The 110562-nt window shown below is 64.5% G+C and carries 111 protein-coding genes and 1 tRNA gene; 52 read left to right on the top strand and 60 right to left on the bottom strand.

The window, feature by feature from the left end; genetic code table 11:
* The first annotated feature begins 58 nt into the window (after positions 1-58).
* Positions 59-820: an SDR family oxidoreductase gene (locus GGD66_RS34795; protein ID WP_183261179.1), complete on the top strand. Its 762-nt coding sequence runs from the start codon at positions 59-61 to the stop codon at positions 818-820.
* A 115-nt stretch (positions 821-935) separates the two neighbouring features.
* Here GGD66_RS34795 and GGD66_RS34790 read toward each other — a convergent pair whose 3' ends face one another.
* Positions 936-1169, bottom strand: a complete 234-nt coding sequence (locus tag GGD66_RS34790; protein WP_183261177.1) for a hypothetical protein — start codon at positions 1167-1169, stop codon at positions 936-938.
* Between GGD66_RS34790 and GGD66_RS34785 the strand changes: the two genes are divergently transcribed.
* From GGD66_RS34785 to GGD66_RS34775, 3 genes are all read left to right on the top strand, one after another.
* Positions 1156-1710 (top strand): fasciclin domain-containing protein, encoded by a 555-nt coding sequence (locus GGD66_RS34785; protein ID WP_028139268.1) that lies wholly within the window; start codon positions 1156-1158, stop codon positions 1708-1710. The two genes, GGD66_RS34790 and GGD66_RS34785, sit on opposite strands and share 14 nt — an antisense overlap.
* 182 nt (positions 1711-1892) lie before the next feature.
* On the top strand, positions 1893-2522 hold the full coding sequence (locus GGD66_RS34780; RefSeq protein WP_018318923.1) for a cytochrome b/b6 domain-containing protein: 630 nt from the start codon (positions 1893-1895) through the stop codon (positions 2520-2522).
* A 70-nt stretch (positions 2523-2592) separates the two neighbouring features.
* Positions 2593-3375, top strand: a complete 783-nt coding sequence (locus GGD66_RS34775) for a molybdopterin-binding protein (RefSeq protein ID WP_183261175.1) — start codon at positions 2593-2595, stop codon at positions 3373-3375.
* Positions 3376-3482: 107 nt separating this feature from the next.
* On the opposite strand, the gene GGD66_RS34770 is transcribed toward GGD66_RS34775, so the two are convergent.
* A complete protein-coding gene (locus GGD66_RS34770) occupies positions 3483-4703 on the bottom strand; it encodes a YbfB/YjiJ family MFS transporter (protein WP_183261173.1) in 1221 nt (406 codons plus the stop codon).
* A 131-nt stretch (positions 4704-4834) separates the two neighbouring features.
* On the opposite strand from GGD66_RS34770, the gene leuB reads away from it, so the two are divergent.
* Positions 4835-5947 carry a 3-isopropylmalate dehydrogenase gene (leuB, locus tag GGD66_RS34765; protein ID WP_018318921.1) on the top strand — a complete coding sequence of 371 codons (1113 nt, stop codon included), beginning with the start codon at positions 4835-4837 and terminating at the stop codon, positions 5945-5947.
* A 131-nt stretch (positions 5948-6078) separates the two neighbouring features.
* On the top strand, positions 6079-6717 hold the full coding sequence (locus GGD66_RS34760; protein WP_183261171.1) for a DapH/DapD/GlmU-related protein: 639 nt from the start codon (positions 6079-6081) through the stop codon (positions 6715-6717).
* Between the two features lie 189 nt (positions 6718-6906).
* Here the strand turns inward: GGD66_RS34760 and GGD66_RS34755 are convergent, their stop codons facing one another.
* Both GGD66_RS34755 and GGD66_RS34750 read right to left on the bottom strand, forming a co-directional pair.
* Positions 6907-7293: a hypothetical protein gene (locus tag GGD66_RS34755; protein WP_177237395.1), complete on the bottom strand. Its 387-nt coding sequence runs from the start codon at positions 7291-7293 to the stop codon at positions 6907-6909.
* A gap of 157 nt (positions 7294-7450) precedes the next feature.
* Entirely contained in the window at positions 7451-8239 is a 789-nt protein-coding gene (locus GGD66_RS34750) for a hypothetical protein (RefSeq protein WP_183261170.1), read from the bottom strand.
* Positions 8240-8355: 116 nt separating this feature from the next.
* Here GGD66_RS34750 and GGD66_RS34745 point away from each other — a divergent pair, with 116 nt between their 5' ends.
* The gene (locus tag GGD66_RS34745) at positions 8356-9390 is read left to right on the top strand and encodes an aspartate-semialdehyde dehydrogenase (protein ID WP_183261167.1); all 1035 of its coding nucleotides are present in this window, start codon (positions 8356-8358) and stop codon (positions 9388-9390) included.
* Positions 9391-9507: 117 nt separating this feature from the next.
* Here the strand turns inward: GGD66_RS34745 and GGD66_RS34740 are convergent, their stop codons facing one another.
* On the bottom strand, positions 9508-10152 hold the full coding sequence (locus tag GGD66_RS34740; protein WP_183261165.1) for a carbonic anhydrase: 645 nt from the start codon (positions 10150-10152) through the stop codon (positions 9508-9510).
* A gap of 111 nt (positions 10153-10263) precedes the next feature.
* Between GGD66_RS34740 and GGD66_RS34735 the strand changes: the two genes are divergently transcribed.
* Positions 10264-11145 (top strand): CoA ester lyase, encoded by an 882-nt coding sequence (locus GGD66_RS34735; protein WP_183261163.1) that lies wholly within the window; start codon positions 10264-10266, stop codon positions 11143-11145.
* A 4-nt stretch (positions 11146-11149) separates the two neighbouring features.
* Here GGD66_RS34735 and GGD66_RS34730 read toward each other — a convergent pair whose 3' ends face one another.
* The 5 genes from GGD66_RS34730 to GGD66_RS34710 all read right to left on the bottom strand — a co-directional run bounded on the left by GGD66_RS34730 (position 11150) and on the right by GGD66_RS34710 (position 15153).
* Positions 11150-11998 (bottom strand): Crp/Fnr family transcriptional regulator, encoded by an 849-nt coding sequence (locus GGD66_RS34730; protein WP_246789143.1) that lies wholly within the window; start codon positions 11996-11998, stop codon positions 11150-11152.
* 336 nt (positions 11999-12334) lie between these two features.
* Positions 12335-12754, bottom strand: a complete 420-nt coding sequence (locus tag GGD66_RS34725) for a hypothetical protein (protein WP_183261161.1) — start codon at positions 12752-12754, stop codon at positions 12335-12337.
* A gap of 228 nt (positions 12755-12982) precedes the next feature.
* Positions 12983-13768 (bottom strand): hypothetical protein, encoded by a 786-nt coding sequence (locus GGD66_RS34720; RefSeq protein WP_183261160.1) that lies wholly within the window; start codon positions 13766-13768, stop codon positions 12983-12985.
* A gap of 77 nt (positions 13769-13845) precedes the next feature.
* Entirely contained in the window at positions 13846-14451 is a 606-nt protein-coding gene (leuD, locus tag GGD66_RS34715; protein ID WP_092261454.1) for a 3-isopropylmalate dehydratase small subunit, read from the bottom strand.
* 303 nt (positions 14452-14754) lie between these two features.
* Positions 14755-15153 carry a metallopeptidase family protein gene (locus GGD66_RS34710; protein WP_018318911.1) on the bottom strand — a complete coding sequence of 133 codons (399 nt, stop codon included), beginning with the start codon at positions 15151-15153 and terminating at the stop codon, positions 14755-14757.
* A 252-nt stretch (positions 15154-15405) separates the two neighbouring features.
* On the opposite strand from GGD66_RS34710, the gene GGD66_RS34705 reads away from it, so the two are divergent.
* Positions 15406-15681, top strand: coding sequence for a hypothetical protein (locus GGD66_RS34705; protein ID WP_177237400.1), 276 nt, complete (start codon positions 15406-15408; stop codon positions 15679-15681).
* A gap of 17 nt (positions 15682-15698) precedes the next feature.
* On the top strand, positions 15699-15959 hold the full coding sequence (locus GGD66_RS34700) for a hypothetical protein (RefSeq protein WP_177237394.1): 261 nt from the start codon (positions 15699-15701) through the stop codon (positions 15957-15959).
* A 4-nt stretch (positions 15960-15963) separates the two neighbouring features.
* On the opposite strand, the gene GGD66_RS34695 is transcribed toward GGD66_RS34700, so the two are convergent.
* The gene (locus GGD66_RS34695) at positions 15964-16263 is read right to left on the bottom strand and encodes a DUF1330 domain-containing protein (protein WP_018318908.1); all 300 of its coding nucleotides are present in this window, start codon (positions 16261-16263) and stop codon (positions 15964-15966) included.
* A gap of 178 nt (positions 16264-16441) precedes the next feature.
* Between GGD66_RS34695 and GGD66_RS34690 the strand changes: the two genes are divergently transcribed.
* Entirely contained in the window at positions 16442-16978 is a 537-nt protein-coding gene (locus GGD66_RS34690; protein ID WP_183261157.1) for a hypothetical protein, read from the top strand.
* Positions 16979-17092: 114 nt separating this feature from the next.
* Here the strand turns inward: GGD66_RS34690 and GGD66_RS34685 are convergent, their stop codons facing one another.
* From GGD66_RS34685 to ffh, 7 genes are all read right to left on the bottom strand, one after another.
* Positions 17093-17302 (bottom strand): hypothetical protein, encoded by a 210-nt coding sequence (locus GGD66_RS34685; protein ID WP_018318906.1) that lies wholly within the window; start codon positions 17300-17302, stop codon positions 17093-17095.
* A gap of 94 nt (positions 17303-17396) precedes the next feature.
* A complete protein-coding gene (leuC, locus tag GGD66_RS34680; RefSeq protein ID WP_092261448.1) occupies positions 17397-18803 on the bottom strand; it encodes a 3-isopropylmalate dehydratase large subunit in 1407 nt (468 codons plus the stop codon).
* A gap of 328 nt (positions 18804-19131) precedes the next feature.
* Positions 19132-19512, bottom strand: coding sequence for a 50S ribosomal protein L19 (rplS, locus tag GGD66_RS34675; RefSeq protein ID WP_018318903.1), 381 nt, complete (start codon positions 19510-19512; stop codon positions 19132-19134).
* A gap of 110 nt (positions 19513-19622) precedes the next feature.
* Positions 19623-20378 carry a tRNA (guanosine(37)-N1)-methyltransferase TrmD gene (gene trmD / locus GGD66_RS34670; protein WP_183261265.1) on the bottom strand — a complete coding sequence of 252 codons (756 nt, stop codon included), beginning with the start codon at positions 20376-20378 and terminating at the stop codon, positions 19623-19625.
* Between the two features lie 34 nt (positions 20379-20412).
* Positions 20413-20958, bottom strand: a complete 546-nt coding sequence (gene rimM / locus GGD66_RS34665) for a ribosome maturation factor RimM (protein ID WP_183261155.1) — start codon at positions 20956-20958, stop codon at positions 20413-20415.
* 9 nt (positions 20959-20967) lie between these two features.
* The gene (gene rpsP / locus GGD66_RS34660; protein WP_008133080.1) at positions 20968-21300 is read right to left on the bottom strand and encodes a 30S ribosomal protein S16; all 333 of its coding nucleotides are present in this window, start codon (positions 21298-21300) and stop codon (positions 20968-20970) included.
* An 86-nt stretch (positions 21301-21386) separates the two neighbouring features.
* Entirely contained in the window at positions 21387-22934 is a 1548-nt protein-coding gene (gene ffh / locus GGD66_RS34655) for a signal recognition particle protein (RefSeq protein WP_152102107.1), read from the bottom strand.
* A gap of 458 nt (positions 22935-23392) precedes the next feature.
* Here ffh and GGD66_RS34650 point away from each other — a divergent pair, with 458 nt between their 5' ends.
* Entirely contained in the window at positions 23393-24457 is a 1065-nt protein-coding gene (locus tag GGD66_RS34650; RefSeq protein ID WP_018318899.1) for an MBL fold metallo-hydrolase, read from the top strand.
* 177 nt (positions 24458-24634) lie between these two features.
* Complete coding sequence (locus tag GGD66_RS34645) at positions 24635-25045, top strand: hypothetical protein (RefSeq protein WP_312014217.1); 411 nt, start codon at positions 24635-24637, stop codon at positions 25043-25045.
* A 213-nt stretch (positions 25046-25258) separates the two neighbouring features.
* Here the strand turns inward: GGD66_RS34645 and GGD66_RS34640 are convergent, their stop codons facing one another.
* The 3 genes from GGD66_RS34640 to GGD66_RS34630 are packed head-to-tail and all read right to left on the bottom strand — an operon-like array spanning position 25259 to position 27005.
* Positions 25259-25975, bottom strand: coding sequence for an SIMPL domain-containing protein (locus GGD66_RS34640; RefSeq protein WP_183261153.1), 717 nt, complete (start codon positions 25973-25975; stop codon positions 25259-25261).
* Between the two features lie 5 nt (positions 25976-25980).
* On the bottom strand, positions 25981-26760 hold the full coding sequence (locus GGD66_RS34635) for a GyrI-like domain-containing protein (RefSeq protein WP_183261151.1): 780 nt from the start codon (positions 26758-26760) through the stop codon (positions 25981-25983).
* 2 nt (positions 26761-26762) lie between these two features.
* Positions 26763-27005 (bottom strand): hypothetical protein, encoded by a 243-nt coding sequence (locus GGD66_RS34630; RefSeq protein ID WP_143109107.1) that lies wholly within the window; start codon positions 27003-27005, stop codon positions 26763-26765.
* Here GGD66_RS34630 and dapF point away from each other — a divergent pair.
* Both dapF and mtaB read left to right on the top strand, forming a co-directional pair.
* Positions 27004-27879 (top strand): diaminopimelate epimerase, encoded by an 876-nt coding sequence (dapF, locus tag GGD66_RS34625; RefSeq protein WP_183261149.1) that lies wholly within the window; start codon positions 27004-27006, stop codon positions 27877-27879. The genes GGD66_RS34630 and dapF overlap by 2 nt on opposite strands.
* Complete coding sequence (gene mtaB / locus GGD66_RS34620) at positions 27879-29132, top strand: tRNA (N(6)-L-threonylcarbamoyladenosine(37)-C(2))-methylthiotransferase MtaB (RefSeq protein ID WP_183261147.1); 1254 nt, start codon at positions 27879-27881, stop codon at positions 29130-29132. The genes dapF and mtaB overlap by 1 nt, the downstream gene beginning before the upstream one ends.
* A 203-nt stretch (positions 29133-29335) precedes the next feature.
* On the opposite strand, the gene GGD66_RS34615 is transcribed toward mtaB, so the two are convergent.
* Both GGD66_RS34615 and GGD66_RS34610 read right to left on the bottom strand, forming a co-directional pair.
* Positions 29336-30445 (bottom strand): DUF2336 domain-containing protein, encoded by a 1110-nt coding sequence (locus GGD66_RS34615; protein ID WP_183261145.1) that lies wholly within the window; start codon positions 30443-30445, stop codon positions 29336-29338.
* Positions 30446-30583: 138 nt separating this feature from the next.
* A complete protein-coding gene (locus GGD66_RS34610) occupies positions 30584-31285 on the bottom strand; it encodes an RluA family pseudouridine synthase (protein WP_183261143.1) in 702 nt (233 codons plus the stop codon).
* A 60-nt stretch (positions 31286-31345) separates the two neighbouring features.
* Between GGD66_RS34610 and ftsY the strand changes: the two genes are divergently transcribed.
* The gene (gene ftsY / locus GGD66_RS34605; RefSeq protein ID WP_018318891.1) at positions 31346-32293 is read left to right on the top strand and encodes a signal recognition particle-docking protein FtsY; all 948 of its coding nucleotides are present in this window, start codon (positions 31346-31348) and stop codon (positions 32291-32293) included.
* A gap of 3 nt (positions 32294-32296) precedes the next feature.
* A complete protein-coding gene (locus GGD66_RS34600; protein ID WP_018318890.1) occupies positions 32297-32899 on the top strand; it encodes a septation protein A in 603 nt (200 codons plus the stop codon).
* 156 nt (positions 32900-33055) lie between these two features.
* On the opposite strand, the gene GGD66_RS34595 is transcribed toward GGD66_RS34600, so the two are convergent.
* The 5 genes from GGD66_RS34595 to ccmA all read right to left on the bottom strand — a co-directional run bounded on the left by GGD66_RS34595 (position 33056) and on the right by ccmA (position 36286).
* Positions 33056-33652 (bottom strand): DsbE family thiol:disulfide interchange protein, encoded by a 597-nt coding sequence (locus tag GGD66_RS34595; protein WP_092261438.1) that lies wholly within the window; start codon positions 33650-33652, stop codon positions 33056-33058.
* Positions 33649-33831, bottom strand: coding sequence for a heme exporter protein CcmD (gene ccmD / locus GGD66_RS34590; protein ID WP_018318888.1), 183 nt, complete (start codon positions 33829-33831; stop codon positions 33649-33651). Before ccmD ends, GGD66_RS34595 begins: the two co-directional genes overlap by 4 nt.
* Entirely contained in the window at positions 33828-34622 is a 795-nt protein-coding gene (locus GGD66_RS34585) for a heme ABC transporter permease (RefSeq protein ID WP_092261437.1), read from the bottom strand. The genes ccmD and GGD66_RS34585 overlap by 4 nt, the downstream gene beginning before the upstream one ends.
* Positions 34623-34713: 91 nt before the next feature.
* Entirely contained in the window at positions 34714-35382 is a 669-nt protein-coding gene (gene ccmB, locus GGD66_RS34580) for a heme exporter protein CcmB (protein ID WP_018318886.1), read from the bottom strand.
* 301 nt (positions 35383-35683) lie between these two features.
* Positions 35684-36286: a heme ABC exporter ATP-binding protein CcmA gene (ccmA, locus tag GGD66_RS34575; RefSeq protein ID WP_026202088.1), complete on the bottom strand. Its 603-nt coding sequence runs from the start codon at positions 36284-36286 to the stop codon at positions 35684-35686.
* A 238-nt stretch (positions 36287-36524) separates the two neighbouring features.
* On the opposite strand from ccmA, the gene acnA reads away from it, so the two are divergent.
* The 3 genes from acnA to GGD66_RS34560 all read left to right on the top strand — a co-directional run bounded on the left by acnA (position 36525) and on the right by GGD66_RS34560 (position 41236).
* Entirely contained in the window at positions 36525-39245 is a 2721-nt protein-coding gene (acnA, locus tag GGD66_RS34570; RefSeq protein ID WP_018318884.1) for an aconitate hydratase AcnA, read from the top strand.
* A 234-nt stretch (positions 39246-39479) separates the two neighbouring features.
* Positions 39480-40256, top strand: a complete 777-nt coding sequence (locus tag GGD66_RS34565; RefSeq protein WP_028139231.1) for a thioredoxin family protein — start codon at positions 39480-39482, stop codon at positions 40254-40256.
* A gap of 611 nt (positions 40257-40867) precedes the next feature.
* The gene (locus tag GGD66_RS34560) at positions 40868-41236 is read left to right on the top strand and encodes a DUF2794 domain-containing protein (RefSeq protein WP_018318882.1); all 369 of its coding nucleotides are present in this window, start codon (positions 40868-40870) and stop codon (positions 41234-41236) included.
* Between the two features lie 207 nt (positions 41237-41443).
* Here the strand turns inward: GGD66_RS34560 and GGD66_RS34555 are convergent, their stop codons facing one another.
* The 4 genes from GGD66_RS34555 to GGD66_RS34540 all read right to left on the bottom strand — a co-directional run bounded on the left by GGD66_RS34555 (position 41444) and on the right by GGD66_RS34540 (position 46554).
* On the bottom strand, positions 41444-41974 hold the full coding sequence (locus GGD66_RS34555; RefSeq protein ID WP_183261142.1) for a GNAT family N-acetyltransferase: 531 nt from the start codon (positions 41972-41974) through the stop codon (positions 41444-41446).
* 220 nt (positions 41975-42194) lie between these two features.
* Entirely contained in the window at positions 42195-42986 is a 792-nt protein-coding gene (locus GGD66_RS34550) for a Bax inhibitor-1/YccA family protein (RefSeq protein WP_018318880.1), read from the bottom strand.
* A gap of 281 nt (positions 42987-43267) precedes the next feature.
* Positions 43268-45838 carry an ABC transporter permease gene (locus tag GGD66_RS34545; protein ID WP_183261140.1) on the bottom strand — a complete coding sequence of 857 codons (2571 nt, stop codon included), beginning with the start codon at positions 45836-45838 and terminating at the stop codon, positions 43268-43270.
* Positions 45835-46554, bottom strand: coding sequence for an ABC transporter ATP-binding protein (locus GGD66_RS34540; RefSeq protein WP_018318878.1), 720 nt, complete (start codon positions 46552-46554; stop codon positions 45835-45837). Before GGD66_RS34540 ends, GGD66_RS34545 begins: the two co-directional genes overlap by 4 nt.
* A 55-nt stretch (positions 46555-46609) precedes the next feature.
* Between GGD66_RS34540 and GGD66_RS34535 the strand changes: the two genes are divergently transcribed.
* Positions 46610-47254 (top strand): arylesterase, encoded by a 645-nt coding sequence (locus GGD66_RS34535; protein ID WP_026202087.1) that lies wholly within the window; start codon positions 46610-46612, stop codon positions 47252-47254.
* A gap of 174 nt (positions 47255-47428) precedes the next feature.
* Positions 47429-47965 carry an RNA 2',3'-cyclic phosphodiesterase gene (thpR, locus tag GGD66_RS34530; protein WP_026202086.1) on the top strand — a complete coding sequence of 179 codons (537 nt, stop codon included), beginning with the start codon at positions 47429-47431 and terminating at the stop codon, positions 47963-47965.
* Between the two features lie 19 nt (positions 47966-47984).
* On the opposite strand, the gene GGD66_RS34525 is transcribed toward thpR, so the two are convergent.
* On the bottom strand, positions 47985-48389 hold the full coding sequence (locus tag GGD66_RS34525) for a type II toxin-antitoxin system VapC family toxin (protein WP_092261432.1): 405 nt from the start codon (positions 48387-48389) through the stop codon (positions 47985-47987).
* Positions 48389-48643 (bottom strand): type II toxin-antitoxin system VapB family antitoxin, encoded by a 255-nt coding sequence (locus tag GGD66_RS34520; RefSeq protein ID WP_018318874.1) that lies wholly within the window; start codon positions 48641-48643, stop codon positions 48389-48391. Before GGD66_RS34520 ends, GGD66_RS34525 begins: the two co-directional genes overlap by 1 nt.
* 160 nt (positions 48644-48803) lie before the next feature.
* On the opposite strand from GGD66_RS34520, the gene zapE reads away from it, so the two are divergent.
* From zapE to GGD66_RS34470, 10 genes are all read left to right on the top strand, one after another.
* Positions 48804-49988, top strand: coding sequence for a cell division protein ZapE (zapE, locus tag GGD66_RS34515; RefSeq protein WP_018318873.1), 1185 nt, complete (start codon positions 48804-48806; stop codon positions 49986-49988).
* A 182-nt stretch (positions 49989-50170) separates the two neighbouring features.
* Positions 50171-51139: a malate dehydrogenase gene (gene mdh, locus GGD66_RS34510; protein WP_008145224.1), complete on the top strand. Its 969-nt coding sequence runs from the start codon at positions 50171-50173 to the stop codon at positions 51137-51139.
* 206 nt (positions 51140-51345) lie between these two features.
* On the top strand, positions 51346-52542 hold the full coding sequence (sucC, locus tag GGD66_RS34505) for an ADP-forming succinate--CoA ligase subunit beta (protein ID WP_092261431.1): 1197 nt from the start codon (positions 51346-51348) through the stop codon (positions 52540-52542).
* Between the two features lie 4 nt (positions 52543-52546).
* The gene (locus GGD66_RS34500; protein WP_183261138.1) at positions 52547-53026 is read left to right on the top strand and encodes a DUF1579 family protein; all 480 of its coding nucleotides are present in this window, start codon (positions 52547-52549) and stop codon (positions 53024-53026) included.
* 36 nt (positions 53027-53062) lie between these two features.
* The gene (gene sucD / locus GGD66_RS34495) at positions 53063-53947 is read left to right on the top strand and encodes a succinate--CoA ligase subunit alpha (RefSeq protein WP_018318870.1); all 885 of its coding nucleotides are present in this window, start codon (positions 53063-53065) and stop codon (positions 53945-53947) included.
* Positions 53948-54084: 137 nt separating this feature from the next.
* Positions 54085-57054, top strand: coding sequence for a 2-oxoglutarate dehydrogenase E1 component (locus tag GGD66_RS34490; protein ID WP_183261135.1), 2970 nt, complete (start codon positions 54085-54087; stop codon positions 57052-57054).
* A 177-nt stretch (positions 57055-57231) separates the two neighbouring features.
* On the top strand, positions 57232-58476 hold the full coding sequence (gene odhB, locus GGD66_RS34485) for a 2-oxoglutarate dehydrogenase complex dihydrolipoyllysine-residue succinyltransferase (protein WP_018318868.1): 1245 nt from the start codon (positions 57232-57234) through the stop codon (positions 58474-58476).
* 64 nt (positions 58477-58540) lie between these two features.
* A complete protein-coding gene (locus GGD66_RS34480) occupies positions 58541-59290 on the top strand; it encodes an SDR family oxidoreductase (RefSeq protein WP_183261133.1) in 750 nt (249 codons plus the stop codon).
* Positions 59291-59347: 57 nt separating this feature from the next.
* The gene (gene lpdA / locus GGD66_RS34475; RefSeq protein ID WP_183261131.1) at positions 59348-60748 is read left to right on the top strand and encodes a dihydrolipoyl dehydrogenase; all 1401 of its coding nucleotides are present in this window, start codon (positions 59348-59350) and stop codon (positions 60746-60748) included.
* Between the two features lie 34 nt (positions 60749-60782).
* Complete coding sequence (locus tag GGD66_RS34470) at positions 60783-61313, top strand: hypothetical protein (RefSeq protein ID WP_179732294.1); 531 nt, start codon at positions 60783-60785, stop codon at positions 61311-61313.
* Positions 61314-61493: 180 nt separating this feature from the next.
* Here the strand turns inward: GGD66_RS34470 and GGD66_RS34465 are convergent, their stop codons facing one another.
* Together GGD66_RS34465 and GGD66_RS34460 are read right to left on the bottom strand one after the other, a co-directional pair.
* Complete coding sequence (locus tag GGD66_RS34465) at positions 61494-62081, bottom strand: DUF4337 domain-containing protein (RefSeq protein WP_018318863.1); 588 nt, start codon at positions 62079-62081, stop codon at positions 61494-61496.
* A 97-nt stretch (positions 62082-62178) separates the two neighbouring features.
* Positions 62179-63144: a tyrosine recombinase XerC gene (locus GGD66_RS34460; RefSeq protein WP_097669016.1), complete on the bottom strand. Its 966-nt coding sequence runs from the start codon at positions 63142-63144 to the stop codon at positions 62179-62181.
* 111 nt (positions 63145-63255) lie between these two features.
* Between GGD66_RS34460 and GGD66_RS34455 the strand changes: the two genes are divergently transcribed.
* On the top strand, positions 63256-65466 hold the full coding sequence (locus GGD66_RS34455; RefSeq protein WP_092261424.1) for a primosomal protein N': 2211 nt from the start codon (positions 63256-63258) through the stop codon (positions 65464-65466).
* A gap of 274 nt (positions 65467-65740) precedes the next feature.
* On the opposite strand, the gene GGD66_RS34450 is transcribed toward GGD66_RS34455, so the two are convergent.
* Positions 65741-66241 (bottom strand): septal ring lytic transglycosylase RlpA family protein, encoded by a 501-nt coding sequence (locus tag GGD66_RS34450; RefSeq protein WP_018318860.1) that lies wholly within the window; start codon positions 66239-66241, stop codon positions 65741-65743.
* A gap of 683 nt (positions 66242-66924) precedes the next feature.
* On the opposite strand from GGD66_RS34450, the gene GGD66_RS34445 reads away from it, so the two are divergent.
* The 6 genes from GGD66_RS34445 (at position 66925) to GGD66_RS34420 (ending at position 73845) form a co-directional block, all read left to right on the top strand.
* The gene (locus GGD66_RS34445; RefSeq protein WP_092261423.1) at positions 66925-67485 is read left to right on the top strand and encodes a F0F1 ATP synthase subunit delta; all 561 of its coding nucleotides are present in this window, start codon (positions 66925-66927) and stop codon (positions 67483-67485) included.
* The gene (atpA, locus tag GGD66_RS34440; protein ID WP_018318858.1) at positions 67485-69014 is read left to right on the top strand and encodes a F0F1 ATP synthase subunit alpha; all 1530 of its coding nucleotides are present in this window, start codon (positions 67485-67487) and stop codon (positions 69012-69014) included. The genes GGD66_RS34445 and atpA overlap by 1 nt, the downstream gene beginning before the upstream one ends.
* Positions 69015-69158: 144 nt before the next feature.
* A complete protein-coding gene (locus GGD66_RS34435; RefSeq protein WP_018318857.1) occupies positions 69159-70034 on the top strand; it encodes a F0F1 ATP synthase subunit gamma in 876 nt (291 codons plus the stop codon).
* A 52-nt stretch (positions 70035-70086) separates the two neighbouring features.
* Positions 70087-71529: a F0F1 ATP synthase subunit beta gene (gene atpD, locus GGD66_RS34430; protein WP_018318856.1), complete on the top strand. Its 1443-nt coding sequence runs from the start codon at positions 70087-70089 to the stop codon at positions 71527-71529.
* Positions 71530-71616: 87 nt separating this feature from the next.
* On the top strand, positions 71617-72024 hold the full coding sequence (locus GGD66_RS34425; RefSeq protein WP_018318855.1) for a F0F1 ATP synthase subunit epsilon: 408 nt from the start codon (positions 71617-71619) through the stop codon (positions 72022-72024).
* A 174-nt stretch (positions 72025-72198) separates the two neighbouring features.
* On the top strand, positions 72199-73845 hold the full coding sequence (locus GGD66_RS34420) for an adenylate/guanylate cyclase domain-containing protein (protein WP_183261129.1): 1647 nt from the start codon (positions 72199-72201) through the stop codon (positions 73843-73845).
* A 164-nt stretch (positions 73846-74009) separates the two neighbouring features.
* Here the strand turns inward: GGD66_RS34420 and GGD66_RS34415 are convergent, their stop codons facing one another.
* The 10 genes from GGD66_RS34415 to proB form a co-directional block, all read right to left on the bottom strand.
* Positions 74010-74510, bottom strand: a complete 501-nt coding sequence (locus tag GGD66_RS34415; RefSeq protein ID WP_183261127.1) for an RNA pyrophosphohydrolase — start codon at positions 74508-74510, stop codon at positions 74010-74012.
* 63 nt (positions 74511-74573) lie between these two features.
* Entirely contained in the window at positions 74574-75080 is a 507-nt protein-coding gene (locus GGD66_RS34410; RefSeq protein WP_183261125.1) for an RNA pyrophosphohydrolase, read from the bottom strand.
* Between the two features lie 75 nt (positions 75081-75155).
* The gene (locus GGD66_RS34405; RefSeq protein ID WP_183261123.1) at positions 75156-76394 is read right to left on the bottom strand and encodes a divergent polysaccharide deacetylase family protein; all 1239 of its coding nucleotides are present in this window, start codon (positions 76392-76394) and stop codon (positions 75156-75158) included.
* Between the two features lie 164 nt (positions 76395-76558).
* Positions 76559-77917: a S41 family peptidase gene (locus tag GGD66_RS34400; RefSeq protein WP_018318850.1), complete on the bottom strand. Its 1359-nt coding sequence runs from the start codon at positions 77915-77917 to the stop codon at positions 76559-76561.
* Positions 77914-79272: a murein hydrolase activator EnvC gene (locus tag GGD66_RS34395; protein ID WP_026202085.1), complete on the bottom strand. Its 1359-nt coding sequence runs from the start codon at positions 79270-79272 to the stop codon at positions 77914-77916. The genes GGD66_RS34400 and GGD66_RS34395 overlap by 4 nt, the downstream gene beginning before the upstream one ends.
* Before the next feature lie 32 nt (positions 79273-79304).
* Positions 79305-79787: a 23S rRNA (pseudouridine(1915)-N(3))-methyltransferase RlmH gene (rlmH, locus tag GGD66_RS34390; protein ID WP_018318848.1), complete on the bottom strand. Its 483-nt coding sequence runs from the start codon at positions 79785-79787 to the stop codon at positions 79305-79307.
* Positions 79788-79899: 112 nt separating this feature from the next.
* Positions 79900-80256, bottom strand: a complete 357-nt coding sequence (gene rsfS / locus GGD66_RS34385) for a ribosome silencing factor (RefSeq protein WP_183261121.1) — start codon at positions 80254-80256, stop codon at positions 79900-79902.
* A 222-nt stretch (positions 80257-80478) separates the two neighbouring features.
* On the bottom strand, positions 80479-81123 hold the full coding sequence (locus GGD66_RS34380) for a nicotinate-nucleotide adenylyltransferase (protein WP_183261119.1): 645 nt from the start codon (positions 81121-81123) through the stop codon (positions 80479-80481).
* Between the two features lie 20 nt (positions 81124-81143).
* Entirely contained in the window at positions 81144-82439 is a 1296-nt protein-coding gene (locus tag GGD66_RS34375; RefSeq protein WP_183261117.1) for a glutamate-5-semialdehyde dehydrogenase, read from the bottom strand.
* Between the two features lie 279 nt (positions 82440-82718).
* Complete coding sequence (gene proB, locus GGD66_RS34370; protein ID WP_183261115.1) at positions 82719-83840, bottom strand: glutamate 5-kinase; 1122 nt, start codon at positions 83838-83840, stop codon at positions 82719-82721.
* A 189-nt stretch (positions 83841-84029) separates the two neighbouring features.
* Between proB and GGD66_RS34365 the strand changes: the two genes are divergently transcribed.
* Positions 84030-84998: a Bug family tripartite tricarboxylate transporter substrate binding protein gene (locus GGD66_RS34365; RefSeq protein WP_183261112.1), complete on the top strand. Its 969-nt coding sequence runs from the start codon at positions 84030-84032 to the stop codon at positions 84996-84998.
* Between the two features lie 28 nt (positions 84999-85026).
* Positions 85027-85533, top strand: coding sequence for a competence protein ComJ (gene comJ / locus GGD66_RS34360; RefSeq protein ID WP_092261416.1), 507 nt, complete (start codon positions 85027-85029; stop codon positions 85531-85533).
* A 23-nt stretch (positions 85534-85556) separates the two neighbouring features.
* Here the strand turns inward: comJ and GGD66_RS34355 are convergent, their stop codons facing one another.
* The 3 genes from GGD66_RS34355 to GGD66_RS34345 all read right to left on the bottom strand — a co-directional run bounded on the left by GGD66_RS34355 (position 85557) and on the right by GGD66_RS34345 (position 89045).
* Positions 85557-87191 carry an alkaline phosphatase family protein gene (locus GGD66_RS34355; RefSeq protein ID WP_183261111.1) on the bottom strand — a complete coding sequence of 545 codons (1635 nt, stop codon included), beginning with the start codon at positions 87189-87191 and terminating at the stop codon, positions 85557-85559.
* A gap of 245 nt (positions 87192-87436) precedes the next feature.
* Positions 87437-88477: a GTPase ObgE gene (gene obgE / locus GGD66_RS34350; protein WP_183261109.1), complete on the bottom strand. Its 1041-nt coding sequence runs from the start codon at positions 88475-88477 to the stop codon at positions 87437-87439.
* 85 nt (positions 88478-88562) lie between these two features.
* Positions 88563-89045: a MaoC family dehydratase gene (locus GGD66_RS34345; protein ID WP_183261107.1), complete on the bottom strand. Its 483-nt coding sequence runs from the start codon at positions 89043-89045 to the stop codon at positions 88563-88565.
* 268 nt (positions 89046-89313) lie between these two features.
* Between GGD66_RS34345 and GGD66_RS34340 the strand changes: the two genes are divergently transcribed.
* Positions 89314-90228, top strand: a complete 915-nt coding sequence (locus GGD66_RS34340; RefSeq protein ID WP_092261509.1) for a DMT family transporter — start codon at positions 89314-89316, stop codon at positions 90226-90228.
* Positions 90229-90389: 161 nt separating this feature from the next.
* Here GGD66_RS34340 and GGD66_RS34335 read toward each other — a convergent pair whose 3' ends face one another.
* From GGD66_RS34335 to rplU, 3 genes are all read right to left on the bottom strand, one after another.
* Entirely contained in the window at positions 90390-90983 is a 594-nt protein-coding gene (locus GGD66_RS34335; protein ID WP_026202082.1) for a GNAT family N-acetyltransferase, read from the bottom strand.
* Between the two features lie 154 nt (positions 90984-91137).
* Complete coding sequence (rpmA, locus tag GGD66_RS34330; RefSeq protein ID WP_008137923.1) at positions 91138-91407, bottom strand: 50S ribosomal protein L27; 270 nt, start codon at positions 91405-91407, stop codon at positions 91138-91140.
* Between the two features lie 103 nt (positions 91408-91510).
* Positions 91511-91897 (bottom strand): 50S ribosomal protein L21, encoded by a 387-nt coding sequence (gene rplU, locus GGD66_RS34325; protein WP_008538808.1) that lies wholly within the window; start codon positions 91895-91897, stop codon positions 91511-91513.
* A 331-nt stretch (positions 91898-92228) separates the two neighbouring features.
* On the opposite strand from rplU, the gene GGD66_RS34320 reads away from it, so the two are divergent.
* From GGD66_RS34320 to GGD66_RS34290, 7 genes are all read left to right on the top strand, one after another.
* Complete coding sequence (locus tag GGD66_RS34320) at positions 92229-93383, top strand: ROK family protein (protein WP_092261413.1); 1155 nt, start codon at positions 92229-92231, stop codon at positions 93381-93383.
* A gap of 575 nt (positions 93384-93958) precedes the next feature.
* Positions 93959-94048, top strand: a tRNA-Ser gene (locus tag GGD66_RS34315).
* Positions 94049-94352: 304 nt separating this feature from the next.
* Positions 94353-95513, top strand: a complete 1161-nt coding sequence (locus GGD66_RS34310) for an ABC-three component system protein (protein ID WP_183261105.1) — start codon at positions 94353-94355, stop codon at positions 95511-95513.
* A complete protein-coding gene (locus GGD66_RS34305; RefSeq protein ID WP_183261103.1) occupies positions 95510-96016 on the top strand; it encodes a three component ABC system middle component in 507 nt (168 codons plus the stop codon). Before GGD66_RS34310 ends, GGD66_RS34305 begins: the two co-directional genes overlap by 4 nt.
* Positions 96013-97935: a DUF3732 domain-containing protein gene (locus tag GGD66_RS34300; RefSeq protein ID WP_183261101.1), complete on the top strand. Its 1923-nt coding sequence runs from the start codon at positions 96013-96015 to the stop codon at positions 97933-97935. The genes GGD66_RS34305 and GGD66_RS34300 overlap by 4 nt, the downstream gene beginning before the upstream one ends.
* Positions 97936-98202: 267 nt before the next feature.
* Entirely contained in the window at positions 98203-99474 is a 1272-nt protein-coding gene (locus GGD66_RS34295) for a DUF2157 domain-containing protein (protein WP_183261099.1), read from the top strand.
* Positions 99471-100076, top strand: coding sequence for a GDYXXLXY domain-containing protein (locus tag GGD66_RS34290; RefSeq protein ID WP_183261097.1), 606 nt, complete (start codon positions 99471-99473; stop codon positions 100074-100076). Before GGD66_RS34295 ends, GGD66_RS34290 begins: the two co-directional genes overlap by 4 nt.
* Here GGD66_RS34290 and GGD66_RS34285 read toward each other — a convergent pair.
* The gene (locus GGD66_RS34285) at positions 100073-101446 is read right to left on the bottom strand and encodes a PLP-dependent aminotransferase family protein (protein WP_409362394.1); all 1374 of its coding nucleotides are present in this window, start codon (positions 101444-101446) and stop codon (positions 100073-100075) included. The genes GGD66_RS34290 and GGD66_RS34285 overlap by 4 nt on opposite strands.
* Positions 101447-101609: 163 nt before the next feature.
* Between GGD66_RS34285 and GGD66_RS34280 the strand changes: the two genes are divergently transcribed.
* Positions 101610-102470, top strand: a complete 861-nt coding sequence (locus tag GGD66_RS34280) for a DMT family transporter (RefSeq protein ID WP_092261508.1) — start codon at positions 101610-101612, stop codon at positions 102468-102470.
* 10 nt (positions 102471-102480) lie between these two features.
* Here the strand turns inward: GGD66_RS34280 and GGD66_RS34275 are convergent, their stop codons facing one another.
* Together GGD66_RS34275 and GGD66_RS34270 are read right to left on the bottom strand one after the other, a co-directional pair.
* Positions 102481-103695 (bottom strand): EAL domain-containing protein, encoded by a 1215-nt coding sequence (locus GGD66_RS34275; protein WP_018322864.1) that lies wholly within the window; start codon positions 103693-103695, stop codon positions 102481-102483.
* Between the two features lie 742 nt (positions 103696-104437).
* Positions 104438-105601, bottom strand: coding sequence for a hypothetical protein (locus GGD66_RS34270; protein WP_183261093.1), 1164 nt, complete (start codon positions 105599-105601; stop codon positions 104438-104440).
* A 337-nt stretch (positions 105602-105938) separates the two neighbouring features.
* Between GGD66_RS34270 and GGD66_RS34265 the strand changes: the two genes are divergently transcribed.
* A complete protein-coding gene (locus GGD66_RS34265) occupies positions 105939-106562 on the top strand; it encodes a helix-turn-helix transcriptional regulator (protein ID WP_018322867.1) in 624 nt (207 codons plus the stop codon).
* 82 nt (positions 106563-106644) lie between these two features.
* Here GGD66_RS34265 and GGD66_RS34260 read toward each other — a convergent pair whose 3' ends face one another.
* From GGD66_RS34260 to GGD66_RS34245, 4 genes are all read right to left on the bottom strand, one after another.
* On the bottom strand, positions 106645-106893 hold the full coding sequence (locus GGD66_RS34260) for a hypothetical protein (RefSeq protein WP_092261406.1): 249 nt from the start codon (positions 106891-106893) through the stop codon (positions 106645-106647).
* Between the two features lie 99 nt (positions 106894-106992).
* Positions 106993-107370: an Hpt domain-containing protein gene (locus GGD66_RS34255; RefSeq protein WP_177237388.1), complete on the bottom strand. Its 378-nt coding sequence runs from the start codon at positions 107368-107370 to the stop codon at positions 106993-106995.
* A 156-nt stretch (positions 107371-107526) separates the two neighbouring features.
* Positions 107527-108225: a Crp/Fnr family transcriptional regulator gene (locus GGD66_RS34250; RefSeq protein WP_018322870.1), complete on the bottom strand. Its 699-nt coding sequence runs from the start codon at positions 108223-108225 to the stop codon at positions 107527-107529.
* 189 nt (positions 108226-108414) lie between these two features.
* The gene (locus tag GGD66_RS34245) at positions 108415-109125 is read right to left on the bottom strand and encodes a Crp/Fnr family transcriptional regulator (RefSeq protein WP_092261404.1); all 711 of its coding nucleotides are present in this window, start codon (positions 109123-109125) and stop codon (positions 108415-108417) included.
* A 494-nt stretch (positions 109126-109619) separates the two neighbouring features.
* Here GGD66_RS34245 and GGD66_RS34240 point away from each other — a divergent pair, with 494 nt between their 5' ends.
* A complete protein-coding gene (locus GGD66_RS34240; protein WP_177237399.1) occupies positions 109620-110042 on the top strand; it encodes a response regulator in 423 nt (140 codons plus the stop codon).
* The last annotated feature ends 520 nt before the right edge of the window (positions 110043-110562 follow it).

Here is a 110562-nt window from a genome sequence, read left to right as displayed (position 1 = left end):
TCAAACCGAGGGCTGGATTAGCAAAAACCGCCCCAATGAAGCAACGGAGACAGTTTGCATGACAAAAGGTGGGAAACGCGTGGCCTGGGTCACGGGCGGAGGCAGCGGGATCGGCGAGGCCGGCGCCGAGGCGCTGGCGGCCGACGGCTGGACGGTGGTGGTGTCGGGCCGGCTGAAGGACGCTCTGAATACCGTGGTTGCCAAAATCGCCAAGACGGGCGGGGCGGCCGAGGCCATCGCGCTGGACGTGGCCAACGCTGCGGAAGCCCAGAAAGCCGCCGATCAGATCGTCGCCAGGCACGGCCGCATCGACCTCCTGGTCAACAATGCCGGCATCAATGTTCCCAAGCGCAGCTGGAAGGACATGGAACTGGAGGGCTGGGACAGACTGGTCCAGGTCAATCTCAACGGCGTGCTCTATTGCATGCGCGCGGTGCTGCCGACGATGCGCAAGCAGCAGGACGGCGCGATCATCAACGTCTCGTCCTGGGCCGGCCGCCACGTCTCGAAGATGTCGGGGCCGGCCTACACCACGACCAAGCATGCGGTGCTGGCGCTGACCCATTCCTTCAATATGGACGAATGCGTCAATGGCCTGCGCGCCTGCTGCCTGATGCCGGGCGAGGTAGCGACGCCGATCCTCAAGCTGCGCCCGGTGGTGCCGAGCGAGGACGAGCAGGCGAAGATGCTGCAATCCGAAGATCTCGGCCGCACCATCGCGTTCATCGCCTCGATGCCGCCGCGCGTCTGCATCAACGAGGTGCTGATCAGCCCGACGCATAATCGCGGATTCATTCAGACGCCGAACAACAGGGATTAGTGCGGGCACAACTACTGCAACGGGCGCACTGTCGTAGGGTGGGCAAAGGCGCAAAGCGCCGTGCCCACCACCTCTCTCCATTTGCGGTTGGTGGGCACGCTGCGCTTTGCCCACCCTACGGCACCGCCCGCTTGGCGCGTGTTCGCATCACACGGACACGCCGCTCCATAGTTTCACGCATCACAAAGAATTTTTCTCCGAAACCGCAACCCGAACCCTCCCGTAGTTCGGTCCAACGACGGCGCTGCTGCTTCACGCCAATAGGTCGCAGTCGCCGTTGTTGCCCCAACCCAACACCGGCCATCGCCGGTACCAATTCAATCGGGAGACTTTCCATGTCGAAGCGCATTGCCTATCTCGCCGCCGCCGCCTTCAGCGCCCTGGCCATCACCGCGACCGTCGTCGCGCCTGTCCGCGCAGAGGAGAAGACCGTCATGGTCGGCGGCGCCGCGATGTTCCCGTCCAAGAACATCGTCCAGAACGCGGTCAATTCGAAGGACCACACCACGCTGGTCGCGGCGGTGAAGGCGGCCGGCCTGGTGCCGACGCTGGAAGGCAAGGGTCCGTTCACGGTGTTCGCGCCGACCAACGCCGCCTTCGGCAAGCTGCCGGCCGGCACCGTCGACAATCTGGTCAAGCCCGAGAACAAGGCGACGCTGACCAAGATCCTCACCTACCACGTCGTGCCCGGCAAGCTCGAGGCCTCCGACCTCACCGAGGGCAAGAAGCTGAAGACCGCCGAAGGCGAGGAACTGACGGTCAAGAAGATGGACGGCAAGACCTGGATCGTCGATGCCAAGGGCGGCACCTCGATGGTCACGATCTCCAACGTCAACCAGTCCAACGGCGTGATCCATGTGGTCGACACCGTGCTGATGCCGGCGACGTAACACCACGCGATCCTGTTTCTTCCCCGAGCAGGATGCGACGAAACGGCGAGCCGGGGGCACCCGGCTCGCTTTATTGTGACCGCCATAGCCCGACGCTATCGATTCGATGGCGGACAGGGCGTAACGAAAGCGGGCGCATCGGCGTATAATCGGTGTCACACGACGTTCAGGACGGAACCATCATGTCGAGCCTCACAGTCACCGACGAGCAGGTCAGCGCCGCCCCGGCCAAAGTGATCCAGCCGGCCTGGGTCCGCGTCATGCACTGGGTCAATGCGCTGGCCATGATCCTGATGATCCTGTCGGGCTGGCAGATCTACAACGCCTCGCCGCTGTTCGGCTTCAGTTTTCCGCGCGAGTACACGCTCGGCGGCTGGCTCGGCGGCGGGCTGCTCTGGCACTTTGCCGCGATGTGGCTGTTGATGATCAACGGCCTCGCCTATCTCATCACGGGCTTTGCCACCGGCCGCTTCCGCAAGAAGCTGTTGCCGATCACACCGTCGGGCGTGCTCCACGATGTCAGGGCCGCGCTGACCTTCAAGCTCGGCCATGACGACCTCACCGTCTACAATTACGTACAGCGCCTGCTCTATGCCGGCATCATCGTGGTCGGCGTGCTGATCGTGCTCACGGGCTTGGGGATGTGGAAGCCGGTGCAGCTCTATTATCTCGTCGCCCTGTTCGGCGACTACCCGACCGCGCGCTACATCCATTTCTTCTGCATGGTCGCGATCTGCGCGTTCCTCGTCGTTCACGTCCTGCTCGCGCTGCTCGTGCCGAAGAGCCTGCGCGCCATGATCATCGGTCGCTAGAGCATGATCCGGAAAAGTGTAAAGCGGTTTTCCGACAAGATCATGCTCAAAATAGATATGTGAGGAGAGCATGGCCAAGCGTTCATTCCTGATCCCCGGCGTCGACAAGCGGCTCCTGATCAAGGACTCCATCAAGACGATGCCCGACGTCACCCGCCGTCGCTTCATCGCGGGCGGCGCCAGTCTCGGCGCGCTGACGCTGCTCACCGGCTGCGATGTGATCGACTCGTCCTCGGCGGAGGAGATGCTGAAGCAGGTCTCGAAATTCAACGACGCGGTGCAGGCCTTCATCTTCAATCCCGACGCGCTGGCGCCGACTTTTCCCGAGAGCGCGATCACGAAGCCGTTCCCGTTCAATGCCTATTACGATCTCGACGACGCACCCGACGTCGCTGGCGCCGACTGGAAACTCGAGGTTCGCGGCCTTGTCGACAACAACAAGTCCTGGACGCTGGACGAGCTCTACAAGCTGCCGCAAGTCACGCAAATCACGCGCCACATCTGCGTCGAGGGCTGGAGCGCGATCGGCAGCTGGACCGGCACGCCCTTGCGCGATTTCCTCAAGCTGATCGGCGCCGACACGCGCGCCAAATACGTCTGGTTCCAGTGCGCCGACAAGGACGGCTACAATTCGCCGCTCGACATGCGCAGCGCGCTGCATCCGCAGACCCAGATGACGTTCAAATACGCGAATGAAATCCTGCCGCGCGCCTATGGTTTTCCCATGAAGATCCGCGTGCCGACAAAACTCGGCTTCAAGAACCCGAAATACGTGGTCTCGATGGAAGTCACCAACGACTACAAGGGCGGCTATTGGGAAGACCAGGGGTATAATTCGTTTAGCGGGAGCTGATCGCCGTTCCGGCGAAGCTGCCGTAGGGTGGGCAAAGCGAAGCGTGCCCACCATTCCATCCATCATGAATAAAACCGTGGGCACGGCGCTACGCGCCTTTGCCCACCCTACGGCGCCGATTCCTTGGCTGGCCCCACCTTCCGCTGACACAGCGACGCGACCGCCCCCAGCGCCAGCAGCGCCGCCGATACGTTGAGCGCGTAGCTCAAGCTCCCCAGCGCGTCCGTGATGGCGCCGACCACGATCGGCCCCAGCGTTTGCCCGACGCCGAACGAAATCGTCATCGCCGCGATCGCGGTCGGCCACATCGCCGGCGGATAGTTGAAGCGCACGAAGGCGGTGGTCGAGCCGACCACGGCGAAGAAGGCGACGCCGAACACCACGGCGGAGACCGCGAGCCATGCCGGCGAATGCCCGAGCATCGGCAGGGCCGCACCGAGTGCATTGGTGCCGAGGATGATGGCGGTCGCCAATCCGCCGCGGTCGAGCGCCAGCACGCCGCGCCAGGCCCAGGGTGTGACGAAGGCGGACAGGCCGATCAGGCCCCAGAACGCCGCTTGCGCTGCGGCCCCGCCGCCGCCGTCGCGTACATAGGCGATCATGAAGGTCATGTAGGCGATGTAGCCCGCGCCGAACAGGAAATAGCCCGCGAGGTAGATCAGCACGGGACGAATCGCGAAGGCGGCGTGGCTGCCTTCGGAGAAACGGGCGCCGCTCTCGATGCGGATCAGGAACAGCGGCACGGTCATCGCGGCCGAGAGCAGTGTCAGCGCCCACCACACCATCCACCACGAGCCCGGCCCGAAATATTGCAGCGTGAACGGCGCGATCAGCCCCGAGGACAGAATGCCGATGCCGGGCCCGGCATAGAACAGGCTGAGCAGGAAATTGGCCCGCTCCGGGCGCGACTGGGCGATGGTCGCAGCGAGCGCGCCGCCGGCGACGAAGCCCGCCGCGGCCCCGAGACCGAGTACGAGGCGCGCCAGGCTCAGCGCGACGAAATTCCCCGTCAGCGCGCAAATGGCGAGCGCGGCGACGCAGGCCACAGTTCCGCCGCGGATCGCGGCTGCCCAGCCGACGCGCTGGATCAGGCGCGACGCCACCAGCGCGCCGACGAGATAGCCGACGGCGTTGATGGTGTTCATGAATCCGGCCGCCGAGTAGGACCAGCCGAGGGCCTCCCGCATGTCGGGCAGCACCAGCGCATAGGCAAAGCGGCCGATGCCGAGCCCGACCGTCGCCGCCAGCGACAGGGTCAGGATCAGCCGCGCGGGATGCGCGTAGGGCGGGACACGGCGGTCTTTAGTAAAGCAGTCTTGGGCGTGCAAGGGGTTCTCCGGCCCACCCAGTGTGGCAGGCCCCGTCCGCCTTGCACAGCCGCACCCCGGCAATGGTGTCTTGCCAAGCGCGCAACGCCGCTCTAGCACTCCGGCCGAAATCGATCTCAGAGGAAACGACCATGGCGACCCACAAATTGCTGCTGCTTCCCGGCGACGGTATCGGCCCCGAGGTGATGGGCGAGGTGAAGCGGCTGATCGACTGGCTCAATTCGGCCGGGATCGCCAAGTTCGAGACGGACACCGGCCTCGTCGGCGGCTCCGCCTATGACGCGCACAAGGTGTCGATCTCCGAGGGCGACATGGCCAAGGCGCTTGCCGCCGATGCCATCATCTTCGGCGCGGTCGGCGGTCCGAAGTGGGACGCGGTGCCCTACGAGGTGCGCCCGGAAGCCGGCCTCTTGCGCCTGCGCAAGGATCTGGCCTTGTTCGCCAACCTCCGTCCCGCGGTGTGCTACCCGGCGCTGGCCGATGCATCGAGCCTGAAGCGTGAGGCCGTCGAAGGCCTCGACATCGTCATCGTGCGCGAGCTCACCGGCGGCGTCTATTTCGGCGAGCCCAAGACCATCACCGACCTCGGCAATGGCCAGAAGCGCGCCGTCGATACCCAGGTCTACGACACCTATGAGATCGAGCGCATCGGCCGCGTCGCCTTCGAGCTTGCCAGGAAGCGCAAGAACAAAGTGACGTCGATGGAAAAGCGCAACGTCATGAAATCGGGCGTGCTCTGGAACGAGGTCATGACCCAGGTCCACAAGCGCGAATACCCTGATGTCACGCTCGAGCACCAGCTCGCCGATTCCGGCGGCATGATGCTGGTGAAATGGCCGAAGCAGTTCGACGTCATCGTCACCGACAATCTGTTCGGCGACATGCTGTCCGACATCGCGGCGATGCTGACGGGATCGCTCGGCATGCTGCCCTCGGCCTCGCTCGGCGAGGTCGACGTCAAGACCAAGAAGCGCAAGGCGCTGTACGAGCCCGTGCACGGCTCGGCGCCTGATATCGCAGGCCAGGGCCTCGCCAATCCCATCGCGATGATCTCGTCGTTCGGCATGGCGCTGCGCTATTCCTTCGACATGGGCGCGCTCGCCGACAAGGTCGACGCCGCGATCGCCGCGGTGCTCGCCAGCGGCCTGCGCACCGCCGACATCAAGTCGGAAGGCACCACGGCCGCCTCGACCACGCAGATGGGCGAAGCGATCCTGAAGGAACTGCAGAAGCTGCACGCGTAACGGCAGGCACCGCTCTCGTAGGGTGGGCAAAGCGAAGCGTGCCCACGTTCTGAGTGCGATTAGAAAGAGATGGTGGGCACGGCGCGTTGCGCCTTTGCCCACCCTACGGCACCTGCTCTCGGAGCTGATTCATGGATGCTTCACCCCGCCCCAAGATCGCGGAAACCATCATCCATGACACGGTGCGCCAGCGCGAGGCGCAGATCGGCCGCCGCTGCGAGGTCCTTTCCAACACCCGCATCGAATATGCCTCGCTCGGCGACTACTCCTATCTCGGCGAGAACTGCGAGGTCGCCGACGCCGCCATCGGAAAGTTCACGGCCATCGCCAATTCGGTGCGGATCGGTGCGCCCAATCATCCGATGGGTCGGCCGTCGCAGCATCGCTTCACCTATTGCCCTGAATATTACGAGGCGGGCGTGACGCGCGACCGCGACTTCTTCGCGGACCGCCGCGGCGACCGGGTCATCGTCGGCAATGATGTCTGGATCGGGCACGCCGCCATCCTGCTGCCCGGCGTGAACGTTGGTGACGGCGCGGTGATCGCTGCGGGCGCGGTGGTCAGCCGCGATGTCGAGCCCTACACGATCGTCGGCGGCGTTCCCGCGCGTCCGATCCGCAAGCGCTTTCCTGATTCCGTTGCGGACAGCCTGCGCCGCATCGCCTGGTGGGATTGGCCGGATGAGCTCATCTTCGAGCGCCTCGCCGATTTTCGCTCCGAAGTGATCGAGGAGTTTTGCAGGCGCTATGATCCGGCTGCGAACGCGTGAGGCGCACGCATCTCACCCAAGCAACAGGAATCGTAGGGTGGGCAAAGCGAAGCGTGCCCACGCATTTTTCGTGACCGAGAGAGATCGTGGGCACGGCGCAAGGGCGCCTTTGCCCACCCTACGGCACCTCGCAAAAACAAAAATGGCCGGGCGCGAGCCCGGCCATTTTGATTCGGTCGATAACTCCGCTCAGTACAGCGGGAAATTCTGCGGGTAGCCGCCGACGTCCTGCGGCGGCGAAAGCGGCTGGCGGTCGATCGGGCGGTTGAGATTCTCGCGGGCGAAGGACGGATAGCCGACCGCCGGCGGGAAGGCGTAATCGGAGAACTTGCGGTCGCCCGGATTGACCTCGGTGCCGCCGTCGAGCCAGGAGCGCTTGCTGACATAGATACGGGTGCGGCCCTGCTGGTAGACGGCGTTGGGTCCGCTCGGGCCGTAATAGTGCCGGCCACGCTCGTCATAGCGCTTGGTCTTGGTGTCGGCCGAGGCCGGCGTCGCCACAATGGCAGAGGACATGGCAATCACGGCGCCCGCTGCAAGCAAGGTCGCCAATTTGGCAGAGAATTTCGAGCTCATCACGTCCCCTTCAGGCGGCAGGCCGCCAGTCGATTTCACCCCCATACTAGCCCGGCCGGGGTGAGTGCAACTAGGTCTATTGGGTCACACCAGCTCGGAATAATCGTGCGCGCTGGCAAAAGTTGCATCAATACCAGCCACTTGGGCTTGATGCCGATCAAAGCGCCCCGCGCAATTGCGCGTTGGCGGCGCCCAGCAGCCAGTCCGGCGAGCCCGCGAGGTCGCAACCGCGGCGCTTCAGCTCGGCATGGGCAAACAATTCCGCCAGCTTCGGCTCGTTGCCGGAGGTCAGCAGCGTCAGCCGGTTCAGCGTGCAGGCGATCGCCGCACGCCGGGCAGGCATTGTGTCGCCCTGGCAGGAGAAGCCGGAGATCTGCAAGGCCGGCTCCTCGTTGCGCTTGAGGTAGCCGAGACAGGCCGGCGTCCCCTTGTCCGTGCCGATCGGCCGGAACAGCGCGACGGGGCCGAATTTCGTCTCGATCAGGCCGGCTTGCTCGAGCGCGGTGGCCGCTCCGAGGCTCATCTGGACGGCGAGGTCCATCGCGACAGGACGGGTCACATCGAATTCGCCACCTTCCCGATAGATTTCGAGCTCGGCCAGCGGCTGGTCCGCCGCGCCTGCCCAGCGCATCACGTCTTTGCGGCCGCCTTCGGGATGCCGAAGGATGGTGTAAGAGGCTGTTTTCTCTGATGAATCGATCCGGCTCAGGGCGAAGGCCGGGTGCGAGCGATCGGCCGTGCTCCAGCCCGGCTTGTCGGCGGGGTCATCGCCGCGCAGCTCGGGCAGCTGGCCGAGCGCCGCGAGGCCGAGGATGGCAAACAGCGCGAGGGCCCCCACATAGGCGACCAGATGCGCCAGCGTGCCGACGACCTCGTCGGCGATAGCCAAGAGCGTCAGCTGGATCTGGGTAGGGCTAACGGCCGTGCTGGCCTCAGGCGACTGCATCCACGTCCCTAAGGCATGGTCCAACGTTGTCTTGAGGCCGGTTCTCGCATAGAAGCGCTGCTCTTCCCGTTTAAGCGTCAGCTTCGGGAACGGGCTTTTTCATCGGAGAGTGAACGATGGGTTACAAAGTCGCAGTCGTCGGCGCGACCGGCAATGTCGGACGGGAAATGCTCAACATTCTCGACGAGCGCAAATTCCCCGCGGACGAGGTCGTGGCGCTGGCGTCACGCCGCAGCGTCGGCGTCGAGGTCTCCTATGGCGACCGCACCCTGAAGTGCAAGGCGCTCGAGCATTACGACTTCTCCGACGTCGACATCTGCCTGATGTCGGCCGGCGGCGAGGTGTCGAAGGAATGGTCGCCGAAGATCGGCGCCGCCGGCGCGGTCGTGATCGACAACTCGTCGGCCTGGCGCATGGATCCGGACGTGCCGCTGATCGTGCCGGAGGTGAACGCAGGCGCGACCGAAGGCTTCAAGAAGAAGAACATCATCGCCAACCCGAACTGCTCGACCGCGCAGCTCGTGGTCGCGCTCAAGCCCTTGCACGAGAAGGCGACCATCAAGCGCGTCGTGGTCTCGACCTATCAATCGGTGTCGGGCGCCGGCAAGGACGGGATGGACGAGCTGTTCTCGCAGACCAAGGCCGTCTACACCAATGACGAGCTGGTCGCGAAGAAATTCCCCAAGCGCATCGCCTTCAACGTCATCCCCCACATCGACGTCTTCATGGAGGACGGCTACACCAAGGAAGAGTGGAAGATGATGGCGGAGACCAAGAAGATTCTTGATCCCAAGATCAAGCTCTCCGCCACCTGCGTGCGCGTGCCGGTGTTCGTCGGCCACTCCGAGGCCGTCAACATCGAGTTTGAGAATCCGATCAGTGCGGATGAAGCGCGCGACATCCTGCGCAAGGCGCCCGGCTGCCTCGTCATCGACAAGCAGGAGCCCGGCGGCTACGCGACGCCTTACGAAGCGGCCGGCGAGGACGCGACTTACATCAGCCGCATCCGCGAGGACGCGACGGTGGAGAACGGCCTCGTGCTGTGGTGCGTGTCCGACAACCTCCGCAAGGGCGCCGCGCTCAACGCCATCCAGATCGCGGAAGTGCTGATCAACCGCAAGCTGATCAGCGCGAAGAAGCAGGCGGCGTAAGGCACGTCACCGCTGCCGTAGGGTGGGCAAAGGCGCAAAGCGCCGTGCCCACCATTCTTTCCGATTGTGACAGGTGGTGGGCACGCTTCGCTTTGCCCACCCTACGAGAGCGGTGGCCTACGCCACGCCCCGCGCGTTCCTGAATTCCTTCGCAACCTTGTCCAGCACGAACAGCGATCCCTCCGCGACGCCGAAATAGGCGCCGTGGGTCTGCATCTGGCCGCTGTCGACTGCCTTCTGCACGAATGGGAACGTCATCAGGTTTTCCAGGCTGCGGAACACCGCGGCCTTCTCGATGCGCTCGACGAATTGCGCCATGCTCTCATGGTCGCGCTGCTCGACCACTTCACCCGGCTTGATGAACATCTGCATCCATTTGCCGATGAAGTCGCCGGGCGTGAGCGGCTCGATCTTGTCGACGAAGGCGCGGATGCCGCCGCATTGCGCGTGGCCGAGCACCACGATGTGCTTCACCTTCAGCACCGTCACCGCATATTCCAGCGCGGCCGAGACGCCATGCGCGTTGCCGTCGGGCTGATACACGGGCACCAGATTGGCGATGTTGCGGACCACGAACAATTCGCCCGGGCCGACGTCGAAGATCACTTCCGGCGAGACGCGGCTGTCGCAGCAGCCGATCACCATCACTTCCGGCGATTGCCCCTTCACCGAGAGGTCGCGGTAGCGGGTCTGCTCGGTCGGCAGCCGCTGGGTGGCGAAGGCCTTGTAGCCTTCCAGCAAATGCTCTGGGAATGTCATCATACCTATGCCTAATCATAGACCGCAGGGGCGAACAAGCCTTTCGAATAGGCAGGCCAGGTGCTATCGGCTTCGATCAAGAGCCCGCTTGAGGAAACCGGAAGGAACGCTCGCATGACCCGCCCGCGCCGCAGCCATCTGTTCATGCCCGGCTCCAACCCCCGTGCGCTGGAAAAGGCGCGCAATCTCGCCGCCGACGGCCTGATCCTGGATCTGGAAGATTCCGTCGCGCCGGATGCCAAAGCGGTGGCCCGTGATGGGATCGCCGCCGCGATCGCAGCCAAGGGCTTTGGCAAGCGCGAGATCCTGATCCGGACCAACGGTCTCGACACGCCCTGGTGGGCCGACGATCTCGCCATGGCCGCCAAGGCCTCGCCCGACGGCATCCTGGTTCCAAAAGTTTCAAGTGTCGAAGATCTCGATACGATCGGCCTCCGTCTTACCGAGCTTGGCGCGGCGCCGACGGTGAAGGTCTGGGCCATGATCGAGACCGCGCGCGCCGTGCTGCACGCGGAGGAGCTGGCCGAGGCCGGGCGCGATCAATCGCGGCGCCTCTCCGGCTTTGTGTTCGGCCCGAACGACATCTCACGCGAAACGCGCATCAGGATGCTGCCCGGCCGCGCCGCGATGATCCCGATGATCACGCACTGCATCCTTGCGACGCGCGCCCACGGCCTCGAGATCCTCGACGGCCCCTACAGCGACATCGCCAATTCCGATGGATTCGCCACCGAATGCGCGCAGGGCCGCGATCTCGGCTTCGACGGCAAGACGCTGATCCATCCCTCGCAGATCGATGCCTGCAACGCGATCTTCACGCCGCCCGAGGAGGAGGTCGCGCGCGCGCGAAAAATCATCGCGGCGTTCGAGCTGCCGGAGAACGTCTCGCGCGGCGCGATCCGGTTGGATGGTGCGATGGTGGAGCGGCTGCACGCCGACATGGCACAGCGCACGATCGCAATCGCGGATGCTATTGCCGCGATGAGCAAGGGCTGAAGCGTCAACTCGAATAAGCGATACCCGCTTTTCCGCGACAAACCGCCATCTTCTGTTCGCCAAGAGCAGAGGACGGCGCGGCCAATTCCTCGCAATACATCCGATCGATGTTGCGCTGCATGAGCCTATAACAATCGCATGCGACCTTCTCGAGCCGCGCCCGATCGATCTCTACAAACCCGCGCCCGTCGGACGGGACCGCGCCGGCCTCGCGTAGCTTGCTCATCGTCAGGGTTACTGTCGTCCGTCGCACCCCAAGCAGTTGCGCAAGCGCCTCCTGCGTCACCGGAAGCCGGTCATCGGGCACGCGGTCGTGAAGCTGCAGGAGCCACCGCGCCATGCGGCCATCCACCCGGTGCAGCGCGTTGCAAGCGGCTACGTGCTGGAGCTGCAATAACACCGCGCGGGCGTGGACCTGCACGACGTTCCTGATGGCTGTGCTTTGCGCAAAGGCGGCGCGAAATTTGGCGGCGGAAATCAGCGATGCTGTGCCGGCTATGCGAGTAACCGCGGTCACGGATGAAAGCGACGGGCCGAGCACGGAGAACGAGGCCAAAGCGCCTTCCCGTCCCATCAAGGTGGTTGCGACCGTTTGCCCGTCCGGCATATCGAGCATGAAGGCGATTGCGCCGCTATGGGGAAAATAAACCGGGTCGAGCTCATCGCCCGACCGCACCAGGACGGCATCAGGTTCGAACGAGACCTTCTGGAAGTAGGGCGTGAGCAAGCCGAGATCCGCCGGCGGCAACGCCGCCAGCAGCCGATTCCCGATGCCCGCGCGGTGGACGGTCACGATGCTTTCTTGTGAACGAGCACCCAATGAACGACGGGATGGATCTACTTCATTTGCCATGATTATCCGAAATACGAATTGCCCGAAGCGAAACTATCCAAACAGAGCCATTCGTCGAGATCAAGCACGGATAATTGCGGTGGCCTTGCCGGCATCCTCCTCGCGCAAACGGAATCTTGCATACATCATACTATTCGCGATCTTTTGCCGCTCGGCGAGGTGCACCACGTGCTGATCGACCAGTGCTGGTTGCGGCAGCGCGCGAGTTTAACCTTGACCCGGCGCGGATCTCTGGGGAGACCTGCCATACCCCGCTATCAGCGGCACAGCAGACATCCTTGCGCCGATCCAAGGTAGGGATTGATGAGTGTGCGGCGAGCGAATCTTCTGCGCCGCTCACCGCGGCGCGACATCGGCGCGATAGAGCGATTCCAGCGTCGCGGCGTTGCCGCAGTAGCCGTGATAGTTCTCCGCGGCAGTGCCGTCGGCCAGATCGCGGTCGCATTGTCCCTTGTTATTGCAGAGCGAGCAGACCCGCTCCATGTCGCGGAGCAGCAGCGGCTGCGCGCGGCCTAGCCCTTCGGCGCTGATGCCGAGTTGCTGCAGCATCATTGGCAGCTCGTCGGCAGAATGCTTGCCGTGGCGGACCAGTTCCTCGAGATCGTCAGGCGCGATCCGCAGATCGCTCGCGATCCGGTCGAAATCGGCGCGATCGAGCTGCCGCATCTCGTTCATCTCGCGGCGATGCTTCAGCCAGCTCGCAAAGGAGTCGATGAGGTCCTGGACGATGGGATATGGCCTGCTTGCGGTGCTCATGGAAAGCTCCCTTCGGACAGCGGAATTGGAGCGAATTAAGCACAATGATGCAGAAGCGCGTTGCGCTGGATCAAACTGGATTCGAGCGGGGAAAATTGCTCTCGTGTCCCGGACGCGGCGCAGCGCTTCTTCAGCGGTGCGTTGCAGAGCCGGGGCCCACAGGTAGCTGGGTCCCGGCTCTGCGGGGCAGCGTTGCACGCTGCACCGCGTCCGGGACACGCGAGAGAGCTACGAAAACCGCTCCGCCGCCCAGGCGTACAGGCTGCCCGGAATCGGCTTTTCGCCGCCGCGCCCCTTGGGCGAGATGTGGAGGCCGATGATCTCGGGGTTGGTGACGAGGCCGAGATAGCTCGAGGGATCGAAGAACAGTTTTGGTTCCGCATGCACGGCATAGAACGATTGCTTCGGCAGCGCGTTTTGCAACTCACCGGTGCGGCGCGCGAGCGCGGTGAGTGCCGCGGGGCCGAAGATCGCGACGCGGATATCGGAGAGGCGGCTTGAGCCGCCGCGCAGGCGGCGCATCATGAACGTGATACGATGGCGGACCGACAGCCAGTTCGGCGTCAGCTCCTCCTGCTCCATCAGCTCCTCGAAGGCGGCAACGATGCCGTGCCCGGGCGGCAGGTAGATCACGGAATTGCCGAGCTGGCGTGGCCGCTCCCAGGCGAAGTAAGGTTTTGCCGGATCGATCTCGACCGGCTTCAAGAGCAGCACATCGGCGTCGAGCCAGAGGCCGAGATTCTTCGCCATCAGCTTCATGCGGAAGAAATCGCTGAACTGCAGCGTGGTCCAGTCGCGCCAGCTTCCATCGGGTTGCGGTGGCCGCAAGCGTTCCGAGAACGCGTGCGGCAGGATCGCTTCGGCGTCCGCGTTGGCGACGCCGGCGGGCAGGCCGGGAATGGTGTCGAAGCTGTAGACCGTGACCTTGTGGCCGGCCGCCAGCTGCGAGCGCAGACAGGTCTGGCGCAGGGTGTCCATCGGGCCGTGCCAGAAGGTGACGATGTCGGGCAGCATGCGCGGAAGCTATAATATTCAGGACAAAGAAAAAGCCCCGGCGCTGACAGCACCGGGGCTCGAATGAAATCCTACGATCAGGCCCAGGCGCGTTCGCGCTTGAGCTTGTCCTCATAGGTGTCGATCGAGGACTTCTTCTCCATCGTCAGGCCGATGTCGTCGAGGCCGTTGATCAGGCAGTGCTTGCGGAACGGATCGATCTCGAACTTGACCTTGCCGCCGTCGGGGCCGCGGATCTCCTGGTTCGGCAGGTCGATCGTCAGCGTCGCGTTGGCGCCGCGCTCGGCATCGTCGAACAGCTTGTCGAGGTCCTCCTGGCTGACGCGGATCGGCAGAATGCCGTTCTTGAAGCAGTTGTTGTAGAAGATGTCGCCGAACGAGGTCGAGATCACGCAGCGGATGCCGAAGTCGAGCAGCGCCCAGGGCGCATGCTCGCGGCTCGATCCGCAGCCGAAATTGTCGCCGGCGACCAGCACCTTGGCATTGCGATAGGCGGACTGGTTGAGGACGAAGTCCGGATTCTCGCTGCCGTCATCCTTGTAGCGCTGCTCGGAGAAGAGTCCCTTGCCAAGGCCGGTGCGCTTGATGGTCTTGAGGTACTGCTTCGGAATGATCATGTCGGTGTCGACATTGATGATCTTCAGCGGCGCCGCGACGCCTTCCAGCGTGGTGAACTTGTCCATTGTTGCGCTTTCTGGTTCAGGGAGCCGCTATTTATCGCGATTAGAGCGGGAATCCTAGGCCGATTTGGGCAGATCTGCCTTACCTCGCCCGCTTGCGGAGTTTGAGGCTGGACTGGCACGGCGTCGGGATTTCACCTCTCCCGCTTGCGGGGGAGGTCGACGCGCGAAGCGCGGCGGGTGGGGGCTCTCGCCTCTAGGGGACTGTCCCGCTGCGGAGAGACCCTCTCCCCAACCCTCTCAGCGCGAGGGAAGCTCGTCGCGGCCCGCAAGCGGGGGAGGGGGCTCATCTCACGCCGGCGCTTCCTACTCCGCCTTAGCCTCAATCGCCGCCATATCGTCGTCCGACAGGCCAAAATGGTGGCCGATCTCGTGGATCAGGACGTGGCGGACGATATGGCCAAGGCTCTCGTCGTGCTCGGCCCAGTAATCCAGGATCGGCCGGCGGTAGAGCCAGACCATGTTGGGCAGCCGCGCTACATCGCCAAGGCTCTGCTGCGGCAGGCCGACGCCCTGGAACAGGCCGAGCAGGTCGAACTCGCTCTCGCATTCCATCTCGTCCAGGACCTCCTCGGTCGGGAAGTCGTCGACGCGGAGGATCACGCCCTCGCACAGGCTACGAAATTCCGCCGGCAGGCGCTCGAAGATCTCGTGTGCCGTCGCTTCCATCTCGGCCAGCGAGGGCGCTTTCAATTCCGTCCACATGGGGTTGTTCTAAAGCGTTTTCGAGCGAAGTGGATACCGGTTCGCGTGAAGAAAACGCGTCAAAGTAAGAATCTGGAGCCGGTTTCAATTCCATTGAAACGGGCTCCAGCGCGGGTTTCCCGCTGATGCATCCCGCTTTATAAAGCGCGGCGAGGTTGACGGGCGCCGCCAAAACGGGGAGCGTGGGCCTCGAACAGGACGTTTCAGGTGGGCGGAAAAATGCGAGCGAAAACAGCGCTGACGCTACTGTGCATGGGGTTGTTTTCGCCGTTTTGCGTTGGCGCCGAGGCGCAGACCGCCGGCTCCGAGATTCGCCTCGCCCAGGCAGCCCCGCCTGATGCCCCGCCGCCACGCAAGCGACCGCCGCGTTTGCGAGTCACGCCCTATTACAGCCCTGACGGCGTCTATCCGCGCTACAATCCGGGTCCCAATGCGGTCCGCGAATGCAACGCGACCTATGTGCAGGAATTCCGGCCCAGCGGCACGGTGATCGTGCCGCGCATGAGCTGCTACTGGCGCCCCGGCTGATGCCCCAAGGGATCGTCATGGCGAGATGGTTTGCATTGGCCGTCGCCATCGCGCTTGCCGTCGGCCTGCCCGGCGCGTCCGCGGCGCCAAGGACGACGGTGCCGGAGGCCTCGGCCGGGATCGCGGTTTTCGATGTGCGGCGACCCGCGCGGACCCAACATATTGCGCGGCCCGTCGTGCGCCATGATCCCCGCTATTACGCGCGGCCGGTCCACTACCGTCCTTATCCCTACGGCGTGCCCGCGCCCTTCGTGTTCGGCTACGGGCCGTTCTGGTGACGTCCTAGCCGGCGGGCGCAAATCCCTTGACCAGTAACACGGTCGCCTGCGCGCCCGCCTTGCGGTCGCGCGAAATCTCCTCGTAGTCGGGTGAGTTCGAGAAGGCGAGGAAGGCGGCCTCGTCCGGAAACGACATCATGACCAGCTTGTCGTGCGGCCACGCCCCTTCGAGCACGCGCGGTCGCTCATCGGCAGCGAGCAGGCGCCCATTGTACTTCTTGAACACATCGAAGAATCGCGCCTGATAGCGATCGTAGGCTGCGCGGTCGGTCATCTTCAATTGTGCAATCGCGTAGACGGTCATCTCAAGACTTCCTTCCCGTAGCGGCACAGCGCCGCAGCGAGGCGCCCGCCTCGTTCATTCATGGCGCGTTCACATCGCTGTTAGCAATTTAACCCCGCGAGCGACTGCAATTGAACAGGGATGACGCGGGCCGGGAACGAGCAACGCTGCTCCGCTGTCCAGATTCAGGGAGAAGTCCATGCTGAGGAGTTTGGGTCTCCGGGCAGGCCCGATGCGCCTACTCGGGATTGCGGCTGCGGCGACGCTGATGCTGTCGGCCGGGAGCGCGCATCGTGCTGAAGCGCTCACCTTGATCAATCCGGCGACGTCACCTGCGACGAAAGCTGCGGCCGACGACCTCGTCACGCAGGTCCGGCACGGCGGCGGTGGGCATGGTGGTGGCGGACATTTTCACGGCGGCGGTGGCTTCCGCGGTAGCGGCGGACATTTCGGCGGCTTCCGCGGCGGCGGCTTTCATGGCGGCGGGTTCCGCGCCGGGCCGGCCTTCCACGGCGGCGGCATTCGCTACGGCGGATTCCGTCATTATGGCGGCTATCACCGCCACTGGGGCTATCGTCCCCATTTCGGCCATCGCCACTTCCACCGGCGCTATTATGTCGGCGGCTACTATCCCTACTACCACTATCCGCGCCGCTGCCGGGTCATCTGGACCTATTACGGCCCGCGCCGCATCTGCCGCTGGCATCGCTGGCACCATCCGTATCGGTATTGGTGATGTGAGTTGCTAGTTCCGCACGCGTCATGGCCGGGCTTGTCCCGGCCATCCACGTTCTTTGGCTCGAGCAAAGTTCGTGGATGCCCGGGACAAGCCCGGGCATGACGAATGCTGTTACAGCCAATCCTTCAGCTTCCACGACGAAGCTTTCCACCGCATCAGATTATCGAGCTTCCACTGCTTGAACATCGCGGGCGGCCAGCGGCTGAGCTTCGAGGTCTCCTCGACCTCGGGCTTGGCGACGATGTGCAAGCGCGGCGCGCGCCGGCGGTGCTGGCGCGTGGCCTCGCTGATCAGGTCGACATATTCGGGCTTGTTGGCCATGGCGCGCGTCCTCGCGAAAACCTCGCGAGGACGAGAGTGTCAGGCGATCGTTTAACGGCTGTTTGCCGCGATCGCTACAATTGCAGGCAGTGGCTTAGCGCCAGTCCCTGACGTCGACGAAGTGACCCGCGATCGCCGCCGCTGCCGCCATCGCCGGCGACACCAGATGGGTGCGGCCCTTGAAGCCCTGGCGGCCCTCGAAATTGCGGTTCGAGGTCGAGGCGCAACGCTCTTCCGGAGCCAGCTTGTCCGGGTTCATCGCGAGGCACATCGAGCAGCCCGGCTCGCGCCATTCGAAGCCGGCCTTGATGAAGATCTTGTCGAGACCCTCGGCTTCCGCCTGCTCCTTGACGATGCCGGAGCCCGGCACGACCATGGCGTTGACATGCGCCGAAACGGTCTTGCCTTCGGCGATCTTCGCAGCAGCGCGCAGATCTTCGATGCGGCCGTTGGTGCAGGAGCCGATGAAGATGCGGTCGACCTTGATGTCGGTGATCTTCGTACCCGCGGTCAGGCCCATGTACTTGAGCGCACGATGCTTGGAGAGGCGCTTGGCCTCGTCCGCAATCTGGTCGGGATCGGGCACGATGCCGGTCACCGAGATGACATCTTCAGGGCTGGTGCCCCAGGTCACGATCGGCGGCAGCTTGGCCGCATCGAGGCGCAGTTCGTTGTCGAAATGCGCGCCCTCGTCGGAGCGCAGTTTTTCCCAGTAGCGCATCGCCGCGTCCCAGTCGGCGCCCTTCGGGGCTTTGGGGCGGCCGCGCAGGAAGTCGAACGCCTTCTGGTCGGGTGCAACGAGGCCGGCGCGCGCGCCGCCTTCGATCGACATGTTGCAGACCGTCATGCGGCCTTCCATGCTGAGCGCGCTGATGGCGTCGCCGGCGTATTCCAGCACGTAGCCGGTGCCGCCCGCGGTGCCGATCTCGCCGATGATGGCGAGGATGATGTCCTTGCCCGTCACGCCGTCAGGCAATTTGCCGTCGACGGTGACGCGCATGTTCTTGGCCTTCTTCTGGATCAGCGTCTGCGTCGCCAGAACGTGCTCGACCTCGCTCGTGCCGATGCCGTGCGCGAGCGCGCCGAACGCGCCATGCGTCGAGGTGTGGCTGTCACCGCAGACGATGGTGGTGCCGGGCAGGGTAAAACCCTGCTCGGGGCCGATGACGTGGACGACGCCCTGGCGCTTGTCGAACTCGTTGTAATATTCGATGCCGAATTCCTTGGCGTTCTCGGCCAGCGCCTTGATCTGCTCGATGCTTTCAGGATCGGGATTCGGCTTGGTGCGATCGGTGGTCGGCACGTTGTGGTCGACGACGGCGAGCGTCTTTTCCGGCGCGTGAACCTTGCGCCCCGTCGCGCGCAGGCCTTCGAACGCCTGCGGCGAGGTCACCTCGTGCACCAGGTGGCGGTCGATATAGAGCAGGCAGGTGCCGTCCTCGGCTTCGTGCACCAGATGGTCGTTCCAGATCTTGTCGTACAATGTGGTCGGCTTGGACATGAGCTTGAGCTCCGAAAGAATGCTGTGTCAGCGGATAGGCGCGCGCGGCGCGCCGGCAACAAAATCGTCAGCGCAGCTTTTAGGCTGCGCGCGTAAGCTCTGACGTTGCCGAGGTCGCGAAGCGTCCGAAGAACCGGCCAGGCAGCCGCGAGCGATCGTCGATGACGATGCGCTTGACGGGGGCGAGGCTAGTCGGATCTGGAAACATTCCAAGAATATATAGCAGGCCGAATTGGAAGCGCGAGTGGTTTGACGCGCACGGCTGACGCAACAAAAAAGCGCGGAGCCGAGCTCCGCGCTTTCGAAAACTTGCCTGGTGGGGCGGAGCTTACTCGCCGACCGCGGTCTGGCGATCCTGCTTCTCGACGATGCGGGCCGACTTGCCGCGAAGGTTGCGGAGGTAATAGAGCTTGGCGCGACGCACCTTGCCGCGACGCACCACCTTGATCGAGTCGATCATCGGCGACATCACCGGGAACACGCGCTCCACGCCCTCGCCGTAGGAGATCTTGCGGACGGTGAAGCTCTCGTTGAGGCCACCGCCGGAACGGCCGATGCAGACGCCTTCATAGGCCTGCACGCGGGTACGGTCGCCTTCGACCACCTTCACGTTGACGATCACGGTGTCGCCGGGACCGAATTCCGGGATGTCCTTGCCGGCGGACAGCTTGTCGAATTGCTCTTGCTCGAGCTGCTTGATCAGGTTCATGGGTAAATCTCCATCGGCGCGCCCAGCCCTGGAAACGGGGGGCTGCGCAAAATTCGTCTATCCAGCCATTGCGGATTTGGCCGCTCCTATAAGGCAAGCCGGAGCGTTTGTCACCCGTCTGTCTTGTTTTTTGGCGTTTTTTGGCGACCGGCCCGATTCGCCGGCTTGGGTGGGATCTGGGCCCATAAATCGGGCCGCCGGGCCGCCGTCAGGGCCTCGGATTGCGCCCGCCGCCAGCTGGCCACCTTGGCATGGTCGCCGGAGGTCAGGATCTCCGGGATCGGGGCCCCCTCGAACAGCTGCGGACGGGTGTATTGGGGGTACTCTAAAAGGCCATCGGAGAAGCTTTCTTCAGTTCCCGAGGCCTCCTTGCCCATCACGCCCGGCAGCAGCCGGACGCAGGCATCGATCAGGGCTAAAGCTGCGATTTCGCCCCCGGACAGCACGTAATCCCCGATCGAGACCTCCTCCAGGCCCCGCCCGTCGATCACCCGCTGGTCGATCCCCTCGAACCGCCCGCAGACGATCAGGGGGCCGGTGCCCCCGGCGAGTTCGGCAACCCGGGCCTGGGTCAATGGCCGACCGCGCGGGCTCATCAGCAGGCGCGGCCGCTCGGGGGCGATCTCGGCGGCATCGATGGCTGCCGCCAGAACATCCGCCCGCAGCACCATGCCCGGCCCGCCACCGGCCGGGGTGTCGTCGACGCTGCGATGGCGGTCGGTGGCGGACGCCCTGATGTCCCGCGCCTCAATCTCCCAGAGCCCCGAGGCCAGCGCCCGGCCGGCAAGGCTCACGCCGAGCGGCCCCGGAAACATCTCCGGAAACAGCGTCAGCACCGTCGCGCGCCAGGGTGAGGGGTTTGCCATCGCAATCAGCTTAGCCAAAAACCACGGCCCGTGGTTATGGGTCCCCGCGTTCGCGGGGACCCGCCGAGGGAGCGTCGTCGCCCTCGATCTCCTGCGGCAGCGCGATCACGACGCGGCCGCCTTCGAGATCGACCTCCGGCACCACTGCATTCGTGAACGGCAGCAGCATCGTCGTGCCTTTTGGGGGCGCGATTTCGATGATGTCGCCGGCGCCGAAATTGTGGATCGCGAGCACGCGGCCGAGCGCGTCGCCCTCCGTGGTGACGGCGGCGAGCCCGATCAGATCGGCGTGGTAATATTCGTCCGCATCGGTCGCGGGCAGTTTTTCGCGCGCGACGTAGAGCTCGATGCCGTTGAGGCGCTCGGCCTCATCGCGGGTCGTGACGCCCTTGAACGTCGCGACCAGATGATCCTTGGCCTCGCGCGCCGTTGCGACCTCGAACTGGCGCTTGCCGTCCTTGGACACAAGCGGACCGTAGCGCCTGACGGCAAAGGGATCCTCGGTGAAGGTCCACAATTTGACCGCACCGCGCACACCATGCGCGGCGCCGATCCGCGCGACGCAGACCAGCGCCGACATGATCTAGCCTTAGCCCTTCGCGGCGGCTTCCGCCTGCGCCTTGCGCTCCTTGCGCGGCACGGCCTTCTCGGGGTTGTTGCGCGCTTCGCGCTTCTTGACGCCGGCAGCGTCGAGGAAACGCGCCACGCGATCGGACGGCTGCGCGCCCTTGGCGAGCCAGGCCTTCACCTTGTCCATGTCGAGCTTCAGACGGGTCTCGTTGTCCTTCGGCAGCAGCGGGTTGAAATAGCCGAGACGCTCGATGAAGCGACCATCGCGCGGGAAGCGCGAGTCGGCGACGACGACGTGATAGACGGGACGCTTCTTGGTGCCTGCGCGAGCGAGGCGGATAACGACGGACATTCAGTTCTCCTTCAAAGTACGGTTTGTTCGGTTGATTGGTATTCCGCGTTGCGCGGGACGCTTATCGATCCCGTGCGACGAATTCCTCATTTCTTCTTGCCGGGAAAACCGCCGAGGCCCGGCAGCATCGGCTTGCCGCTGAGGCCCGTGAGGCCCGGCACATTCGGCAGGCCCTGCCGCAAGCCGGCCGGCAGATCCTTCGGCAAATTGGGCAAGCCCTGTCCGCCGCCGCTCTGCATCTTTTCCTGCAGCGCCTTCATCTCTTCCGGCGAGGGCGGCTTCATGCCGCCGCCAAAGCCCATGGCCTGCGCGATGCCGGCGAGCGGGCCGCGCTTGCCCGAGCCCATCGCCTTCATCACGTCGGCCATGTTCCGGTGCATCTTGAGCAGCTTGTTGACCTGCTCGACGCTCTGGCCGGACCCTGCAGCGATACGCTTCTTGCGGCTGGCCTTGAGCAAATCGGGATGACGGCGCTCGTCGCGCGTCATGGAATCGATCACCGCGACCTGGCGCTTCAGGATCTTGTCGTCGATCCCCGCGGCCGCGATCTGGTTCTTCATCTTGGCGATACCGGGCATCATGCCCATCAGGCCGCTGATGCCGCCCATGTTGGCCATCTGCAGCAGTTGCTCGCGCATGTCGTTGAGGTCGAACTGACCCTTGCGCATGCGCTCGGCGGTGCGCGCGGCCTTCTCGGCGTCGATATTGGCGGCGGCGCGCTCGACCAGCGACACCACGTCGCCCATGCCGAGGATGCGGCCGGCGATACGGTCGGGATGGAAGTCTTCCAGCGCGTCGGTCTTTTCACCGGTGCCGATCAGCTTGATCGGCTTGCCGGTGACCGCGCGCATCGACAGCGCAGCACCGCCGCGGCCGTCGCCGTCGACACGGGTCAGCACGATGCCGGTGAGGCCGACGCGCTGATCGAACGCGCGCGCGAGATTTACGGCGTCCTGACCGGTGAGGCTGTCGGCGACCAGCAGCACTTCGTGCGGATTGGCCGCGGCTTTGATCGCGGCTGCTTCCGCCATCATATCTTCGTCGAGCGTGGTGCGGCCGGCGGTGTCGAGCAGCACGATGTCGTAGCCGCCGAGCTTGCCGGCTTCCAGCGCGCGCTTGGCAATCTGCGGCGGCTGCTGTCCCGCCACGATCGGCAGGGTCGGAATGTCGAGGTCGCGGCCGAGCACGGCCAGCTGCTCCATCGCCGCCGGACGATAGACGTCGAGCGAGGCCATCAGCACCTTGCGCTTGTCGCGCTGGACCAGGCGGCGGGCGAGCTTTGCGGTGGTGGTCGTCTTACCCGAGCCCTGCAGACCGACCATCATGATCGGCACCGGCGGCACGGAGTTGACGTCGATGGTCTGGCTTTCGGCGCCGAGCGTGTTGATCAGCTCGTCATGGACGATCTTGACCACCATCTGGCCGGGGGTGACCGACTTGACGACGGTGGCGCCGATCGCCTGCTCGCGCACGCGCTCGGTGAAGCTGCGCACCACTTCCAGCGCGACGTCGGCCTCCAGCAGCGCGCGGCGCACCTCGCGCATCGCGGCATCGACGTCCTTTTCGGTCAGCGCACCGCGCCCCGTCAGACGATCGAGAATTCCGCCAAGCCGTTCCGACAGATTGTCGAACAATGCCGTTGTCCTGTTGCTGTCCTCCTGACGGGAGGAGCGCTCCGTTATTCACTGCTGTCATGCCCCGGCTTGACCGGGGCATCCAGTACGCCGCGGCACCTCGGTTCCAGCCGAGCCGCCTCTGGGATACTGGATCGCCCGATCAAGTCGGGCGATGACCACCTCCTTGGGCAAGCGATCTTCCAAACACCTTTACGCCCGAGGGCGCACAGCGCTGTCGGGCGTTGACCTCTGGCCTTGAGGACCAGTCGGCGGGTCGAAAAGAAAGCCTTTCCGAGAAAGTGGCGGGGTTAAACGCCGCTCCCGCCCAAAAGTCAAGGAAAGTTGGGGGGCCGGAATGTCTCTATCAAGGTAACGTACTGAAAATATGTCGCTTTCGACTGCCGGTTCCTTTTCCTTTTGCCCCGCCCATATAGAAGGTGATGACTTACCTCCGCCACCATTTCCTGAAGCCCGCTGTGCCGATCACCCGCCGCCGCCTGTTCGGACTGCTTGCCGGGGCCGGCGCCCTGGTCGGTGTCCCGTCCCTCTGGATGTCCCGCATGAAAACCTATGACGGTCCCGCCTCCGACCATTTCGACGGTCTGAACTTCTTCGATCCGGACGGCGCGCCGCCGAAATCGCTTCGGGAGGTGCTGCGCTGGCAGCTCGGCGGCAAGCGGCAGCGCGCCACCTGGCCCGACTGGGCGCCCAGCCCCCATGCCGACACGCCGCCAGCCCGCGTCGACGGCGACAAGGTGCGGCTCTCCTTCGTCGGGCATGCCAGCTGGCTGATCCAGACCGGCGGCCTCAACATCCTGGTCGACCCCGTCTGGTCGACGCGGGTCTCGCCGGTCGCCTGGGCCGGGCCGAAGCGGCACAACGATCCCGGCATCGCCTTCGAGAAGCTGCCGAAGATCGACGTCGTGCTGGTCTCGCACGGCCATTACGATCATCTCGACATCGCGACGCTGTCGCGGCTCACCAAGAATTTTGCCCCGCGCGTGGTCACCCCTCTCGGCAACGACGTGACGATGCGCAGCTGGGATTCCACGATCAAGGTGGAAGCCTTCGACTGGCACGACCGCGTCGAGCTCGGCGGGGGCATCGCCGTGCATTTGGTGCCGACCCGGCATTGGACGGCGCGCGGCATGTTCGATCGCAACAAGGCGCTATGGGCGAGTTTTGTGCTGGAGACGCCTGGGGGGAAAATCTACGTCGTCTGCGATTCCGGCTATGGCGATGGCCGGCATTTCCGCCGCGTCGCCGAGAAGCACGGCAAGCTGCGTCTGGCGATCCTCCCCATCGGCGCCTACGAGCCGCGCTGGTTCATGCGCGACCAGCATATGAATCCGGAGGACGCGGTGAAGGCGCTACGCGATTGCGGCGCCGAGGCCGCGCTCGGGCATCATCACGGTACGTTCCAGCTCACGGATGAGGCGATCGACGCGCCGGCCAAGGCGCTGGTCGAGGCGCTGGATGCTGCGAAGCTTCCGCAGGAGCGCTTCGTGGCGATGCAGCCGGGGCAGGTGGTGGAGATTTAGGTCGTGTACCCATAAACCCGGCGGCGTGATGCGACGACAGCAATGTCCGCTTTGCTCCTATAGCGACAATTGCGTATGGCTCTGCCGCGGTTGAACCAGAAAGCCCATGACGCAACAAAACGCCATGGATTTCTTTTGGTCGGAAGACCTTGATTGATCGATGGATGGAGCCGGCCTGTGGGATTTTTGCTGAGAATTGTGCTCGCAACCGCTCTTGTGAACCTTGCTCCAGCCGTCGCCCGGGCGAAGAACGCCGTCGCTTCTCCTGCCTTGCAGAAGGAATTCGATGGCTTCATCGAGAAGTTTCGCGCGGCGCTGAAGGCAAACGATTCCGTCGCCGTCGCCGGTATGACACGACTGCCGTTCATGAACGACAACGCAATTCGCGACGCCGCGCAATTTGGCGCCAAGACCTATCGGACCTCGTTCACGGCGAAAAATCGCGCGTGTATCCAGCGCGGCAAGGCCGTCTACGATCGCGACGATTATAAGAACGACAGTTACTTCGTCTTCTGCGGCGAGCTCATCTTCGTCTTTACCAAGACGCCGGCGGGTTTCCTTTTTACTGATATCAGCGTGAATGATTGATCAGGCAACAATGCTATCCACTGCCGCCGGACGTTTGATCGGTCGCCTCGCTCAGCGACATACTGGATACAGCAACTTGGGCGATGGGCCGATTCATCAACGGAAAGACTCGCCGCGAACCTCCCTTAACGGGCATGCATGATAAGTCCCTGCGAACGCGTTCGCAGGGACTGCACCATTGGTGTTGCGGCGACGTGCCTCTTAGGAACGGGACTACTGCCCCTGCTTGATCGCCCAGCTCACATTCACCGTCACCGACAGCGTTTCTTCGCCCGGCGCGACGGCAGCGGATGCTCTGGCCATCGGTTCGGCAGCCATCCGCCCCTTGAACAGCGGCACCGGGCCGCCGCCCTCGGTGACGCTGAGCGGCGCGCCCAGCGTCACGCCGGTGGCCTTGGCGTAGATCTCCGCCTTGCGGCGGGCGTCCACGATCGCCTGCTCGCGCGCGTCGTCGAGCAGTTTTGAGGCCTGCGTCACCTCGAAGGAGATGTTGCCGATGTCGTTGGCGCCGGCGCTGACCAGCGTGTCGATGATGCCGGCGACCTTGGTCACGTCGCGAATTTTCACGGTGACGCGGTTCGAAGCGCGGAAGCCGACCACCGGGGATGCGCCGGTGGATTTGTTCTGGCCGTATTGCGGCTGCAGCGACAGCCGCGAGGTCTGGTAATCCTTCTCGGCAATGCCGGCGCCCTTCAACGCCAGCAGCACCTTGCCCATCGCGGCGTTGTTGGCATCGGACGCTTCCTTCGCCGTCTTGGCGTCGTTGGCGACGCCGGCGTCGATCTGCGCCAGATCGGGCGCCGCGGAAATGTTGGCTTCGCCGCTCACCGTAATGGCGGATGGAAAATCATCGGCAAGCGCGGGCGTTGTCAGCAGCGTGGCGGCGAAAACGGCGGCAAGGGACGTAGCAAGTATGGCAGTCTTTTTCATTGGTCTCACTTCAGCGGCACGAAAACGTTGATCACGAGCTTGTCCTCTGCCGTCTTCAGCGGATCGGTGAGGTATTCCTCGATGAAGGTATCCTTGGCTTCCAGCCTCTTGTCGTCGAGGTGGTTGGTGATCGCCTCATAGGTGTTGTCCATGTTGTCGTAGGAGCCGCGATGGACGAATTTCAGCACCTTGCCTTCCGGCGACTTGCCGATGCTCATGTCCTTGGCGAGGTTCTTGGGATCCTGCTCGACCGGGATCTCGGCAAGGAAGGTGAAGCCGGTATCGTCCGTCGAGGTGTAGACGATCATCGCATTGCCTGATGGCTTGATGCCCTGCTTGTCCAGGAGCGTGTTCAGTGCCTTGAAGGCGTCGATCAGCGTGTCGAAGGCCGAGTCCCAATTGGCAGTGCCCTTGACCATCACGACCTTCTTGGCCTCGAGCGTGGTCTCCAGGCCGAACGGATCGGCGGTCTGCACCGGGGCAGGTGTTGCGGCCGCCGCCGGTGGCGGGGCCGTTGGGCTGGGTGAGGCACTGGCTGCGGGCGAGGGCGACGTTGTCGGGGCCGGCGACGCGCTGGCGGCAGGCGACGGCGCGGGTGAGGCCGTCGCCACAGGGGCCGGCGAGGCGCTCGCGGCCGGGGTGGGAGAAGCCGATGGGGCCGGCGAGGGACTTGCCGAGGCCGCCGGTGCCGGGCTCGGGGTTTGCGCCAGAACCTCAGGCAGGCCAAGCGACAAGGCCGCTGCCGGGATCAGCGCGGCCAGAGCAAGACGACGAAACCTGATCATTTTTATTCTCCCCAAGGCCTTAACCAAGGCCCTTCATCAGCAAGACCTTGCCCACCAAGGCCTAATCCGGCTTGAGCCCGGCCGCGCATCCCGGTTCGCGGCGAGCTGCGCCGTTCTAACACGCGGGCGCGGAATTCGTCCCATGACAGATGCGTCATGGCAGACCGCTCGGCCGCCGACCGCAAATCACTGGCCAAGCCGGCAAGGATCGCCATATAAGACAGGCGAAATTCGGGATTTTTCATGAGCGCGCTCGCCAATCACGCATTTGCCAAGATGAACGGCATCGGCAACGAGATCGTCGTTGTCGACATGCGCGATTCTGCGGGCCCGGTGACGCCGGACGACGCCCGCGCGGTGGCGTCTGCGAACGGCGGTGTGGCCTACGACCAGCTCATGGTGCTGCAGAAGCCGCGGCTCGACGGCACCGAAGCCTTCATCCGCATCTACAACAATGACGGCTCGGAGGCCGGCGCCTGCGGCAACGGCATGCGATGTGTGGTGCGGCGCATCTTCGAGAAGAACGGGCAGACCGCCGCGACGTTCGAGACGGCGGCCGGCTTGCTCAATGCCTGGCAGGGCCCGGCGCCCGATCTCTACACCGTCGATATGGGCGCGCCGAAGTTCGGCTGGCAGGACATTCCGCTGGCGGAAGAGTTCCGCGATACCCGCTACATCGAATTGCAGATCGGGCCGATCGACAATCCGATCCTGCATTCGCCCTCTGTGGTGAGCATGGGCAACCCGCATGCGATCTTCTGGGTCGACGACGTCAACGCCTATGATCTCGAGCGTTTCGGTCCGCTGCTCGAGAACCATCCGATCTTCCCGGAGCGCGCCAACATCACGCTCGCCCATATCGTCGATGACAAGCACATCACGATCCGCACCTGGGAACGCGGTGCCGGCCTGACCAGGGCCTGCGGCTCGGCGGCCTGCGCCACGGCAGTGGCCGCGGCCCGCCTGAAGCGTGTCGAGCGCAATGTCGAGATCACGCTGCCCGGCGGCAAGCTCGGCATCGAATGGCGCGAGCGCGACGACAACGTGCTGATGACGGGCACTGCGACCTTCGAATATGAGGGCAGGTTCGATCCGGCGCTGTTTGCGCCGGTCGCCTGATGGCCGTCGACGTTGTCACCTTTGGCTGCCGCCTCAACGCCTTCGAGGCCGAGGTGATCCGCCGCGAGGCCGAGGGCGCTGGACTCTCCGACACTATCGTCATCAACAGTTGCGCCGTCACCAATGAGGCGGTGGCGCAGGCGCGGCAATCGATCCGCAAATTGAAGCGTGAGCGGCCCGACGCGCGCATCGTCGTCACCGGTTGCGCGGCGCAGACGCAAGCTGCGATGTTCGCCGACATGACCGAGGTCGATCGCGTCGTCGGCAATGACGACAAGATGCGGTCATCCGTGTGGCGCGATGCCCGCGATGCCTTCGATCTCGGCGCCGGCGAGAAGATCGCCGTCAGCGACATCATGGCCGTGAGGGAGATGGCGCCGCATCTCATCGACGGCTATGCCAGCGGCCTGCCCCGCGTGTTCGTGCAGGTGCAGAACGGCTGTGACCATCGCTGCACCTTCTGCATCATCCCCTATGGCCGCGGCAATTCGCGCTCGGTGCCGATGGGTGCGGTGGTCGAGCAGGTGCGGACGCTGGCCGAGCGTGGCCATGCCGAGATCGTGCTGACCGGCGTCGATCTCACCAGCTACGGCGCTGACCTTCCGGGCACGCCGAAGCTCGGCATGCTGACCAAGCAGATCTTGCGGCACGTGCCGGAGCTGAAGCGCCTGCGCATTTCCTCGATCGATTCGATCGAGGCGGATGACGATCTGCTTGACGCCATCGCCGGCGATGCGCGGCTGATGCCGCATCTGCATCTGTCGTTGCAGTCCGGCGACGACATGATCTTGAAGCGCATGAAGCGGCGCCATTCGCGGCAGGACGCGATCGCGTTCTGCGAGCAGGTCCGCCGCCTGCGCCCGGACATCGCCTTCGGCGCCGACATCATCGCGGGTTTCCCGACCGAGACGGAGGAGATGTTCTCGCGCTCGCTCGATCTGGTCGAGGAATGCGGCCTGACATTCCTGCACGTCTTCCCCTATTCGCCCCGCCCCGGCACGCCGGCCGCGCGGATGCCGCAGGTGGCGGGGCCGGCGATCAAGGAGCGCGCGAAGCGGCTGCGTGCGGCGGGCGAGATGGCACTACGCAAGCGGCTACAAGCCGAGATCGGTGCCACTCGCGAGGTGCTGATCGAGAGCGAGGGCCAGGGGCGTACGGAGCACTATCTGCCGGTGGCGATCGCGGGCGGGCGCGTGGGAAGCGTGGTGCCGCGCAGAATTGCCGGCAGCGATGGTGAGCGCCTGACTGCTTAGTCGGGCTGCGGCGAGTTGCGACGCGCTATATCCCCAGCGTCGTCCCTGCGGACGCAGGGACCCATACCGCGTGATTTATCGGTTGTGGATGGTCGCAGTACCGAATTGCGAATCTTCGCCAAACGTCTCCCTGTGGTTATGGGTCCCTGCGTTCGCAGGGACGACACCGAGAGTGTGGATACTTCGTCCGCGGAACGCGCCCCCTACGACGCCCTGACCTGCCAGAACCGCAGCGTCCGCTTGGCATTCTCCGGCGTCATGCGCGCGTAGTGACCTTGCGCCCGTGCAAGATCGGCCGGCTTCATGGCGCCTGTTGCAAAACGGCTTTCGAGCACGGCTGTGGTGGTCTCCCAGCTGAGCTGCGCCGCCTTGCACGGCACCAGCAAACCGTCGTCGCGCAGGCTCTGCATCAGCGGGCGGATCACCTCGACGGTCGATCCGGACAATGCGGCCAGCGCCGCGGCGGTCTCTTCATAGCGCCGCTGCGTGGCGAAACCGAACAGCGTCGCTTCGCTGAGCTGGCTGGTCGCCTTGAGCATTGCAATCGCCCGCTTGGCACCTTCGAAATCGCGGACGCCCGACATCTCGCGATCGACACCGACGGTGACGGCGGCGATCGCGCTCTGGATTTCCTCGAATAGATGCGGCGGCGCGCGCGACAGCAGGCGGGCGCGCACGGCGTCGCTCGCCGAGCGCAGCAATCGGCGGCGCAGCTCCGACGGCAGGTCGACGCGGACGCCGACGCTGACGGCAAGTTCGGGATCGGCTTCGGCCTGCCCGATCATGACGGCGAATCCGTTTCCGGAGACGCGCGCGCCGGGATTGGCGGCGAGCCGCCGGCTGACGCTGGGATAGCGCCGCGCCAGAAGTGCGTCGGTGACGATCTCCTTCAGCCACCAGCGGCCGGCGACCGCCAGCAGATGCGGCTCGCCCTTGCTGGAGGCGATCTTCACCAGCTCGCCGTCGTCGAGGCGGGCCGATTCCTGCAGCACGGGACCGGCGATGCGGATCTCGTCATTGCTGGCGAGGCGGCGGATTACCGAGGGCGGCGCCTGCGCGATCGGCGCCAGCTGCGCGCTGATCTCGGCGAGCGCGATGCGTGCGCCCATGTCGGCAAGCGCCCGCAGCTCGATGGTGCCGATCAGACGCTCGAGCACCTCGTCGAACAACGCGATCTGCTCGTCGTCGAATTTGCCGGCAGAGGAGAGGAACAGGTCGGTGACGCGCCGGGCCGTTTCCAGGCCCTTTTCCGCCGAGCCTGCGCGAATCGCGGATTCGACCTCTTCGATGATCGATAGCTCGGCCTTGGACATCACGCCCTGCTCATCCTGAGCGGTTACAGAAGCTTGTTCTAAGCAACCGTCATCATTAGCGGCGAGCGCTGAACGTTTCGTAAACCATGGGCCGGTAGCCCGGCACTGCTAAGCTCCTCACTATGAGGATCTGAAAGGCTATTCCCCGTTCCAGCCGCAGGCGCGGAGCTTTTCGTGCATGTGGGGCGGGGCCGGCGCCACGACGCGGACGGGCTCCTTGTTCCGGGAGATCGGCACCACGATCTCGCGGGAATGCAGGTGCAGCTTCGGCTCGCCGAAGCGCGGGCCGTTGCCGTAAATGTTATCGCCGAAGATCGGCCAGCCGGTCGCGGCCGAATGCACCCGCAATTGATGGGTCCGCCCGGTCACCGGTTCCATGGCCAGCCAGGTAAAACCGTCGCCCCGCCCCATCACTTTCCAGTTGGTGATCGCCTTCTGTCCCTCCGGATCAGGCTTCTGCCACCAGCCGCGTTCGGCATTGAGCCGGCCGAGCGGCATGTCGACGGTGCCCTCGTCCTCGGCTGGCCCGCCCTCGACCACGGTCCAGTAGGTCTTGCCGATCTTGCCGTGCTTGAACAGGAGGCCGAGCGAGGCCGTCGCCTTGCGGTGGCGGCCGAGGACGAGGCAGCCGGAGGTGTCCTTGTCCAGCCGGTGAGCCAGCACCGGCGGCCGCGGCAGGCCGAAACAGAGCGCGTCGAACGAGGCCTCCAGATTGGCGCCGCCCTTGGGACCGCGATGCACGGGAAGGCCGGCCGGCTTGTCGATGACCAGCATCAGCCCGTCGCGATGGAGCACGCGGGCCAGAATTTCATCGGCCGTCAATTGGGGAACATCGAGCAATTGCAAGACTTTCGGTCAAGACTTTCGTTTGGCAGCCGGAACGGCTAACACACCCCCGCCATGAACGATACCACGTCAGATCCCCCCAAGCTGAGCTGGTGGCGCCGCCTGTCCAACGGGCTGAAGCGCACCTCGTCCTCGCTCGGGACCGCGGTCGCCGACCTCGTCACCAAGCGAAAGCTCGACCGCGCCATGCTCGACGACATCGAGGACGTGCTGCTGCGCGCCGACCTCGGCACGTCGGTCGCGGTGCGGATCGCGGACGCGGTCGGCACCGGCCGCTACGACAAGGCGATCTCGGCGGACGAGGTCAAGGACGTCGTCGCCACCGAGGTCGAGAAGGTGCTGTCGCCCGTGGCAAAACCGCTCGTGATCGATGCGGCCAAAAAGCCGTTCGTGATCCTCGTGGTCGGCGTCAACGGCTCGGGCAAGACCACCACGATCGGAAAGCTCTCGCAGAAATTCGCCTCAGAAGGCCGCAAGGTGATGCTGGCCGCCGGCGACACGTTTCGCGCAGCAGCGATCGAGCAACTGAAGGTGTGGGGCGAGCGGACGAAGACGCCGGTGATCGCGGGCGCGCAGGGCTCGGATTCGGCGAGCCTCGCCTTCAACGCGCTGACGGCGGCGAAGGAGCAGAATATCGACGTGCTCCTGATCGACACCGCCGGCCGGTTGCAGAACAAAGCCGAGCTGATGAACGAGCTCGAAAAGGTGGTGCGTGTGATCCGCAAGGTGGATGACACTGCGCCGCATGCCGTGCTGCTTGTGCTCGATGCCACCGTCGGCCAGAACGCGCTGTCGCAGGTCGAGGCTTTCCATCGCACCGCCGGGGTCACCGGCCTCGTGATGACCAAGCTCGACGGCACCGCTCGCGGCGGCATTCTGGTGGCGCTCGCGGAGAAATTTAAACTGCCGGTGCACTTCATCGGCGTCGGCGAAGGCGTCGACGATCTCGCGCCGTTCACCGCGCGCGATTTCGCCCGTGCCATCGCCGGAATCGAAAGCTGAAGAATGGACAAGACCCAGCCGCATCCGCTGTTCAAGCTCGCGACCGAGCTCGGGCCGCTGCTCGTGTTCTTCTTCGTGAACGCGAAGTTCAACCTGTTCGCCGCGACCGGCGCCTTCATGGTCGCGATCGTGGCGGCAATGGTCGCCTCCTACGTGGTGACGCGCCACATCCCGATCATGGCGATCGTGACGGGCGTGATCGTGCTGGTATTCGGCACGCTGACGCTGGTGCTGCACGACGAGACCTTCATCAAGCTCAAGCCGACCATCATCTACGGCCTGTTCGCCGCGATCCTCGGCGGCGGCTTGTTGTTCGGCCGCTCCTTCATCGCCGTGATGTTCGACCAGATGTTCAATCTGACGCCGCAGGGCTGGCGTATCCTCACGCTGCGCTGGGCGTTGTTCTTCGCCGGAATGGCGGTGCTGAACGAGATCGTCTGGCGCACCCAGAGCACGGACTTCTGGGTGAACTTCAAGGTGTTCGGCGTCACCCCGATCACGATGATCTTCGCCATCGCCCAGATGCCGCTGACCAAGCGCTACGGGATCGAGCCCGCGTCGCTCGAGGCGAGCGAGGCGGAAGCGGGGGATGTGCGGAAGGGGTAGGCCGAAGCGTCGCTCCACATACCGCTGTCATGCCCCGGCTTGACCGGGGCATCCAGTACGCCGCAGCTTTTCCGTATACGACTGACGTCTCTGGAATACTGGATCGCCCGATCAAGTCGGGCGATGACAGTTGAGCGTGTGGCACGAGCGCGGCGCTCAGCTCCCCGCTGCCTTCAGCGCCTTCTCCATCTGGGGCAACAGCACCGTCCGCAGATTGTCCGGGGTGATCGGGCCGACCAGCTTGTAGACGATGGTGCCTTCGCGACCGACGACGAAGGTTTCGGGCACGCCATAGACGCCCCATTCGATCGAGGCACGGCCGTTGGCGTCGACGCCGACCCGGCTGAACGGGTTGCCGTAGCGCCCGAGGAAGCGGCGCGCGTTGTCGGCCGCGTCCTTGTAGTTGATGCCGACGAGCTGGAAGCGCTTGTCCTTGGCGAACTCGGTCAAAAGCGGCGCCTCGTCGTGGCACGGCACGCACCAGGACGCCCAGACATTGACCAGGCTGACCTTGCCCTTGAACGCGGCGGGGTCGAGGCCCGGCACCTGCGCGTTGTCGATCTGCAATCCCTCGAGCGGTGGCAGCGCCGTCTGCGGCGCCGGACGGCCGATCAGCGCGGAGGGAATTCGCGAGGGATCGCCGCTGCCGAGCCGGAACCAGAACAGCAGCGCGAGGCCGATGAACGCGATCAGCGGCAGCACCATCAGGAAAGTGCGGCGCTGCGGCGGTGCGGAGGTCGATCGTTCGCTCATGATGCGTCCATGGCGCTACGGCCGGAGCGGCGGGTGATGCCGCTGCGGTCGAGCTCGCGCAGGCGCTGCGTCTGGTTGCGATAATCGAGCACGATCCAGCCGATCAGGATCGCGACCACGAGGGCCGCTGCGGCATAGGATGTCACGATGAAGGATGCATAAGGGCCGAGCGACATCATCCTGCGGCCCCAATTTCTTTCGACGCGTTTTGTCCGCGCGCACCGGCGCCCATTTCGTTCGAGAACGCCACACGGCTTGCCTGCATCATTTGCAGGGAGCGGACACGGCGGCGCAGGATCTCGTTGCGCATCGCCGCCAGATGCAGCGTGACGAACAGCAGCGTGAAGGCGATCGCCATCACCAGCAGCGGAATCAGGAACGATTTGTCGAGGGCTGAGCCGCCCATGCGCATCACCGAGGCCGGCTGGTGCAGCGTGTTCCACCAGTCGACCGAGAATTTGATGATCGGCAGGTTGAGCGCGCCGACCAGGGTCAGCACCGCGGCGGCGCGTGCGGCGCGTGAGGGATCGTCGACCGCGCGCCACAGCGCCATCAGGCCGAGATACATCAGGAAAAGGATCAGCACCGAGGTCAGCCGCGCATCCCATTCCCAATAGGTGCCCCACATCGGCCGGCCCCACAGCGAGCCCGTCAGCAGTGCGAGGAAGGTGAAGGCGGCGCCGATCGGCGCTGCGGCCTTGGCGGCGACGTCGGCCAGCGGATGCCGCCACACCAGCGTGCCCAGCGAGGCGATGCTCATCACGCCCCAGACGAACATCGACAGCCAGGCATTGGGCACGTGGATGAACATGATCTTCACGGTCGCGCCCTGCTGATAGTCATCGGGCGCAAGCGCGGCTTGATAGAGACCGATTGCAAGCAGCAGGACGGTCGCGGCCGCAAGCCACGGCAAGACCCGCGCTGTCAGCGCGAGGAACCGCGTGGGGTTGGCGAGGTCGATCAGCGTCATGGTACCCTGATAATCATCGGTGGCCGCTCAGGCAATCAGCACGAAAGCGAGGGACGAAAGTTGATCGGGGTCAAGGTCAATCGCGCGCATCTCAATCGAGCCCGTGCCGCAGGCTCGCTGCGGCTGCGAAGGGGCCGATCACGAGGCTGACCAGGGACAGAGCGCACAGGATCGAGAATGGTGCGCCGAACGTCATCGGGCCAACGATCACGGCCTGCGAGGCCGCCACCCCGAAGATCAGCACGGGAATCGACAGCGGCAGCACCAGCACCGCCATCAGCAGCCCGCCGCGGTGCAGCGTCACCGCCAGCGCCGCACCGATCATGCCGGTAAAGGTCAGGGCCGGGGTGCCGGCCAGCAGCGTCAGCGCCACCGCGCCGGTCGCGACCATGTCGAGGTTGAGCAAGAGGCCGAGCACGGGGGTTGCGACAATCAGCGGCAGGCCGGCAGCCAGCCAATGCGCCAGCGCCTTGGCGGCGCAGGCGAGTTCCAGCGGCGTCCGGCTCATCGTGATCAGGTCGAGCGAGCCGTCCTCGTGGTCGGCCATGAACAGCCGGTCGAGGGTGAGCAGGCTCGCCAGCAGCGCGCCGAGCCAGAGGATGGCCGGCCCCAGCCGCGACAGCAGCGCCAAATCCGGCCCCACCGCGAACGGCATCAGCACCACCACGGTCAGGAAGAACAGCACGCCAATCAGCGCCCCGCCGCCAACGCGGAGCGCGATCCTGATGTCCCGGCGGACGAGGGCTGAGAGGGCGGTCATGGGGTGCCTCCCGCGGCGGAGTCGCTTGGTTTGATGGCATCGAGCCGCAGGCGCAGTGCGCTCCCTCCCCTCCTGTGGGGGAGGGCGGGGGAGAGGGGTAGCCCCGGGAGAGATGCTCGGTGGAAACGGATCGCCAGCAACAGAGCGCCCGCCTCTTGAAGGCCAGAACCGAGACGTCTTGCCGTGTGGCACCCCCCTCCCTGCCCGCGAGAGCGAGCTTCGCTCGTCTCGGACCCCACAAGGGGGGAGGGAACGAAGAGAGCGGGGCCCAGCCGCTCGGAAAGCTGAGGGTCGTGTCGCCTCACGCCACACCCCCGATCCGCAGCTGCCGCGACTCGATCCCCAATGGTGCATGGGTTGCCGCGACGATCAGGCCGCCGCGCGAAAGATGCTCGCGCATCAGGCCGCCGAACATGTCCTGTCCCGTCACGTCCAGCGCATTGGTCGGCTCATCCAGCAGCCAGATCGGGCGCCGCACGGTCAAAAGGCGCGCCAGCGACAGCCGGCGGCGCTGGCCGGCGGACAGGAAGCCGGCGGGCAGGTGGGTGGCATGCTCGAGCCCCACCGTGGCGAGGCTCTCGGCGAAGTCAGAACGCTCCCCCCCAAGGAAATCGGCCCAGAAAGTCAGGTTTTCCGCCACGCTGAGCGCCGGCTTCAGGGCATCGCGATGGCCGAGATAGTGGCACTGCTCGGGCAGCGTCAGCTCGGCATCGCCGCCCTCCAGCGCGATCTTACCGCCTGCCGGAACGAGCAGACCCGCGATCAGCCGAAGCAGCGAGGTCTTGCCCGACCCGTTGCGGCCGACGACCGCGACCGCTTCGCCGGCGACAGCCTCGAAATCGAGCCCGGCAAACACCTCGCGGCCGCCGCGCACGCAAACGACCCCGCGCCCGGACAGCTGCATCTTGCCTTGGTCCACCCCGCTCAAGCCGGGCCTCAGGAAAACTTGGGGTAGCGCATGGGAATTTTTGGCTCGCGAATGCTGCGGTACGATTGTGGCTGTGGCGGCGCGGTTAGAAAGCTTCTATAAGCCCGGAACTACTTGATGCAGCAACTCAACCTGCCCCTGCAAGCGGCCCAGCCTGATACGCTAACGGTGTTAAAATACCCTGCCGGGTATAACTAACAATTGGGATTCCTACATGACCTCGCTCGACAGCTTCAAATGCAAAAAGACCCTCAAGGTCGGCGCCAAGACCTATGTCTATTACAGCCTGCCCACGGCCGAGAAGAATGGTCTGAAGGGAATCTCGAAACTTCCCTATTCGATGAAGGTCCTGCTCGAGAACCTCCTGCGCAACGAGGACGGCCGCTCGGTCAAGAAAGAGGACATCGTCGCGGTCTCGAAATGGCTGCGCAAGAAGTCGCTGGAGCATGAGATCGCCTTCCGCCCGGCGCGCGTGCTGATGCAGGACTTCACCGGCGTGCCCGCGGTGGTCGACCTCGCCGCGATGCGCAACGCGATGCAGAAGCTTGGCGGTGACGCCGAGAAGATCAATCCGCTGGTGCCGGTCGATCTCGTCATCGACCATTCCGTGATCGTGAACTTCTTCGGCGACAACAAGGCCTTCGGCAAGAACGTCACCGAGGAATACAAGCAGAACCAGGAGCGCTACGAGTTCCTGAAATGGGGCCAGAAGGCGTTCTCGAACTTCTCGGTCGTGCCGCCCGGCACCGGCATCTGCCACCAGGTCAATCTCGAATATCTCTCCCAGACGGTCTGGACCAAGAAGGAGAAGATGACTGTCGGCAAGAAGACCGGCACCTTCGAGGTCGCCTATCCCGATTCGCTGGTCGGCACCGACTCCCACACCACCATGGTCAACGGTCTCGCCGTGCTCGGCTGGGGCGTCGGCGGAATCGAGGCGGAAGCCTGCATGCTCGGCCAGCCGCTGTCGATGCTGCTGCCCAACGTCGTCGGCTTCAAGCTGAAGGGCGCGATGAAGGAAGGCGTCACCGCGACCGACCTCGTGCTCACCGTGACGCAGATGCTGCGCAAGCTCGGCGTGGTCGGCAAGTTCGTCGAGTTCTTCGGCCCCGGCCTCGACAATCTCTCGGTCGCCGACAAGGCGACCATCGCCAACATGGCGCCCGAATATGGCGCGACCTGCGGCTTCTTCCCGGTTGACGCCGCCGCGATCGACTATCTCAAGACCTCCGGCCGCGCGGCGCCGCGCGTCGCGCTGGTGCAGGCCTATGCCAAGGCGCAGGGGCTGTTCCGCACCGCCAAGTCGGCCGATCCGGTGTTCACGGAGACGCTGACGCTCGATCTCGCCGACGTCGTGCCGTCGATGGCCGGTCCGAAGCGTCCCGAAGGCCGCATCGCGCTGCCGTCGGTCGCCGAAGGCTTCTCGCTCGCTCTCGGCACCGAGTACAAGAAGGCCGAGGAGCCCAGCAAGCGCTTCGCCGTCGAAGGCAAGGACTTCGAGATCGGCCATGGCGACGTCGTGATCGCCGCCATCACCTCCTGTACCAACACCTCGAACCCGAGCGTGCTGATCGGCGCCGGCCTGCTGGCCCGTAACGCCGCCGCGAAGGGCCTGAAAGCAAAACCGTGGGTGAAGACCTCGCTCGCGCCGGGCAGCCAGGTCGTCGCCGGCTATCTCGCCGATTCCGGTCTGCAGAAGGATCTCGACAAGGTCGGCTTCAACCTGGTCGGTTTCGGCTGCACCACCTGCATCGGCAATTCCGGTCCGCTGCCCGAGGAGATCTCGAAGTCGATCAACGACAACGGCATCGTCGCCGCGGCCGTGCTCTCGGGTAACCGCAACTTCGAAGGCCGCGTCTCGCCCGACGTGCAGGCGAACTATCTGGCCTCGCCGCCGCTGGTGGTCGCGCATGCGCTCGCGGGCAGCGTCACCAAGAACCTCGCCGTCGAGCCGCTCGGCGAGGGCAAGGACGGCAAGCCGGTGTACCTCAAGGACATCTGGCCGACGACCAAGGAGATCAACGCCTTCATGAAGAAGTTCGTGACCGCGTCGATCTTCAAGAAGAAGTATGCCGACGTGTTCAAGGGCGACACCAACTGGCGCAAGATCAAGACCGTCGAGAGCGAGACCTATCGCTGGAACATGTCTTCGACCTATGTGCAGAACCCGCCTTATTTCGACGGCATGAAGAAGGAGCCGGAGCCGGTCACCGACATCGTCGAGGCCCGCATCCTCGCCATGTTCGGCGACAAGATCACCACCGACCACATCTCGCCGGCCGGTTCGATCAAGCTTACCTCTCCGGCTGGAAAATATCTCAGCGAGCACCAGGTGCGTCCCGCCGACTTCAACCAGTACGGCACGCGCCGCGGCAATCATGAAGTGATGATGCGCGGCACCTTCGCCAACATCCGCATCAAGAACTTCATGTTGAAGGGCGCGGATGGAAATATCCCTGAGGGCGGTTTGACAAAACACTGGCCCGACGGTGAGCAGATGTCGATCTACGACGCCGCGATGAAGTACCAGCAGGAGCAGGTGCCGCTGGTGGTGTTCGCCGGCGCCGAATACGGCAACGGCTCCTCGCGCGACTGGGCCGCCAAGGGCACGCGCCTGCTCGGCGTGCGCGCCGTGATCTGCCAGAGCTTCGAGCGCATCCATCGCTCCAACCTGGTCGGCATGGGCGTACTGCCGCTGACCTTCGAGGAGGGCACCTCCTGGTCGTCGCTCGGCCTGAAGGGCGACGAGAAGGTCACGCTGCGTGGCCTGGTCGGCGATCTCAAGCCGCGCCAGAAGCTGACCGCGGAGATCGTCTCCGGCGACGGTTCGCTGCAGCGCGTTTCGCTGCTCTGCCGCATCGATACGCTGGACGAGCTCGACTACTACCGGAACGGCGGTATCCTGCACTACGTGCTGCGCAAGCTCGCGGCCTAAGCGCGAATTTGTGAACGGTGGCTCACCGCGACGTGAGTAGAAGGTTAAACGAAGGCGGCCTATCACAAGGCCGCCTTCGTGCGTTTGCGGCATGCTCCAGATGGGCCCGCCCGGCGGAAAACCTCCTTTCGGACGGTTGGCCTGGGCGGTCGGGTGTGTCGCGCCCCGTAAGACTACGGTGACCATCCGGCGATAAGTTCTCCTTCCCACGAGCAATGGTGTGCGGCGTTCGACATGACAACAATGACGGCTTCTCATCTGGTTTCACGTTGGTCCGGTGCTCTCTGGTCGGGAGCTCTCGGCATCTGTGCGATCGTCGCCGTCATCCGTCCTGCCGAAGCCGATCCCCGCGCCGTTGTCGAATTGTTTACCTCGCAGGGCTGCTCCTCCTGCCCGCCCGCCGACCAGATCATCGGCGATCTCTCCAAAGACCCGTCGATCATCGCGCTGAGCATGCCGATCGACTATTGGGACTATCTGGGTTGGAAGGACACGCTGGCGGATTCGCGCTTCTCTGCACGGCAGCGTGCTTACTCGCGCATGCGCGGCGACCGCGAGGTCTACACGCCGCAGGTTGTGGTCAACGGCTCCACCCATGTCATCGGCAGCGATCGTGCCGGCATCGAGAGCGCGATCGGCAAGACCGACAAGGGCACGGGCGTGATGAGCGTGCCGGTGACGATGTCGCTCGCGGGCAAGCAGATCAACGTATCGGTGGCGGCGAGCAACGAGCCGGCCGTCTCGCATGGCGAGGTCTGGATCTGTTCGATCGCCAAGTCAGTCCCGATCGCAATCACCCGCGGCGAGAATCGCGGACAGCAGGTCACCTATCACAACGTGGTGCGCAACCTGCTCAAGGTCGGTGACTGGACCGGGCGTTCGGAAAGCTGGACGGTGCCCATCGAGAACCTCACGCGCGACGGCGTCGACGGCGCGGTGGTCTATGTCCAGGACGGCAGCCGCGACAAGCCCGGCACGATGCTGGGGGCGGCGTACACGTCGCTGCACTGATTTCAATTCTCTAGCGTCGTACTCACTGCCCCCCTCATGGTGAGGAGGGCGCTCTTGCGCGCGTCTACCGGACGATGCTTCGCATCGTCGTGAGAACCATGCAGGCCCCGCTGATCTAGCCGGGCCTTCAATCCTTCGAGACGCCGCGCAAGAGCGCGGCTCTCAGGATGAGGAGAGAGAATTTTTGCGCTGATGAGAGGAGAATTTCGCCGGGGCAGAAACATCCCGACACAAACAAAAAAGGACCAACTTGCGTTGGCCCTCCTTGTCGCGCGTACAGACCCGATCCTGTTCGACCCCGGGGGGCTGGGGGCTGAGGAATCCGGAACCGAAAGGACCGGGTCAACGCACCTGAGTCTTTTCGCAATGCAGGGCGGCAGTCGCTAGGCGGAAAAGCGGCGAGAGTATGATTCCTGCTAACGATCCCGTGACGGTTTGCCGCGAGGGAGTTCCACCATAGCGTGTGCCCCGATTCGTAACCGATTCGACCGGTTGAATCAGGAGCCCCTTGCGGCGGTGGCCGGTTGGCGCAATCATGCAGCTGTCATGATCCAGGTTCCGGGGACGGTCTTCGCGGATTCGGGTCATGCCGTGCGATGAGGAAGCGCTCCATGAGTCTGTCGGAGGATGCCGATCCGAGCGAGCAGCGCGCGGCGGCCCGCCCCGCCGCGGCGGCGACGCAACTGAGCCGGGTGACGTTCAACCGGCTCGAGCTGCATCGTATTCTCAATCTCTACGGCCGCATGGTCGCGGACGGCGAATGGCGCGATTATGCCATCGACTTCCTGAGGGATCGGGCCGTGTTCTCGGTCTATCGCCGTGCCTCGGAAGTGCCGATCTATCGCATCGAGAAGGATCCGCGGCTGGCGCGCAAGCAGGGCATGTACAGCGTGATCTCGGCGACGGGGCTGATCCTGCGCCGCGGCCACGAGCTGGAGCGCGTGCTGTTGGTGATCGATCGGAAGCTGGCGGTGGTGTAGCCACATAGACGGTGCCGTAGGATGGGCAAAGGCGCATTGCGCCGTGCCCACGTCCTTTCTCTATCGCCACGAATCGTGGGCACGCTTCGCTTTGCCCACCCTACGACAGCAGTGATGTGGCGAATTCTTCGTAGCCGGATGAGCGCAGCGACATCCGGGTTTTGTCTCGCGGTGGTCCCGGGTATCGCTTTGCCCACTCTACGAGATCTACTTTGTCGGCACCGTCTTCGCGCCCTCGCCGAGGTCGCGCTGCATCATCACCGTATCCAGCCAGCGGCCGAATTTCAGCCCGACATTGGGATGCGTGCCGATCATCTTGAAGCCGCCCTTGGTGTGCACGCCGATCGAGCCGGCATTGGCGGAATCGCCGATCACCGCGATCATCTGGCGGAAGCCGCGCGCCTCGCATTCGGCGACCAGCCGCTCCAGCAGCTTTGATCCGACACCGCGGCGGTGGAAGGAGGGATCGAGATAGATCGAGTTCTCGACCGTGAAGCGGTAGGCTGGGCGCGGGCGGTAGGCGCCGGCATAGGCATAGCCGGCCACGCGGCCGTCGAGGATAGCGACGAAATAGGGATAGCCGCCGTCGACCAGCGTGCGATAACGGCGCGTCATCTCCACGAGGTCGGGCGGCTCCAGCTCGAACGTCGCGGTGCCTTCGCGGACGGCCTGCTGGTAGATGGCGGTGATGGCGGGAAGGTCGGCCTCGGTTGTAGGCCTGATTTCAGGTGCGGACATGGGGCAAGATTAGAGCCTTCCCGCTTCCGCTGAAAGGGGCAACGGTGTTGCCCCACCCGTCATTGCGAACGCAGCGAAGCAATCCAGAAATGCATCCGCGGAGGGACTCCAGATTGCTTCGCTGCGCTCGCAACGACGGGGTTTGTGGATACCACCGCACCCCCAAACAAAAACCCCGGCCTTTCGGCCGGGGTTCGTATCCGTTCTCTCGTCGTTGCGCTTAGTCGCGCTGACCGAGGAGCTGCAGCAGCAGCGTGAACAGGTTGATGAAGTTCAGGTACAGCGACAGCGCGCCGGTGATGGCCGCACGCTCTGCGATGTCACCGCCGGCCGAAGCGTAGCCGTAGATGTAGTCGTTCTTCAGCCGCTGGGTATCCCAGGCGGTGAGGCCCGCGAACACCAGCACGCCGACCACCGACACGATGAACTGCAGCATCGAGCTCGCCAGGAACAGGTTCACCAGGCTCGCGATGATGATGCCGATCAGGCCCATGAACAGGAACGAGCCCATGCCGGTCAGGTCACGCTTGGTGGTGTAGCCGTAGAGGCTCAGCGCACCGAAGGTGGCCGCAGTGATGAAGAACACCCGCACGATCGAGGTGTGCGTGAACACCAGGAAGATCGACGACAGCGAGATGCCCATCAGCGCCGCGAACACCCAGAACAGGATCTGGGCGGTCGAGGGAGCGAGACGGTTGATGCCCGCCGAGATCACGAACACCATGGCAAGCGGCGCGAGCATGAACAGCCATTTCAGCGGGCTGACGAACATCGCGTAGCCGAACGGGGTCAGGAACAGCTTGCCGACGCGGACGGATTCCGCCGTCGGAACGTCGGTCACGGCAGCCATGTAGACGCCGAGCGCGGCAAGGCCGGTGATGGCGAGGCCAATGCTCATGTAGTTGTAGATGCGCAGCATATAGGCGCGCAGGCCGGCATCGACCGTCGCGGCGTCAACACGCCCGGCGGCCCTGCCGAAAGGAGAAGCGTAGTTACGGTCTAGGTCCGACATGGTCGAATTCCCGTTGGTTGGTCCGGTCCGGCACGAGGGTCGCCATGCCGCCGGTTCGTCAAACTCTATCTCGGATACCGACGCCAACCGACTAAATTTTGGCTAACAATCGGGGCTCCGAACCCATTCGATATGTGGGAAACTAACACATTAGCTGCAACCTTCCACGCGCGGCTGAATGTCGCCCTTGGCGGCAATCCTGACGCGAACCTGACGGGCAGTCGTGGTTAATCGCAGAAATCGTGCGATTCTGCTCTCGTGCAGCCATCCGCTACATTTTGTCACAAATTCCGCAACACCGTGGCGGGCTTTTTGTTCAACGCCAGCAGCGTGCCCGCGAGCCCGAGTCCGACCGTGACGACGAGCGCGGCCGCGACCACGCCGGCCGCGCTGCCGGCCTGCCAGACGAAGCTCAGCGTCATCAGCCGCGTCACGATCATCCAGGCCGCGATGCTGCCGGAGATCACCCCGAACACCGCGGTCGCGAGCCCGATCAGGAGGTATTCGAGCGCATAGGCCCCGAGCAGCCGCAGCCGGGTCGCGCCCAGCGTCTTCAGGATCACCGCATCGTAGACCCGGTGGCGATGGCCGGCGGCGAGCGCGCCGCCGAGCACCAGGATCGCCGAGATCAGGGTCACGGCGCTGGCGCCGCGGATCGCCAGCGCCAGATTGGTCACGACAGAGCCGACCGTCTCCATCACCTCGCGCACGCGCACGCTCGTCACCATCGGATAGGCGTCGGCGACCTGCTTGATGATCTTGCCGTCGCCTGCCGCAGTTCCGCCCGTTTCCGTCAGCGTCGCGATGTGGGTGTGGGGGGCGCCCTTGAAGGCGTTCGGCGAGAACACGAGAACGAAGTTGATGCCCATCCCCTGCCAGTCGATGGTGCGCAGATTGCCGATTTTGGCCGGGATGTCGCGGCCGAGCACGTTGACCACGACTTGGTCGCCGAGCTTGAGGCCGAGCCCGTCGGCGATCTTCTTCTCCATCGAGACCAGCGGCGGGCCGGAATAATCGGCGCTCCACCATTCGCCCTCGACCACCTTGGAGCCTTTCGGCAGCTCGCCGGTATAGGTCAGGCCGCGGTCGCTCTGCAGCACCCACTCCGAATCGGTGGTCGGCTTGAGCTCCTCGGCGCGTACGCCGCGCGCGGCGACGATGCGCCCGCGCAGCATCGGCACGTCCTCGACCGTCGCGCCCGGCGCGATCCGGCGCAGATAACCGTCGAACTGCTCGGCCTGCGTGCTCGGGATGTCGATGAAGAAGAAGGACGGCGCGCGGTCCGGCAGGGCTGCGAGGAACTGCCGGCGCAGATTGCCGTCGATCTGGGTGATGGTGACGAGCACGGCGAGCCCAAGCCCCAGCGACAGCACCACCGAGGGCGTCAGCGCGCCCGGCCGGTGGATGTTGGCGATCGCCAGCCGCAGCATCGGCAGCCGCGTCCGCGGCAGCCGCCGCGCGATGGCCATCAGCAGGGCGGCGATGCCGCGCAGCAGGGCAAACACGACGACCGAGGAGGCCACGAACACCGCCGCGATGCGTTTGTCGAACGACAGCCCGATCACGACCGCGATCAGCAGCGCGATCACGACGCCCATGAACACGAGATAGCTCGCGCGCGGCCGATGCCATTCCGAGCTGATGGTGTCGCGGAACAGCGCGGCCACCGGCACGTCATGGACGCGCCCGAGCGGCCACAGGCCGAAGGCAAGCGCGGTCAGGAGGCCGTAGACGAAGGACAGCGCGAGCTCGTCGGCATGCACGGCCGGCACCACCGGCAGCGGCAGCAGCTTGCCGAACAGGCCGACGATCGCGAACGGCATGGCGGCACCGAGCGCAAGGCCGATGATCGAGCCGATGCCTGCGAGCAGGAGAACCTGCGCCAGATAGATCCCGAACACGTCGCGGCCGGTGGCGCCGACGGCCTTGAGGGCCGCGATCACTTCGAGCCGGCGGTCGATATGGCTCTTCACGGCATTGGCGACGCCGACACCGCCGACCAGCAGCGCGGCAAGGCCGACCAGCGTCAGGAATTGCGTGAATCGGTTGATGTTGCGTTCGAGTTGCGGCGAGGCGTTGGAGCGGCTGCGGATCTCCCAGCCGGCCTGCGGCGCAGCGCTCCGCGCGTCCGCGATGAAGGCTTCGGTGGCGCGCTCGTTGTTCGCCGTATCGGGCAGCTTCACCCGGTAGACCCAGCGCACCAGGCTGCCGGGCTGGATCAGGCCGGTGGCGCGCAGGCCGGCCTCGCTGATCAGGAAGCGCGGTCCGAAGCCGATGCCGCCTGCGAGCTTGTCGGGCTCGGCTTCGACTGTCGAGCGGATCTGGAAGGTCGCAGCGCCAATGGTGACGCGGTCGCCGGTCTTGAGCGAGAGCCGCGCCAGCAGCGTCGGATCGGCGGCCGCGCCGAACGCGCCGTCGCGTTCCGCAAGGACGTCGGACATCGGCAGCTGTGGCGCCAGCGTCAGCTGGCCCAGCATCGGATAGGTGTCGTCGACCGCCTTCATCTCGACCAGTGCGAGCTGGCCATCGGCCGCGCGCGCCATGCCGCGCAAGGTCGCGGCGGTCGAGACCGTGCCGCGCGAGCGCAGGAAGGCGACCTCTTCAGGTTTGGCTTCGCGCTGGAACAGCACGAAGGAGACGTCGCCGCCGAGCAGCGTGCGGCCCTCGCGGGCCAAGCCGTCGGAGAGGCTCGCCGACACCGAGCCGACGCCGGCGATCGCCATCACGCCGAGCGCGATGCAGGCGATGAAGACATAGAAACCGCGCAGGCCGCCGCGCAATTCGCGCAGCGCGTAACGCAGGGACAGCGCGATGCCGTTTGGCTTCGCGAACGGCTCGGCCGAGGCGCTCATGCCGGCGCAGACTGCGTGTCGATGCGGCCCGAGCGCAGCCGGATCACGCGGTCGCAGCGATGCGCGAGCGAGGAATCGTGCGTGACCAGTACCAGGGTCATGCCGCGCTCGGCGTGCTTGCTGAACAGGAGATCGACGATCTGCTTTCCGGTGGCCTCGTCGAGATTGCCGGTCGGCTCGTCGGCGACCAGGATGGCGGGATCGGGCGCCAGCGCGCGGGCGAGTGCGACGCGCTGCTGCTCGCCGCCGGAGAGCTGGGTCGGATAATGATGCAGGCGATCGCCGAGCCCGACCGATTGCAGCTCCTGCGCCGCGCGCGTTGCGGCATCGGGATTGCCGGCGAGCTCCAGCGGCACCGCGACGTTCTCCAGCGCCGTCATGGTCGGGATCAGATGAAAGGACTGGAAGACGATGCCGACCTGGCGGCCGCGGAAGCGGGCCAGCGCGTCCTCGTCGAGGGCATTGAAAGGCGTGCCCGATACCACCACCTCTCCACTATCAGGACGCTCCAGCCCCGCCATCACCATCAGCAGCGTGGATTTGCCCGAACCTGACGGGCCGATCAGGCCGATCGTCTCGCCCGAGGCGACCCGCAGGCTGATATCCTTGAGGATGTGAACGCGTGCCGCGCCCGTGCCCAATGAGAGATTGACGTTGGAGATGGCGATGGTGTCCGCGGCAGCGGTGAGCGACGAGGGTTCGATGCGAGTGTCCATGGTCCGGTCATATGGCAACTCCGATGGCGCGGTCGAGAGGCGTTACGGATTGTTCATGCACATAGCCGTGTTGATGCTCGGTTTGATGACGATCGCGACAACGCCGTCGTTGCAGGCCCAGCCGGCGGCCAAACCGATCAAGCTCGTGGTCCTCGGCGATTCCTTGAGTGCGGGCCTCGGCCTCTCGGCCCAGGATTCGTTCCCGGCCAAACTCAAAAAATCCTTGCAGGACAAAGGTATAGAGGTCGACATGACCAACGCCGGCGTGTCCGGCGACACCTCTTCGGGCGGCCGTGACCGGCTCGACTGGTCGGTCCCCGACGGAACCGACGGCGTCATCGTCGAGCTCGGCGCCAACGATGCCCTGCGCGGCGTCGATCCCGATTTGACGCGCGCCGCGCTCACCGACATCGTCCAGCGGCTGAAGGCGCGCAAGATTGCGGTGATGCTGTGCGGCATGCTGGCGCCGCCGAATTACGGCGCCGACTATGCCGCGCGCTTCAATTCGATTTATCCGGATCTGGCGAAGAAATTCGACGTGCCGCTTTATCCGTTCTTTCTCGAGGGCGTTGCGGCCGACGCCAAGCTCAACCAGGCCGACGGCATTCATCCGACTGCGGCCGGCGTCGACATCATCGTCGGCAACATCATGCCCACCGTGGAGGCATTCCTTGGCACCATCGCTGAGCAACGGCGTTGAAAAGCGGCCAGCGCCAACCGTCATACCCAGGGTTTTACCGGGGTGAGGCGCGCGATGCTTCGCAGAGTCACACAACTGCGATAGGAATCAGGGTACCGGTGATTCGTCACCGGCTCTAAAATTTGGATATGGTCTGTCCCACGGATCATGCCCAAGCATCGGGAGTGCGAAACGATGCCGCGTTTGTTCACTGGTCTGGAAATCCCGGCCGAAGTCAGCCAGACGCTTTCCAATTTGCGGGGTGGCCTTCCCGGCGCCCGCTGGATCGATCCCGAAAATTATCACGTCACCCTGCGCTTCATCGGCGATATCGACGGCCTGTCCGCCAACGAGATCGCATCGATGCTGTTTCGCGTCGACCGCAAGCCCTTCGAGGTGAAGGTGCAGGGGCTGACGAGTTTTGGCGGCCGCAAGCCGAGAGCGGTCGTTGCGACGATCGCACCGAGCAGGCCGCTGATGGAATTGCAGGCCGAGCTCGAGCGCATGATGCAGCGGATCGGTCTCAACCCTGAAGGCCGCAAGTTCATCCCGCATGTCACGCTCGCCCGGCTGCACGATGCCTCCGATCGCGACGTCGCCGACTATCTCTCGCTGCGTGGCTACTTCCCGAGCAAGGCGTTCATGGCGGAGCGGTTTGTGCTGTTCTCGTCGCGCGCCTCCACTGGCGGCGGGCCGTATGTGGTCGAGGACGCCTACGAGCTGTGTGAGTAGGCTCCCAAACTCGGCGGCGTTACCGCAGCGGCGCAGCGCCTGCTCGACTGATATCGGTCTTTGCGAAGTCTTCGCCTTTGAACAGCAAAGGTTCGCCGCGAGTCATAGCCAGCGCGTAAGAGAAGCAATCACCGTAGTTGAGCGACGCGGCGTGACGCCCCTTGCCGTAGCGCCGCCAGACGCGCCGTGCGGCATCGACTTGCACGGCATCGACCGCAACGATCTCTGCACCGAGCTTGACGAGCCAGAGATCGAACTCACGCCCGCCTGCGTCGCCCAGCCGGGTTTCGATCACCATCGTTGCTTCAAGCACTGTGGCTGCAGAGATCAGGCGGATCGGATCATCCACAATCAGTCGCTCAATATCGGCTGCATCGTCTTCGTTGAGCGCGATTGCCACGATCGCCGATGTGTCCATCACCATCAGCGTGGCAATCCATGCTCGTCGTATCCGAGAATTTCCTCGGGCGTGCGGTCGTCCACGACGCGCATTTCGCTCCAGCGACGCCTGATCTCGGCCATGTCTTCCAGTAGCGCGTCTTTGCGCGTTTGACCCCCGAGCCGACGCAGCCGCTCCTCGATGGCGCGCTTGGTCGCGGTCGTGATGTTCTCGCCAGTCAGTTGCGCGAGACTCCGTGCCAACCGCTCGGTTTCGGGGTCCTTGATGCTCAGGGCCATATGAGGATCCTTAGTTCCTAAATAGGTATATTCTACCTAAACGGGGCGTAGTAGGCTAGGAGGGCGTCCACGGTCGGCGATCTCCTCTGAAAATCAAGCGCATAAGCCGTTGCGCCAATACGCGGTTGCAATTTCCGCCGGTCTCTGGCGGTAAAGGGCCATGCTCTCGACCCCCAGTTCCCCCTTCAGCGAAGCCTATCAGGCCCAGATCGCCTCCGGCGCGATCGAGCCCGATGCTGCGCAGGCCGAGGTCGCCGAAGCCTATGCGGCGCTCGACCTGCGGCTCGCGGACTACAAGCCGCAGCGCAAGCAGGGCCTGCTCGCTCGCCTGTTCAGCAGTGACAAGGATGAGGCGCCGCGCGGGCTCTACATCCATGGCGAGGTCGGCCGCGGCAAGACCATGCTGATGGATCTGTTCTTCCAGCACGCCTCGGTCGAGCACAAGCGGCGGGCGCATTTCCACGAATTCATGGCCGACGTGCATGAGCGCATCTACGATTATCGCCAGAGCATCGCGCGCGGCGAGATCGCCGATAGCGACGTCATCGCGCTGACCGCGAACGCGATCTTCGAGGAGAGCTGGCTGCTCTGCTTCGACGAATTCCACGTCACCGACATCGCGGATGCGATGATCCTCGGACGCCTGTTCGCCAAATTGTTCGAGCTCGGCACCGTCGTGGTCGCGACCTCCAACGTCGCGCCTGATGATCTCTACAAGGGCGGCTTGAACCGGTCGCTGTTCCTGCCCTTCATCAAGCAGATCACCGACCACATGGACGTCGCGCGGCTCGATGCGCGCACCGACTTCCGGTTGGAAAAACTTCAGGGCGTGCCGATGTGGCTGACGCCGGCGGACGCTGATGCGGACGCGGCGCTCGACCGCGCCTGGTCGCGGATGTCGGGCAGCGCCAAATGCAAGTCGCGCGATATTTCGATCAAGGGCCGCATCCTGCACGTGCCGTGTTCGGCCCATGGCGTGGCGCGGTTCTCGTTTGCCGATCTCTGCGAGAAGCCGCTGGGGGCATCGGACTACCTCAGGCTCGCGCACGACTATCACACCATCCTGGTCGACCATATTCCAGTGATGGACCAGTCCCAGCGCAACGCCGCCAAGCGCTTCATCACGCTGATCGACGCGCTCTATGACAATGCCGTGAAGCTGATGGCCTCGGCCGATGCCAACCCGATCTCGCTCTACCTGGCCCATGAGGGCGTTGAGGCCATGGAGTTTAAGCGGACGGCGTCGCGCCTGATCGAGATGAGCTCGGAATCCTATCTGGCGCTGGCTCACGGCCGCAAGGATTCCACCGCAAGCGGCTCCACCAAGGGGCTGGTGGAGACTTAAGTCCTATTTGCCAGCGCTGTCATTCCGGGCTCGCGCTTCGCGCGCCCCGGAATGACGGACCTGTATGGCTGCTATTGCGCCAAGCCCGACAATTGGGCATCCGGCGACTTGAACGGGGGAGGCGAAAGGGATAACCACCCTCTCAGTTTTCCCCACCTTACGTGTCTAAAGGACAGGCTCACATGGCGCGCGACAAGATTGCTTTGATTGGCTCCGGTCAGATCGGCGGAACGCTGGCTCATCTCATCGGCCTGAAAGAGCTGGGCGACGTGGTGATGTTCGACATCGCCGAAGGCGTGCCGCAGGGCAAGGCGCTCGACATCGCGCAGTCCTCGCCGGTCGACGGTTTTGACGCCCACTACACCGGCGCGAACTCCTACGAGGCGCTCGACAACGCCAAGGTCTGCATCGTCACCGCCGGCGTGCCGCGCAAGCCCGGCATGAGCCGCGACGATCTTCTCTCCATCAACCTCAAGGTCATGGAGCAGGTCGGCGCTGGCATCAAGAAGTACGCCCCCGACGCCTTCGTCATCTGCATCACCAACCCGCTCGACGCGATGGTCTGGGCGCTGCAGAAGGCCTCGGGCCTGCCGCACAAGAAGGTCGTCGGCATGGCCGGCGTGCTGGATTCGGCCCGCTTCCGCTACTTCCTGGCCGACGAGTTCAACGTCTCGGTCGAGGACGTCACCGCCTTCGTGCTCGGTGGCCATGGCGACACCATGGTGCCGCTGGTGAAGTACTCCACCGTCGCCGGCATTCCGCTGCCCGACCTCGTCAAGATGGGCTGGACCTCGCAGGCGCGTCTTGACGAGATCGTCGACCGCACCCGCAACGGCGGCGCCGAGATCGTCAACCTGCTCAAGACCGGCTCGGCCTTCTATGCGCCTGCCGCGTCCGCGATCGCGATGGCCGAGAGCTATCTGCGTGACAAGAAGCGCGTGCTGCCCTCGGCTGCGTACCTGAACGGCGAATACGGCGTGAAGGACATGTATGTCGGCGTGCCCGTCGTGATCGGCTCCAAGGGCGTCGAGCGCGTCGTCGAGATCGAGCTCGCCGGCAAGGACCGCGAGGCCTTCGACAAGTCGGTCGGCGCGGTGCAGGGCCTGGTCGATGCCTGCAAGAAGATCGCCCCCGATCTTCTCGGCCGCTAAGAGCCAACACTTCCCGCCGAAGCCCGAAAACCGGTCTTCGGCGGTTTCATTTCCGGGGCCCGGCTGTCGGGACAGGTTCCGGGTCAGCAGTCCAAGAGATCGATGTCAAAGAATCCGGGTTGCAGTTCCTGTGGTATATGGTATGCCAGCCACAAGACTGAGGTGGGCCCTAGAGGTCACCGCCCGCGGGTTCAGGGAGCGACCATATGAATATCCATGAATATCAGGCCAAAGCGCTGCTGGGTGAGTTCGGCGTGCCGATCTCCAAGGGCGTGCCGGTGCTCAAGGCCACTGACGCGGAAGCCGCCGCCAAGGCGCTGCCCGGTCCGGTCTATGTGGTGAAGAGCCAGATCCACGCCGGTGGCCGCGGCAAGGGCAAGTTCAAGGAAGCCTCGGCCGGCGACAAGGGCGGCGTCCGCATCGCCAAGTCGGCCGCCGAGGTCACCGAGTTCGCCAAGCAGATGCTCGGCGCCACGCTGGTGACGATCCAGACCGGCCCCGCCGGCAAGCAGGTCAACCGCCTCTACATCGAGGACGGCTCCGACATCGACAAGGAATTCTACCTCTCGCTCCTGGTCGACCGCGAGACCTCGCGCGTCTCCTTCGTCGTCTCGACCGAGGGTGGCGTCAACATCGAGGACGTCGCGCACAACAATCCTGAGAAGATCGTGACTTTCTCGGTCGATCCCGCCACCGGCATCATGGGCCATCACGGCCGCACGGTTGCGAATGCGCTGAAGCTCTCCGGCGATCTCGCCAAGCAGGCCGAGAAGCTCACCGCACAGCTCTACGCGGCCTTCGTCGGCAAGGATATGGCCATGCTGGAGATCAACCCGCTGGTCGTGACCAAGCAGGGCCAGCTCCGCGTGCTCGACGCCAAGGTGTCGTTCGACGACAACGCGCTGTTCCGTCACCCCGAAGTGCTCGCGCTGCGCGACGAGACCGAGGAAGACGCCAAGGAAATCGAGGCGTCCAAGTACGACCTCAACTACGTCACCCTCGACGGCAACATCGGCTGCATGGTCAACGGCGCCGGTCTCGCCATGGCGACGATGGACATCATCAAGCTCTACGGCATGTCGCCGGCCAACTTCCTCGACGTCGGCGGCAGTGCCAGCAAGGAGAAGGTCGCCGCGGCGTTCAAGATCATCACCGCCGATCCCAATGTGAAGGGCATCCTGGTCAACATCTTCGGCGGCATCATGAAGTGCGACGTGATCGCCGAGGGCGTTACGGCTGCGGTTCGTGAAGTCGGCCTCAGCGTGCCGCTGGTGGTCCGCCTCGAAGGCACCAATGTCGAGCTCGGCAAGAAGATCATCCGAGAGTCCGGCCTGAACGTGGTGCCGGCCGACAATCTCGACGACGCCGCGCAGAAGATCGTGAAGGCCGTCAAGGGAGGCTAAGGCCATGGCCCAGGACCATCTTTCCGCATCATCCCCGCTTCCCGAGCACGCGCGTCTTTCCGCGTTCGCCGGCGAATGGAATGGCGAAGAGGTGGTCTTCCCGTCGCGCTGGACGGCGGGCGGCCCGGCAACTTCGCGCGTCGTCGCGCGCATGGACCTCAATGGATTCTATCTGATCCAGGACGCGGTGCAGATGCGCGACGGCAAGCAGATCTTCGCCACCCACGGCATCTTCACCTACGACCGCGACGACCGGACCTACAAACTGTTCTGGTACGACTCGCTCGGCTATACGCCGCCTTCGCCCGCTTCCGGCGGGTGGGTCGGCAATACCCTGACGCTGGTGCGCGGCTCGCTCCGGGGCAATGCGCGCCACGTCTACGAAATTATCAACGAGGATTCCTACTCGTTGAAGATCCAGTTCTCGCCGGACGCGGAAGGCTGGGCCGACGTGCTCACTGGCGTCTACCGCCGCATCCACTGACCCTCTCACTCTGTTAGTTTCGCGAAAGCAGACCTCATGTCCATCCTGATCGACAAGAACACCAAGGTCATCTGCCAGGGCTTCACCGGCAAGAACGGCACCTTCCACTCGGAGGCCGCGATCGCCTACGGCACCAAGATGGTCGGCGGCACCTCGCCGGGCAAAGGCGGCGCGACGCATCTGGGCCTGCCGGTGTTCGACACCGTGCGCGATGCGCGTGAGAAGACCGGCGCCGATGCATCGGTGATCTACGTGCCGCCGCCGGGCGCGGCCGATGCGATCTGCGAAGCCATCGACGCCGAGATCCCGCTGATCGTCTGCATCACCGAGGGCATTCCGGTTGTCGACATGGTCCGCGTGAAGCGTTCGCTGGCCGGCTCCAAGTCGCGCCTGATCGGGCCGAACTGCCCGGGCGTCATGACCGCCGGCGAGTGCAAGATCGGCATCATGCCCGCCAACATCTTCAAGACCGGCTCGGTCGGCATCGTCTCCCGCTCGGGCACGCTGACCTATGAAGCCGTGTTCCAGACCTCCCAGGAAGGCCTCGGCCAGACCACCGCGGTCGGCATCGGCGGCGACCCGGTCAAGGGAACCGAGTTCATCGACGTCCTCGAAATGCTCCTGGCCGACCCCAAGACCGAGTCGATCATCATGATCGGCGAGATCGGCGGTTCCGCCGAGGAGGACGCCGCCCAGTTCCTCAAGGACGAGGCCAAGCGCGGCCGCAAGAAGCCGATGGTCGGCTTCATCGCCGGCGTCACCGCTCCTCCCGGCCGCCGCATGGGCCATGCCGGCGCGATCATCTCGGGCGGCAAGGGCGACGCCGGTTCCAAGACCGAAGCGATGAAATCGGCAGGAATTACAGTGTCCCCGTCGCCCGCCCGCCTCGGCCATACGCTTGCCGAAAAGTTGAAGGGCTAATTCACTTCTTCGTGCTTTTCCGGGCGAAGTTTCGCAGCAAATAGGGTAAAGGGTGCCTGTCGCGCCGAGCCTCTGCCGGGGAGCTCGGTGCCAGCGCCGTTTATTATGCGCGAACCGAAATCGCCAGGAACTCCAGTATGTCTCGCCAGGACGCGAACGCAGCCTTTGCCCTGTCATCCTTTTTGCAGGGCACCAATGCCACCTACATCGACGAAATCTACGCCCGCTACGAGAAGGACCCGTCCTCGGTCGACGCCGAGTGGCAGGAGTTCTTCAAGAGCCTGAACGACCAGCCTTCCGACGTCCGGAAGAATGCCGAAGGGCCGTCCTGGGAGCGCGACAACTGGCCGCTGACCCCGCAGGATGACCTCACCTCCGCCCTCGACGGCAACTGGGCCGAGGTCGAGAAGGCGGTCGGTGCCAAGATCGCCGCCAAGGCGCAGGCCAAGGGGGGCGATAAGGGCGCCGGCCTCTCCTCCGCCGATCTGCTCCAGGCGACGCGCGACTCCGTCCGCGCCCTGATGCTGATCCGCTCCTACCGCATGCGCGGTCACTTCCATGCCAAGCTCGATCCGCTCGGCATCGAAGCCCAGCGCAACCGCGAAGAGCTCGATCCGCGCACCTACGGCTTCAGCGAAGCCGATTTCGACCGCAAGATCTTCCTCGATCACGTGCTCGGTCTCGAATACGGCAGCTTGCGCGAAATCACCGCGATCTGCGAGCGCACCTACTGCCAGACGCTCGGCGTCGAGTTCATGCATATCAGCAATGCCGCGCAGAAGGCCTGGATCCAGGAGCGCATCGAGGGTCCGGACAAGGAGATCTCGTTCACCCGCGAAGGTCGCCGCGCCATCCTGATGAAGCTGGTCGAGGCCGAGGGCTTCGAGAAATTCTGCGACACCAAGTTCACTGGCACCAAGCGCTTCGGTCTCGACGGCGCCGAATCGCTGATCCCGGCGCTCGAGCAGATCATCAAGCGCGGTGGCAATCTCGGCGTGAAGGAGATCGTGCTGGGCATGCCGCATCGCGGCCGCCTCAACGTGCTGACGCAGGTGATGGGCAAGGCGCACCGCGCCCTGTTCCACGAGTTCAAAGGCGGCTCGGCCAACCCCGACGCGGTCGAAGGCTCCGGCGACGTCAAATATCACCTCGGCGCGTCCTCGGACCGCGAGTTCGACGGCAACCGGATCCATCTGTCGCTGACCGCCAACCCCTCGCATCTCGAGATCGTCGATCCCGTCGTGCTCGGCAAGGTCCGCGCCAAGCAGGACCAGCACGGCGATCCGCCCGACATGCGCATCTCGGTGATGCCGCTCTTGATGCACGGCGACGCCGCGTTCGCCGGCCAGGGCGTGGTCGCCGAGTGCTTCGGCCTGTCCGACCTGAAGGGCTACCGCACCGGTGGCTCCGTGCACTTCATCGTCAACAACCAGATCGGCTTCACCACCTATCCGCGCTACTCGCGCTCCTCGCCCTATCCGTCGGATGTGGCGAAGATGATCGACGCGCCGATCTTCCACGTGAACGGCGACGATCCGGAAGCCGTGGTGTTCGCGGCCAAGGTCGCGATCGAATTCCGGCAGAAATTCCACAAGCCCGTCGTCATCGACATGTGGTGCTATCGCCGCTACGGCCACAATGAGGGCGATGAGCCGGCATTCACTCAGCCGGTGATGTACAAGCGGATCGCGGCCCATGCCTCGACCCTCACCCTCTACTCCAAGCGATTGATCGCCGAAGGCGTGGTCACCGAGGGTGAAGTCGACAAGCTGAAGGCCGACTGGCGCGCGCGGCTCGACGCCGAGTTCGAGGCCGGCACCTCCTACAAGCCGAACAAGGCCGACTGGCTTGACGGCAAGTGGTCCGGCTTCAAGATCGCCGATCAGGAAGAGGATGCGCGGCGCGGCGTCACCGGCGTTGATCTGCCTGTTCTCAAGGACATCGGCCGCAAGATCACCAAGGTGCCGGATGGTTTCCGCGTCCACCGCACCATCCAGCGCTTCCTGGAAAATCGCGCCAAGGCGATCGACGGCAACGCGGGCATCGACTGGGCGACCGGCGAGGCGCTGGCGTTCTGTACGCTGCTCCAGGAAAACCACCACGTCCGCCTGTCCGGACAGGATTCGGAGCGCGGCACCTTCTCGCAGCGCCACTCGGTCCTGATCGACCAGGAGGATGAGAGCCGCTACACGCCGTTCAACCATCTCGGCCACGAGCAGGGCCATTACGAGGTCATCAACTCGCTGCTGTCGGAAGAAGCCGTGCTCGGCTTCGAATACGGCTACTCGCTCGCCGAGCCGAACACGCTGACTCTCTGGGAAGCCCAGTTCGGCGACTTCGCCAACGGCGCGCAGGTCGTGTTCGACCAGTTCATCTCCTCGGGCGAGCGCAAATGGCTGCGCATGTCCGGCCTCGTCTGCCTGCTGCCGCACGGCTATGAGGGTCAGGGACCGGAGCACTCCTCGGCGCGCCTCGAGCGTTACCTGCAGATGTGCGCCGAAGACAACATGCAGGTGGTCTATCCGACCACGCCGGCGAACTACTTCCACGTGCTGCGTCGCCAGCTTCATCGCGAGATCCGCAAGCCGCTGATCGTGATGACGCCCAAGTCGCTGCTGCGTCACAAGCGGGCAGTGTCGCGCATCGAGGAACTGGCGAAGGACACGACCTTCCATCGCATCCTCTATGATGACGCCCAGATGCTGCCGAACGAAGCCGTCAAGCTCGTGCCGGACGAGAAGGTCCGCCGCATCGTGCTGTGCTCCGGCAAGGTCTATTACGACCTCTACGAGGAGCGCGAGAAGCGCGGCATCGACGACATCTATCTGATGCGCGTCGAGCAGCTCTATCCGGTGCCGCTGAAGGCGCTGGTGGCCGAGCTGTCGCGCTTCAAGAAGGCCGAAGTGGTGTGGTGCCAGGAAGAGCCCCGCAACATGGGTGCCTGGCACTTCATCGAGCCCTATCTGGAATGGGTGCTGAACCAGGTGAACGGCGCGAGCCGGCGTCCGCGTTATGTCGGCCGCGCCGCTTCCGCCGCGACCGCTACTGGTCTGATGTCCAAGCATCAGGCACAGCTGAAGGCGTTCCTGGACGAAGCACTGAGCTGAACTTTTTAAACTGCGTCATGCCCCGCCTCGTGCGCAACCAGCGCACCGGGGCGGGGCATCCGGTACGTCGCGATGTCCGTGCAGTGTACGAACGTCCGGCTTGCCGGATGGCTTGCTTTTCGCGGGCCATTGACGACCGACTTATGACCGCACCGGCGATCCCTTAAGGAAAAGACCATGACTGAAATTCGTGTGCCGACGCTCGGCGAATCCGTCACCGAGGCCACCATCGGCCGCTGGTTCAAGAAGGCCGGCGACCCCGTCGCCGTCGACGAGCCCTTGGTGGAGCTCGAGACCGACAAGGTCACCATCGAGGTCCCGGCGCCCTCCGCCGGCACGCTGAGCGAGATCATCGCCGCCGATGGCGCGACCGTCGCGGTCGGCGCGCTGCTCGGACAGATCACGGAAGGCGCAGGCGCTGCCAAGCCCGCTGCGGCTCCCGCCAAGCCCGCCGCTGCCGCTCCTGCCGCCGCCGCTGCTTCCGCGCCGGCGCCTAGCGCGCCGAAGGCGCCGCCGGCCGACGCGCCGCTCGCCCCCTCCGTGCGCAAGCTCTCGGCCGAGACCGGCGTCGATGCCTCTACCGTTCCGGGCTCCGGCAAGGACGGCCGCGTCACCAAGGGCGACATGCTCGCCGCGATCGAGCGTGCGGCCTCGGCGCCCACCCCGGTGAACCAGCCCGCCGCCGCCGTGCAGGTGCGTGCGCCGTCACCGGCAGACGATGCCGCCCGCGAAGAGCGCGTCAAGATGACCCGCCTGCGCCAGACCATCGCGCGCCGCCTCAAGGACGTGCAGAACACCGCGGCGATGCTGACGACCTTCAATGAGGTCGACATGACCAACGTGATGGCGCTGCGCGCCCACTACAAGGATGCGTTCGAGAAGAAGCACGGCTCCAAGCTCGGCTTCATGGGCTTCTTCACCAAGGCCGTCGTGCAGGCGCTGAAGGATATCCCGGCGGTCAACGCCGAGATCGACGGCACCGATTTGATCTACAAGAACTACTACCACATCGGCGTCGCCGTCGGCACCGACAAGGGTCTCGTCGTGCCCGTGGTGCGCGACTGCGACCACAAGTCGATCGCCGACATCGAGAAGGGCATCGCCGATTTCGGCCGCCGCGCCCGCGACGGCCAGCTCAAGATCGACGAGATGCAGGGCGGCACCTTCACCATCACCAATGGCGGCATCTACGGCTCGCTGATGTCGACCCCGATCCTGAACGCGCCGCAGTCCGGCATCCTCGGCATGCACAAGATCCAGGAGCGGCCGATGGTCGTCGGCGGCAAGATCGAGGTTCGCCCGATGATGTATCTGGCGCTGTCCTACGATCACCGCGTCATCGACGGCAAGGAAGCCGTCACCTTCCTGGTTCGCGTCAAGGAGAGCCTGGAAGATCCGGCGCGCCTGGTGCTCGATCTCTGATCCCTGATGCTCTGCGAGCGCCGTCGCCATTGGCGGCGGCGCATGTCGAACCATGGAGGCGCGCATGACCGATAAAGTCGTTGTCATCACCGGCGGCAGCCGCGGCATCGGGCGGGCGACCGCGATTGCGGCGGCCGCGCGCGGCTTCCGCGTCGTGGTCGGCTATGCCAGCAACAAGAAGGCCGCCGACGAGGTGGTCGCGCAGATCGCGGCCAGCAACGGCAAGGCGATCGCGGTGAAATGCGATGTCGCCGAGGAAGGCGACATCCTCGAGCTGTTCAAGGCAGCCGACAAGTTCGGCACGTTAGGGGCGCTCGTCAACAATGGCGGCATCGTCGGCCAGAGCGGCGTGCGGGTCGACGAGATGTCGGCCGAGCGCATCCAGCGCGTGCTCGCGGTCAACGTCACCGGCTCCATTCTCTGCGCGCGCGAGGCCGTGAAGCGGATGTCCACCAAGCACGGCGGCAAGGGTGGCGTCATCGTCAACCTGTCTTCGGTCGCGGCGCGTCTCGGCGCGCCCAACACCTATGTCGACTATGCCGCGTCCAAGGGCGCGATCGATTCCTTCACCACCGGCCTCGGCTATGAGGTCGCGGGAGAGGGCATTCGTGTCGCGGGCATCCGGCCGGGCCTGATCGATACGGAAATTCACGCCGCCGGCGGCGAGCCCGACCGCGCCCATCGTCTGGCCCATATGGTGCCGATGAAGCGCGTCGGCACCGCCGATGAAATCGCCAATGCCATCGTCTGGCTGATGTCGGACGAGGCTTCCTACATCACCGCAGCAACTCTCGATGTGTCCGGCGGACGCTGACGCGCCGCGCGGACGCTGACACATCCCCATCACGCTAAACCTACGGGACTTTCTCTCATGGCTACCTACGATCTCGTCGTCATCGGCACCGGACCGGGCGGTTATGTCTGCGCGGTGCGCGCAGCCCAGCTCGGCATGAAAGTCGCCGTGGTCGAAAAGAACGCAACCCTCGGCGGCACCTGCCTCAATGTCGGCTGCATGCCGTCGAAGGCGCTGTTGCACGCGTCCGAGATGTTCGAGGAAGCCGGGCACTCCTTCGCCAAGATGGGCGTGTCGGTGTCCTCGCCGAAGCTCGATCTTCCCGCGATGATGAACTTCAAGCAGCAGGGCATCGACGGCAACGTCAAGGGCGTCGAGTTCCTGATGAAGAAGAACAAGATCGACGTGCTCAAGGGCACCGGCAAGATCTTGGGGACCGGCAAGGTCGCGGTCTCCGCCGACGGCAAGTCGCAGACGATCGAAACGAAGAACATCGTGATCGCGACCGGTTCGGACATCGCGCGCCTCAAGGGTATCGAGATCGACGAGAAGCGCATCGTGTCCTCGACCGGCGCGTTGTCGCTCGACAAGGTGCCCGGCAAGCTCTTGATCGTCGGCGCCGGCGTGATCGGCCTCGAGCTCGGCTCGGTCTGGCATCGTCTCGGTGCCGAAGTCGTCGTCGTCGAATTCCTCGATCGCATCCTGCCCGGCATGGACGGCGAGATCGCCAAGCAATTCCAGCGCATCCTGGAAAAGCAGGGCTTTGCGTTCAAGCTCGGCGCCAAGGTCACTGCCGTCGACAGCTCAGGCAAGACGCTGAAGGCGACCATCGAGCCCGCCGCCGGCGGCGCCGCCGAGACGCTGGAAGCCGACGTCGTTCTGGTCTGCATCGGCCGCGTCCCCTACACCGACGCGCTCGGCCTGAAGGAAGCCGGTGTCGCGCTGGACAACCGCGGCCGCGTCCAGATCGATCCGCACTTCGCCACCAGCCTGAAGGGCGTCTATGCCATCGGCGACGTCGTCGCTGGGCCCATGCTCGCTCACAAGGCCGAGGACGAAGGCGTGGCGGTGGCCGAGATCATCGCCGGCCAGTCCGGCCACGTGAACTACGACGTGATCCCAGGCGTCGTGTATACCACCCCGGAAGTGTCCTGCGTCGGCAAGACCGAGGAGGAGCTGAAGCAGGCGGGCGTGGCTTATACCGTCGGGAAGTTTCCCTTTACCGCCAACGGCCGCTCCAAGGTCAACCAGACCACTGACGGCTTTGTGAAGATTCTCGCAGATGCGAAGACCGATCGCGTGCTTGGCGTACACATTATCGGCCGCGAGGCCGGCGAAATGATCCATGAAGCGTGCGTTCTCATGGAATTCGGCGGCAGTGCGGAAGATCTCGCGCGCACCTGCCACGCGCATCCGACCCGCTCGGAGGCGATCAAGGAAGCCGCGCTTGCAGTCGGCAAGCGAGCCATCCATATGTAGCAACGCGCCCAGCGCCAAATCGGGCGGGGAACACATGCTGCGCCGCCTTCTTCAACCGGTCTGGGTCCTGCTTGCGATCATCTTCCTGATCGAAGCCTGGCTGTGGGACCATCTCGAGCCGATCGTTGCGCGGGTTGTCGCAGCCGTCCCGCTCGCACGTTTCAAGCAATGGCTGACGGAGCGCGTCGATGCGCTGTCGCCGGCCATGACGCTGATCGTGTTCGCGGTCCCCATCGTCCCGCTGTTTCCGCTCAAGCTGGTCGGCCTGTGGCTGCTCACGCATGAATACTGGACCAGCGCGGTCTTCACGATCGTTTTCGCGAAGCTGCTCGGCGTCGGCGTCACCGCCTTCGTGTTCGACGTGACGCGCGACAAGCTTTTGGAGATGCACTGGTTCGAGCGGATCTACGATCTGGTGATGAAGGTCCGCGCCAAGGCGCACCTGCTGGTCGACCCGATCAAGCGCCGAATCCGCGAGCTGATCGCCGGCAACGGCGAAGGCTGGTCGTCGCGTACGCTGCGTGTGATCCAGCGTTTCAGGAAGAGCGTGCACCAGGCGCGGTAGCTGCCCGCACATTCAGTCTCTCACCGTCACCCTGAGGTGGCCGCTTCTTCAGCGGCCCTCGAAGGGCGACGGCCCGTCTGCATCTCGGCCGTTCATCCTTCGAGGCTCCGGGCGCAGCGCTGATGCACTGCGCTCCTCGCACCTCAGGATGACGGAGTTGGTGCAACGCTGTTGCACCAATCAATGCAAATGCACCAGATGCGGCCACCACAGGCCGAGGCTGGTCATGAGCAGGCCGGCGAGCGTCAGGATGCCGGCGACATAGGCCAGCGCGAACATGCCGGTGATGATGGTGGCCGAGGCCAGCACGATGCCGATCTGGAAGGCGGCCGACGCCAGCTCGAAGTGATGGTATTTCGCGGTCGCCTCGTCGCGCTCGTGCTCGGCATGCTTGGCCTTCTCGGCGAGCTGCTCGGTGCCTTCGCCGGTCTCCGGCTCGGAGCGGTAGCGCTGCGCGGTCTTGGTCCAGTCGTCGACCTGCTTCTGCACCGCGGGCTTCTGCGCCTCGTCCGCGCCGGCGAGCGCGAGCTTGCCCTGCTCGGCGGCGGTGATCACCACGGTGCGGCGGATGCTCTTGGCCTGGAAGAACGCCCAGAGATTGGCGGCCTCGACGTTCTTGCTGATCGATTCGGTCTGGGCGCCCTTGCCGAGCGTCTCCGAGATCGCCAGGAAGAGCGCCAGCACGGCGATCAAGAGCGCGATCTTCTTGTTCGAGCCGGACGCGTGTTCGGCGTGCTCGGCGTGCTCCATGCTTTCATGTGCGCTCATCAGTCTCTCCTGCCTCGGTTCCGCAACGATTGACCGAACCGCGCGGCCTGCGCAAGAGGCAAGGCAGTTATGACGTCAGTGTGTCAGCGCCAATTCGTCAGCGTCTTGGATGCGCGCTGGCATAGACTTCCAGCAGGCGCTCGGAATCGATGCCGGTGTAGATCTGCGTGGTCGAGAGCGAGGAATGGCCGAGCAATTCCTGGATGGCGCGCAAGTCCCCGCCGCGCGACAGCAGATGCGTGGCGAAGGAATGCCGGAGCGCGTGCGGCGTGGCGCTGTCGGGCAGGCCGAGCGCGCCGCGCAGCCGCTCCATCGCGAGCTGGATGATGCGCGGGCTCAAGGGACCGCCGCGCGCGCCGACGAAGATCGGCCCCTCGGCGGGCAACGGATACGGGCACATCGCGACGTATTCCTGAACGAGCTCGAGCACGTTCTGCAGCACCGGCACCATGCGGGTCTTGTTGCCCTTGCCGGTCACGATCAGCACGTCGCCCTCGCCGGGACGCGGCACCTCGCGGCGCTTCAGGCCCAGCGCCTCGGAGATGCGCAGGCCGGAGCCGTACAAGAGCGCCATCACCGCGGCGTCGCGCGCCAGGATCCAGGTCTCGCGATCCTCGCCGGCCCGCTCGTCGGCATCGGCAAGGCGCTTGGCCGATGCCATCGGCAGCGGCTTCGGCAAGGTCTTGGCCACCTTCGGCGCACGGATCGCCGAGAGTGCGCCGACCTTGCCCTTGCCTTCGCGCTCGAGGAAGCGGCCGAAGGAGCGCAGCCCGGCGAGCGCGCGCATCAGGCTGCGGCCGGCGATGTCGTCGGCGCGTCGCATCGCCATGAAGGCGCGGACGTCGGTGGCCTCCAGCGCCGCGAAGCGCTTCAGCGTCACGCGTTCGCCCCAATGGCTGCAAAGGAAATCCAGGCACTGCCGCAAGTCGCGGCCATAGGCTTCCAGCGTCTTCGGCGACAACCGCCGCTCGGCGCCGAGATGCGACAGCCAGCGCGTCATCTCCTGCGCGATCGAGGGATCGGCGCTGGCCAGCTCGATTTGTGGGGCGACGGCTTTGCTCATGCGCACTGGACGTGGTGATTCCACCCAGTATATCGCATCACATCCGTTTATCGTTCGCTAAGGCCGCCGCAGGGCGCTAGCCTTGAGGCCCCCGGTTCCGATTCTTCGTTCATGGATCACACCTCGCGCAGCACCACCGCCCCCACCAACGCGACCGGCATGGTCGACGTGCTGGTGCCGGTCGCGCTCGACCAGACCTATTCCTACAAGGTGCCGCGCGGCATGGAGCTGAAGGCGGGCGATCTCGTCGCCGTGCCGCTCGGGCCGCGTGAGGTGTTGGCCGTGGTCTGGGGGGAGAACGCCAATCCGGATCCGCGCCTGCACAACCGTCTCAAGGAGGTCAGCGAGAAGCTCGACATCCCGCCGCTCAAGCCCGAGCTGCGGCAGGTGGTCGACTGGGTCGCCAATTACACGCTGAGCCCGCGCGGCATGGTGCTGCGCATGTGCTTGCGGATGGGCGAGAATCTCGGCCCCGAGCGGGTGCGTCCCGGCGTGCGTCTGGTCGGCGACCCGCCGAAAAGGCTGACGCCGGCCCGGCAGCGCGTGATCGAGGTGTTGTCGGACCGGCTGCTGCACGGCAAGTCCGAAGCGGCCAAGGAAGCCGGCGTCTCCTCGGGCGTGATCGACGGGCTGGTCGACGAAGGCACGCTCACGGTCGAGCCGATGCCGCCGCCTGCGCCGCCGCCTGTGCCCGATCCGGATTTCGGCCGGCCGGATTTTACCCCGCTGCAGCGCGCCGCGGTCGACACGATGCGCGCGCTCGCCGCCAACGGCACCTTCCACGTCGCATTGCTCGACGGCGTCACCGGCTCCGGCAAGACCGAGGTCTATTTCGAGGCGATCGCGGAAGCCATCCGCCGCGGCAGGCAATCGCTGATCCTGATGCCGGAGATCGCGCTCACCGGCCAGTTCCTCGATCGATTCGCGCAGCGCTTCGGCGTGCGGCCGATCGAATGGCATTCCGAGCTGACGCCGCGCACCCGCGCGCGCAACTGGGCTGCGATCTCCGGAGGCAGCGCGCCGGTCGTGGTCGGCGCGCGCTCGGCGCTGTTTCTGCCCTACGCCAATCTCGGCCTGATCGTCGTCGATGAGGAGCACGATCAGGCCTACAAGCAGGACGAGGGCGTGCATTATCATGCCCGCGACATGGCGGTGGTGCGCGCGCATATCGCCAAGATTCCGGTCGTGCTGGCGTCTGCGACACCGTCGGTCGAATCCGAGGTCAACGCGCGCAAGAACCGCTATCAGCGCATCGCGCTGCCCTCGCGCTTCGGCGGCCAGCACATGCCGCATATCGAGGCCATCGACATGCGCCGCGAGCCGCCGGCGCGCGGCCGCTTCATCTCGCCGCGGCTGGCCGGTGAAATCAGAGGCGCGATCGAAAAGCGCGAGCAGGCGCTGCTGTTTCTCAATCGCCGCGGCTATGCGCCGCTGACGCTGTGCCGCGGCTGCGGCCACCGCTTCGCCTGCACCATCTGCGATGCCTGGTTGGTCGATCACCGCTTCCGCCAGCGCCTGGTCTGTCATCATTGCGGCTTCTCGATGCCGCGGCCGCATCTCTGTCCGAACTGTTCGGCCGAGGAATCGCTGGTCGCGGTCGGCCCCGGCGTCGAACGCCTGCAGGAGGAGGCGGCGGCGCTGTTCCCGCAAGCGCGCACCATGGTGCTGTCGAGCGATCTGATCACCTCGATCGAGACGATGCGCTCCGAGCTTGCCGAGATCGCGGAGGGCCGCGTCGACATCATCATCGGCACGCAGCTCGTCGCCAAGGGCCACAATTTCCCGCGGCTCAATCTGGTCGGCGTGGTCGATGCGGATCTTGGCCTGTCCAACGGCGATCCCCGTGCGGCGGAACGGACCTGGCAATTGCTCAACCAGGTGATCGGCCGCGCCGGGCGCGAGCAGGGCCGCGGCGTCGGCTATCTCCAGACCCACCAGCCCGATCATCCCGTGATGAAGGCGCTGATCGCCTGCGACCGCGAGGCCTTTTACGACAGCGAGATCGATCTGCGCGAACGCACGCTGTATCCGCCGTTCGGCCGGCTCGCCAGCCTGATCATCTCCGCCGGCGACCGCCCGAGCGCGGAGGGTCTTGGCCGCCGTCTCGTCGCGCTCGCCCCGCGCGACGAGCGCGTCGTGGTGCTCGGCCCGGCGGAGGCGCCGCTCGCCGTGATCAAGGGCCGCTATCGCTTCCGCATCCTGGTGAAATCGGCGCGCGGTTTCGACCTCTCGGACTATTTGCGCAACTGGCTCGCCGTCTGCCCGAAGCCGACGGGCAATCAGAAGCTCGAAGTCGACGTCGATCCGCAGAGCTTTTTGTAGGGGCCACGCGCATTCGTAGGGTGCGCAAAAGCGCGCGTCTTCGTTCGAAGAACGAAGGCGTAAGCGTGCCCACCACTGAAATTTGGTGGGCACGCATCCGCCGCCGCTCTGCAAGCGCCGGAGAATGCTTTGCCCACCCTACGGCAGCTGCGCTCCGCCCGGGCTACGACGTGCCAATAAAAAAGCCCGCGGTCCCCCAAGACCGCGGGCTTGTTTCATGCGCGCATCAAACTGATGAAAACTGCGCGCGCTCGATGAGACGCTTTATCGCGCCTTAGGAGACGACTTCCGCGGTGACGCGGCCGACGCCGCGACCCGTGAGGCCGATGGCGCGGGCAGCGCCCGTGGAGAGGTCGAGAACCCGGCCGCGAATGAACGGGCCACGGTCATTGATGGTGACGACGACGCTCGAGCCGCCGTGGGTGACGCGCAGCTTGGTGCCGAACGGCAGCGAACGGTGCGCCGCGGTCATAGCATTCTGGTTGAAGCGCTGGCCCGAGGCCGTGCGGCTGCCGGACTCGTTGCCGTAAAAGGAGGCCATGCCGGAGAAGCTGTGGCCCGTGCCCGAGGTCGGCGTCATCGACGCATTGGCGTTGCGCCAATCGGAGGTCGCGTTGGTATCGGTCTGAGCGTGGTGGCGGTGATGATGATGCCGGTGATGCCGGGATTTGGCGGAAGCTTCGGTGGCAGTTCCACCGATGAGAAGAGTTGCGGCAATGAAAGCGATCGCCGTGCGCGGCCGGGTCACAAAGCCCAGCGTCTTCAAAGACAGCATTTAGTGGTCCCTAAGCTAGTATAGCCACACATGTGGCTAGTGGAGCCCCCATCAGTTTGTGAGCGGGTTGGCGTTTCGATTCCTAATGAGGCGTGAATTGGGCAGTAAATCCATTCTGTGTCGTCATGAAATATCTTGTTACCGGGACGAGATATTCAGCCGATTCCCCTTAATCTTCGCCTTTAACGATTTGTTAACCTATTGGTTACTTGTAAATACTGTAAAAGCGAAGTGATGACCTTGAGCATTTAGAATTGGGTAAGTATTCGGCGAGTGGAGCCGGCAAGGCTGGAATCACGCCTCAGCGATCCGTGTTCATGGCCGCTATGCGCTGAGGGCAGGAACCAAAGACGGGGATCGCGGCGAAGCCCGCGACAATTCCGTCGCGCGGCAGGCCGTCACCCAAGGAGGTGATCAAGCCCTAGCTACGGTCCTCGGACCCGGTGTGATCGATGCATCCAGCGTGCGACGAACTGGCGACAGAACCTCGTGCCTTTAATTTGGCGTCATGTTGCACCTGCGCGCCTGCTATGTTAGCAAAGCCGCGATTTTAACGGATCCGGCACGTCCCGTGTCGGCCGGAAATCGAAGTCCCGCTTGAATTCCAAGGGCTTGGATCGCTTGGCGCCGCTTTGTGGCGACGGTTTTTCCCTTGCGAGTTTGACAGCAAAAAGAGCGCGTCTGTGGCTGCAGAAGATACGTCCGTTTCAGGTGTGTCCGGCCGTTATGCAACGGCCTTGTTTGAACTGGCCCGCGACCAGAAAGTGGTCGACGAGGTCAAAGCCGATCTCGAGAAATTCGAGGCCATGCTGAATGAGAGCGCCGATCTAAAGCGCCTCGTCCGTAGCCCGGTTTTCGCAGCCGATGCCCAGTCCAAGGCCCTTTCGGCCGTGCTGGCCAAGGCCGGCATCGCCGGCATCACCGCCAATTTCCTGAAGGTCCTGACCGCCAATCGCCGCCTGTTTGCGGTGGTCGACGTCATTCGCGCCTACCGGGCCCTGGTCGCCAGGTTCAAGGGCGAGGTGACGGCCGACGTCACCGTGGCGGAAACGCTTTCGGACAAGAATCTCGACGCCCTCAAGGTTGCCCTGAAGTCGGTGACCGGCAAGGACGTCGCGCTCAACGTGAATGTCGATCCCTCGATCATCGGTGGCCTCGTCGTCAAGCTTGGCAGCCGCATGATCGATAGTTCGCTTCGCACCAAACTCAATTCGATCAAGCACGCGATGAAAGAGGCAGGCTGATGGACATCCGCGCCGCGGAAATTTCCGCGATCCTCAAGGACCAGATCAAGAATTTCGGCCAGGAAGCTGAAGTCTCCGAAGTCGGACAGGTGCTGTCCGTCGGCGACGGTATCGCTCGCGTCTACGGTCTGGACAACGTCCAGGCCGGCGAAATGGTCGAGTTCGAGAACGGCACTCGCGGCATGGCGCTGAACCTCGAAACCGACAACGTCGGCGTCGTGATCTTCGGCGGCGACCGTGAGATCAAGGAAGGCCAGACCGTCAAGCGCACCCGCGCCATCGTGGACGCGCCGGTCGGCAAGGGCCTGCTCGGCCGCGTCGTCGACGCGCTCGGCAATCCGATCGACGGCAAGGGCCCGATCCAGGCCGACAAGCGCATGCGCGTCGACGTCAAGGCGCCCGGCATCATTCCGCGCAAGTCGGTGAGCGAGCCGATGGCGACCGGCCTCAAGGCGATCGACGCCCTGATCCCGATCGGCCGCGGCCAGCGCGAGCTGATCATCGGCGACCGTCAGACCGGCAAGACCGCGATCGCGCTCGACACCATCCTGAACCAGAAGCCGCTCAACGCGCAGCCCGACGAGAACATCAAGCTGTACTGCGTCTACGTCGCGGTCGGCCAGAAGCGCTCGACGGTTGCCCAGTTCGTGAAGGTACTGGAAGAGCAGGGCGCGCTCGAGTATTCGATCGTCGTCGCCGCCACCGCTTCGGATCCGGCGCCGATGCAGTACATCGCGCCGTTCACCGCCTGCACCATGGGCGAATTCTTCCGCGACAACGGCATGCACGCGGTCATCATCTATGACGATCTGTCCAAGCAGGCCGTCGCCTACCGCCAGATGTCGCTGCTGCTGCGCCGCCCGCCGGGCCGCGAAGCTTATCCGGGCGACGTGTTCTACCTGCATTCCCGTCTGCTCGAGCGCGCGGCCAAGCTCAGCAAGGATCACGGCTCGGGCTCGCTGACCGCACTGCCGGTCATCGAAACCCAGGCCAACGACGTGTCGGCCTACATTCCGACCAACGTCATCTCGATCACCGACGGTCAGATCTTCCTGGAAACCGACCTGTTCTTCCAGGGCATCCGTCCCGCGGTGAACGTCGGTCTGTCGGTGTCGCGCGTCGGCTCCTCGGCGCAGACCAAGGCCACCAAGAAGGTCGCGGGCAAGATCAAGGGCGAGCTGGCGCAGTACCGTGAAATGGCGGCGTTCGCGCAGTTCGGCTCCGATCTCGACGCCTCGACCCAGCGCCTGCTGAACCGCGGCTCGCGCCTGACCGAGCTCCTGAAGCAGCCGCAGTTCGCGCCGCTGAAGATGGAAGAGCAGGTCTGCGTGATCTGGGCCGGCACCAACGGCTATCTCGATCCGCTCCCGGTCAACAAGGTGCGCGCGTTCGAGGACGGCCTGCTGTCGCTGCTGCGTGGCAAGAACGTGGACATCCTCAATTCGATCCGCGACACCCGCGACCTCTCCGACGACGTGGCTGCCAAGCTGAAGTCGGTGGTCGAAGGTTTTGCGAAGAGCTTCGCTTAAGCGTCGTCATGGCCGGGTCTTCCGGCCATGATCGCTTCGCGAGAGGCAAGACAATAAGAAGCGTGCCCGGCGCCCGGCCGGGCATTGCGATCGGGACAGGCTAGCGGTCCGACGTATCAGTCGAACCGCCGGGGTGAACGAAGAATGGCGTCACTTAAAGACATGCGCGTGCGCATCGCCTCCACCAAGGCGACGCAAAAGATCACCAAGGCCATGCAGATGGTCGCTGCGTCCAGGTTGCGCCGCGCCCAGCAGGCGGCCGAAGCTGCGCGCCCCTATGCCGACAAGATGAGCGCGGTGATCTCCAACATCGCCAGCGCTGCCGCCGGTTCGCCCGGCGCGCCGGCGCTGCTGGCCGGCACCGGCAAGGACCAGGTCCACCTGCTGCTGGTCTGCACCGGCGAGCGCGGCCTGTCCGGCGCCTTCAACTCCTCGATCGTGCGTCTCGCGCGCGATCGTGCCCAGGCGCTGATGGCGCAGGGCAAGGAAGTCAAATTCTTCTGCGTCGGCCGCAAGGGCTATGAGCAGCTCCGCCGCCAGTTCGACAAGCAGATCGTCGAGCATCTCGACCTGCGCAGCGTTCGTCAGCTCGGTTTCGTCAACGCCGAGGACATCGCCAGGAAGGTGCTGGCCCGTTTCGAGAACGGCGAGTTCGACGTCTGCACGCTGTTCTACGCGCAGTTCAAGTCGGTGATCGCCCAGATCCCGACCGCGCAGCAGATCATTCCGCTGGTCGTGGAAGAGAAGGCGGCGAACGCGCCGTCGACGTCCTACGAATATGAGCCGGAGGAGGACGAACTCCTTTCGGGCCTGCTGCCGCGCAACATCGCGGTGCAGATCTTCCGCGCGCTGCTGGAGAACACTGCTTCGTTCTACGGCGCGCAGATGAGCTCGATGGACAACGCCACCCGCAACGCCGGCGAAATGATCCGCAAGCAAACCCAGATCTACAACCGAACCCGTCAAGCCCAGATCACCAAGGAGCTGATCGAGATCATCTCCGGCGCCGAGGCGGTCTGACGCACGAACTCAACGACGGTCGTTCAAGTAAAGAATTTCGAAGGAGAGCTTCATGGCTACAGCAGCTAACCCGGTCGGTCGCGTCACCCAGGTCATGGGCGCCGTCGTCGACGTTCAGTTCGAGGGCCACCTCCCGGCCATTCTCAATTCGCTGGAAACCAAGAACGGTAACATCCGTCTCGTGCTGGAAGTTGCGCAGCATCTCGGTGAGTCCACCGTGCGCACGATCGCGATGGACGTGACCGAAGGTCTGGTGCGCGGCCAGGAAGTGACCGACACCGGCCAGCCGATCCGCGTTCCCGTCGGCGAAGGCACGCTCGGCCGCATCATCAACGTCATCGGCGAGCCGATCGACGAAGCCGGCCCGGTCAACGCCGAAGGCTTGCGCCCCATCCATCAGGACGCGCCGAGCTACACCGACCAGTCGACCGAAGCTGAAATTCTGGTCACCGGCATCAAGGTCGTCGATCTTCTGGCTCCCTATGCGAAGGGCGGCAAGATCGGCCTGTTCGGCGGCGCCGGCGTCGGCAAGACCGTGCTGATTCAGGAGCTGATCAACAACGTCGCGAAGGCGCACGGCGGCTACTCCGTGTTCGCCGGCGTCGGCGAGCGCACCCGCGAGGGCAACGACCTCTATCACGAGTTCATCGAATCCAAGGTCAACGCCGATCCGAAGAATCCGGATCCGAGCGTGAAGTCGAAGTGCGCGCTGGTGTTCGGCCAGATGAACGAGCCGCCCGGCGCCCGCGCCCGCGTCGCGCTCACGGGTCTGACCATCGCGGAAGACTTCCGCGACAAGGGCCAGGACGTGCTGTTCTTCGTCGACAACATCTTCCGCTTCACCCAGGCCGGCTCGGAAGTGTCGGCGCTGCTCGGCCGTATTCCTTCGGCGGTGGGTTATCAGCCGACGCTCGCCACCGACATGGGCGCGCTGCAGGAGCGCATCACCACCACCCAGAAGGGTTCGATCACCTCGGTGCAGGCCATCTACGTTCCGGCCGACGACTTGACCGACCCGGCGCCCGCGACCTCGTTCGCGCATCTTGACGCGACCACCACGCTGTCGCGTTCGATCGCCGAAAAGGGCATCTATCCGGCGGTGGATCCGCTCGACTCGACCTCGCGCATGCTCTCCCCGCTGGTCGTCGGCGAGGAGCACTATGCGGTTGCCCGTCAGGTCCAGCAGGTGCTGCAGCGCTACAAGGCGCTCCAGGACATCATCGCCATTCTCGGCATGGACGAGCTTTCGGAAGAGGACAAGCTGACGGTGGCACGCGCCCGCAAGGTCGAGCGCTTCATGTCGCAGCCGTTCCACGTCGCCGAAATCTTCACGGGATCGCCCGGCAAGTTCGTCGAGCTCGCCGACACCATCAAGGGCTTCAAGGGTCTGGTGGAAGGCAAGTACGACCACCTGCCCGAAGCTGCCTTCTACATGGTCGGCACGATCGAAGAAGCCGTCGAGAAGGGCAAGAAGCTGGCGGCGGAAGCGGCCTAAGGCGCGAATGGCGAATGGGGAGCAGCGAATAGACGCGCTGCTCTCTTCGCCACTCGCCATTCGCTACTCACCATTCGCAGGTACACCATGGCTACCTTCCACTTCGATCTCGTCTCTCCGGAAAAGCTCGCGTTCTCGGGCGAGGTCGATCAGGTCGACATCCCCGGCGTCGAGGGTGATTTCGGCGTGCTGGCAGGGCATGCGCCGGTCGTGGCCGCGATCCGTCCGGGCATCCTCACCATCACCACGGCTGGCCGCCATGAGAAGGTCATCGTGCTCGGCGGTCTCGCCGAAGTCTCCGAAAAGGGCCTGACCGTGCTCGCCGATGTCGCGACGTCGCTGGCCGAGCTCGACCGCGCCCAGTTCGCGGCGACCATCTCGGAGATGGAAGAGGGGCTGAAGGAGCACGAAGGCAGCGAGCTCGATCAGGCGATCGAGCGGCTCGACCACTTCAAGAGCATCCAGCAGCAGCTCAACTCGACGGCTATGCACTAAGCCCCGGGGCACCGCTCCGGGGCTCGAGCGAGAACCCTGCAAGACAACCCTGCAAGACATTCCCTGACCAAGTGCAGCGCTCGTCACACCCGTGGCGGGCGCTGAAACTTTGTTGCACCGTGTTACCGATCGCGGCATTCTGCCCTGCGAATTTGTTCCCGGGGCGGGTCGCAGATGAAACGCAAGATCGCAGCGATTTTCGCAGCCGATATTGCCGGTTACTCGAGACTGGTTGCCGAAGACGAGGAGGAGACGCTGCGGCGGCTCGCCTCCTATCGCGAGGTCGTCGACGATTTCATCGCCAGGGCCGGCGGGCGCATCTTCAATACGGCGGGCGATGCCGTGCTCGCGGAATTCCCGAGCGCGGTCGATGCGGTGCGTTGCGCGATCGACATCCAGGAATCCTTGCGGACCCGTAACATGGCCTATCCGCCGAGCCGGCAGATGTCGTTCCGCATCGGCATCACCATCGGCGACGTGGTCGAGCGCAACGGCGATCTGCTCGGCGACGGCGTCAACATTGCGGCGCGGCTGGAGGGTCTCGCCGAGGTGGGCGGCATCTGCGTCTCGCGCGCGGTGCATGAGCAGGTCGCCAACAAGCTCTCGGTGCAGTTCGCCGATATCGGCGCGCAGGAGGTCAAGAACATCCCGACGCCGGTGCATGCCTACATGGTGGCGATGCGGCGCGAGGACGGCAGCTATAGCAAGCCGCAGCTGAAGAAGGCGGCTTCCAAGGTGGCCGCAGCACCGGTGTGGATGTGGCCGCTGGTGGTCGCCGTGGTCTCGGTCACCGGCATCGGCGTCACCGGCTTCCTCTACAACACCAAGCTCAAGCAGACGGCGAATGTCGCAGCGACGCCGGCCGCAGCACCAAGCGCGGCGCTGAGCCCTGCGCCGACTCAAATGGCGAAAGCGCCGATGACCCCAATGGCGCCGCAGAATGCCGGCGCTGCGATGGCGCCAATGCCTGCGCCGTCACCATCGGCCGCGCCGATGGCCGGCAAGTTTGCGGCCGACAGCGTGCCCTTCATCAACGAGCGCGTCCGCAACTACCTTGCCGGCGACTATTCCGCGGCCGGCGACTACAAGGCTTTCGCGCTCAATGTCGGCGGCTTCACCGGCTCGGCCCTGAACCAGCCGAACGAGGAGGCCGCGCGCAACACCGCGATCGAGCAGTGCCAGAAGCGTGCCGATGCCGCGCAATCGCCGCGGCGCTGCGAGCTCTATGCGGTCGGCAACAACGTCGTCTACGCGCACGGCAAGCCGCCGATGCCGCCGTCTCCCTATTTCCGGCACGACGCCATGACCGAGCGGACCTTCGCATCGAAGGATTTTCCGATGGTGCGCGACCCGCAAAAGGTCCGGCTCGAGAACATGTTCGTGCCCGCGGCGAAATCCCGCTCGGTCGCGCTCGGCCCCGGCGGACAATATTTCATGGTGCTCGGCGCCGCGTCCGCCGAAGATGCCGCGCGCCGTTCGCTGGAGTCGTGCGGCGCGATCGCTGGCGTGGCGTGCCTCGTGGTCGCGATCGACGATAATTTCGTCGTGCCGATCCCGACCCTGTTCAAGATCACCGGCTTCTTCAACGCCGCCTCCAACGCGTCGATCGTGGCGGATGCGCGCGGCGAGGTCGTGCGCAAGCTCGGTGACGCCATGGGCTGGAATGCGGTCGCGGTCGGCACCGCGGGCCGACCGGGCCTCGGCCTCAAGGCCGCCGACGAGCAGGCCGCCGTCGCTTCCGCGCTATCCGACTGCGCCAAGCGCGACAGCGACTGCCACGTCATCGCACTCGGCCCGTTCACGGTGGGGCCGATTAATTAGGGTGATGCGATAAAGGCCCCACCGGCGCGCCGACATAGGTGCGTTCCCTCCCCCACAAGGGGGGAGGGAGCGAGATAGCGGGGCCCCCTCACGCAAATGTCCGCCAAAATTTCTCCAACCATTTCAAACCCCATTCTACTGTGCATGGGGTTGTTTTCGCGGTTTTAGTTTGCGAAGGCCGCGAACTGCTGCGCGACGGCCTGATAAACCTCGCGGCGGAACGGCACTACGACGTCGGCAACACGGTCGAGGCGCTCCCAGCGCCAGGCATCGAACTCCGCGGGCTGGCCGTTGCGCGGCGTCAGCGGGTCGATCTCGTCATCCTTGCCGGTGAAGCGCAGCGCGAACCATTTTTGCCGCTGGCCGCGAAACTTCGCGAGGCGATGCGTCTGCGGTCCGTCGTAAGGCGGGAATTCGTAAGCGAGCCAGTCGGTCTCGCCGAGATAGTCCGCGCTGACGACGCTGGTCTCCTCCCAGAGCTCGCGCATCGCGGCATCGCGCAAATTCTCGCCGTCGTCGACGCCGCCCTGCGGCATCTGCCAGTCGAGGCCGGGCAGGATGATCTCGGGTCCGTCGCCCTTGAAGCGATGGCCGATCAGCACGCGGCCTTCGGTGTTGAAGAGGGCGATCCCGACGTTGGGGCGGTAGGGTTTTTGATTCGTCACGCGTCAATCTCTCGTCGTCGTTCCGGCGATGCATTAGCACCGAAGCCGGGACGACAATTCGATTTATTGGTCCGCCAGCGCGGAAAATTCCTGCACCACGCGCTCATAGACCGGGCGCTTGAAGGGAATGATCAGCCCGGTCAGATTCTTCATCGGCTCCCAGCGCCAGCTCACGAATTCGGCCTTGTGGCCGCCGCCGCCGGGACTGGCGACATTGATCTCGCTGTCCTTGCCGGTGAAGCGCACCGCGTACCATTTCTGGCGCTGACCGCGATAGCGGCCCTTCCAGGCGCGCCCGGCGACCGTGCGCGGAATGTCGTAAGTGAGCCAGTCCGGGACCTCGCCGAGCCGCTCGACCGAGCGCACGCTGGTCTCCTCATAGAGCTCGCGCTTGGCGGCGTCCCAGGTGTCTTCGCCGGGATCGACGCCACCTTGCGGCATCTGCCAGACATGGGTGTCGTCGACATGCTCGATGCCGCCGGCGCGGCGGCCGATGAATACCCGTCCCTCTGGGTTGATCAGCATCACACCGACGCAGGTCCGGTAGGGCAGATCCTCGTAACGCGCCATTCCGCCAGACCTCTCGCATGCTGTCGGTAAGGCTTGACCGGTCCCGCGGGACCCGTGCCGTACCAATCCGTTGATTTAGCTGGATTTTGATTTCAGCATCGCGGTTGTCAATGGCACCAAAAGGATACCCCGGTCGCCCAACGTCTTGGTCCAGGCGCCGATGCGCTCGATCGAGACGGGAAGGGCGGAGGCGGTGCCGACAGCCGCGCCGCGCTCGCGTGCCGCCGATTCCAGCTTGTTCAGGGCGCGGTCGATCTCGGTCGGGGTCGGCACCACGTCGATCGCGATGTCGCCCTTGCCGAACGGCATGGCCTGGTTCGCCGCGGCCTGGGCTGCGATGCTGCGGGGCGAGGAGCCGTCGTCGAAGAAACCGAGGCCGCGCTTGGCCGCCTCGCGGATGATCGGCTGCATCGCCGGCTCCGTCGCGATGAAGCGGGCGCCCATGAAATTGGTGATGCCGGCATAGCCCTGCATCCGGCTGAAATGCCAGAACAGGCGGTCCATGTTCTGGTCGGCGCTGAGCGAGGTCAGCAGCGTCTGCGGTCCCGGATCATTGTCGGGGAAGTCGTAGGGCTCCATCGGGATCTGGAGGAAGATCTCGTGGCGCTGTGCGCGGGCCCGTTCGGCGAGCTTGCCGGGATCGGTGCCGTAGGGCGTGAAGGCCAGCGTCACCGCCGCCGGCAGCCTCATGATCGCATCGGTGGTCTTGGCGGCGCCGACGCCGAGCCCGCCGATCACGATGGCCACCACCGGCACCTTGGCGGCCTTGGCGCGATCGGCGTCCGCCGCATAGACGTTGAACGCTTTCAGCCCGTCGGCGACCACCGGGATCATGCCGTAGCGTGACTTCTCCAGCAGTTTTGGATTGATCCCGGCCATGACGGGCGGTGGGGCCGAAGCGGCCCCGGCCTTGTCGCCTGCGTCCTCGCCGATCACCACGTCGTGGCGGGCGCCGGTGGAGCCGTCGATCATGGTGACGGTCTTCTGCTCGCCCGGTGCGGCCTGCTTCGGCGTCTCCTGGCTGTCGTGCTTGCTATACTGCTTGCTGTCTTGCTTGCCGTCCTGGCCGTGGCCGGCGGCGGGCTTCTCGGCGGGAGCCTTGTCGGCGCCGTTCTCGCGGATGGCGATCCGCGTCATCGGCTCGCCGCCGAGCGGATCCTTGTTGAAGATGGCGAAGCCGGCAAAGGTGAGGAGGAACAGGCCGAGCAGCACGGCGAGCGCCTGCATGGCCGTGAACGGCAACCGCAGCCGGCGTTTTCGACGCGGCTTGTCCTGTCCGAGCGGGGCGCTCAGATCATCGGCCGTTTCAGTCATGCGCGATCCCGAATCACTGCCAATGACGATACCACGCCGGGGTCAAGCGGCGGCAGGCCGGGATAGGCCGGGGATGCCAGGAGTTTCCAGCAACCAGGAGTTCCAAGCAAAAAGGGCGGCTCCGAGGAGCCGCCCTTTCGTGGGATCGCGTGGATGCGCCGACTTTAGTTCGCCGCTTTGGGCTTGTCGGTCGTAGCCTTGTTGTCGCCGCCCGGGGTGGGCGCGGCGGAGGCGCTGTTCTTGATGCCGTGGAGCAGGTCGTCGGCGAGCTTGAGCGCCTTGTCGTCCTTGGCGTCCGGCGGGACGTAGGACTGCGAGCCGGTCTTCTCGTCGCCATCGTTCTTCAGATGACCGCGCAGCGAAGCCTCACCCTTGGTGTCGGTGCGCGACTTCAGCTCGTCCGGCACGTCCTGCAGCACTTCGATGTCGGGCACGATGCCCTTGGCCTGGATCGACTTGCCCGACGGCGTGTAGTAGCGCGCCGTGGTCAGGCGCAGCGCGCCGTTGCCGCTTCCGAGCGGAATGATGGTCTGCACCGAGCCCTTGCCGAACGAGCGCGTGCCGACGATGGTCGCGCGCTTGTGGTCCTGCAGCGCGCCGGCGACGATCTCCGATGCCGAGGCCGAGCCGCCATTGACCAGCACGATGACAGGCTTGCCCTTGGTCAGATCGCCCGAATGCGCGGTACGACGCTGGGTCTCCTCGGCATTGCGGCCGCGGGTCGATACGATCTCGCCCTTCTCCAGGAACGAGTCGGACACGGTGACCGCTTCCTCGAGCAGGCCGCCCGGATTGTTGCGGAGGTCGATGATGTAGCCCTTCAGCTTGTCGCCGATCTGATTGGAGAGGTTGGCGACCTCGCGCTTCAGGCCTTCGGTGGTCTGCTCGTTGAAGGTGGTGATGCGGATATAGGCGATGTCGTCGGCCTCGACGCGCGCGCGCACCGAGCGGACGCGGATGTTGTCGCGCACCAGGGTGACATCGATCGGATTGTCTTGGCCCTTGCGGATGATCTTGAGCTTGATCTTGGTGTTGACGGGGCCGCGCATCTTCTCGACCGCCTGGTTCAGGGTCAGGCCCTGCACCGCCTCGTCGTCGAGATTGGTGATGATGTCGTTGGCCATGACGCCGGCGCGCGAAGCCGGGGTGTCGTCGATCGGCGAGACCACCTTGATCAGGCCGTCTTCCATCGTGACCTCGATGCCGAGGCCGCCGAACTCACCGCGGGTCTGCACCTGCATGTCGCGGAAGCTCTTGGCGTCCATGTAGCTCGAATGCGGATCGAGGCCGGTGAGCATGCCGCTGATGGCGGATTCGATCAGCTTGGTGTCGTCGGGCTTCTCGACATAGTCGGAGCGCACGCGCTCGAAGACGTCACCGAACAGATTGAGCTGGCGATAGGTGTCTGCGGTCGCGGCTCGCGCGCTGGAGCCCATGAACACCGCGCGCGGCTGGGTCACGAACAGCATCAGCGCCGCACCGGTGGCCGCGCTGAGGAGGATTACTGAAGTCTTGCGCATCATCCGCGAACCTTCTCGCCTTCATTTGCGGCCCACCATGGGCCTGGATCGATTGGAGTGCCGTCCTTACGGAACTCGACATACAGCACAGGTTGACTCGCGTTCGTCGCGAGAATGGAGGCGACCTGAGAGGTCGATCCCATCGTCGCAACCGGCTCCCCCGTGAGCACAAACTGTCCGATGTTGACCGAAATGCGCTCCATCCCGGCGATCAGGACATGATACCCGCCCCCGGCGTTGAGGATCAAGAGTTGTCCATAGCTGCGGAACGGGCCTGAATAGACCACCCAGCCGTCACACGGCGTTGTGACCTGGGAGCCGGGCTTGGTCGCCAGCGAAATGCCCTTCTGAACCCCGCCGACCCCGTCGGAACCGCCAAAATCCCTGATCTTGTTACCGTTAACCGGAAGAGGCAGGAGACCCTTGGCGGAAGCAAAGACGATCGCGGGGGTGGTACGGGACCGGTCCTTGAACACGCCCGGCCCGGACTTGGCGCTCGCGCTGGCGCTGGCCGCCGCCTTGGCCTCGGCCTGCCTTGCGGCCTCGGCTGCCTTCTCGGCGGCCTTGGCGGCGCTTTGCAGATCCTGCTCCATCTTGGTGATCAGGCCCTGGAGATCGCCGACCTGTCTCGAAAGCGCGATGGCGCGCGAATTCTCCGCGTCGAGGTCCTTTTCGCGCGCCGCCTGCTGGCGCTGCCGCTCGTCGACGAGGGCGGTGAGCCGGGTCTGGTCGCTCCTGACCTTGTCGCGATCGGAAGCGAGCTGGTCGCGCTCGGTGGCGATATTCTTGCGCAAGGCCACGAGCTCGCCGAGCTCGCTTGCGATCTTTTCGGCGCGGCCGCGCAACTCCGGCACCACGGCGCCGAGCAGCATCGCCGTGCGCAGTGATTGCAGCGCATCTTCGGGCCGCACCAGCAGCGCCGGCGGCGTGCGCCGTCCGGCCCGCTGCAGTGCTGCCAGCACCTCGACGATGTCGGCACGGCGCGAATCGAGCGAGGAGCGCATCGCCTGCTCGCGTCCGTTGAGCGCGCGCAGCCGGGCTTCGGTTTCGTCGATCTTGGTCTCCACACTGCGCACATTGGCGGCGGTGTCGATCAGCTGCTGATTGAGCTGAGTGCGGTCCTGGCCGAGTGAGGTGATCTCGGCCTTGAGCTTGGCCTGCGCCTCTTCCGCGCTCTTCTGCCGGGCGCGCGCGGCTTCGAGCTCCTGCTCGCGCTGCTTGATGGCGTCGGGCGAGACGGCGGCGGTCTGTGGCGCCGGCGCTGCGGTCTGGGCTTGCGCGAGGCTTATGTAAGCTTGCGCGAGGCTTGCGCCGGCAACGCTTCCGATCAGCAGCAGGTTGAGGAGCGGCGCTCGCATCGTGTCGGCAAAAGTGCCCGTTGTGGCGCGGATCACGCGCGGTGATAGGGGTGGCCGGCCAGAATGGTGGCGGCCCGATAAAGCTGTTCCAGAAGCATGACGCGGACCATTTGGTGCGGCCAGGTCGCAGAGCCGAACGCGATCGCGAGCTTGGCCTTACGGCGCAATTCGGGCGAAAGTCCGTCCGCCCCTCCGATCATGAAGATAGTATGTCCGGCCCCTTCGTCCCGCCAGCGCCCGAGATGCCGTGCGAATACGGTGGAGTCGAGATTTTGCCCGCGCTCGTCCAGTGCCACCAGGATCGATTTGTCCGGAATATGCGCGGAGATCGCGGCGGCCTCTTCGGTCATCCGCGTCGCGGTGTCGCGCGCGCGGCTCTCGGGGATTTCGTGGACCAGGAGTTCGCGGAATCCGAGCTTGCGGCCGGCCTCGTCGAACCGCTCGAAATAGCGGTCGGCAAGCTCTCGTTCGGGGCCCTGCTTCAGCCGGCCCACCGCAATGACAGCAACGCGCATGATATCTTCAGGGGCCTGATATCTTCAGGGTCGTGTTTTCAAGACCGCGCGCAAATGGCGCGCGCACGACGCTAGCATGCGCGTCAGCCGATTCGAAATCGGCTCGATCAGCCTAGATCGCCTTCGCCGCCCCTGGGCCCTGCGTGTACAATCGCTCGAGATTGTAGAACTCGCGGACCTCGGGTCTGAACACGTGCACGATCACGTCGCCGGAATCGATCAGCACCCAGTCGCAATTGGGCAAGCCCTCGACATGGATGTTCTTGATGCCGTTTTCCTTGAGGCCCTTGGCGACGTTTTCCGCGATCGCGCCAACGTGCCGGTTCACCCGGCCGGTGGTGATGATCATGTAGTCGGAGTACGCCGATTTGCCGCGAAGGTCGATGGTGACCGTCTCTTCCGCCTTCATGTCCTCGAGGCGGGAGAGGATCAGGCTCAGCGTCTTGTCGGCGTCGGGTTGCGCCTTCAAGGCCGCAGCTTTGGCTGATGTTTTACGCGCCGGCTTGGCAACCTTGGGTAAAACAGACTTCGTCGAAGCTGACTTGGACAATACAGATGTGGTCAGGGACCATTCCTTTCACTGTATCGCGAACGCCGAATCCGCGCTCACTGGTTACACTACATCATGTGGGGTTAAGGGTTTCAATATGCCAGAGAGGCGAAAGCCCACACCACATCCACGCCCTCGTCCTCACATTTTACCTTTCCAGCTCCCGTCCGGGTTCCGTAAGCCCGTTGAGGACAGATTCAGCTTCAATCCGGTCAGGAATACCCAGGCCGGCGCCGGCCGGTCCGCAAGCAGCGCTGCCTTGCTCTCGGGCAGGCGGTAGCGTGCCAGCGCCTGGGCTGCGGGGGAGGCGAGGGCGCGAAAACTCTGCGGCGGGCGGTCGATGACTGCCATCGGGACCTGGCCGGCGATGCGCCGCCAGTTCTGCCAACGATGGAATTGAGCGAGGTTGTCGGCGCCCATGATCCAGACAAAGCGCAGGCCCGAGAAGCGGCGGCGCAAGGTGTTGATCGTGTCGATAGTGTAGCGCGTACGGATGACGGATTCGAGACAGCTGACCTCGATCCGGGGATCATCGGCGACGTCGCGCGCGGCCTGCATGCGCTCGCCGAGCTCATGCAGATTACCGTTCTGCTTCAGCGGATTGCCTGGTGTCACCAGCCACCAGACGCGATCGAGTTGCAATCGCTGGAGCGCGAACCGGCTGATCGCGCGATGCGCCTGATGCGGCGGATTGAACGAGCCGCCGAGCAGGCCGATGCGCATGCCCTCCGTGTGGGGCGGGACCGCTTGCGCCACGAAACGCGGCACGACGAAATTGTTGCTCAATGCCCGCCCCGCGACGTTGCTTACGGCCGCGTCTGTCCGGTGCCGTGAACGCGATATTTGAAGCTCGTCAGCTGCTCGGCGCCAACAGGGCCGCGGGCGTGGAAGCGGCCGGTGGCAATCCCGATCTCGGCGCCGAAGCCGAACTCGCCGCCATCGGCGAACTGCGTCGAGGCGTTGTGCAGCACGATCGCGGAATCGACCTCGCTCAGGAATTTCTTCGCAGCCGCCTCATCCGCGCTCACGATCGCATCGGTGTGATGCGAGCCATGGTTCTGGATGTGCGCGATTGCGCCATCGACGCCGTCGACGACCTTCGCCGCGATGATCGCGTCGAGATATTCGGTGTCCCAATCGTCTTCGCTGGCAGGTTTTACGCGCGCATCCGTTCCTTGCACCGTTTCGTCGCCGCGCACTTCGCAGCCCGCCTCGATCAGCATCTCGACCAGCGGTTTCAGATTTTTGCCGGCCGCCGCGCGATCGACCAGCAACGTCTCGGCCGCGCCGCAGACCCCGGTGCGGCGCATTTTTGCGTTGAGCACGAGCGACTTCGCCATGGCGAGGTCGGCGCTGGCATCGACATAGACGTGGTTGACGCCTTCCAGATGCGCGAAGACAGGCACGCGCGCTTCCTGCTCGACGCGCGCGACGAGGCTTTTTCCCCCGCGGGGAACGATCACGTCGACCGCGCCGTTCAAGCCCGAGAGCATCATGCCGACTGCCGCGCGGTCGCGCGTCGGCACCAGCGTGATCGCAGCTTCGGGCAGGCCCGCCTCGCGCAGGCCCTGCACCAGGCATTCATGGATCGCGCGGCAGGACCGAAAACTGTCCGAGCCGCCGCGCAGGATCACGGCATTGCCTGACTTCAGGCACAGCACGCCGGCGTCGGCCGCAACGTTCGGCCGGCTTTCGAAGATCACGCCGACGACGCCGAGCGGCACGCGCACGCGCTCGATCCTCATGCCGTTCGGCCGCTGCCAGCTCTCGGTGACGATGCCGACGGGATCCGCGATGCCGCGCACGATGCCGATGCCCTCGGCCATGCCCTCGATGCGGGCCGGCGTCAGCGTCAGGCGATCGATGAAGGAGGATGTGGCGTTGCCGGAGGCACGGGCTTCGGCGACGTCCTCGGCATTGGCGGCAAGGATCGCCGCAGAGCTCGCGCGGATCGCCCGCTCCATGGCCTCCAGCGCCCGGTTCTTCTGCTCCGGCGGCGCCAGCGCCAGCACGCGCGCGGCAGCGCGGGCACGGGTTCCGAGATCGGACATCAGCGCCTGAAGATCGGCATTGCCGTCGACGGCTTTGAGGGGGGCGGCCATGGGAGTTTCAACCTTCTGCTAAGGCGGTGTCCTAGCACGGAAATCCCGCTTTTGCGAAGGGTCGGCAGGGTATGGCAGGGCTTCGGCCGGTGGGTTTGGGCTCGGCCATTGGCCCAGCCCTGCCGTCATGGCAGGCTTGACCCGGCCATCCGCGGGCCTGGCTTGTGCTGTCATTCCGGGATGGTCAAGGACCAGACCTCAGGTGCGCAATTGCGCACCGGGGAATCTTGAGATTCCGGGTTCGGTGCTAGCGCGCCGACCCGGAATGACGAAGGCGGCTTACCCGCCCACCACGAGATCGTCGCGGTGGATCATCTCCGATCTTCCGCTGATACCGAGGATGGTCATCACGTCCGGGGAGGAGCGGCCCTTGATCCGCTCGGCGACCTCGGCGTCGTAGGCGATCAGGCCGCGGCCGACCTCGCTGGTGTCGGGGCCGCGCACGATCACGGCATCGCCGCGGGCGAACTGGCCCTCGACCTTGATCACGCCGGCCGGCAGCAGGCTGGCGCCGGCGCGCAGCGCCGTCACGGCGCCGGCGTCGATGGTCAGTGTGCCCTTCGGCTCCAGCGTGCCCGCGATCCAGCGCTTGCGCGAGGTGATCGGATTGGCCGGCGTCAGGAACCACGTGCAGCGGCCGCCGTCGGCGATCGCCTGCAAGGAATGCTCGATCTTGCCGGAGGCGATCAGCATATGCGTGCCGCCGGTGGTCGCGATCTTGGCCGCTTCGACCTTGGTGCGCATGCCGCCGCGCGACAGCTCGGACTCGGCATCGCCAGCGACAGCCTCGATCTCCGAGGAGATGCTCTCGACCACCGGAATGAGCTTTGCGTTCGGATTGTTCTTCGGCGGGGCGTCGTAGAGTCCGTCGATGTCGGACAGCAGCACCAGCAGGTCGGCGCTCGCCATGGTGGCGACGCGGGCGGCGAGGCGGTCATTGTCGCCGTAGCGGATCTCGTTGGTGGCGACCGTGTCGTTCTCGTTTATCACGGGGATCGCGCGCCACTCCAGCAGCTTGCCGATGGTGGAACGTGCATTGAGATAGCGGCGGCGCTCCTCGGTGTCCTGCAGCGTCACCAGGATCTGGCCGGCGCCGATACCGTGCGCGCCGAGCACCTCGGACCAGATCCGCGCCAGCGCGATCTGGCCGACGGCCGCGGCGGCCTGGCTCTCTTCCAGCTTGAGCGGGCCGCGCGGCAGCTTGAGGCGGCTGCGGCCGAGCGCGATCGAGCCGGAGGAGACGACGAGGACGTCGCGTCCCTCCCTGTGCAACTTGGCCATGTCGTCGGCGAGCGCGGCGAGCCAGGACGCCCGCACCTCCCCCTTGTCGGAATCGACCAGCAGCGCGGAGCCGACCTTGACGACGATGCGGCGGAATTGACTGAGTTCGGGGCTGGCCATGGCGGTCGTCAAATTGCTCTGTCGTTGGTCCGGCGGAGCAAAAAGGGGCGGCGCCGATGCGGCTAGCTTTTGCAGCAGGACGGTGGCCGGCGCAAGGCAGAGGAGCCGGTAAATAGGCCTAACGGCACCCTTGTCGGCCGAGGCCCGGGCAGTCTATGCCTCGAATAATCAATAACGAGGGAGGATGACGTGGACCGACGCAGCTTCATTGCCGGAGGCCTCTCGCTGCCCTTGCTGGCGCAGGCCATTGGCGCACATGCTCAATCCGGTCCGCTGACGCGCATCATCTTCCCGTTCGCGGCAGGCGGCAGCGGTGATGCCTTGTGTCGTCTCATCGCCGAGCAATTCGGCGGCCCGCTTGGGCGAACCATGATCGTCGAGAATCGTACCGGTGGTGACGGGTTGATCGGAATCAGGGCCGTGAAGGGCGCAAGCTCGGACGGCAATACAATCTTGGTGACGACCGGTCCGACCATGTACCTGCTGCCGATGGTGGAGAATCAACCGAGCTTCGACGCGGCCAGGGATTTCGTCCCCGTGTCGCAACTCGTTCGCTTCGAGTTTGCCGTCGTTGCAAGTCCCGCGATCGGGGTGGGTAGTTTTAGTGAACTCGTCACCTGGTTGAGGGCAAATGTCGCAAAGGCCGCCTATGGGACACCAGGCAGCGGCAACATCCCGCACTTCCTCGGATGGCGACTTGAACAGATCCTTGGTCTTTCAATGACCCGGGCGCCCTATCGCGGGAGCGCGCTTGTCATGAATGACCTCATCGCCGGCCATCTGCCATTCGGCATCACCACGGTATCCGATGCGATCGCGCAGCATCGTGCCAACGGCGTGAGGATCCTCGCGATCGCAAGCGCAGAGCGCTCGCCGTTCGTTCCCGATGTGCCGACGCTGAAGGAAAGCGGCATCGATCTCGTTGCCGACGGCTGGTACGGCATGTGGCTCCCCGCCGGCAGCCCGCCGGATTTTGCCGAAAAGCTCAGCGCAGCCGCGGTCGCGATGCTGGCCAAGCCGGAGGTGAAGGAGAAGCTCACCGCGATCGGGTTGATTCCGGTCGGAAGCAATGCGGACGGGCTTTCGAAGGAGCTCGCCGCGAACACGGCGTTCTGGCAGCCGATCGTCAAGGCGACGGGATACAAGATCGAGAATTGAACCGTAATCGTGAAGTGGATCTCTGCTAATGGAACAGCAGCTGCTTGGCGCCGCGCGGTTGTTTGCGAGTCACTATCAGATCGTCGTCTGCGACGATCCGCGCAGACCGCTTGGTGCTGATGAAAATTGGAATGACGAGAAAACCAAACGGGGCTTTGCAGGCGCGCCCACGTTCCGCATGATCAATACCGAAGCTGATCTTAATGACCATTGGGTCGAGCTGGTCGCCGCTAGCCGGCCGCCCTCCTTCGATGAATGGCAGCGGATCACCTGCGTCCACTTCCGATCCGAGAGCGGACGCGTTCACGTCATGTCGGTGATCGACAATGAGTCTGCATATTCCGCAGACGTGGAGCCGGGCGATTATTCGATCTATGCGGCCGCGCAAAATCTTGGAATCGATCAATTGAGCCTCGGCGAGAGCACGAAGCTCGCTGATGTCGAATTCGCCCAGCGAAAAGATGTCGAGTGGTATCGCCTCTTTCTGGTTCCGGGCAAACCGGAGTTCGAAGGACGACTCGTGGACCGCCCTTAAGACGTACCGAGCGATGATTTGGCTTACATCTTCGCGCGTTGCGCGATGCCGTCCTTGATCGCGTCGAGCTCTTTCTCATCCCAGATGCCGATCAGGAAGCCGCCTTTCACCTGGAGCTGGTTCTCGGCATAGGCTGCGATCTTTTCGGGGGGCGTGGTGATGTGACCGCTCGGATGCAGCGCCCAGTCGAACAGCTCGGCCTGCAACCGCGCGATGATGCCGGCGCACTCAGGGTCGTCGCCGCGATCGACATATTCTTGCGGATCGGTTTCGAGATCGTACAGCATCGGGCGGAAGCCGGAGGCGTGGATGTATTTCCAGCGGCCGTCGAACACCATGAACAGGCGGCAGCGCTCGATCGGCTGGTTCAGCTTCAGCCGCACGTCCTGCATGGCGTAGTCGTATTCGGAGAACGTCACCTTGCGCCAATCAGGCGGCGTCGATCCGCGCAGCAGCGGCAATAGTGAACGTCCCTCGAGGATGTGCCCCGGCACCTTGCCGCCGAAATAGTCGACGAAGGTCGGCGCGAGGTCGATTCCCTCCACTAGCGCGTCGCTGCGCGTGCCGCGCGTGGCATCAGCCTCTTGCGAAGGGTCGATGATGATCAGCGGGATCTTCGCCGACTGCTCGTGGAACAAATCCTTCTCGCCCATCCAGTGATCGCCGAGATAATCGCCGTGATCGGAGGTGAACACGATCATGGTGGTTTCCAGCAGGCCGCGTTGCTCCAGAAATTTCATCAGCACGCCCATCTGGTCGTCGATCTGGGTGATCAGGCCCATATAGGTCGGGATCACCTTCTCGCGGGCATCGTCGCGCGCCATGTTGCGGGAGTAGCGCATGTCCATATAGGCGCCGAACACCGGATGCGGATTCTGCCGTTCGCGCATCGAACGGATCGGCGGGATCATGTCCGAGGTCGAGTACATGCTGGCATAGGGCTCCGGCGCGATATAGGGCCAGTGCGGCTTGATGTAGGACAGATGCAGGCACCATGGCTTGCCGTCGGTCTCGGCCTCGCCGATGAAATCCATCGCGCGCCGCGTCATGTAGGGCGTTTCGGAATGCTCATCCGGCACGCGCGCGGCCTTGTCGGCATGCACCAGCAGCCAGCCGTTCTGCAAGCTACCGTCTTCCGCCGCGCCCGAATTGGCCCAATGCTCCCAGGGATTGGCGGCGTCAAAGCCTTTCTGGCGCAGATACTCGTCGTATTTCGGTCGCGGGCGGCCGGTCGGATGCAGACCGTCGTCGCGCTCATACGGTTCAAAACCGCATTCGGCGACATGCACGCCGATCATCGATTCCGGGGGAATGCCGAGCGCTTTCATGCCTTCGAGATCGGGCGCCATGTGGGTCTTGCCGACCAGCACGTTGCGCACGCCGATCTTGTTGAGGTGATCGCCAAGCGTCGGCTCGCCGACGCGCAGCGGCCAGCCGTTCCAGTGCGAGCCGTGCGAGCGCATGTAGCGGCCGGTGTAGAACGACATCCGCGACGGACCGCAGATCGGCGATTGCACATAGGCCTTGCTGAACAGCACGCCGCGCTTGGCCATGGCGTCGATGTTCGGCGTCTTCAGCGTGGGATGGCCGGTGCAGCCGAGATAATCATAGCGAAGCTGGTCGCACATGATCCAGAGAACGTTCTTCGCCCGCGCCATGCGTCATCCCTGCATTTTCTTGATTGTTCGATGCTGCGCTATTGGAGGAGCGAAGACAAGCCGGTGATGCGCGTACGCGTAGCCGCATCCTCCACTGTCGTCCCTGCGAAAGCAGGGACCCATAACCACAGGGCGTGGTTTGGCGAAGACTCGATGTTCGGGTACTACGACCATCCGCATCGAGAGATCACGCGGTGTGGGTCCCTGCGCCCCGTGCGCAATTGCGCACTAGGCAGGGACGATAATCACGCCGACCACGGCTCCGCTTCGGCCGCGCTCTTGGCCTTGGCCGACACCGGTGCTTCGCCGATCACCCCGACGAGCGCGCGCAGCGCTTCCTTGACACCATCGCCGGTGACGCCGGAGAGCAGCAGCGGCGTCTTCTTGGCGGCGCGCTTCAGCCGGTCCTTCTGCTTCTTCAATTCGTCCGGCTCGACCGCGTCGATCTTGTTCAGCGCGACAATCTCGATCTTGTCGGTGAGCAGCCCGCCATAGGCGTCGAGCTCCTTGCGCACCGTCTTGTAGGCCTTGCCGGCGTGCTCGCAGGTGGCGTCGATCAGATGCAGCAGCACACGGCAGCGCTCGACATGGCCGAGGAAGCGATCGCCGAGGCCGGTGCCTTCATGCGCGCCTTCGATCAGGCCGGGAATATCGGCGAGCACGAATTCGCGGCCGTCAGCATTCACGACGCCGAGCTGCGGATGCAGCGTGGTGAAGGGATAGTCGGCGATCTTGGGCCGCGCCGCGCTGACCTTGGAGAGGAAGGTCGACTTGCCGGCATTGGGCATGCCGACGAGGCCGGCATCGGCGATGAGCTTCAGCCGCAGCCAGATCCAGCGCTCTTCGCCGGTCTGGCCGGGATTGGCGTTGCGCGGCGCGCGGTTGGTCGACGTCTTGAAATGCGCGTTGCCGAAGCCGCCATTGCCGCCCTCGGCCAGCACGAACTTTTCGCCGACCTTGGTGAAGTCGTGGATCAGCGTCTCGCGGTCCTCGTCGAAGATCTGCGTGCCCATCGGCACCTTCAGCACGATGTTCTTGCCGTTGGCGCCGTGGCGGTCCGAACCTGAGCCGTTCTCGCCCTTCTGGGCCTTGAAGTGCTGCTGGTAGCGGTAGTCGATCAGCGTGTTGAGGCCGTCGGCGACCTCGATGATGACGTTGCCGCCGCGGCCGCCATTGCCGCCGGAGGGGCCGCCGAATTCGATGAACTTCTCGCGGCGGAACGCCACGCAGCCGTTCCCGCCGTCACCGGAGCGGATATAGACCTTTGCTTCGTCGAGGAATTTCATGGGCCATAGGTAGGCCAGCAGGTCTCCCGCGGCAACCCGGATAGACCCGCAAATCGGCCGAATTTCTCGCGATTTCGCCCCTTGCTTAACCAGTCGGCCGGCGCCGGATCAGGAATTTCTGCGTCCCCTCCAGCACCAGCTCCCTGCGCTGGTTGAACACGGTGCTGCGGAGCGTCACCGCGCCGGTGGTGCGGCCCGGCACCAGCTCGGTGACTTCGAGCGCGGGGTAGATGGTGTCATCGGCAAACACGGGCTTGAGGAACCGGCTCGACTGCTCGAGGAAGCCGACCAGGGACTCCTCGACCATGAACGGAAACAGGCCGGCGCCCGGCGCGGTGTGGATCAGCGTCTGAAAACCGTGGGCGAGCAGATGCGGCATGCCGCGGCTGCGGCAATATTCCACGTCATAGTGCACGGGATGGGTGTCGCCGCTCGCGGTCTGGAACGCGGCGAAGATCGCCGGGGTCTGGGTCCGGCTCGGCAGCACGAAGCGCTCGCCGACCACGAAATCCTCAAACCAGCGTTGCGTCGGGATCATGCGGTGCTGGCTCGGATCGAAATCGGTCATGTCCATGCTCTTTCATTCGGGAGGCGCCTATCGCTACCGCGATGCGAAGAGTGCGACAATCCGTTCAATTCGGCTTGCGCGGGGTTGCCGCGGCGGCTCACGTCATTAAAAACGACCGCAAGCGAACTCTGCCGCTGATTTTCTGCGCTCTCTCCGCCCGTCATTGCGAGGAGCGTAGCGACGAAGCAATCCAGACTGCCGCCATGGAGACGGTCTGGATTGCTTCGCTTCGCTCGCAATGACGACCTCTCACAGTCCGACTTATTCGATGCCCCTGTTCAAGAACCTCTCCGCCTATGACGATCGCTCCGCGCGCCTCGCCGGCATCGGGCTGATGGTGCTGTCGATCTTCATGTTCTCGTTCGGCGACGCCATGGGCAAGTTCCTGGTCGGGACTTATTCGGTGGGGCAGCTCTTGTTCCTGCGCGCCTGCGCGGCGCTGCTGCTGCTCGCGCCGCTGATCTGGCGGCAGCGTCATGATTTCGTCCGCCTTGAGCGGCCGTGGCTGCAGCTGTTTCGCGTCGTGCTGTCGACGCTCGAGGTCGCCGCTTTCTTCCTCGCCACCGTCTATCTGCCGCTCGCCGACGTCATCACCTATTATCTTGCCGGTCCCATCTTCGTCACCGCGATGTCGGCGATCTTCTTAGGGGAGAAGGTCGGCTGGCGGCGCTGGACCGCGATCCTGATCGGCTTCTGCGGCGTCCTGATCGCGCTGCGGCCATCGGCGCAGACCGTCAGCCTGCCGGCGCTGATCGCGCTCGGCGGCAGCCTGTCGTTTGCGACCTTGATGCTGATCACCCGCAGCCTGCGCAAGACGCCCGATATCGTGATGGCATCCTCGCAATTCGTCGGCACGTTTTCGCTGGGCGCGGTGCTGTCCGCCTTCCACTGGGTGCCGCCGACCCCTGGCAGCCTGGTGATCTTCGCGCTGGCCGGATGCGTCTCGGTCACCGCGCTGTTCTGCGTCAACCGCTCGCTCAAGCTGGCGCCGGCCAGCGTCGTGGTGCCCTATCAATATTCGATGATCGTCTGGGCCGTGATCTTCGGCTTCGTCGTGTTCGGCGACGTGCCGTCAATGGCCACGCTCATCGGCGCCGCGATCATCATCGGCGCGGGGTTCTACATCTACTTGCGCGAACGGGATTTGGGTCGCGAGAGCGTGGAAGTGAATCCGCCGGCGTAACCCCACTCACGCCGTCGTCCCTGCGAAAGCAGGGACCCATACCCACAGGGAGATGTTTTGCGAAGACTCGGAGTGGGCGCTTTGCCTCACACTCCTCCCTGTGGTTATGGGCCCCCGCTTTCGCGGGGGCGACACTGGTGATTGAGGACGCAGTGCGCCCCCTACCTCATCCTTCGCGCACTGCTCCAGCTCTTCAGCGAGGCCCACACGCCGCGCGAGAGGCGGAAGCAGTCGACCGGCGTCGACGAGCCCAGCGCCAGGAAGCGGTGCAGCTGCACGCCGCTCCACTGGAAGCCGCACTTCTCCAGCACCTTGCGTGAGGCGGGATTGGTGACGCGCGCGCCGGCATAGAGATGCTCGTCCTCGAACTCCTCGAAGAAGAAGTCGATCGCGCCGCGCGCGGCCTCGGTGGCAAAGCCCTGGCCCCAATGCTCGACGCCGAGCCAATAGCCGAGCTCGGCATTGCCAGGCGTGGAGCAGTCGATGCCGACCATGCCGACCGGCCCGGTATCGTGCTCGATCAGGAACACGGTCTCGCTGCCGAGCGCGGCAGTGGCGCGGACGAAGGCGACGGCGTCGTCCTGGGAATAGGGGTGTGGCAGCCGGCGGGTGTTTTCGGCGACGCGGCGGTCGTTGGCGAGCCGGGCGATGGTCCTGACATCGGCGAGAGTCGGTCGCCGCAAGGTCAGCCGTTCGGTGGCGACGACACCAGGTCTCGCCTCAGCCAAGGTCGCGCTCGAGAAATCCTGCAACATGTCCGGCTCCGTGAAAGTCACTAAGTCAAAGTGAGCAAGTCAAAAGAAAAGGGGAGGCCGGTTTCCCGCCTCCCCCTTGGAGCCTTCGATCTCTTGCGATCTTAAGGACTCCGCCGGTTTGGTAGGACCGGCGGACTCCAATTTGATCCACCGTCTATTCAGCCGCCTCTGCGAGCGGGAGCACCGATACGAAAGTGCGGCCGTTGGCTTTGGCCTGGAACGTGACGCGACCCTCGATCTTGGCGAACAGAGTGTGGTCCGTGCCCATGCCGACATTAAGGCCCGGGTGCCAGGTGGTGCCGCGCTGACGCGCAATGATGTTGCCGGGAATCACAACTTCCCCGCCGAACGCCTTGATGCCGAGGCGCTTACCCTTGGAATCGCGACCGTTGCGCGATGAACCGCCTGCTTTTTTGTGAGCCATGGCTCGTCTCCGAAATCCTGCGTATTTCTAGATCAATTCCTTGACGGAATCATTTCAAAATTTCTCACGCATCAATTCGTGAATTGGCGTGATCGATTCTGCGTTACTCGGCGGCTTCCGCTGCCGGCTCCTTCGCCACCTTCTCCTTCTTCGGACGCGGGCCCTTGGTGGGCTTGGCGCCATCCGTCAGGATCTCGGAGATGCGGAGCACCGTGATCTCGTCGCGATAGCCGCGCTTGCGGCGCGAATTCTTGCGGCGGCGCTTCTTGAACGCGATGACCTTGGGGCCGCGCTTGTGGTCGAGCACCTCGACCGCAACGGACGCACCTGCGACCGTCGGAATGCCCAGCACCGGCGTGTCACCGCCGACCACCAGAACTTCATTCAGCTGCACGATCGAGCCGACTTCGCCTTCGATCTTGCCTACTTCGAGAACATCATCCGGCACGACGCGGTATTGCTTGCCGCCGGTTTTGATGACTGCGAACATCGTTTTTTTCTCCGTGTTCAATCCCGGCCTCGCGACTGTAATCGTCGGGGTCGGCTTTTTGTCAGTCGCTATGGGTTTATCGAGTTTTGTGCGGGCGGGAGTTATCCCTTTGAAAACCCACGCAAAAACAAGCGGCGCGAGAAACGCCCCGCGCCGGGTGTGGGACTTATAGCCGCCGGCAGAGAAGAGTCAAGGAAAACCGCGGAAAAAGGCCCGGATTTGAAGGCCTTGGACCTCTTCCGGCGCCTCGTCGAATCTGCGGGATAGCATTGCAACCATCGGGTTCCCTTGCCGTTGTCCTCGCAAATCGACATGCGGGCAAGGGCTTACCATGGCAACGGACGAACTGGTCAAGGCGACGGGCATCGCCCATCACGGCGCGGAGCGGCTGCCGTCGGTGGAGATCGACAGTTTCAACATCGAGATGAAGGACGAGGACGGTTTTCTCGGCGATCGCGCCAGCAAGGGCGCGTTCCGCGACATCCTCGACCGCTGGCGCAAGCCGCTGCGCAAGACCGGGGAAGACCCGTTCGGCAAGGAGCCCTCGGAGGAGATCAGCAAGAAGACGCTGGATGCCATCCTGGTCGGCGACGACACCGAGGCCTCCGCGGTGGTGCACAGCGCGATCGAGGATTTCGCCCAGGAGCTTGCCTATGTCACCCGGCGTTTCCTCAAGACCAAGGCCTGGGCCAAGACCGAGCGCATTGTGGTCGGCGGCGGCTTTCGCGATTCCCGGCTCGGCGAGCTCGCGATCGCGCGCACCGAGATCATCCTCAAATCCGAGGACTTCAAGATCGACATGATGCCGATCCGCCATCATCCCGACGAGGCCGGCCTGGTCGGCGCGCTGCATCTGGCGCCGTCCTGGATCTTCGAGGCCTATGACAGCATTTTGGCCGTCGACATCGGCGGCACCAACATCCGCTGCGGCCTGGTCGAGACCAACTGGAGGAAGGCCAAGGATCTGTCGAAGGCCAAGGTCGTGAAATCCGAGCTGTGGCGTCATGCCGACGACGAGCCGACGCGCGAAGGTGCGGTCAAGCGCCTCACCAAGATGCTGAAGGGGCTGATCACGGAAGCCGAGAACGAAGGCTTCAAGCTCGCGCCGTTCATCGGCATCGCCTGTCCCGGCGTGATCAATGCCGACGGCTCGATCGAGAAGGGCGCGCAGAACCTGCCGGGCAATTGGGAGAGCAGCAAGTTCAACCTGCCGGCGAGCCTGATCGAGGGCATCCCCGAGATCGGCGAGCACGACACCGCGATCCTGATGCACAATGACGGCGTGGTTCAGGGCCTTTCCGAGGTGCCGTTCATGCAGGACGTCGAACGCTGGGGCGTGCTCACCATCGGCACGGGCCTTGGCAATGCGCGCTTCACCAACCGCCGCAAGGAGAGCGCCAAGGACCGGGACAGTACGGAGAACGGCAAGAAAAAGGCCAAGGAAAACAACAAGGAAAACAACAAGGACAGCGCCAAGAGCGACTAGCTGCGCGTTTTCAAGCGAAGTGGACACCGGTTCGCGTCAAGAAAACGCGCAAAACGGGGAAACTGGAGCCCCGTTCCGGTGTCATCGGAACGGAAGCGGGCTCCAGAGTAACCTTGACTGGTTAGGTTAAGGACCGGATTGCGTTGCGGCGCCGAGGCCGCACGCTAGGGTCGAATTGTCGCCTCACCTGGCCGGCGAAGCCGCCCTTCCCAGCCAGTATTGCAATGAGCGGCACGGGACCGCCAGTGTTTACCGCGTCTGGCGGTCCCACCCCGTTTTTTCGAACATGCAATGAGACGCCCGCTCCGAAGGCGGTGCGCCCCCTCCCCCGCGCGCGGGGGAGGGTTGGGGAGAGGGTGTCTCCGCATTGGGGTTGTCGAAGCGGACGCCTCGCGCGCGCGAAAAACGGGGCAAATCGCTAATCGGACCGCCTTTCCCCCCGTTCGCGCCGGGAAGGGGCGGGCAGAGGGCGAAACAGGCAGCGGATTTTCGCCCTCCCAGCCTTGTCTGGCCCGCCATCCTCGCCTATTAACGCCCCCAACCACAGGGGCCCTGCTCCTTCCATGGCGCCTTCAGGAGAGGTGGCAGAGTGGTTGAATGCACCGCACTCGAAATGCGGCATAGGTGCAAGCCTATCGGGGGTTCGAATCCCTCCCTCTCCGCCAGTCAGCATCCGTCGTTGCTTGCCGCCGTTCCTCCTCTGGGAGGCCGAAGCCGCCACACCCGCGGGTTCTCTTAGGCTGCGTATTGGCAGGTGTCAGTGCCATGCCTGCTTCCAATGATGGGCTAGGGAAGCAGACACCGGGCAGCCGTTTGTCGTGTGGGGACCAATACCTGCAGCAAGTTGCAGAGTTTGATACTTTACAACTTTTTTCGAGAAACATAGCCTTTAAGGTTATGAAGCTGAGGCGACGCTTCGCGACAAGACGGGGGTGCGCTATCACTGCGAATTATAACGCAACCGGGTCAATGCTCGGGTATCTGTACCAGTGCCGCGAGGCACTGCTTCTTTCCATCTTAGAGACGAAATCTCAGCCCGGCCTGTCGGTGTCAATCGAGCGCTTCGACGATGTGGCATTCGAGCACAATGGCACGGCTACTGAACATCTCCAGCTCAAGCATCACGTAAATCCGGCCAGCCTGAGCGATATGAGCGTCGATCTGTGGAAGACGCTGCGGATCTGGAGCGAGGCGATCGCCGCAGATCCGCAACTGCCCTTCGAGCGTCGGTTCACCATCATCACCACGGCGTTAGCGCCTAACGGCTCGGCTGCCGAGCTGCTTCGTGCGGTGCGGCCGTTCGCCGACGCAGAGAAAAAAGCGCTGGCCCTGCTGAAAACAGCCGCCACGAACTCGACGAGTCAAGAGACTGTGGCGGGCCGGAAGGCCTTCCTCGCCCTCTCGGACCAAAACCAAACAAATCTCCTCGCGGCGATGCGGATTCACGACAATGCTCCGAGTATCACCAACGCGCGCAGCGAGATTGAAGAGCAACTGTTTTTCTCAGCCCCCGAAGGAAAGGTCGCCGACCTCGTCGATCATCTCGAAGGCTGGTGGTTTGCCCAAGCTGTCAACTGTCTCGCCGATTCCAATGCGCCCGCGATATCTCTGTTGGCGCTACGTGCGAAGATCGACGAGATCGCCCGTGCTTTTCGCAATAATGAGCTGTTGATCAGCCCGGAAGCGCTCGCAGTCTCGGCCAGCGCGCTGCCTGAATCCGACGGCCGCATTTTCGTACGGCAGATGCGCTGTGTCGACGTTGCAGAGGAGTCAATCGAGCTGGCTAAACTCGATTTTTATCGGGCGACGGCGCAACGATCGACATGGGCGCGAGAGAATGCGCTACTCGATGGCGAGGCGGCGCGCTACGACGCCGATCTGGTCGAGCGCTGGAAGCGCGAGCGGCTGGCCCGCGAAAGCAGCGGCAAACCCGTGAGCGACGGCGAGAAGAAATCGTTCGGCCGCGACCTCTTTCATTGGGCAAGCCGGGCCCAAGCGCCATTCCGCAATCGTCACGAACAATGGCTTTGCGCGGGTTCCTATCAGATTCTCGCTGATGGTGTGACCGTAGGTTGGCATCCCGATCACGGCAACATGTTCGGCGCGCCCGCAAGGGGTCAGGCCGCGTGAGTCTCCAGCCTTGGGAAGAGCGTCCACGCGAGGAAGCGCATCTTTTCAACCCGGCCTTCTGTGCCGCCGTGCTGCACGAGTTCGTAAAGGAGTACCAGAAGTCGAGGGGACAAGCCGTGCCCTATGTGTTGCTGTTTTGCATGCTGCCGATCGCGCTGCACGGCAAGACCAGACGCGCGCTGCCCGGTTCGACGCTTACCTCGCTCTATTCATGGCGGGAGCGCAATCCTGAAGTGCTGGTTGGCTTTGCGCAGCGCGCCCGCTCGCTACGCCCGATCGTGCAGGAAGCGCTCCGCTTCGCGGTAGATCGAACGGTTCTGGCGTTCGCCAGCGATGGGGGAGTAATTCTCGGACCCAAGCCGCTGTCAGTCACGAAGAAATTCGAACACACATTGACCGACGATGCTCGCGAATGCGTCGCAGCTGCCCGCCTACTGGGTCGCTGGCTTGCAAAGGCGGGTACGGCTTCAACGATCTTGGCCGCCTGGGGGATTAAACCATGAGCATGAGCATTGGCGCGATCGTACTCTATTCTCACTCAGGCGATCAGCGGGAACTCAGCTTCAAGAGCGGCTGCCTCAACGTTATCACCGGCGACTCTAAGACTGGCAAGTCCGCCATCATCGACATCATCGATTACTGCCTGGGCCGAAGCACCTGCAATGTCGCCGAAGGTGTGATCCGGCGCAGCGTTTCCTGGTTTGCGGTGCGCCTCTTGAACGGTGAAGACGTGCTGTTCGTCGCGCGTAAGAATCCTGGTCCGGGCACGGATACCGGCGGCGAAATTTACGTTCGTCGCGGCGCATTCGTCGCAGCGCCCTCGTTCGGCGAACTCGCGCGCAATATGATCGAGTCCGAATTGATCTCGCTCTTGTCGCGCTTCGTCGGCATTTCGGAGAACGAGCATCGACCGCAGAGCGGCACGCGACCGCCGCTTGAGGCGACGATCCGACATGCCCTGTTCATGTGCTTCCAAAAACAAGAGGACCGGCTGTTCCATCGTCAAGGCGACCAGTTCATCCCCCAAGCGATCAAGGACACACTGCCCTATTTCGTTGGCGCGGTCGATGAGCAACACTTCCTCCGGCAGCATGAGCTCGATATCGCCCGAGAGGCGTTGCGCGAACTCGAGCAACGTGCCCAGCGACAGAATGAGGCGCACAATGTCGACATCGCTCGCATCCGCAGACTGATAACGGACGGCAAGCGCGTCGGCCTGATCATCCCGGAGTATGAGCCGGTCGAAATCGATGTCGCGCTGGAGGTGCTTGACCGCGCCGCGCGTACCGATCTCGCGAGTAACACGGCACTGCCCGACTTTGGCGAGTCCATCAATCGGCTTCGTGGTGAGCAGGCGACGCTCAGGTCCAGTCTTGAACGGCTGAACGACGAGGTGCGGGCTTCGCGAATGATGCTGTTTGAGCAGAGTTCCTATTCGCGTGAAGGCCATGAACAACGCGCTCGTCTCAGCTCGATTGGTCTCTTCAAAGCCGAAACCGACAGGCATCAATGCCCTCTCTGCGACGCCCTGCTCGATGTGCCCACGCCGGGCAGTGCCCAAGTCGCCGATGCGCTGCGCCTTGTCGGCGACCAACTCGCCGCGGTCGAAGTCGAGCAGCCGCATCTCCAGCGCCACATCGAGGGTTTGGAGCAGCGGAAAGGCAATCTTGAGCGCGAACTAGTTGAGGCGCAGAATTCACTATCCCGCCTAATCGCGGACGATGCTCGGGCCAAGGCGCAGCAGGATCTCTTAGTCGATCAGGCGCGGGTGGTGGGCCGGATCAGCGCCTTTCTCGATGCGGTCCGACCGAGCGAGAGCGAACCGGACCTGTCGCCAATGATCGAGATAGCGAAGCGTAGGATCGAAACACTCGAGGCGGCCGTGAACGCCGATGACATTGCGCAGCGGCTCGACACATATCTAAACCTCATCAGCAAGCAGATGTCGGTCTTCGCCGAATCCCTCGATCTTGAGCACAGTGGTAGCGAACTCCGGCTAGACATCAAAAAGCTGACGGTTGTCGCCGATACGCTCGATGGCCCGATACCGCTCAACCGGATGGGCAGTGGCGAGAATTGGGTTGGCTATCATGTGCTGACCTATCTGGCGCTGCACTGGTGGTTCAGGAAGCGCAATCGGCCGGTCCCAGCAACCTTGATCTTCGACCAGCCCAGCCAAGCGCATTACCCCGCCGAGCGCGATCAGGAGGGCAGCCTCGATCCGCTTGACGACAAAGACCGGCATGCAGTGCAGTCCCTGTTCGAACTGATGCACCGCGCGTGCCAAGAGATCGATGGCCTTCAACTAATCGTACTCGACCACGCCCATCTAGCGGATGAGTGGTTCGAGGCGGCAATCGTCGAGGAATGGCGCCGCAACCGCTTCCTCGTGCCGCCCGAATGGGACACGCGCAGCCAATGACGGCTTACGGACCGATGTCCACAACTGCCGCGCTGCGCGCCGCATCATCGGCTGGCCCCTGGGCTTTGCCCGACGCGTGTCCTGTTGAAGCCCCCGCGTAACCCATTGATCTTCCAGCCTCCGTCTACTGTGCATGGGGTTGTTTTCGCGTTTTTTGTTGTCCGGGGTCAAAGTCCCTCGGAGGCCGCCACCCCCTTGAACCCACCGCCCCCACGCTCCGACCTAGCAATGCCCCGCCATCCGCCGGGCCCGAGGTAACCCACCCCAATGTTCGAAAAGTCCTACCGCGACCGCCTCGAGGCTGATCTTGCGCAATGGGAAGCCGATGGCGTGATCGCGCCGGCGGCGGCGGCCTCGATCCGCAATGCGCTGCCGCAGCTAGCGCCGGGCATCAACATCGCCGTGGTCGTCGGCATCGTCGGCGGTCTGTTGATCGCGGCCGCGTTCCTCGCCTTCGTCGCGGCGCACTGGACCGAGATCGCGCGGCTGTTGCGGTTCGCGATCCTGCTCGCCGGCATGATCGCTACCTCTGGCCTCGGGGCCTGGTTCGCGGCGACGGGCCGCAACGTTCTCGCCGATCTCTGCGCCAGCGTCGGTGCGATCATCTTCGGTGCGGGCATCGCGCTGGTCGGCCAGATGTATCATCTCGGCGACGACTTCGCCGGCGGCATGCTGCTGTGGTCGATCGGCGCGTTCGCCGCGGCGCTGCTGACCGGCTCGCGCGGTGCGCTCGCGGTCGGTCTCGTCGCCGCCGGCATCTGGACCTGCATGCGGACTTATGATGCGCCCGACGTCCTGCATCTTCCGTTCGTGGCGGTCTGGCTGATTGCAGCAGTTCTCGCCTTCGCCTGGAATTCGCGCGCCGCCGCTCATCTCGTCGCGCTCGCGGTGCTGCCGTGGTGGATCGCGACGTCGCTCCGCTTCGAGCTCGACGGCGCCCAGCCGTCATTCGTGCTCGCCAACGGCGCCGCCCTGCTGTTCGGCGCGGGGCTCGCGCTCGCAGCCTGGCCCTCGCCGCGGGCGCTCCGTCTCGGGACCGTCCTGTCGATCTACGGGGCGTTCTCGCTGGCCGGCGTCGCCGTCCTGGAGGTGGCGACCGTCGATGACATCATTCGCTTCAGGAGCAGCACGGCGCCGGCCCAGCCGATTTGGGCGATCCTGTGCGGGGCCGCGGGGGTGATCCTCGCCCTCGTCTCCGCCATGCTCACGAAGCGCGCAGGTGAAATCCTCGCATCATGCGCGATCGGGCTCGTGCTGCTCGCCGCGCCGGTCTGGCCGGTCTCCACGGCCGGCGAGCCCTGGTTCGCTTACGCCGCGCTGCTTTGCGCCATGCTGTGCCTCGTCGTCTCCGGTGTGCTCGATGACGTGCGCCCGCGGATCGCCGCCGGCTGGCTCGGAATTGCCGGCGTCATCGCCGGCATCACCTGGGCGGTGCACGGCTCGTTGCTGCGCCGCTCGGCCTTTCTTGCGGGGGCCGGAATCATCGCCGTGGTCTTTGCCACCGCGCTCAATCGCATGCTGCCGAGGGCTGAGCGATGATCGGTACCATCACCGGACTCTGGCAGCGCATCCCGAAAGCCGTGCTGTTCGGCGTCGCTGTGCTGCTGCAATGCTTGCTGCTGGTGCTGATGGTCGCCGACCGCATGCAGATCCTGCGCGAAGGCGTTGAGGTGACCTTGCAGACGCAGCCGGTCGATCCCCGCGATCTCCTGCGCGGCGACTATGTCGTGCTCCGCTACGACATCTCGCAAGTGCCGGCCGGCGCGCTCGCCGGAAAGCCGGCTGACGCGCGCCATCCTGTCGTGTTCGTCAAGCTCGCGCCCAATGCCAACGGCCTCTATCAGGCGGTCTCGGTGCATGCCGAGCCGGTGCCGGTCACGGCTCCCGACGTGCTGATCCGCGGCCGCGTCGCCAATTACGGCGGGGCTTGCGGCTCGGGCCGTCACACCTTCTGCGATAATTTGCCGATCAAATACGGTCTCGAAAGCTACTTCGTGCCCGAAGGCGAGGGCAAGAAGCTCGAGCAGGCCCGCAACCAGCAAAAAATCCGGGTCGTCGCCGCCGTGCTGCCCTCCGGCCGCGCCGCCATCAAGCGGCTGCTGCTCGACGGCGAGCCGGTGTATGAGGAGCCGCTGTATTAGCGCGGCGGTTCCGGCGCCGCCTTCAACGCCCGCCGCAGCACCTCCCACACTCGCGGATCGTTCATCTGCGCCACGTTGAAGCGCATGAAGTGCTGGGCCGTTTGCGACACGCTGAACACGTTGCCCGGCGCGAGCACCACGTCTTCCTCCAGTGCGGCGCGCGCGACCTGCGCGGCATCCTGTCCGCCCGTGAGCCGGCACCAGAGGAAGAAGCCGCCGCGCGGCACCAGCCAGGGCTCGATGCCGATCGCCCCAAGTTTTCGCGCGACGTCGCGGCGCGTCCGCGTGAGCTTTTGCCGGAGCTCGTCCATGTGCTTGCGATAGCTGCCGCCGGCCAGCACCTTTGCGATGATCTCGATCGCGGCCGGGCTCGGGCCGCCGAAGCTGGTTGCGACCTGGAGGTCGACGAGATGCTCGATCCAGTCGGCCCGTGCGGCGATGTAGCCTGAGCGTACCGAGGCCGACAGCGTCTTGGAGAAGCTGCCGATGCGGATCACGCGGGTGAGCCCGTCGAGCGCGGCAAGGCGCGGCGAGCGCTCCGGCTCGAAATCGCCGAAAATGTCGTCCTCGATGATGGTGAGGTCGTGCGCGGCGGCCGCGGTCAGCAGCCGGTGCGCGGTCGCAAGCGACATCGTCGCGCCGGTCGGATTGTGCAGCGCTGAATTGGTGATGTAGAGCCTGGGACGCTCGCTGCCGAGGATCTGCTCGAAGCGGGTGACGTCAGGGCCCGATGGCGTATAGGGCACGCCGACGATCCTGGCCTGATGCGCCCGCAGCAGCGCGCGGAAATTGAAATAGCAGGGATCGTCGACCAGCACCGTGTCGCCGGGACGGAGCAGGAAGCGGCAGACGAGGTCGGCGCCTTGCGTGCCCGAGCCCGTCAGCATGAGCTGATCGACCGACGCGGGAATCGAATCCTCGGCAAGGCGCGCGAGCAGCAGCCGGCGCAGCGCCAATCCGCCGCGCGTGCTGCCATAGTCCGTCAAGAGATCCGCATCGGTCCGCGCAAGGGCACGGACGGCGCGGCGCAAGGCCGCTTCCGGCATCCACTCCGCCGGCAGCCAGCCGCAGCCGGGCTTCGGCACTGCCGCGTCGGCATCGAGCGATTGCCTGGAGACCCAGAACGGATCGACCTCCCGGTCGCGCCGCGGCCCGGCTTCGGCCAGCGCAAGCGGCGGCATGATCGTCGGCGAGACATAGAAGCCGGAGCCGCGACGGGCGCGGATCAGGCCTTCGGCCGCGAGGCGATCATAGGCTTCGACGACGGTCGACGGCGACACACCCATCGTGGCGGCCAGGCTGCGGACCGATGGCAGGCGGTCGCCGGCACTGAGCGCGCGGCCGGCGACCTTGGCGCGGATCGCGCTCATCACGTCAATGGTCCGCGTGCCGCCGCGTCCCTTCGATGGCGCTCCGATGTCCAAGGTGTATCACCTTCCATACCCATACAGATTTGCCGGATTGTACTGGATTGTGACTGGCCGTGCCACCGCCGACAGCCGAGTATCGCGCTTCTCGAAAGGCGGAACGGACATGCAATCTGCGGGGAGCGGCTGGGGCAACGGCCTGCTCGGCGTCATCATCTTCAGCGGTTCGCTGCCGGCGACGCGCGTCGCGGTCGGCGGCTTCTCCGCGCTGTTCCTGACATCGGCCCGTGCGGTCATCGCGGCGCTGATCGGTGTGGCCGTGCTCGGCGTGCTGCGGCAGGCCCGGCCGCAGCGAACGGATTTCGCCTCCCTCACCATCGTCGCCATCGGCGTCGTGGTCGGCTTCCCGCTGCTGACGGCGCTCGCGCTCCAGCACATCACCTCGGCCCGTTCGATCGTCTTCATCGGCCTGTTGCCGCTCTCGACCGCGGTCTTCGCCGTGCTGCGCGGCGGCGAGCGGCCGCGGCCACTGTTCTGGCTGTTCGCGATCCTCGGCAGCGCCACGGTAGCCGGCTTTGCCTTGTCGAACGGCGGCTCGGCCTCGCTCGCCGGCGATCTCCTGATGGTGGCCGCGATCGTGCTGTGCGGCCTCGGCTATGCCGAAGGCGCCGCATTGTCGCGCCGGCTCGGCGGCTGGCAGGTGATCTCCTGGGCGCTCCTGCTCGCGCTGCCGCTGATGGTGCCGGTCGCGGTTCTGACCTGGCCGGCGAATTGGAACGGCGTCAGCGTGCCCGCCTGGATCGGGCTCGCTTACGTCTCGATCTTCAGCATGTTCGTCGGCTTCATCTTCTGGTACCGCGGCCTTGCGATCGGCGGCATCGCGCGCGTCGGCCAGTTGCAGCAGCTCCAGCCGTTCTTCGGTCTCGCGCTCGCCGGCCTGCTGCTGCACGAGCCCGTCGCCTGGAGCATGATCGTCGCGACCGTCCTCGTGGTCGCCTGCGTGTTCTTCGCGCGGCGGTTTGCGTGAGGCTTGTGCCTCACGCCTGCCCCATCACCGTCTTCGTCAGCGCGCCCTTTGCAAACTTCTTCAGCGGCATCGGCTTGCCGAACAGGAAGCCCTGCACCAGATCGAAGCCGAGCTCGTTGGCGGCGACGAGGTCGGCGCGGCTTTCGACCCCCTGGGCCACGCTGCGCGCGCCAAAGCCCTGCGCGAGCTCGACGATGTGACGGCACACCGTGCGCTTCAACCGGTCACTGCCGCTGCCGGTGACGAATTGCCGGTCGGCCTTCAGCTTCACGAAGGGAACTTTGTCCCGCTCCATCAGCGCCGGCCAGTTGGCGCCGAGATTGTCGATTGACAGGCCGATATTGTGCAGCCCGACCTCGCGCGCGACCTCGGTCAGGAGATCGAGATCGCGGATCGCCTCCTCGCTGTCGATCTCGACCGTCAGCCCGCCGAAGGCCGGATGCGTCGGCACGCGACGGCAGAGATCGCGCACCGCCTGCGGCTCCTTCAGATAAGACGCGGGCAGGTTGATCGAGAGATCGACCGGGGTCTGCTGCTCCAGCAGATAATGCCAGTCCCGTATCGCGCGCTCGATCACGAATTCGGAGAGGTCGCGCAGATGCGGATCGCGCTCCTCGGGAATGAAGTAAGCCGGCGGCACCACGCCCCAGGTCGGATGCCGCATCCGCACCAGCGCCTCGGCACCGCAGCGGATCAGCGTGCGCGCGTCGATCTTGGGCTGGTACCAGAGCTCGAGCCAGCCGGCGTGCAGAGCCTCGCCGACATGCACGGCGGGACTGGGCGCCGGCTCTTCCGGCAGCAGCATGGCGATGCGCTCGCGCAGCGTTTCCGCCGCAAAGGGCGTGGTCAGCGGCGGCAGCATGGCAAGGCCATATTCCTCGCCGACCTGCCGTACGGCCTTGACGATGATCGACTCGCGGGCGCCGACGGCGAGAACCTTGCCGGCAAATGCCTCGCGCACCAATATTTCGAGGAATCTCCCCGGCTCGATGCCGTCGGCGGCGACGCCGAGCAGGATCAGGTCCGGCAATTCGGTGGCGAGCACGGTTTGCAGCTCGTCCGAGCTGGCGCATTCGCTGGTGACGAAGCCGAGATCCTCCAGCACCTCGCTGAGGAAGGCGCGCAGATGCCGCTTGCTATCGGCCACGCAGGCGCGCGGCGTTACCTTTCGTCGTCCGAAGGTCACAGGCCTTCGTCCGACGAGTTCAACCATCCCATCGTTCATCAACACCACTCCCGTTCCGTGACGGTTTCTTAAACGGTGAGCGTGGGTTCAAATAAGGAGAGCTTCACATCGTTCTTGAATTATTTGAGTAACGTTAAACCCTGCAATTCGAGCTAATTTGTCGACAGACTCTTCGCAAAGAGTTCGCATACCCGAGCACCACGCGCACAACGACTGTCAGCGCACGCGAAATGTCTCTCGCGCGATGAAAGCTGCGTCCCGCTTGCCGGTGGATGAAGATGAGCGATGCAGATGTGTGCCCTTTCGAAGCAACGACGCGACCAGCGCAGATTAATTTCCGGCGTTTCTTCGGGGTGTGCGCCCGCTCGTGCGCGACGAAGACGGTGAACAGGAGCGCGTCGTCGGCGGTGGGCGGCCCCGCATTGCGGCGGTTGCTCTCCCGATCGCTTTGCGGTGCATCGGGAGCGAGCGACGGCGACGTTCGCAGGATTCGCCTTCGCGCGATGCGCGCAAGTATCGCTTTCGCTCGTGACGGTTCTGCGACACCGCGTCCGGGCCCAGGGCTGCAAATGTGAAGTGCATCACACGCGCATTGCTGCACCTGCGCTATTGCTCGGCACAGCCGGTGGTGGGCTGTCGAGGATTACGACAATGACGATGCGGCGAATGATGTATTGGTGGTTCAGGGTCGTGATGTCAGGGCGATTTCTCGATCGCTTCCTGTGCCTGCCGCGCGCGCAATGAGCATGAACCGGAAAAGTGTGCAGCGGTTCGCGCGATATCAGGTCTGCCCGATCAATTTGCGAAACGCCGCCGCGCCGTCCTGCACCACGTCGCGGCCCTTCCAGGCCAGATAGGTCAGCTTGCCGCCGAGCGTGTCGTGGCTGCGCAGCCGGCGCGAGCCGAGGATGTGGCCGACATTGGACGGGAAGCGGCTCACCTCGGCGGACACCAGCGCCGCGATCGCATCCATCAATTGCTGGAGCCGGATTCCCCATTCGCAATTTTCGATGCCGTCGATGCGCACCTTGAGTGCATATTCGGTGTCGTAGATCTCGGCGAGCAGGTCGCGGGCGACCAGCACCCGGTTGTGCCGGAGCGCGATCCGAAGTGCGAGGCGCTTGTCGTCGAGCCGGTCGAGCACCATGGGAATGACGCAGGCATAGGGCGTCGCGGCGACATCGGTGACGCTCTTGCTCGCAGCGGCCTTGGTCGCGAGACGCGCCAATTGCCAGGGCATCGTCAGGCGCCTCGCCACCAGCGCGAGCGCGAAGGGCAGCGCATCGGGATGAGCCTTCTTGAAGGCGTCGAGCTGCGCGGTGATCTGGGCAACCCGTCCGTCGTCGAATTTCGCGATCTTCTCAGGCAGCTTTTCGTTGAATTTCGGCAGCGCATTGCCCGCGCGCAGCACGTGCTGCATCTTCCTGACGTCGTCGAAGGCGGTGCGTGAGGCCGTGTATTGCGCGAGCTTGCCGCGCGCGGATTCGGTGCTCTCCACTGATGCGAAGGTGCTCTCGAGCACCTTGACGACCTTGGTCTGGAAGGTCGCGGCGACCTTCAGGACTTCCTTCGGGTTGTTGGCTGCGACCTGGTCGTTGATCGCCTTGATGTAGTCGCGTGCCATGGTCGGCAGCAGGTCGCGGCAGATCCACTCCCAGATCGGGGTGAGGGTGTTGCGCGAGATCCGCCCCATATTGGCGTGCTCGGGCGCGCCATCGACCAGGAGCAGTTCGAGCGGCGCGAAGAAATAGCGCGACGGGCTAGTGGCGCGCGCCTGGGTCGATCCGTCCTTGCGAAATTCGGCGCGCAAGCGCGACTGGATGTCGGACGAGCCGGGCATGTCGATGCCGCACAGCTCGAGCCGTTCGAGTTCGCTGAGCAGACAGCTGCGCGACAGCGGCGTCAGCCTCTGCAGGAATTCCGACAGCCGATCGATCTCGTTCATGGCACGCAATCTTTCGCAGCGTTTCCCGCGGGCGTGCGGGCCCAATGCGTGGAGGCATTTGCGCGCTCTCAACTTCCCCTAAGAGAAGCAAGTCGCCGTTAATTAATCCGTAAAAACCGGGGGGAGGCGTCGGGGCGAAGGCTGCGGTTAAGGACGGTTTCGCCTGTCTGCCCAAGTTTCCGGCGAAAAACTCAACCCCAGCGTGGGCGCGCGCCGCCAAACGCAAGCACAAATTGTGCCGACGTCACCACTTTAACGCAAAACCGACAAAATCACCGTAGTCTTACGGAGTAAAAAGTTAACCACAGACCGCCCCCGGTTCCGCTAAACGAGTGACATGGGGTCACAGAATGATACGGCCACCGATTCGCGGCCGTCGGAATGGTACGAAAGCAGCGCTGCTCCAACTGAAGAGCTCGATTTCGTCCGCCTGAGTGCCGCCCGGGCCAAAGCCGCAGACGAAATGGCCGCTGCCATCGCCCGCGAGCTCAACGGCCCCCTGACTGCCCTGCTGCTCTACATGGGCGAGATCAAGCATCACAGCGATCAACTCGCGCCCGTGACCGGCGACCGCGCCTATTTGCAGCGGGTGATCGAGAACGCGCTGGCACAAACCGAGCGGGTTTGCGGCGTGGTCAAGCAGCTTGCCGGTCCTCACAAGGGTGGCTTGTCGATCCCGTCCAGCGTCGAGGACGCGGAATCGAAGGCCGTCCGCGCCCAGCAGGCCCAGCGCGTGCCGAGCGCCGAACTCCTCAGCCTGTCGGGTCAGAAGCGGCTGACCAAGCGCGAGCGTGAGGTGCTGAGCCTGATCAGCGAAGGTTATTCGAACAAGCAGGGCGCGCTTCGGATGCAGATCAGCCCGCGCACGTTCGAGAGCCATCGCGCCGAAGCGATGCGCAAGCTCGGTGCGCGCAACACCGCGGATCTCGTCCGCGCGGCGCTGCTGCACTCGATCGACTGAGGCTGGTGTGTTGCATCGCCGGCAGGCGGTGCGGACAAGACCCCGAGAGATTTCCCGGCACGTCTTAAAAACCCGATCGCGCTCAGAAATAATCTTCGGCGAAGGGACGCGCGCGCGAGATCGAACGCAACGGCTTGATCTCTTCCTTCGGCCCGTTCGGGATGATCGTGATGGTCCAGCGGGGCGGCATGCTCGATTCATGCTCCAGCACCGAACGCACGAAGCCGGTCACCGTGGACTCGCCAGCCTTCACCGTTGCCATGCGGCCGTTGAACTGTGCGATACGGAAGCGGCGAACCTCTTTCTGGTCCGCGGTCTCGTAGGTGAACATGGAAACCCTCCTGGTTTCCGGCGACTATCGCCACCTATGATTAGCCATCTCTAAAAATCCCAAACCGTAGAAGTACGGCGGGAATGCACACGCGAGCGGTTAGCCCTGCGGCTCCTGCGCGCGCGCGGCGGCATAGGCGGCGTCCATCAGGTCCAGGAGATCGCGGAATTCGCTATCGCCGAGCCTCTCCGCGGACTTCTCCAGTCGCAGCGCCAGCGCCGCGAGCCTGGCATAGCCGAACGTTCCGGCTGCGCTCTTCAGCGAATGCGCTTCGCGCGCGATCCTGGCGTGGTGCTGCGCCAGCGAGAGCGTGCGAAACAATTGCAGGCGCGCACCGGTCTCGCTCCAGAATACATCGCGCACTTCGCAGGCGCCGCCCTCGCCGATCTCTCGCACCAGCGCTTCGTAAGCGTGCGGCTCGCGCGCAGGCTCGGCATCGAGCGCCTCCTGCGCGGGCGCGACGGTGACTTCAAACATGGGCCTGCTGCCTTGATAAGGGGTCATTTGTCGCGCGGCACGTCCGGGCGCGAGGGCTGCCCAATGTCTACGGCATTCGAATTTCAGTTCCGGTAGCAGGACACAAGGTGTTTGCAGGCCGGCATTAGCCGGCAGTTTACCATGCGGGTGCGGCCCTCAGCCCGCGCCGAGCAGCCTGTCGTACTGGGCCTTCACGGTGGCGTAGCATTCGCACGCCGTCTGGCGCAGGCCGTCGAGGTTGGTGATCTGGATGTGCCCGCGGCTGTAATGGATGAAATTGGCCTGTTGCAGGGTGTTGGCGACCAGCGACACGCTGTTGCGCCGCGCCCCGATCATCTGCGCCATGGCCTCCTGGGTCAGCAGCAGCCGGTAGTCGCCCGAGAGGTCATGCGTGTGCAACAGGCAGCGCGACAGCCGCGACTCCACGGGATGGGCGGCATTACAGCCTGCCGTCTGCTGGACCTGGGCGTAGACCGCCAGCCCGTGGCGCGTCAGCAACGTGCGCAGGGTGCTGCTCTGGTCGGCGGCGATCCGCAGCCGGTCGAGATCCATCACCGACGCGACGCCCGGAACCAGCACGATGGCAGTGTTCAGCGCGCATGCATCGCCCATGGTCGAGAGCGTCCCGAGCAGGCTGTCGCGCCCGATCATGGCGACTTGCACATGCTCGCCCTTGGCGAGCTTCACCACCAGCGAGATGACGCCGCGGTGGGGAAAATACGCACGCTTCAGCGCCTCGCCGGTCTCGACCAGCACCGCGTCATGGGGCAGATCGACTGTTCGCAGGTGCGGGCGGATCGATTCATAGTCGTCTGCCGACAGTGCAGACAGGAAACCGTTGGCTGAACGCACCATCGTTTCCAAAAGCTGCCTCCCGTTCCCGCGCCATCGAATCGCGATGGACGAAATCACGCCCAGCGCGCGTAAGTTCCATCATGTTCACGTCGGGATATATTGGCAATTGGGACAAGTTGTCCCGACCATGGCAGCGGTCCTGCCACGCTGCGTGCACGCCGGCATACAGTTGATTGCGCCGAGCTGTCGTCACGGCACGGTTCCCACCAGGCGGAGGTGGTGGGCTTTCACTGCCGAATAGCAGTCGCAGCACGTCTTCTCCAGTGCCCGTAGATCGAGGATTTCGATCTGGCCACGGCTGTAGTGGATGATGCCGGCCCGCTGCAGCGCATGCGCGACCAGCGAGACGGCATTGCGCCGTACGCCCAACATCTGCGCCAGCGCCTCCTGGGTCAGCGGCAGGATTTCACTGTCCGAGAGATCGCGGGCGCGCAGCAGCCAGCGCGCGAGCCGCGCCTCGACCGGGTGCAGCGTATTGCAGAGCAGCGACTGCTGCGCATGCGCTAGCAAGGCCTGCTCATGGCGGACCATCAACTGGCGAAACGGCGCGCTTGCGGCAGCGACCGTACGGAAAGCTGCGATTTCAAGCACGGAAGCAGTCCCTGGGAACAAGACGACCGCGTCCGTCGCCGCGATGCCGCCGGCAAGCGCAGCGCCGCCACCGACGACACTGTCGCGGCCCAGCATCGCCACCTCGATCATCTGTCCCTCGGACAGGCCCACCGTGATCGAAACGGATCCGCCATGCGGGAAGTAGACATATCTCAGCGCAGCACCCGCCTCGCACAAGACAGATTTCCTGACCAGTTCGACTGTCGCGAGATGCGGGCGCAGCAGATCGAGATCTGCCGCGTCGAGCATTTGCAGCAATTGGTTGGACGGGCGGCCGCTCGCAATCATCGAAGGTCAATCCGGCGTGTTCGATGTACGATCGGTGTAAAGCCCGCTCGTCATCCAGTTGCGCGGTGACAAAAACATATTGTAAAGGTTGTGGCGCTGTCCATATACCCGTTAGAGGGCAGACAGGCTGCGGCATTTGCGGCGGAAATAAGAATGGCGCGCTGATTCGCTCTCGAGCCGGTGCGCCGGGTCCTGCAGGGGTTGCGCAGGAAAAAGCTGCAAGGGGGCTGTCATGAGCCGGAAGCATTGCATCCGCGCTGCGATCAGACGTCGGTCGACCCGCGCAGTGTCGTCCGTTGGACCAGCATTTACAGCCATCCACTATTGCCATGAAGCCTGGTGTCGCGTGGCCGCAGATTTCGCGTCCATCTTCCCCGTGCCGCCAACGGCATTCGCGACCATCCATTTTTCGACTGAAAGCAAAGGAGAACGGCGTGCCCCACGGTTCAATTATTGAATCGCCAAAACGGGAAACTCAAATGGGGACAGAAGGTCTGCGCCATATTCTCGTTGTCGACGACGACCCGATGGTCTGCATGGCCATCGAGGTCTATCTCCAGCGTAACAATTTTCGAGTCACGATTGCCGAAGGAGGTGAAGCCGGACTGCGCGCGCTCGAACACCAGCAATTCGATCTGATGATCATCGATATCTTCATGCCGCACATGCGCGGGTTCGAATCGATCCGGATCTTCCACGAGCGGGCGCCGGTCATTCCGCTGATCGCGATGTCCGGCTACGCCTTTGCAAATCTGAATTCGCCTGCACCCGATTTCCTCCGGATGGCACTCGAGCTCGGCGCCTCACGCTGTCTGCGCAAGCCGTTCACTCCGCACGCGCTGCTCGCTGCCATCAACGATTGTCTGGCGGAGCATCGTCCCGACGGCGACATCGCCTCGGCCGCGCGATTGGGTTAGCGCGGCGCGGGCCGCTGTGGCCACAGGTAACCGTTCGTTTACCGCGTCTGCGGACTACGCAGATCGCGCCGCCGACGCGAACCGGGGGGCGCAACTGCGCCTCCGGTTGCCGGCGGCGCTGTTCGATGCCCCGCAGGCGGCCCCTATCGTCCTTCAAGAGCGGGATTTTCCGGCGCGCCTCGCCCGCTGTTATCGGCCCGTTTACCTCACGCATCCCCGCCGTTGCGGCGCGGAGTCGTTTTTGCCGAATAGCGCAGCCGCATGCGGGCGAACCGCAAACTTCTCTTCAATATCCGTATTAGGACGGAGGATGAAATTAACGGGACTGTGAAAAGGGATGTCTAACGATCCAGAATAGAGACTTCCGTCCATGCCAAAAAGCGGCGCAGGCGCCGAAGTCCAGGGTCAGGTCAGTAAGGCGTAGCTCATGGATGATCTGTTGCGGGAGTTTTTGACGGAGACCAGCGAGAGCCTGGACACCGTCGACAACCAGTTGGTGAAGTTCGAGCAGGAGCCGAAC

The sequence above is a fragment of the Bradyrhizobium sp. CIR48 genome (assembly GCF_014198315.1).
Taxonomy (GTDB): Bacteria; Pseudomonadota; Alphaproteobacteria; order Rhizobiales; family Xanthobacteraceae; genus Bradyrhizobium.
The sequence above is the reverse complement of the archived record's forward strand: the minus strand, read 5'-3'. Positions and strand labels throughout refer to the sequence as shown.

What these genes read in the sequence shown, in the direction of transcription:
- GGD66_RS34395 (WP_026202085.1), bottom strand. Translation starts at nt 79,272, where the DNA reads ATGCGAGCGCCGCTCCTCAACCTGCTGCTGATCGGAAGCGTTGCCGGC.
- GGD66_RS34785 (WP_028139268.1), top strand. Translation starts at nt 1,156, where the DNA reads ATGTCGAAGCGCATTGCCTATCTCGCCGCCGCCGCCTTCAGCGCCCTG.
- GGD66_RS34545 (WP_183261140.1), bottom strand. Translation starts at nt 45,838, where the DNA reads ATGAGCGCCTCGGCCGAGCCGTTCGCGAAGCCAAACGGCATCGCGCTG.
- GGD66_RS34795 (WP_183261179.1), top strand. Translation starts at nt 59, where the DNA reads ATGACAAAAGGTGGGAAACGCGTGGCCTGGGTCACGGGCGGAGGCAGC.
- GGD66_RS34750 (WP_183261170.1), bottom strand. Translation starts at nt 8,239, where the DNA reads ATGCAGTCGCCTGAGGCCAGCACGGCCGTTAGCCCTACCCAGATCCAG.
- GGD66_RS34255 (WP_177237388.1), bottom strand. Translation starts at nt 107,370, where the DNA reads ATGTTTGAAGTCACCGTCGCGCCCGCGCAGGAGGCGCTCGATGCCGAG.
- rimM (WP_183261155.1), bottom strand. Translation starts at nt 20,958, where the DNA reads ATGTCGGCGCTGGTCTGCGTCGCGCGGATCGGCGCCGCGCATGGTGTG.
- GGD66_RS34780 (WP_018318923.1), top strand. Translation starts at nt 1,893, where the DNA reads ATGTCGAGCCTCACAGTCACCGACGAGCAGGTCAGCGCCGCCCCGGCC.
- odhB (WP_018318868.1), top strand. Translation starts at nt 57,232, where the DNA reads ATGACTGAAATTCGTGTGCCGACGCTCGGCGAATCCGTCACCGAGGCC.
- GGD66_RS34320 (WP_092261413.1), top strand. Translation starts at nt 92,229, where the DNA reads ATGGCAACGGACGAACTGGTCAAGGCGACGGGCATCGCCCATCACGGC.
- GGD66_RS34460 (WP_097669016.1), bottom strand. Translation starts at nt 63,144, where the DNA reads ATGAGCAAAGCCGTCGCCCCACAAATCGAGCTGGCCAGCGCCGATCCC.
- GGD66_RS34490 (WP_183261135.1), top strand. Translation starts at nt 54,085, where the DNA reads ATGTCTCGCCAGGACGCGAACGCAGCCTTTGCCCTGTCATCCTTTTTG.
- GGD66_RS34690 (WP_183261157.1), top strand. Translation starts at nt 16,442, where the DNA reads ATGCTGAGGAGTTTGGGTCTCCGGGCAGGCCCGATGCGCCTACTCGGG.
- ccmB (WP_018318886.1), bottom strand. Translation starts at nt 35,382, where the DNA reads ATGACCGCCCTCTCAGCCCTCGTCCGCCGGGACATCAGGATCGCGCTC.
- GGD66_RS34555 (WP_183261142.1), bottom strand. Translation starts at nt 41,974, where the DNA reads ATGTCCGCACCTGAAATCAGGCCTACAACCGAGGCCGACCTTCCCGCC.
- GGD66_RS34520 (WP_018318874.1), bottom strand. Translation starts at nt 48,643, where the DNA reads ATGGCCCTGAGCATCAAGGACCCCGAAACCGAGCGGTTGGCACGGAGT.
- GGD66_RS34280 (WP_092261508.1), top strand. Translation starts at nt 101,610, where the DNA reads ATGCAATCTGCGGGGAGCGGCTGGGGCAACGGCCTGCTCGGCGTCATC.
- GGD66_RS34250 (WP_018322870.1), bottom strand. Translation starts at nt 108,225, where the DNA reads ATGGTGCGTTCAGCCAACGGTTTCCTGTCTGCACTGTCGGCAGACGAC.
- sucC (WP_092261431.1), top strand. Translation starts at nt 51,346, where the DNA reads ATGAATATCCATGAATATCAGGCCAAAGCGCTGCTGGGTGAGTTCGGC.
- GGD66_RS34285 (WP_409362394.1), bottom strand. Translation starts at nt 101,446, where the DNA reads ATGAGCGCGATCCGCGCCAAGGTCGCCGGCCGCGCGCTCAGTGCCGGC.
- GGD66_RS34260 (WP_092261406.1), bottom strand. Translation starts at nt 106,893, where the DNA reads ATGTTCACCTACGAGACCGCGGACCAGAAAGAGGTTCGCCGCTTCCGT.
- GGD66_RS34775 (WP_183261175.1), top strand. Translation starts at nt 2,593, where the DNA reads ATGGCCAAGCGTTCATTCCTGATCCCCGGCGTCGACAAGCGGCTCCTG.
- GGD66_RS34345 (WP_183261107.1), bottom strand. Translation starts at nt 89,045, where the DNA reads ATGACCGATTTCGATCCGAGCCAGCACCGCATGATCCCGACGCAACGC.
- GGD66_RS34695 (WP_018318908.1), bottom strand. Translation starts at nt 16,263, where the DNA reads ATGACCGTCTACGCGATTGCACAATTGAAGATGACCGACCGCGCAGCC.
- GGD66_RS34405 (WP_183261123.1), bottom strand. Translation starts at nt 76,394, where the DNA reads ATGACTGAAACGGCCGATGATCTGAGCGCCCCGCTCGGACAGGACAAG.
- GGD66_RS34760 (WP_183261171.1), top strand. Translation starts at nt 6,079, where the DNA reads ATGGATGCTTCACCCCGCCCCAAGATCGCGGAAACCATCATCCATGAC.
- dapF (WP_183261149.1), top strand. Translation starts at nt 27,004, where the DNA reads ATGAGCGCGCTCGCCAATCACGCATTTGCCAAGATGAACGGCATCGGC.
- GGD66_RS34300 (WP_183261101.1), top strand. Translation starts at nt 96,013, where the DNA reads ATGAGCATGAGCATTGGCGCGATCGTACTCTATTCTCACTCAGGCGAT.
- ccmA (WP_026202088.1), bottom strand. Translation starts at nt 36,286, where the DNA reads ATGCAGCTGTCCGGGCGCGGGGTCGTTTGCGTGCGCGGCGGCCGCGAG.
- GGD66_RS34410 (WP_183261125.1), bottom strand. Translation starts at nt 75,080, where the DNA reads ATGGCGCGTTACGAGGATCTGCCCTACCGGACCTGCGTCGGTGTGATG.
- GGD66_RS34615 (WP_183261145.1), bottom strand. Translation starts at nt 30,445, where the DNA reads ATGTCCAAGGCCGAGCTATCGATCATCGAAGAGGTCGAATCCGCGATT.
- rlmH (WP_018318848.1), bottom strand. Translation starts at nt 79,787, where the DNA reads ATGCGCGTTGCTGTCATTGCGGTGGGCCGGCTGAAGCAGGGCCCCGAA.
- GGD66_RS34735 (WP_183261163.1), top strand. Translation starts at nt 10,264, where the DNA reads ATGACCCGCCCGCGCCGCAGCCATCTGTTCATGCCCGGCTCCAACCCC.
- mtaB (WP_183261147.1), top strand. Translation starts at nt 27,879, where the DNA reads ATGGCCGTCGACGTTGTCACCTTTGGCTGCCGCCTCAACGCCTTCGAG.
- GGD66_RS34600 (WP_018318890.1), top strand. Translation starts at nt 32,297, where the DNA reads ATGGACAAGACCCAGCCGCATCCGCTGTTCAAGCTCGCGACCGAGCTC.
- sucD (WP_018318870.1), top strand. Translation starts at nt 53,063, where the DNA reads ATGTCCATCCTGATCGACAAGAACACCAAGGTCATCTGCCAGGGCTTC.
- GGD66_RS34465 (WP_018318863.1), bottom strand. Translation starts at nt 62,081, where the DNA reads ATGAGCGCACATGAAAGCATGGAGCACGCCGAGCACGCCGAACACGCG.
- GGD66_RS34730 (WP_246789143.1), bottom strand. Translation starts at nt 11,998, where the DNA reads ATGGCAAATGAAGTAGATCCATCCCGTCGTTCATTGGGTGCTCGTTCA.
- GGD66_RS34525 (WP_092261432.1), bottom strand. Translation starts at nt 48,389, where the DNA reads ATGGTGATGGACACATCGGCGATCGTGGCAATCGCGCTCAACGAAGAC.
- GGD66_RS34450 (WP_018318860.1), bottom strand. Translation starts at nt 66,241, where the DNA reads ATGCTGTCTTTGAAGACGCTGGGCTTTGTGACCCGGCCGCGCACGGCG.
- acnA (WP_018318884.1), top strand. Translation starts at nt 36,525, where the DNA reads ATGACCTCGCTCGACAGCTTCAAATGCAAAAAGACCCTCAAGGTCGGC.
- GGD66_RS34290 (WP_183261097.1), top strand. Translation starts at nt 99,471, where the DNA reads ATGATCGGTACCATCACCGGACTCTGGCAGCGCATCCCGAAAGCCGTG.
- GGD66_RS34725 (WP_183261161.1), bottom strand. Translation starts at nt 12,754, where the DNA reads ATGAGCACCGCAAGCAGGCCATATCCCATCGTCCAGGACCTCATCGAC.
- GGD66_RS34585 (WP_092261437.1), bottom strand. Translation starts at nt 34,622, where the DNA reads ATGACGCTGATCGACCTCGCCAACCCCACGCGGTTCCTCGCGCTGACA.
- GGD66_RS34560 (WP_018318882.1), top strand. Translation starts at nt 40,868, where the DNA reads ATGAGTCTGTCGGAGGATGCCGATCCGAGCGAGCAGCGCGCGGCGGCC.
- GGD66_RS34275 (WP_018322864.1), bottom strand. Translation starts at nt 103,695, where the DNA reads ATGAACGATGGGATGGTTGAACTCGTCGGACGAAGGCCTGTGACCTTC.
- GGD66_RS34635 (WP_183261151.1), bottom strand. Translation starts at nt 26,760, where the DNA reads ATGATCAGGTTTCGTCGTCTTGCTCTGGCCGCGCTGATCCCGGCAGCG.
- ccmD (WP_018318888.1), bottom strand. Translation starts at nt 33,831, where the DNA reads ATGATGTCGCTCGGCCCTTATGCATCCTTCATCGTGACATCCTATGCC.
- GGD66_RS34630 (WP_143109107.1), bottom strand. Translation starts at nt 27,005, where the DNA reads ATGAAAAATCCCGAATTTCGCCTGTCTTATATGGCGATCCTTGCCGGC.
- leuD (WP_092261454.1), bottom strand. Translation starts at nt 14,451, where the DNA reads ATGGACAAGTTCACCACGCTGGAAGGCGTCGCGGCGCCGCTGAAGATC.
- rplU (WP_008538808.1), bottom strand. Translation starts at nt 91,897, where the DNA reads ATGTTCGCAGTCATCAAAACCGGCGGCAAGCAATACCGCGTCGTGCCG.
- atpA (WP_018318858.1), top strand. Translation starts at nt 67,485, where the DNA reads ATGGACATCCGCGCCGCGGAAATTTCCGCGATCCTCAAGGACCAGATC.
- leuB (WP_018318921.1), top strand. Translation starts at nt 4,835, where the DNA reads ATGGCGACCCACAAATTGCTGCTGCTTCCCGGCGACGGTATCGGCCCC.
- GGD66_RS34755 (WP_177237395.1), bottom strand. Translation starts at nt 7,293, where the DNA reads ATGAGCTCGAAATTCTCTGCCAAATTGGCGACCTTGCTTGCAGCGGGC.
- GGD66_RS34425 (WP_018318855.1), top strand. Translation starts at nt 71,617, where the DNA reads ATGGCTACCTTCCACTTCGATCTCGTCTCTCCGGAAAAGCTCGCGTTC.
- GGD66_RS34640 (WP_183261153.1), bottom strand. Translation starts at nt 25,975, where the DNA reads ATGAAAAAGACTGCCATACTTGCTACGTCCCTTGCCGCCGTTTTCGCC.
- GGD66_RS34700 (WP_177237394.1), top strand. Translation starts at nt 15,699, where the DNA reads ATGGCGAGATGGTTTGCATTGGCCGTCGCCATCGCGCTTGCCGTCGGC.
- GGD66_RS34705 (WP_177237400.1), top strand. Translation starts at nt 15,406, where the DNA reads ATGGGGTTGTTTTCGCCGTTTTGCGTTGGCGCCGAGGCGCAGACCGCC.
- leuC (WP_092261448.1), bottom strand. Translation starts at nt 18,803, where the DNA reads ATGTCCAAGCCGACCACATTGTACGACAAGATCTGGAACGACCATCTG.
- GGD66_RS34265 (WP_018322867.1), top strand. Translation starts at nt 105,939, where the DNA reads ATGGGGTCACAGAATGATACGGCCACCGATTCGCGGCCGTCGGAATGG.
- GGD66_RS34340 (WP_092261509.1), top strand. Translation starts at nt 89,314, where the DNA reads ATGCCCCTGTTCAAGAACCTCTCCGCCTATGACGATCGCTCCGCGCGC.
- GGD66_RS34565 (WP_028139231.1), top strand. Translation starts at nt 39,480, where the DNA reads ATGACAACAATGACGGCTTCTCATCTGGTTTCACGTTGGTCCGGTGCT.
- comJ (WP_092261416.1), top strand. Translation starts at nt 85,027, where the DNA reads ATGGAACAGCAGCTGCTTGGCGCCGCGCGGTTGTTTGCGAGTCACTAT.
- GGD66_RS34685 (WP_018318906.1), bottom strand. Translation starts at nt 17,302, where the DNA reads ATGGCCAACAAGCCCGAATATGTCGACCTGATCAGCGAGGCCACGCGC.
- GGD66_RS34720 (WP_183261160.1), bottom strand. Translation starts at nt 13,768, where the DNA reads ATGCTGCCCGACATCGTCACCTTCTGGCACGGCCCGATGGACACCCTG.
- GGD66_RS34245 (WP_092261404.1), bottom strand. Translation starts at nt 109,125, where the DNA reads ATGATTGCGAGCGGCCGCCCGTCCAACCAATTGCTGCAAATGCTCGAC.
- thpR (WP_026202086.1), top strand. Translation starts at nt 47,429, where the DNA reads ATGCCGCGTTTGTTCACTGGTCTGGAAATCCCGGCCGAAGTCAGCCAG.
- ftsY (WP_018318891.1), top strand. Translation starts at nt 31,346, where the DNA reads ATGAACGATACCACGTCAGATCCCCCCAAGCTGAGCTGGTGGCGCCGC.
- GGD66_RS34435 (WP_018318857.1), top strand. Translation starts at nt 69,159, where the DNA reads ATGGCGTCACTTAAAGACATGCGCGTGCGCATCGCCTCCACCAAGGCG.
- GGD66_RS34310 (WP_183261105.1), top strand. Translation starts at nt 94,353, where the DNA reads ATGCTCGGGTATCTGTACCAGTGCCGCGAGGCACTGCTTCTTTCCATC.
- GGD66_RS34740 (WP_183261165.1), bottom strand. Translation starts at nt 10,152, where the DNA reads ATGATGACATTCCCAGAGCATTTGCTGGAAGGCTACAAGGCCTTCGCC.
- rplS (WP_018318903.1), bottom strand. Translation starts at nt 19,512, where the DNA reads ATGAACCTGATCAAGCAGCTCGAGCAAGAGCAATTCGACAAGCTGTCC.
- GGD66_RS34375 (WP_183261117.1), bottom strand. Translation starts at nt 82,439, where the DNA reads ATGGCCGCCCCCCTCAAAGCCGTCGACGGCAATGCCGATCTTCAGGCG.
- GGD66_RS34470 (WP_179732294.1), top strand. Translation starts at nt 60,783, where the DNA reads ATGCTGCGCCGCCTTCTTCAACCGGTCTGGGTCCTGCTTGCGATCATC.
- GGD66_RS34595 (WP_092261438.1), bottom strand. Translation starts at nt 33,652, where the DNA reads ATGAGCGAACGATCGACCTCCGCACCGCCGCAGCGCCGCACTTTCCTG.
- GGD66_RS34335 (WP_026202082.1), bottom strand. Translation starts at nt 90,983, where the DNA reads ATGTTGCAGGATTTCTCGAGCGCGACCTTGGCTGAGGCGAGACCTGGT.
- GGD66_RS34745 (WP_183261167.1), top strand. Translation starts at nt 8,356, where the DNA reads ATGGGTTACAAAGTCGCAGTCGTCGGCGCGACCGGCAATGTCGGACGG.
- GGD66_RS34535 (WP_026202087.1), top strand. Translation starts at nt 46,610, where the DNA reads ATGCACATAGCCGTGTTGATGCTCGGTTTGATGACGATCGCGACAACG.
- GGD66_RS34540 (WP_018318878.1), bottom strand. Translation starts at nt 46,554, where the DNA reads ATGGACACTCGCATCGAACCCTCGTCGCTCACCGCTGCCGCGGACACC.
- rpmA (WP_008137923.1), bottom strand. Translation starts at nt 91,407, where the DNA reads ATGGCTCACAAAAAAGCAGGCGGTTCATCGCGCAACGGTCGCGATTCC.
- GGD66_RS34480 (WP_183261133.1), top strand. Translation starts at nt 58,541, where the DNA reads ATGACCGATAAAGTCGTTGTCATCACCGGCGGCAGCCGCGGCATCGGG.
- GGD66_RS34455 (WP_092261424.1), top strand. Translation starts at nt 63,256, where the DNA reads ATGGATCACACCTCGCGCAGCACCACCGCCCCCACCAACGCGACCGGC.
- lpdA (WP_183261131.1), top strand. Translation starts at nt 59,348, where the DNA reads ATGGCTACCTACGATCTCGTCGTCATCGGCACCGGACCGGGCGGTTAT.
- GGD66_RS34500 (WP_183261138.1), top strand. Translation starts at nt 52,547, where the DNA reads ATGGCCCAGGACCATCTTTCCGCATCATCCCCGCTTCCCGAGCACGCG.
- atpD (WP_018318856.1), top strand. Translation starts at nt 70,087, where the DNA reads ATGGCTACAGCAGCTAACCCGGTCGGTCGCGTCACCCAGGTCATGGGC.
- trmD (WP_183261265.1), bottom strand. Translation starts at nt 20,378, where the DNA reads ATGGCAAACCCCTCACCCTGGCGCGCGACGGTGCTGACGCTGTTTCCG.
- GGD66_RS34420 (WP_183261129.1), top strand. Translation starts at nt 72,199, where the DNA reads ATGAAACGCAAGATCGCAGCGATTTTCGCAGCCGATATTGCCGGTTAC.
- mdh (WP_008145224.1), top strand. Translation starts at nt 50,171, where the DNA reads ATGGCGCGCGACAAGATTGCTTTGATTGGCTCCGGTCAGATCGGCGGA.
- proB (WP_183261115.1), bottom strand. Translation starts at nt 83,840, where the DNA reads ATGGCCAGCCCCGAACTCAGTCAATTCCGCCGCATCGTCGTCAAGGTC.
- GGD66_RS34400 (WP_018318850.1), bottom strand. Translation starts at nt 77,917, where the DNA reads ATGATGCGCAAGACTTCAGTAATCCTCCTCAGCGCGGCCACCGGTGCG.
- GGD66_RS34790 (WP_183261177.1), bottom strand. Translation starts at nt 1,169, where the DNA reads ATGCGCTTCGACATGGAAAGTCTCCCGATTGAATTGGTACCGGCGATG.
- obgE (WP_183261109.1), bottom strand. Translation starts at nt 88,477, where the DNA reads ATGAAATTCCTCGACGAAGCAAAGGTCTATATCCGCTCCGGTGACGGC.
- GGD66_RS34295 (WP_183261099.1), top strand. Translation starts at nt 98,203, where the DNA reads ATGTTCGAAAAGTCCTACCGCGACCGCCTCGAGGCTGATCTTGCGCAA.
- GGD66_RS34710 (WP_018318911.1), bottom strand. Translation starts at nt 15,153, where the DNA reads ATGTGGACGGAATTGAAAGCGCCCTCGCTGGCCGAGATGGAAGCGACG.
- GGD66_RS34550 (WP_018318880.1), bottom strand. Translation starts at nt 42,986, where the DNA reads ATGTCGGACCTAGACCGTAACTACGCTTCTCCTTTCGGCAGGGCCGCC.
- GGD66_RS34270 (WP_183261093.1), bottom strand. Translation starts at nt 105,601, where the DNA reads ATGAACGAGATCGATCGGCTGTCGGAATTCCTGCAGAGGCTGACGCCG.
- GGD66_RS34355 (WP_183261111.1), bottom strand. Translation starts at nt 87,191, where the DNA reads ATGGCGCGGGCGAAGAACGTTCTCTGGATCATGTGCGACCAGCTTCGC.
- zapE (WP_018318873.1), top strand. Translation starts at nt 48,804, where the DNA reads ATGCTCTCGACCCCCAGTTCCCCCTTCAGCGAAGCCTATCAGGCCCAG.
- rpsP (WP_008133080.1), bottom strand. Translation starts at nt 21,300, where the DNA reads ATGTCCGTCGTTATCCGCCTCGCTCGCGCAGGCACCAAGAAGCGTCCC.